Origin of the sequence: Cupriavidus sp. H18C1 (genome assembly GCF_049311595.1) — a bacterium.
In the GTDB taxonomy this organism is placed as follows: Bacteria; Pseudomonadota; Gammaproteobacteria; order Burkholderiales; family Burkholderiaceae; genus Cupriavidus; species Cupriavidus cauae.
Window position 1 is genome coordinate 2,667,884 of the sequence record NZ_CP186008.1, and the last position, 115,343, is coordinate 2,783,226.

Here is a 115,343-nt window from a genome sequence, read left to right on the forward strand (position 1 = left end):
CCGTTGATCGCCCACGCTTTGCCGGGCGAGTCCGCGAGCACGTACGGCGGCCACGTGGCGATGGTGCTGCCGATCCCGCCGGGCGGCAGCGGCGACGTGGTGGCGCGCCAACTGCAGCCAGGCCTGAAGCAGGCGCTCGGCCAACCGGTGGTGGTCGATCACCGTCCCGGCGCCGCGGGCCTGCAGGCCGCTGCCGCGGTGGCGCGGGCCCGGCCCGATGGGCAGACGCTGCTGATGGCCTTCGACAGCCTCGCCCTGCAGCCGATCGCCTACAAGCAGTTGCCGTACGACACCTTCCGGGACTTCACGCCGATCTCGCAGCTGGCGCGCCATCCGCTGGTGGTCGCCGTCCATCCTTCGCTGCCCGTCGACAATATTCGTGCGCTGATCGGCCTGGCCCGGCAGCGGGACGAAGCGATCCGCGTCGCATCCCCCCGGCCCCGGCAGCCTGAATCAGCTGGCCGCGCAGGCGCTGGCGAGCGAGGGGGGGGCGTCGTGGCGGCACATCGCATTCAAGGGCACGGGGCCGGCGGTGCAGGCCGTGCTGTCGGACCAGGCGGACCTGGTGCTGGCAAGCTACGCGGCCGTGCAGGCCCACCTGCAGACGCGCACGCTGAAGGCGCTGGCCGTGACCGGAGAGCGCCGGCTGGCACAGCTGCCGCAGGTGCCGACGGTCGCGGAGCAGGGCCTGGCGGGCTTCGAGGCCTATGGCTGGATCGGCGTGTTCGGCCCGGCCGGACTGCCGGCGGCCGTGGTCGGTCGCCTGCATGGCGCCTTGTCGAACGCGATTCGCGCGCCGCGGGTCGCCTCGGCGCTGGCCGCGCATGGCCTCGAACCCGTGGCCGGTACACCCGAAGCGCTGGGCCAGCTGGTCCGGCGCGAGCACGACAGGTGGCAGGCGGTTGCCCGCCATGCCAATCTTCAGTTCGAATAATCGCCCCGGGATCGATCCCCGATCGATCCGGGCAATCGTCCCACCGTGACGCAAGGACAGCGGCAATGACAGCGACCATCGCAGCGCAGCGCCAGTTCGACCATGCCGTCGTGATCTGCCCCGACCTGGATGCCGCCGCGCAGACCTGGCAGCGGCTCGGCTTCACGCTGACGCCGCGGGGCTTCCATACGCTGGGCTCGCAGAACCATTGCGTGATGCTGGCTCGCGACTATCTCGAGCTGATGCATGTCGACGGCCCCAGCGAGGCACTGCAGTACTACTGGCACAGCCAGCAGCACGGCGGGGGCTGCGCCGCGCTGTCGTGCCGCAGCGACGATGCGGTGGCGGATGCCGCGGCCCTGCGCGGCGGCGGCTGGCATACCGCCGAGCCGGTCGAATTCTCGCGGCCGGTGCGCCTGGACGATGGGTCCGAGCACCCGGCCACCTTCCGCGTGACCGCGATGGACGACGCGCCCGGCGCGCGCTTCTTCCTGTGCGAGCACCGCACCCCCGAGCTGCTGTGGCGGCCCGAATGGATGACGCACGCCAATGGCGCGCAGGCGATCGGGACGATGTTCCTGGTGGTCGCGCCGTCGCTGGTCGATGCCGCCGCGCGGGCCTATGCCGAATTGATGGGCGCCGAGCTGACCCAGCTGAGCGAACACGTCTGCAGCCTGGCCGTCGGCGAGGCGACGCTGGTGCTGTCGACCCCGCAGGCCCTTGCCGCGGCGACCGGCACCGGCCATATCCGCCAGGCGGTGCCGGGCTATGCCGCGATCCGCCTGCGCACCGCGTCGCTGGACGAGGCGCGCGCGCTTTGGCGCGAGGCCGGTGTGCCCAGCCTCGATCTGAGCGCGACCGAGACGCTGATTCCGGCCCATGCGGCCGCGGGCGTCGCGCTGCTGTTCGAGCAGCGCTGAGGCCCGGTCACCGGGCCGGTGACTGCGCAGGAGCGGCGGCGACTGCCTTGGTGATGGCGTTGGTGACTGCGTTGGCGACCGCGCCAGTGACCGCCTTGGTGACGGCGTCGGCGACCGTCAGGCCGCCGCGCCGCCGTGATGCACGCCCGTCGAGCCGAAGCCGCCGGCGCCGCGCGCCGATTCGCTCGAGAACGCTTCCACCGTCGTAAAGACCGGGCGCAGCACCGGCACGAACATCATCTGCGCGATGCGCTCGCCCGGCTGGATCACGATCGGCTCGGTGTCCGGCGCGTTGCGGTTCCAGACGCTGACCATGATCGGGCCCTGGTAGTCGGCGTCGATCACGCCGATCGAGTTGCCCAGCACCAGGCCCTTCTTGTGTCCCAGGCCCGAACGCGGCGCGATGGTCGCGGCCATATACGGGTTGCCCATATGCACCGCGATGCCGGCCGGCACCAGCTGCGCGGGCGTGCCGGGCTCGATCGTCAGCGGCGCGTCCAGGCAGGCGTGCAGGTCGATCGCGGCGGCCATGTCGCTCTGGTAGCTCGGCAGGCCCCACTCGTGCAGGCGCGAGTCCAGGATCTTGATTTCGACGGTCGGGTTCGGGGAAGCGGTCATGGGAATGTGCGAATCGGGAATACGGGAATACGGGAATACGGGAATACGGGAATAGGGGCTCGAGCGGAAACCGTGTTCTCCGTCTCCGCCTCTGCGGGAGAGGGATGAAAAGCGGGGCGGCCGGCGATCTACACGGCGTCCCTCAGGGCCGCGGCACCGGCAGCCGTTCGGCGATCGCCGCCACCAGCTGCCGCGCCAGCGCCAGCTTGTCGGCCCGCGGCAGGCGCGTCGCGCCGCGCTCGTCGAACAGCACGATCTCGTTCTCGTCCAGGCCGAAGGTATGGTGGCCGATATTGCCGACCAGCAGCGGCACGCCCTTGCGGCGGCGCTTCTGCTCGCCGTACTGCTCCAGGTTCTCGCTTTCGGCGGCAAAGCCCACGCAATAGGGCGCGTCCGGCCGGGCCGCCACGGTGGCCAGGATGTCCGGGTTCTGCACGAAGCGCAGCGTCGGCGTGTCGGTGTCGTTGGCCTTCTTCAGCTTCTGCTCGGCCACCTCGGCCGGGCGCCAGTCGGCCACCGCGGCCACCGCGACGAAGACGTCGGTGCCGCGCAACTGCGACAGCACCGCGTCGTGCATCTGCTGCGCGCTCTGTACGTCGATGCGGGCGACGCCGCGCGGGGGTCGGCAGCCCGGTCGGGCCCGCCACCACCAGCACGTCGGCGCCGGCCTCCCGCGCCGCGCGCGCCAGCGCGAAGCCCATCTTGCCGGACGAGCGGTTGGTGATGCCGCGCACCGGATCGATGGCCTCGAAGGTCGGCCCGGCGGTGATCAGCATCCGGCGGCCCGCCAGCACCTTGGGCTGGAAGTGGGCCACGATATCGTCGAGCAGTTCCTCGGGCTCCAGCATGCGGCCGTCGCCGACCTCGCCGCAGGCCTGGTCGCCGCTGCCCGGGCCGAGCACGGCGACGCCGTCGGCGCGCAGCTGCGCGATATTGCGCTGGGTCGCGGGCGCCATCCACATCTGCCGGTTCATCGCCGGTGCGACCAGCAGCGGGCAATCGCGCGCGATGCACAGTGTCGACAGCAGGTCGTCGCACAGGCCGTTGGCCAGCCGCGCGAGGGAAATCGGTCGAGGCCGGCGCGATCACGATCGCATCGGCCTCGCGCGACAGGTCGATATGCGCCATGTTGTTGGCGATCCGGCCGTCCCATTGCGAGGTGAACACGGGGCGCCCGGACAGCGCCTGCATCGTGACCGGCGTGATGAACTGCGTCGCCGCCTCGGTCATCACGACCTGGACGGTGGCGCCGGCCTTGGTCAGCAGCCGGACCAGCTCGGCCGACTTGTAGCAGGCGATGCCGCCGGTCAGCCCGAGTACGAGATGTTTGCCGCGCAGATCCATGGAGGGGCCTTCGATGCGAGGGGGGTGGGAGTCGATGATACCGGCGCGCCGAAGGACGCGCCGGCTCATCGCACGGCGCGCTCCGGCGCGGGCTCAGTGCCGGCGCACCCGCCGGAATTCGTCGACGATCAGCAGCACCGCGCCGACCGTGATCGCGCAGTCGGCGACGTTGAACGCCGGCCAGTGGTAGCCGCGCAGATGGAAGTCGAGAAAGTCCACCACATGGCCGTAGACGATGCGGTCGATCACGTTGCCGATCGCGCCGCCGAGCACCAGCGACACCGCCAGGCTGAACAGCCGCTGGCCGGCATGGCGGAACAGCAGCCAGACGATGAAGGCGCCGACCGCCAGCCCCAGCCCGGTGAAGAACCAGCGCTGCCAGCCGCCGGCGTCGGCCAGGAAGCTGAACGCGGCGCCCTTGTTGTAGACCAGCACGAGGTTGAAGAAGCCGGTGACCGGGCGCGATTCTCCATAGTCGAAGCTGCGCACGATCACGATCTTGAAGAACTGGTCCAGCACCACGACCAGCGCGGCGAAGGCCAGCCACAGCAGCGGCGTGCCGCTGCGGCTCTTGTTGCTCGCGGCGCGGCCGCGGGCGGTACGGGTGGTCGCGGCCATCAGGCGTGGCTCCTCGGTTCGCCGGCGCCGAACAGATTGCTGGTGCAGCGGCCGCACAGGGTCGGATGCGCGGCGTCATGGCCGACGTCCTCGCGATAGTGCCAGCAGCGCTCGCACTTGGCATGGCCGGACGGATGCACGGTCACCAGCAGGTCGCCGGCCTCGGGTGCCGGCGACACGGTCGCGGCCGAGGTCAGCAGCACGAAGCGCAGGTCGTCGCCGAGGCTGGCGAGCGCCTCCAGCGCCGGACCGCCGGCCTGGATCGAGACTTCCGCCTGCAGCGACGAGCCGATGCCGCCTTCGGCACGGACCGCTTCCAGCTGCTTGGTCACTTCGGCGCGCACCGCGCGCACCGCATGCCATTTCTGCAGCAGATCGTCGGCCTGGTCGACCTCCGGCACCGTGTAGTAGGTGCTGGTGAAGATCGTGTCGGCATGCGCGGTGCCGTGGGCGAACACCTGCCACGCCTCCTCGGCGGTGAACGACAGGAACGGCGCCATCCAGTGCAGCATCGCCTGCGTGATGTGGAACAGCGCGTTCTGCGCGGCGCGGCGCGCCTTCGAGTCCGGCGCGGTGGTATAGAGCCGGTCCTTCAGCACGTCCAGGTAGAAGCCGCCCAGGTCCTCCGAGCAGAAGGTCTGCAGCTTGGCCACCACCGGGTGGAACTCGTAGACGTCGTAGTGCGACAGCACTTCCTTCTGCAGCTGCGCGGTCAGCGCGACGGCGTAGCGGTCGATCTCCAGCCATTCCGACGGCGGCAGCGCGTCGCGCGCGTGGTCGTAGTCGGTCAGGTTGGCCAGCAGGAAGCGCAGCGTATTGCGGATGCGGCGGTAGCCCTCGACCACGCGCTTCAGGATCTCGTCGGAGATCGACAGCTCGCCCGAGTAGTCGGTCGAGGCCACCCACAGGCGGATGATCTCCGCGCCCATCTTGTTGGCGATGTCCTGCGGCGACACGGTGTTGCCGACCGACTTCGACATCTTGCGGCCTTCGCCGTCGACGGTGAAGCCGTGCGTCAGCAGCGCCTTGTAGGGCGGCTTGCCGTACAGCATCGAGGCGGTCAGCAGCGACGAATGGAACCAGCCGCGGTGCTGGTCCGAGCCTTCCAGGTAGAGGTCGGCCAGGCGGCCGTCCGGCGTATCGGCGGCCGCGTCGTACAGGTCTTCCCGATGCGAGCCGCGGATCACGGTCCAGTGCGTGGTGCCCGAGTCGAACCAGACGTCCAGCGTGTCGCGGTTCTTCTCGTACATCGCGGCGTCGGCTTCGCCCAGCTCGGTCAGGAAGGCGGTGGCGTCCAGCGTCTGCCAGGCCTCGATGCCATGCTGCTCGACGCGCTTGGCCACGGCTTCGAGCAGCTGCGGCGTGCGCGGATGCAGCGCGCCGGTTTCCTTGTGGACGAAGAACGCCATCGGCACGCCCCACTGGCGCTGGCGCGACAGCGTCCAGTCCGGCCGGTTGGCGATCATGTTGTGCAGGCGCTGCTTGCCCCAGGACGGATAGAAGGCGGTCGCCTCGATGCCGGCCAGCGCGGTCTCGCGCAGCGTCGGACCGTTGTCGGCGGGCACCACATCCATGCCGGCGAACCATTGCGAGGTCGCGCGGTAGATGATCGGCGTCTTGTGCCGCCAGCAGTGCATGTAGCTGTGCTCGTAGCGGTGCGAGTTGAACAGGTTGCCCGAGGCCTTCAGCGTCTCGACGATGCGCGGATTCGCGTCCCAGATCGACAGGCCGCCGAACAGCGGCAGCCAGCTGGCATAGACGCCGTCGCCCATCACCGGGCTCAGGATGTCCTCGTCGCGCATGCCGTGCGCCTTGCAGGACTGGAAGTCCTCGATACCGTAGGCGGGCGCCGAGTGGACGATGCCGGTGCCGGTATCGGTGGTCACGTAGTCGCCCAGGTAGATCGGCGACAGGCGGTCGTAGCCGGCGTCCATCTTCGCCAGCGGATGGTGGAAGCGGATCTCGGTCAGCGCCGCGCCCGAGCAGGTCGCCACGACCTTGCCTTCCAGCTCGTAGACCTTGAGCTGTTCCTCGACGCGCTCGGTGGCCAGGATCAGGAAGCCGCGCGGCGTGTCGACCAGCGCGTATTCGACTTCGGGATGCAGGTTCAGCGCCTGGTTCGACGGGATCGTCCAGGGCGTGGTGGTCCAGATCACGATCCAGCCGGGCTTCGCGCTCAGCGTTTCCAGCGGCACGTGGAAGGCGCGCGCCAGCTTGTCGGTCTCGGCGAACGGGAAGCCGACGTCGATCGACAGGTCGGTCTTGTCCTTGTACTCGACTTCGGCCTCGGCCAGCGCCGAGCCGCAGTCGAAGCACCAGTTGACCGGCTTCAGGCCGCGGAAGACGTAGCCTTTCTCGAGGATCTTGCCGAGCGCCCGGATCTCGTCGGCCTCGTTGCTGAAGTTCATCGTCAGGTAGGGATCGTCCCAGTCGCCCAGCACGCCCAGCCGTTCGAAGTCCTTGCGCTGGCGCGCGATCTGCTCGGTCGCGTAGGCGCGCGCCTTGGCCTGGACCTCCTGCACCGGCAGGCCCTTGCCGTACTGCTTCTCGATCTGGATCTCGATCGGCATGCCGTGGCAGTCCCAGCCGGGCACGTAGACGGCGTCGAGCCCGCTCAGCCCGCGCGCCTTGATGATCATGTCCTTCAGGACCTTGTTGACGGCGTGGCCGATGTGGATGTCGCCGTTGGCATACGGGGGGCCGTCGTGCAGCACGAACTTCTTCGCGCCGCGGCGCGCCGCGCGGATCGCCTGGTAGATCTTTTTTCCTGCCACTGCTTGACCCACAGCGGTTCGCGCTTGGGCAGGTCGCCCCGCATCGGAAACGGGGTGTCGAGCAGGTTTACCGGGTATTTACTCTTCTCGGCGCTCTTGTTCTCCGGCTTGGCGCCGGCCTTGGCTTGCTTGGTGTCGGACATGACGATTCTCAGGGCGATTCGGTGAGCGCCCGGCCCGGGCGATGCGGGCCGGCGCGAAAATTGGGGCTGGGTCGGCGGTGACCCGGCTGCGCGCGCATGCGCGGCGAAAGCCGGCCGCTAGCTAATTCGGTCCGTGGCCGAGGTAGTGCGCACCGCGGGCGCGCCGGCGGTGCCGGCAGCGTCCGCCGCGGCCTGCGCGTCGGGCTCGGTCATGCCGAAGAAGGCACGGGCGTCGGCGCAGTCCTTGGCGATCGCCGCGGTCAGCGCTTCCAGCGAGTCGAAACGCGCTTCGTCGCGCAGCTTCTTGATGAACTCGACCCGCACCAGCTTGCCGTAGACGCTGCGGTCGAAATCGAACAGATGGACTTCCAGCAGCACCCGTCCGGCGTCCTCGACGGTCGGGCGCACGCCGATGCTGGCCACGCCCGGCAGCGGGGTGTCGGCGATGCCGTGCACCTGCACCACGAAGATGCCGTTGACGGCGGGGCGCTTGTGCGGAATGCGCAGGTTCAGCGTCGGAAAGCCAAGGTCGCGGCCCAGCTTGCGCCCATGCACGACGTGGCCGCTGATCGCATAGCCATGGCCCAGCAGCCGGCGCGCATGGTCCAGGTCGCCGTCGGCCAGCGCCTGGCGCACCGCCGAGCTGGAGATCCGCACGCCGCCCTCGGAGACCGAGCCCATCTGCTCGACATCGAAGCCGTAGCGCTTGCCGGCCTGCTGCAGATAGGCGAAGTCGCCGGCGCGCTTCGCGCCGAAGCGGAAGTCGTCTCCGACCAGCACCCAGCGCGCATGCAGCCCGTGCCACAGCACGTTCTCGACGAAGGCTTCCGGGGGATTGGGCGGCGAAATGTGCGTTGAAGTGCTCGACCACCACGCGGTCGACGCCGTTGCGGCGCAGGCTTTCGAGCTTGTCGCGCAGCAGCGCGATGCGGGTCGGGGGCGCGGTCCGGCGTGAAGAATTCGCGCGGGTGCGGCTCGAAGGTCATCACGCACAGCGGCAGCCCGCGCGCGTCGGCGGCCGCGCGCGCGCGCGCGAGCAGGGACTGGTGGCCCCGGTGCACGCCATCGAAATTGCCGATGGTCAGTGCGCAGGGTGCCCGGCTCTCGGCATTGGGCAGGCCGCGGAAGACTTTCACGAGGACGGCGACAATCGGTTGGATAAAGGCAGGATTATAAAGGGAATGGGCGCTTTCCCCCCGCCTTGCGGCACAACAGCGCCCGGCGTCCGCCGGGCGGCCGCGGCGGGGGGCACGCCTGAGCGGAGTCGGGGCCCGGTGGCGGACGGCGGCGAAAGTCGGCATGATATGCCGCGTCCACATTCTTGCCGCCACTCACGCCGCTTCCCGGTGCCGACCGCCAACCTGATCGCGCTGCTCAAGCGCATCCTTCCGCCGCCCGCGCCGCCGCTGGACGCCGATACCGAGGCCAAACTGCTGGCCGCGGTGCACCGGGTGATGCCCAGCGGCATCGTGGCGGCGCTGCTGCTGCCCGGGCTGACCGCCGCCGCCTTCTGGCACGAAGCCAGCCGCGGCGCGCTGCTGGCCTGGTGCGCGGTGATGCTGCTGCAGGCGGCCGGTTGCGCCTGGTTCTACCTGGGCTACCTGCGCGATATCCCGACCCTGAGCCGCTCGGCCCATACCCGCAAGTGGCGCGACCCGATGCGCGGCGTGGCGGTGCTGGTGGGCCTGAGCTGGGGCAGCGCGGCGCTGCTGCACCTGGTGTCGTCGTCCCCGGTGTTTTCCGGCGTGCTGCTGGTGCTGACGCTCGGCGCGCTGGCCGGCGGCGCAAGCTCGCAGGCGCCGGCCCCGGTCAACCTGCTCTATGTCGGCATTCCGATCCTGCTGCCCAATCTGTTGCTGGCCGACTACGCGTTTCCCGGACACGGCGGCTATATCCGGCTGCTGCTGCTGATCTATGCGTTGATGCTGGCGCGCCACGCGCTGAACGTGCACGGCTCGCTGGTGCGGGCGATCCGGGTCGAGGGCGAAAGCCGGCGGCTGGCGCGGCAGTTCCAGCAGGAGAAGGAGCGCGCCCTGCATGCCAGCGAGGAGAAATCTCGCTTCCTGGCGGCGGCGAGCCACGACCTGCGCCAGCCGGTGCATGCGCTGGTGATGCTGGTCGAGGCGCTGCGCGCGCGCAACGATTCGCCGGCGCTGCGGCCGCTGGTCGAGCAGGTCGCGGCCGGCACGCAGACCATCGATCTGCTGTTCCGCTCGCTGCTGGACCTGTCCAAGCTGGAAGGCCGCAAGGTCTTGCCGACGCTCGAGCCCTGCGATGTCGGCCAGCTGGTGCGCGAGGTCTGCGACCAGTTCGCCGGCGACGCGCAGGCGGCCGGGCTGCGGCTGTCGCCGCGCGTGGCCGGCGAGCTGCACGCGATGGCCGAGCCGGTGCTGCTGCGCCGGGCGCTGTTCAATCTGGTGCAGAACGCGCTGCGCTACACGCGCCAGGGCCGGGTGCTGGTCGGGGCCCGCATGCGCGGCAGCCAGGTGCGCATCGAGGTCTGGGACACCGGCGCCGGCATCCCGGCCGAGCACTTGCCGGACATCTTCGGGCCGTATTTCCAGGTCCACAACCCGCAGCGCGACCGCTCGCACGGGCTCGGTCTGGGGCTGGCGATCTTCAAGGAATGCGTGCGGCTGATGCGCGGGACCTACGGCGTACGCTCGGTGCCGGGCAAGGGCTCGATGTTCTGGTTCACGCTCAATCCGGCGCCCGCCGAGTCGGTGGCCACGATCCGCGCGATGCGCCGCGACGCGGTGGCCCAGCACGCGATGCCGGACCGGCTGCACGGCGAGGTGCTGGTGGTCGACGACGACAGCCACGTGCGCAATGCCTGGATCGCGCTGATGGAGGCCTGGGGCGTGCGGGTGTCGTGCGCCGCCGATGGCGCCGAGGCCGAGCGGATGTTCGCCGGCGGGCTGCGGCCCGACATCATCTTCTGCGACCTGCGGTTGCCGGGAACGGAGAACGGGCTGGCGCTGCTCGAGCGGTGGCAGCAGACCCAGCCGCAGGCGCGCAGCGCGCTGCTGACCGGCGACCTGAAGTCGGCCGCGCTGGCCGAGGCCGAGGAGGCGGGTTATTTCGTGCTGCCCAAGCCGGTCGACCCGGGGGGCGTTGCGGATGCTGCTGCGGCGCTGGCTGCGGACGGCATGAAGGCGTTGGCGGCCGCCTGAGCTGCCTGAGCCGCCCCAGGCCGCCCCGAGCCGCCCTGAACCGCCCCGCGCCGCCCTGAACCAAATTGAGCTGGCAACTGGACTTTGACGGGCTTCAACAGGCTTTGACTCGCCTGAGCCGGCTGGCCGTGTGCTGCCCGGCGAGCCGCGTCTACTGCCGCAGCCGGAACCGCTCCATTCGCGACATCACCTGCATCCGCGTACGCACGCCCAGCCGCTGCAGGATCGCCGACACGTGTTCCTTGACGGTGTTTTCCGTCAGGCCCAGTTCGCGCGCGATCACCTTGTTCGGCAGGCCTTCCAGCACCAGCGCCAGCACCGAGCCCTGGCGCGGCGTCAGGCCGAGTTCGGCCGGCGTGACCGGAATACTGTGCGTCGGGCCGAAGGCGCGCGGCTGGCCGTTCAGCGCCTCGTCGGAAGGAAAGGCGGTGTCGCCGGCCAGCACGCGGCGCACCACCGCGGCAAAGGCGGCCGCGTCCAGGTGCTTGCCGACGAAGCCGAAGGCGGACAGCGCGCGGGCCCGCTCGACGATCTCGGGCGTGGCCTCGGCCGACATGAAGATGAAGCGCGCGGCCGGCACGATGGCCTTGAGCGTCTGCATGGCATCGAAGCCGGTGCCGTCGTTCAGCCAGATGTCGAGCAGCACGATATCGGGCCGCAGCCCGCGTTGGAGGGTGTCCAGCGCCTCGGAGGCGCTCCCGGCGGCATGGACTGCAACATCGGGCATCACCTGCGCCAGGAACAGGGTGGTGCCGGACAGCGCCATGGGGTGGTCGTCGACCACCAGCAAGGTCGGTGCAACATTCGACATGCGATTTCCCGTCTAAAACAACTTCGCCCTTGTTGTATGGTCCCGTCCCGTCGAGCGGGCGGATGGGCGATAGGGCGACTCTAGCAGAGCGGGCGGGGCGTCACAATCCGCATTCGGGGGAAGCGCCGGCCGCCCGGTTTGCGCCGCCGGGTGTCCACGGCGCTGTGGCGGGGCGCCGCTTGGTAGAATTGCGCGATGAAAAACATCGTCATCCTCATCTCGGGGCGCGGTTCCAACATGGAAGCGATCGTCCGGGCCTGCGCCGAGCAGGCCTGGCCGGCACGGATCGCCGCCGTGCTGTCCAACCGTCCCGACGCGCCCGGCCTCAAGTTCGCCGCCGCGCAAGGCATTCCGGTCGGCGTGGTCGATCATCGCCACTATCCCGACCGGGCCAGCTTCGACAAGGCGCTGGCCAAGGCGATCGACGCCCACGTGCCCGACCTGGTGGTGCTGGCCGGCTTCATGCGGATCCTGACGCCGGAATTCGTCGAGCACTATGCCGGCCGCATGATGAACATCCATCCGTCGCTGCTGCCCAGCTTCCCCGGCCTGCATACCCACCAGCAGGCGCTGGAGGCCGGCGTCAAGGTGCACGGCGCCAGCGTGCATTTCGTCACCGCCGCGCTGGACCACGGTCCCATCGTGCTGCAGGCGGCGATCGAGGTCGGTCCCGAGGACACCCCCGAAACGCTGGCGGGGCGGCTGCTGCCCTGCGAGCACCAGATCTATCCCCGCGCGGTGCGCTGGTTCGTCGAAGGCAGGCTACGCGTCAAGGACAGCGTGGTCCATGTCGACCCGCCCGAACCGCAATTGCTGATCGCGCTCGCGGCCTCGTCGGACGATGCCGCGTCCACCTCGACTTCCACTTTGGACTCACCCTTGGACTCCCCCTCGGACTCCGCCACCCCCATCGACACCACCGGAGCCCGTCAATGACCCGTCCCGCCCAAGCACCGCGCGGCGGCGCGCGTCCGTCCCCCGCGCACCAAGCGCAAGACGAGCCCGCTGCGCAAGGCCACCTCGCCGCGCGAGAGCGCCAACGACGGCCAGGCGCGTCCGCACGGCGCCCTGCACGCCACGCATATCCAGCATATCGACCGCCTGCTCGGCAAGGTGATGCTGTTCGCGCGGCCCGCCGACGCCGTGGTCAGCTACTACTTCCGCGAGAACCCCAAGCTGGGCCACCGCGAGCGGGGCATCATCGCCGAGGCGGTGTTCGCGGTGCTGCGCCGGCGCGTGGAATTCGCCCAGTTCGCCGAGTCCGGCTCGGGCGCCGCGCCGCGCCGGCTGGCCCTGCTGGGCCTGGCGGCGACGCTGGGCCGCGATGCGCTGACGCCGTTCCTGTATCCGGAAGAGGCGCAGTGGCTGGACCGGCTGATGACCATCGAGCGCGCCAGCCTGGCGCCGCGCGTGCGCGCCAATCTGCCCGAATGGCTGTACGAGCAGCTGGTCGCCCGGCACGGCGAGGCCTTTACCGCCGCGCTCGGCGATGCCTGGCTGCGGCCCGCGCCGCTGGATCTTCGCGCCAACCTGATCAAGACCTCGCGCGAGGCAGTGCTGGCGGAGCTGGAAGAGGCCGGCCTCGCGGCCGAGCCGACGCCGATCTCGCCGACCGGCATCCGCCTGGCCGGCAAGCCGGCGCTGAACCAGCTGCCGCTGTTCGTCAACGGGCTGGTCGAGGTGCAGGACGAGGGCAGCCAGCTGCTGTGCCACCTGGTCGCGCCGCGGCGCGGCGAGATGGTGGTCGATTTCTGCGCGGGTGCCGGCGGCAAGACGCTGGCGCTCGGCGCGCTGATGCGCTCGACCGGACGGCTCTACGCCTTCGACGTGTCCGACAAGCGCCTGGCCAACCTGAAGCCGCGCCTGGCGCGCAGCGGCCTGTCGAACGTCCATCCGGTGCTGATCGACTCGGAGCAGGACGCCAAGGTCAAGCGGCTGGCGGGCAAGATCGACCGCGTGCTGGTCGACGCGCCGTGCAGCGGCCTGGGCACGCTGCGGCGCAATCCGGACCTCAAATGGCGCCAGAGCCCGCAGACGGTGCTGGAGCTGACCGCCAAGCAGGCGGCCATCCTGGAATCGGCGGCGCGCCTGGTCAAGCCGGGCGGCCGCGTGGTCTATGCCACCTGCAGCGTGCTGGAGGCCGAGAACGAGGCGATCGTGCGCGACTTCCTGAGCCGCCATGCCGACTTCCAGCTGGTGCCGGTGGCGCAGGTGCTGGCCGAGCAAAAGATCGCGATCGCCGACCTGCCCGAGGATGCGCAGACGCTGGCGCTCTATCCCCATCTGCACCAGACCGACGGCTTCTTCGCGGCGGTGCTGGAGCGCTCGCGCCAATGAGCATGGGGGGCACCGGCCCCTGTCGTTTCGCGGATACCGGGCACTCACCGCCCGGTATTTTTTGTTCTTCACTGTCGTTGCTTTCTTCACTGGTTGAACTCGTCGATCGATGGCCTCCAACTCCCTGACCGATCTGTCGCAATCCCATGCCGTGTTCGGCAAGATGCTGGGCGACCTGATGCAGGACGCCGGCGACCCCGGCTTCCTGTGGCAATTGGCCGTGCTGGCCGGCTGCGTGCTGCTGGCCTGGCCGCTGGCGCGCCATGTCGCCGGGCGGCTCGAGGCCCGCTACGCGGGTTCGAGCTTCGCGCTGCGCTTTGCCGCCGCGAGCCTCGAGCGCGCGATGTTTCCGCTGTTCGGCTGGCTGCTGGTGCTGGCGGCGCGCTTCGCGCTGGCGCCGCTGATTCCGGTCAGCATGCTGCGGCTGGCGCTGGTGCCGCTGTTCGGCATCACCTTTCTCTATTTCGCCTTCTATGTGCTGCGCCGCGTGCTGTCCGGCAACGGCCAGCTGCACGGCATGCTGACACTGGTCGAGAAGGTGCTGACCACGCTGGTCTGGGTCGGCATGGCGCTGTACGTGCTGGGCATGCTGTCCGAGGCGGTGCAGTGGCTCGACTCGATCCAGTTCGCGCTCGGGCAGCAGCGCATCAGCGTGGCCGATCTGCTGATGGCCTGCGTGTGGATCCTGCTGACGGTGCTGGCCGCGCTGTGGTTCGGTTCGTGGCTGGAGGAGCGGCTGATGCGCTCGGCGACGATCGACACCAGCCTGCGCGTGGTGCTGACGCGGCTGTCCAAGGCGCTGCTGCTGCTGGTGTCGCTGCTGTTCAGCCTGTCGCTGGTCGGCATCGACCTGACGGTGCTGTCGGTGTTCGGCGGCGCGCTCGGTGTCGGCCTGGGCCTGGGCCTGCAGAAGATCGCCAGCAACTACGTGTCCGGCTTCATCATCCTGCTGGACCGCTCGGTCAAGCTCGGGGACCAGATCACGGTCGACAAGTACACCGGCATCGTGGCGCAGATCCGCACCCGCTACACCGTGGTGCGCAACGGCGACGGCGAGACCCTGGTGCCGAACGAGCAGCTGGTCGCGCAGTCGGTGCAGAACCATTCGTTCTCGAACACCAATGTGCGGGTGGCGACCCGGGTGCAGGCCGACTACGACGCCGATCCCGAGATGGTGCTGGGGCTGCTGACCGAGGCCGTCCGAGGCATTCCACGCCTGCTGGCGGAGCCGGCGCCATCGGCCTTCCTGGTGGCGTTCGCCGACAGCGGCGTCGAGTACGAGGTGGCGGGCTTCATCGCCGATCCGCAGAACGGCAAGCTCGGCGTGCAATCGGAAATGAACCGCGCGATCTGGAAGGCATTCCGGGCCAGCGGCATTTCGATTCCCTACCCGCAGCGCGAGTTGCGTGTGCTGCCCGCGGACGGGACGCTGACCGCGACGCCGGTGTCGCGGGTCGCCGCCAATGCGGCGGAATCGGCATAAGCACAGCCCGATCCGGTGCGTATGTGACGCCTTTGCCATTGAAGGAACGAAGTATCGTTTTCGGCGTCCAACACGGCAAACGAAAAGCACACGCACGGGTAAAAGCGGATGCCGGGACGCTGGCGTTCCGGTAAAATCGCGGGTCGTCCCGGGGGATTCCCCCGGCCGGACTACCGATCCGTGCCCGAGGGCCAGCCGCCAGATTGCAGCGGCGCGTGCCGGGGTCCCGCGAAGGCGCAAGGCGCCTTGGCTGACGCCATAAGACGCAATCACTGGATTTGCAGTCATTTTTCTGCGCGTTGCCGCGACACCCTCACCCGTCGCGGCCAGCCTCTATCTAGCACGGAGAACAGTTTGTTCGACACAATTCTTCAGTGGGCCGCCAACGGCCTTCTCGACTGGTCCTGGTGGAAGATCGTGATCTTCACCCTGGTCATGACCCACATCACCATCGCCGGCGTCACGATTTTCCTGCACCGGTGCATGGCCCACCGCTCGCTCGATCTGCACCCGATCGCCGCGCACTTCTTCCGCTTCTGGCTGTGGCTGACCACGGGCATGGTCACCAAGGAGTGGACCGCGATCCACCGCAAGCACCACGCCAAGTGCGAAACCGAAGACGATCCGCACAGCCCGCAGACGCGCGGCATCCGCAAGGTGCTGCTCGAAGGCGCCGAGCTGTACCGGGCCGAAGCGAAGAACAAGGAAACGCTGGCCAAGTTCGGCCACGGTACGCCCAACGACTGGATCGAGCGCAACCTGTATTCGCGCTTCACCTGGCAGGGCGTCGGCCTGATGCTGATCATCGACCTGGCGCTGTTCGGCGTGGTCGGCCTGTCGGTCTGGGGCGTGCAGATGCTGTGGATCCCGATCCATGCCGCCGGCATCATCAACGGCCTGGGCCACTGGTGGGGCTATCGCAACTACGATTGCGAGGACGCGTCGACCAATGTGTCGCCGTGGGGCATCATCATCGGCGGCGAGGAGCTGCACAACAACCACCATACCTATCCGACGTCGGCCAAGTTCTCGATCAAGTGGTACGAGTTCGATATCGGCTGGTGCTACATCCGCGCGATGCAGGCGGTCGGCCTGGCCAAGGTCAAGAAGACCCCGCCCAAGGCACGCCTGGTCGAGGCCCGTCCGGTCGATCACAACACGCTGGAAGCCATCATCGCCAACCGCTATGACGTGATGGCGCGCTATGCCAAGGCCGTCAAGAACGCGTACCGCGAGGAACTGGCCCAGCTGAAGGCCAAGCGCGTGGCCGACTATCGCCGCTTCAAGCTGGCGCGCAAGTGGTTCCACCGCGACGAGACCAAGCTGGCCGAGCCGCAGCGCCAGCAACTGGCCAGCATCGTCGAGCACAACAAGGCGCTGCAGACCTTCGTCGAAATGCGCCGCGAATTGGCCGCGATCTGGGGCCGCTCGAACCTGACGCGCGAACAGCTGCTGCAACAGCTGCAGGCCTGGTGCCACCGCGCCGAAGCCAGCGGCATCCAGGCGCTGCAGGAGTTCTCGCTGCGCCTGCGCCGCTACGCGTAACGCCTGATAAGAAGGACAGCGCCTGCTACAATGCCAGGCGCGCCCGAAGCCCCGCCATGCTGTCGCTGGCGGGGCTTTTCTTTGGCGACGCCGCCCCATCTAGAGGCCGGTCCCGGCCGCAATGCAGACGCGAGGCGATGCGGCGGCGAGCACGGGTGCCCCGAGGAGTACAGGAGATGACCCCCCAAACGATCAAGACCGTCGAGTTCGAGAAACCGACGCAGATGCAGGCCGACGGTGGCGCGAGCTGCGTCGCCCACGCCTGGGCCAAGGTGCCGCCCGCGCTGACGCCGGACGAGCGCTCGGCATTGAAGGATCGCATCCGCGCGCTGCTGAAGGCGCGCAATGCGGTGCTGGTCGCGCACTACTATGTCGACGCCGACCTGCAGGACCTCGCCGAGGAAACCGGCGGTTGCGTGTCCGATTCGCTGGAGATGGCCCGCTTCGGGCGCGACCATCCGGCGCAGACGCTGGTGGTGGCCGGTGTGCGCTTCATGGGTGAGACCGCCAAGATCCTCAGCCCCGAAAAGACCATCCTGATGCCGGACCTGGACGCGACCTGTTCGCTCGACCTGGGCTGCCCGGCCGACGAGTTCGCCGCGTTCTGCGACGCGCATCCGGACCGCACCGTGGTGGTCTATGCGAACACCAGCGCCGCGGTCAAGGCGCGCGCCGACTGGATGGTGACCTCCAGCATCGGCCTGAAGATCGTCGAACATCTGCACGCGCGCGGCGAGAAGATCCTGTGGGCGCCGGACAAGCATCTGGGCGGCTATATCCAGCGCCAGACCGGCGCCGACATGCTGCTGTGGCAGGGCTCGTGCCTGGTGCACGATGAGTTCAAGGGCATCGAGCTCGATCTGCTGCGCAAGGAGCATCCGAAGGCCAGGATCCTGGTGCATCCGGAATCGCCGGCCAACGTGGTGGCCCAGGCCGACGTGGTCGGCTCGACCTCGCAGCTGATCGCCGCCGCGCAGCAGCTCGATGCCAACGAGTTCATCGTCGCCACCGACAACGGCATCCTGCACAAGATGCGGATGGCCGCGCCGGGCAAGCATTTCATCGAGGCGCCGACCGCCGGCAACAGCGCGACCTGCAAGAGCTGCGCGCATTGCCCGTGGATGGCGATGAATGCGCTGACGAATCTGGCCGAGGTGCTGGAGACCGGCCGCAACGAGATCCATGTCGATCCGGAGATCGGCCGTCGCGCCTATACCTGCATCGACCGCATGCTCGACTTTGCCGCGCAGCAGAAGGCCAACGTACGGCCCGCCGCCGACCTGGCCAAGGAGCAGGCGCTGTTCCAGGGGGATCGGTCCGGCATGAGCGAGTCCTCGAACAACGACGCAGTGAATCCGGTCTTCGACCAATACGGACCCGCGCTGGCCGAGGCGCTGCGCGAGAACGTCCGCGCGGCGATTGCCGAGGACGTCGGCACCGGCGACTGGACCGGCCAGCTGGTGCCGGCCGACAAGCAGGCGCACGCCCGCGTGATGGTGCGCGAGGACGCGGTGCTGTGCGGCCAGCCGTGGTTCGATGCCTGCATGCAGGCGGTCGATCCGCGTTTGCAGGTCCGCTGGCTGCAACAGGAAGGCGCGCGCATGGCGGCCGATTCGGTGGTCTGCGAGATCGATGGCCCGGCCCGTTCGCTGCTGACCGCCGAGCGGCCATCGCTGAATTTCCTGCAGCTGCTCTCGGGCGTGGCCACCGCGACGCGGCGCTATGCCGATCTGGTCGTCGGTACGCGCGCGCGCGTGCTCGACACCCGCAAGACGCTGCCGGGGCTGCGCCTCGCGCAGAAGTACGCGGTCAAGATCGGCGGCGGCGACAACCAGCGGCTCGCGCTCTATGACGGCATCCTGATCAAGGAAAACCATATCGCCGCGGCGGGCGGTGTCACCGCGGCGCTGCAGGCCGCGGCTGCGCTGAACGCGGGCGTGCCGGTCCAGGTCGAGGTCGAGTCGCTGGTGGAGCTGGAGGAGGCGCTGGCCGCCGGTGCCGTCTCGATCCTGCTCGACAACTTCACCGAACCGATGATGCGGGACGCGGTGCGGGTCAATCGGGGCCGCGCGGTGCTGGAAGTGTCCGGCGGCGTCAACGCGAATACGATCCGGCGTTTCGCCGAGACCGGCGTCGACCGGATCTCGGTAGGCGCGCTGACCAAGGACGTGCGCGCGACCGACTACTCGTTGCGCATCATCGGCTGAGCGGGCTCGGGCTGCATCGAGCCCGAGCCGGCTGCTGCCCCGGCCCCGTCTTGGGTCGCGCTTCGGTTGCCCACCGGTCGCGCTTCGATTGCGCTCCGGTTGCCCTCCGGCCGCCCTCCGGTCGCGCGTTCAGTTGCCGCGGCGGCGCCCGTTCGGCGGCTGCAGCACGGTCGGCAGCGCCTTCGGCAACGTCCCCGGGTAGTCGCGGCTGAAATGCAGGCCGCGGCTTTCGTGGCGCGCATAGGCGCTGTCGACGATCATCGCCGCCACTTCGACCAGATTGCGCAGTTCCAGCAGATCGCGCGTGACGCGGAAATTCGCGTAGTACTCGGTGATTTCCTCGCGCAGCAGCGCGATCCGATGCTGCGCGCGTTCCAGCCGCTTGCTGGTGCGCACGATGCCGACGTAGTTCCACATCATCCGGCGCAGCTCGTCCCAGTTGTGCGAGACCACGACCTCCTCGTCGGCATCCGACACGCGGCTCTCGTCCCACGGCGGCAGCGCCAGGTCGGGTTTGCCGGCCTTGGCCTGCGACGCGATGTCATTGGCGGCCGCGCGGCCGATCACCATGCATTCGAGCAGCGAGTTCGATGCCAGCCGGTTGGCGCCGTGCAGGCCGGTGTAGGCGGTCTCCCCGACCGCGTACAGATTGTCCAGATCGGTGCGTCCCGACGTGTCGGTGACCACGCCGCCGCAGGTGTAGTGCGCGGCCGGCACCACCGGGATCGGCTGGCGCGTGATGTCGATGCCCAGCTCCAGGCAGCGCGCGTGGATGGTCGGAAAGTGTTCGCGCAGAAAGGGCGCCGGCTGGTGCGTGATGTCGAGATACACGCAGTCCAGGCCGCGCTTTTTCATCTCGAAGTCGATCGCGCGGGCCACCACGTCGCGCGGCGCCAGCTCGGCGCGCGCATCGTGCTCGGGCATGAAGCGGCTGCCGTCGGGCAGCACCAGCCGGCCGCCTTCGCCGCGCACCGCCTCGGAGATCAGGAAGGACTTGGCATACGGGTGGTACAGGCAGGTCGGATGGAACTGGATGAACTCCATGTTCGCGACCCGGCAGCCCGCGCGCCAGGCCATCGCAATGCCGTCGCCGGTGGCCGTGTCCGGATTGGTCGTATAGAGATAGACCTTGCCCGCGCCGCCGGTGGCCAGCACGGTATGGCTGGCCGTCAGCGTATGCACCTGGCCGTTGGCGTCGTCGAGCACGTACAACCCGAGGCAGCGGTTGCCGCCCAGCCCCATCTTGCGCGAGGTGATCAGGTCGATCGCGAAATGGTCTTCGAGGATCGTGATATTGGGATGGCGGCGCACCTGCTCGGTCAGCGTCGTGACCACGGCATGGCCGGTGGCGTCGGCCGCGTGGATGATGCGGCGATGGCTGTGGCCGCCTTCGCGGGTCAGGTGATAGCCGAGCTCGGCCTGTTCGTCGCGCGTGAACGGCACGCCCCGGTCGATCAGCCACTGGATCGCTTCGCGCCCGTGCTCGACGATGAAGCGGGTCGCGCCTTCATCGCACAGGCCGGCACCGGCGATCAGCGTGTCCTGCGTGTGTTCGTCGTGGCTGTCGCCGGAGTCCAGCACCGCCGCGATGCCGCCCTGGGCCCAGTCGCTGGCGCCTTGCGTCATGGCGCGCTTGCTCACGATGACAACCCGGTGGCTGTCGGCCAGTTGCAGCGCGACCGTGAGGCCGGCCAGGCCGCTGCCGACGATGGCGACGTCGAAGTTCATGATGCGTGGTGGCGCGGCGAGGGCGCCGGTGGTGCGGGAAAGCTCGAAAGTGTACACCGCGGATGGAGGCCTCGCGCCTTGCCCCTGCTGGTGGCGCGGCGCGGTGCGCCACGGCATGTTTGGCAGCACCGGCAGTGAGGAAGCGGGGAGGCGGGGGAGGCGGGGGAAGCGGGGAAGCGGGGAAGCGGGGGAAGCGGGGGAAGCGGGGGAAGCGGGGGAAGCGGGGGAAGCGGGGGAAGCGGGGGAAGCGGGGGAAGCGGGGGAAGCGGGGGAAGCGGGGGAAGCGGGGAAGCGGGGGAAGCGGGGGAAGCGGGGGAAGCGGGGGAAGCGGCAGCGGGAGCGGGAGCGGGAGCGGGAGCGGGAGCGGGAGCGGGAGCGGGAGCGGGAGCGGGAGCGGGAGCGGGAGCGGCGGCCGAGCGGGCAACAAAAAACCCCCGCCATGGCGGGGTTCTTCGCTGGAACGCAGGATCAATTACTTGATCTTGGTTTCCTTGTACTCGACGTGCTTGCGCGCGACCGGATCAAATTTCTTGATCGACATCTTTTCCGGCATGGTGCGCTTGTTCTTGTCGGTGGTGTAGAAGTGACCGGTACCCGCGGTGGATTCCAGTTTGATCTTGTCGCGTCCGCCTTTGCTGGCCATGATGAACTCCTAATTAGACTTCGCCGCGTGCGCGCAGGTCGGCGAGCACGGAGTCGATGCCTTTCTTGTCGATCAGGCGCAGACCGGCGTTCGAGACGCGCAGGCTCACCCAGCGGTTTTCCGATTCAACAAAGAAACGACGGTTCTGCAGGTTGGGCAGAAAACGGCGCTTGGTCTTGTTGTTTGCGTGGGAAACGTTGTTGCCGACCATCGGCGCTTTCCCGGTCACTTGACAGACGCGTGCCATGAAGCACTCCTAAATCTTCTATTCGTGGACAATGTTCGCAACAGATCAACAAAAGGCGCGCGGGCCCGGACTGCAGCGGTTAAGACTTCAGCAAAACGGGCATTATAGACCGAAATCCCCCCGCTCGATCAATGCCTTCTGTGCGTTGACGCCACGGCGACACGCCCGTGCCTTTGGCGTCACAGTTGCCGGTGCTCCGCCAGCGAGTAGGTCGTATTGCCGGCGACGATGAAGTGGTCGAGCACATGGACGTCGATCAGCGCCAGCGAATGCGCCAGCGCCTTGGTCATCGCCAGGTCCGCAGGACTCGGCGCCGGATTGCCCGACGGGTGGTTGTGGGCGACGATGACCGCGGCCGCATTATGCGCCAATGCCTGCCTGGCCACCTCGCGCGGGTAGACGCTGGTTTGCGTCAGCGTGCCGCGGAACAGCTCCTCGGCGGCCAGAAGCCGGTTGCGCGCATCCAGGAACAGGCATAGGAACACCTCGTAAGGCCGCTGCGCCAGTGACAGCCGCAGGTAGTCGCGTACGGCCTGCGGCGATTCCAGGCCCGGCGCCATCGCCAGCTGCTCGGCCAACGCCCGCCGCGTCAATTCGACCACCGCCTGCAGCTGCGCGTACTTGGCGGTGCCGACGCCGCGCACCCGGCTCAGCTCGGCCTGGCTGGCCGCCAGCAGGCCAGTCAGCGACCCGAATGCCGCGATCAGCTCGCGCGCCACATCGACCGCGCTCTTGCCCGGCACGCCGACGCGCAGGAATACCGCCAGCAGTTCGGCGTCGGACAACGAGGCGGCGCCTGCTTGCAGCAGCTTTTCGCGAGGACGTTCGCTGGCGGGCCAATCGGGGATGGGCATGGCGGTCTCGTTCGGGAAGCGCGTGGGAGGGCGGGGCGGGCGCGTGGCCGCGATCGGCGGCGCCGGGTCCAGTCGCTTACAATACGGGTTCTCGACTGGTTGAGCATTCATGAATTCGCAAACTTTTGCGTCGGACTCCGGCGGCGCCACCGCGCGCAAGACCGTGCAGGCCGATTCCTTCCTGACCTTGCATTACCGCATCTCGCTGGAGAACGGTACCGAGGTCGTCAGCACCTTCGACGACAAGCCCGCCACGCTGCTGCTGGGGCAGGGCCAGTTCGCGCCCACGCTGGAACAGGCGCTGCTCGGCATGGCCGAGGGCGAGCGCACCAGCTACCGCCTGGCGCCGGAGCACGCCTTCGGCCCGCGCAATCCCGAGCTGCTGCAGCGCGTGTCGCTGGCCACGCTGCGCGAGAACAGCTCGTTCGAAGAGGACTACAGCCCGGGCGACCTGGTCGAGTTCAACGCGCCGGGCGGCGGCAAATATGCCGGCGTGCTCAAGGAAATCGGCGAGACCTCGGCGCTGTTCGACTTCAATCATCCGCTGGCCGGACAGACCATCCTGTTCGACGTCCAGCTGATCGGCATTCTCTGACGACCTGCTCCGGCCGCCTCGTCCGCCGGAGCGCAGCTACCTCCCCGCATGTCCGAAATGACTCCCGCCCCCGACGCCGAGATCCTGCTGGCCCAGCCGCGCGGCTTCTGCGCCGGGGTCGATCGCGCGATCGAGATCGTGGAGCGCGCGCTCCAGCGCTTTGGCGCGCCGATCTACGTGCGCCATGAAATCGTGCACAACGCCTATGTCGTGGCCGACCTGCGCCGCAAGGGCGCCGTCTTCGTGCAGGACCTCGACGAGGTGCCGGCCGGCGCGACCGTAATCTTCAGCGCCCACGGCGTATCCCGCAGCGTCCGCGCCGAGGCGCAGGCGCGCGGCCTGAACGTCTTCGACGCGACCTGCCCGCTGGTGACCAAGGTGCATGTCGAGGTCGGCAAGATGCGCGCCGAAGGCTGCGAGATCGTGATGATCGGCCATCGCGGCCACCCCGAGGTCGAGGGCACGATGGGCCAGGCCGACGGCGGCATGCTGCTGGTCGAATCACCGGCCGACGTGCAGACCCTGCAGGTCGCCGATCCCACGCGGCTGGCCTATGTCACGCAGACCACGCTGTCGGTCGACGAGACCGAGGAGATCGTCGCCGCGCTGAAGGCACGCTTCCCGGAGATCCGCGAGCCGAAGAAGCAGGACATCTGCTATGCGACGCAGAACCGCCAGGACGCCGTCAAGTTCATGGCGCCGCAGGTCGACGTGGTGATCGTGGTCGGCAGCCCCAACAGCTCCAACTCGAACCGCCTGCGCGAGCTGGCCGAGCGGCTTGGCGTGCCTGCCTATATGGTGGATGCGCCGGAACAGGTCCGTCCCGAATGGATCGCCGGCAAGCGCCGCATCGGCCTGACCGCCGGCGCCTCGGCGCCGGAAGCGCTGGCCCAGTCGATCGTCGACCGGCTACGCGCGCTAGGCGCGCGGCAGGTGCGTCCGCTGGAGGGCATCGAGGAAAACATGTCGTTCCCCCCTGCCCAAGGGCCTGCAGGCGTCCGCCGCCTGAGTCCCGCGGATTCCGTCCGGTTCTGACTGCGCCCCGCCTCGAGCGGGGGCGTTGTCGTTTTGGCCCGCGTGTTTTCGCGCCATTGCACCGCGCCATGCCGAGCGTCGTGCTTCTCTCGAAAGAAACTTAATCGTCACAACGATATATTGCCTTGCACAAGGCGCGTCTTTTGCGAAGGACTTTAGGGTAATTCCCCTAAATACGGGTTTTCCCTCGATTGGTGCGAACGCGGATTGCCGACATTCTAAATTGGTGCATATTTCTTTTATGAAATGCCTAATTAATATCTATAAAGATAGGTGCCTTGTCAGCCACGCTGGAACGTCCGGAAGGCCGCCTGGTGACGTGGCGGGCACGGATCTTGTTAGGTATCTCAAAGAGCCCCTCTTGTGAATGGGAATTGCCCCAATGACGGCATTGGGGAAATTACCTAGCTCAATAGAAGGGTAAAAGGCTCAGGTTGTTGCGTCGCGTATTGCATCCGCAAAAAAAAGGGGATACAATGCGCGCGTTTCAAATTGAAACTAAACCAAGGCGGTGCAGGGAAACGGACGGGAGGCGTTGCGTAACCCTGATCTTGTGAATCCTAGGAGATCACTCATGCAAATCACGTTGGCCAAGATTCTGCCGATCGCAGCGGCAGTGGCACTGGTTACTGCCTGCGGCAAGAAGGAAGAGGCGGCGCCCGGTGCGACGGCCTCGGCACCTGCCGTGGCGGCACCGGCTGGCGGCGAGGTGGTGGTAAAGATCGGCCACGCGGCGCCGCTGACGGGTGGGATCGCCCACCTTGGCAAGGACAACGAGAACGGCGCGCGCCTGGCTGTCGAAGAGGTCAACAAGACCGGTCTGGAACTGGGCGGCAAGAAGGTGCGCCTGGAACTGGTCGGCGAAGACGACGCGGCCGATCCCAAGACCGGCACCTCGGTGGCCCAGAAGCTGGTCGACGAGAAGGTCGTCGCCGTGGTCGGCCACCTGAACTCGGGCGTCTCGATTCCTGCCTCCAAGATCTATAGCGATGCCGGCATCGTGCAGATCTCGCCGTCCTCGACCAACCCCGACTACACCAAGCAGGGCTTCAAGACGACCTTCCGCGTGGTGGCCACCGATGCCCAGCAGGGCCCGGCGCTGGCCAACTACGCCGCCAAGAGCCTGAACGCCAAGAGCGTGGCGATCGTCGACGACGCCACCGCCTATGGCAAGGGCCTGGCCGACGAGTTCGAGAAGACCGCCAAGGCCGCCGGCGTCAACATCGTGGCGCGCGAGGCCACCAACGACAAGGCCACCGACTTCAAGGCCATCCTGACCAAGATCAAGGGCAAGAAGCCGGACGTCATCATGTACGGCGGCATGGACGCCACCGGCGGCCCGTTCGCCAAGCAAGCCAAGGAGCTTGGCATCCCGGCCAAGATCGTCGGCGGCGACGGCGTCTGCACCGACAAGGTGGCGGAACTGGCGGGCGATGCGGTCAGCAACATCATCTGCTCCGAGGCCGGCCTGGCGCTGTCCAAGATGGAGAAGGGCGCCGAGTTCCAGAAGCGCTACCAGGAACGTTTCAACGCACCGGTGCAGATCTACGCGCCGTTCACCTACGATGCCGTGATGGTGATCGTCGATGCGATGAAGCGCGCCGGCTCGACCGAGCCCGCGGCGATCCTGGCCGAGATGCCCAAGACCAACTACCAGGGCGTGATCGGCAACATCGCCTTCGACGAGAAGGGCGACATGAAGGAAGGCACCATCACGCTGTACGACTACAAGGACAAGAAGAAGTCCGTGCTTGACGTCGTGAAGATGTAATTCGGACCTACCCGGTCCTCCGAACGGCACCGTGAGTACTTTGCGGTGCCGTTCTTTTTTAGCCTCGCCTTTTGTGACAGCGCCCTTACCATGGGTGGAACGCGGCAGGCCGTTGCTTTACCCGCTTACCAGCACATAACCACTTACCAAACCACTCACACCCCGCTGCCCGGTCGGCATCCATCCATGCCGGAAGTGCGGGCGGCAAGTCAGGAGTATTCATGGATATCCTTATCCAGCAGATCGTGAATGGTCTGGTGCTCGGCAGCATCTATGCGCTGATTGCACTCGGCTACACCATGGTCTACGGCATTCTCGGGATCATCAACTTCGCCCACGGCGATGTGCTGATGATCGGCGCGCTGACCGCACTGTCGGCGATTCTCGCACTCCAGCAATTCGCCCCCGGCCTGCCGGAATGGCTGACGCTCGTGATCGCCACGCTGATCGCGATGCCGGTCTGCGCGATGCTGTCCTATTCGATCGAGCGGATCGCCTACCGGCCGCTGCGCAACGCGCCCCGGCTGGCGCCGCTGATCACCGCGATCGGTGTCTCGATCATGCTGCAGACCGTCGCGATGATGATCTGGTCGCGCAATCCGCTGACCTTCCCGCAGCTGCTGCCCTCGAGCCCGATCGATATCGGCAACACCGGCGCCACCATCACCGGCAAGGAGATGGTCATCATCGGCATGGCCGTGATGGTGATGGCCGGGCTGCTGACGCTGGTCAACCGCACCAAGCTCGGCCGCGCGATGCGCGCCACCGCCGAGAACCAGCGCGTGGCGGGCCTGATGGGCGTGAACCCGAACTTCGTGATCTCGGCCACCTTCATGATCGGCGCGACCCTGGCGGCGCTGGCCGGCGTGATGATGGCGACCAACTATGGCAACGCGCACTTCTACATGGGCTTCATCCCCGGCCTGAAGGCGTTCACCGCGGCCGTGCTCGGCGGCATCGGCAACCTCGCCGGCGCGATGGTCGGCGGCATGCTGCTGGGCCTGATCGAGGCGCTGGGCGCCGGCTATATCGGCGACCTGACCAACGGCGTGTTCGGTTCGAACTACCAGGACGTGTTTGCCTTCATCGTGCTGATCACCGTGCTGGTGTTCCGTCCGTCCGGCATCATGGGCGAACGCGTGGCTGACCGGGCGTAAGGGGATCGCAACGATGAACACTCCGATTTCTACGACGGCGCAGGCCGCGCCGCTGACCAAGACGCCGGCCAAGACCATGTTCGCGCTGGTGGCCTTCCTGGTGATCGGCCTGTGCGCGCCGTTCGCCGTGCAGTTCCTGGGCGGCAACTACTGGGTGCGCGTGCTCGACTTCGCGCTGCTGTACATCATGCTGGCGCTGGGCCTGAATATCGTGGTCGGCTTCGCCGGCCTGCTGGACCTGGGCTACATCGCCTTCTATGCGGTGGGCGCCTACCTGATGGCGCTGCTCGGCTCGCCGCACTTGGCCAACCAGTTCGAGACCATCGCGCAGCTGTTCCCCAACGGCTTCCATGTCAGCGTCTGGTGGGTGCTGCCATTGGCGGCATTGGTCGCGGGCATCTTCGGCGTGCTGCTCGGCGCGCCGACGCTGAAGCTGCGCGGCGACTATCTGGCGATCGTCACGCTCGGCTTCGGCGAGATCATTCGCATCTTCATGAACAACCTGGACCGGCCGGTCAATATCACCAACGGTCCCAAGGGCATCACCGCGGTCGATCCGATCACCATCTTCGGCTTCAACTTCTCCAAGACGCACGAGTTCTTCGGACTGAAGTTCACGCCGGTGTTCATGTACTACTACCTGCTGATCCTGCTGGTGGTGGCGATCGTGTTCGTCTCGCTCCGTCTGCAGAACTCGCGCATCGGCCGCGCCTGGGTGGCGATCCGCGAGGACGAGATCGCGGCCAAGGCGATGGGCATCAACACCCGCAACATCAAGCTGCTGGCCTTCGCCATGGGCGCGTCGTTCGGCGGCGTCTCGGGCGCGGTGTTCGGCGCCTTCCAGGGCTTCGTCTCGCCGGAATCGTTCACGCTGTGGGAATCGATCTACGTGCTGGCGATCGTGGTGCTCGGCGGCATGGGCCATATCCCGGGCGTGATCCTGGGCGGCATCCTGCTGATCGGCTTCCAGGAGCTGCTGCGCGTGGTGGCCGAGCCGGTGCAGAACATGCTGTTCGGCCACGTGATCGTCGACGCCGAGGTGCTGCGCCAGCTGCTGTTCGGCCTGGCGCTGGTCGGCGTGATGCTGTATCGCCCGGCGGGCATTTGGCCTTCGCCGCGCAAGGAAGACCGGCCGGTGATTCGCCGCCCCGGTAGCGTTGGACGTCTGTGAAGCGGGAGGACCTGATGAGCAACGAAAACATCCTCCTGTCCGTCAAGGGGAGTGAACAAGCGCTTCGGCGGCCTGCAGGCGCTGTCCGATGTGGGCCTGGAAATCCGGGCTGGCGAGATCTACGGCCTGATCGGCCCGAACGGCGCCGGCAAGACCACCTTCTTCAACGTGATCACCGGGCTCTATACGCCGGATTCCGGCGAGTTCGTGCTGGACGGCAAGCCGTACCAGCCGACCGCGGTGCACGAAGTCGCCAAGGCGGGCATCGCCCGGACCTTCCAGAACATCCGCCTGTTCGGCGACATGACCGCGCTCGAAAACGTGATGGTCGGCCGCCATGTGCGGACCAAGGCCGGCGTGATCGGCGCGATCTTCCGTCCGCCGGCGGTACGCAAGGAAGAAGAGGGTGTCGAGGACATGGCGCACGACCTGCTCGAATACGTCGGCATCGGCAAGTACGCCAACTTCACCTCGCGCAATCTGTCGTACGGCCACCAGCGCCGGCTCGAGATCGCCCGCGCGCTGGCGACCGAGCCCAAGCTGCTGGCGCTCGACGAGCCGGCTGCCGGCATGAACGCGACCGAGAAGGTCGAACTGCGCGGCCTGCTCGACAAGATCCGCAGCGACGGCCGGACCATCCTGCTGATCGAGCACGACGTGAAGCTGGTGATGGGCCTGTGCGACCGCATGACCGTGCTCGATTACGGCAAGGTCATCGCGCAGGGCCTGCCGCACGATGTCCAGAACAACCCGGCGGTGATCGAGGCCTACCTCGGCACTTCGGCTCACTGACGGGGGAGCAGCAAATGAAAGACACACTACTGAAGATCGCCGGCCTGAAGGTCGCGTACGGCGGCATCCAGGCCGTCAAGGGCATCGACCTCGAAATCCGCGACGGCGAGCTGGTGACGCTGATCGGTGCCAATGGCGCCGGCAAGACCACCACGATGAAGGCGATCACGGGCCTGCAGCCCTGGGCCGGCGGCGAGGTCGAATACGTGGGCCGCTCGATCAAGGGCGTGCCAAGCTACGAGCTGCTGAAGCAGGGCCTGGCGATGGTGCCGGAAGGCCGCGGCGTGTTCGCCCGCATGACCATCACCGAGAACCTGCTGATGGGCGCGTTCACGCGCAAGGACGAGGCCGGCATCAAGGACGATATCGACCGCATGTTCGGCATCTTCCCGCGCCTGAAGGAACGCGCCAACCAGCTGGCCGGCACCATGTCCGGCGGCGAGCAGCAGATGCTGGCCATGGCGCGCGCGCTGATGAGCCAGCCGCGCCTGCTGCTGCTGGACGAACCGTCGATGGGCCTCTCGCCGATCATGGTCGAGAAGATCTTCGAGGTCGTGCGCGACATCTCGAGCCAGGGCGTCACCGTGCTGCTGGTCGAGCAGAACGCCCGCCTCGCGCTGCAGGCCGCCGACCGCGGCTATGTGATGGAGTCCGGCCTGATCACCATGAGCGGCAACGCCGCCGACATGCTCGACGACCCGAAGGTCCGCGCCGCGTATCTGGGGGGAATGAGCCTGTCGCGATAGGAAAACGGCGGCCGAAGCGCCGCCTTGCAGTCGCCAGCCCCGCCATGCCTGCATGGACGGGGCTTTTTTTTATCGTTCCGCCGGTGCCGGCCGGATCGAATTGTGCGACGACACCACCTGCCAACCCTGCGGCGTGCGTACGAACACATCGGTGAAGACGACGTCCGTCGGCTTGGCCTTCGCGTTGGGCCGATAGCGGTTGACGCCGGTGACCACCGCGCTGTCGCGGAATGTGCGTACCTTCAGTTCGGTCAGGGTCTGGCTGGAGCCCGGCGGCGGTGGGCCGGCGGATAGCGACTCGGCGCGGTTGCGCATGCCGCCGAGCGGCGAGATGTTGACGAAGGTCGGATGGAGCAGCCGCTCCAGCGCGGCGCGGTCGCCGGACTCGGTGGCGGCCAGCCAGTCCTGCTCGGCCTTGAGGATGGCGGCGTGGTCGGCGGCCTCGTCGGCAGCGGCCGGTGCGGCGGCCAGGGTGCCGAGCGCCAGGGTGCCGAGCGCCAGGGCGGCCACGGCAAACGTAGTAGCCAGCCCGCGCCTGTGGGAATGGAGGCGACCGCCCATTGTTGTTCTCCCGGACCTGGATGGCATCAGTATAGGCAAGCGAATATTACCGTCGTCCCCACGCGAGGCGGGTGGCGGTGAACGAAGGGCGGCTACGGAAACGAGCCAAAGAAAAAGGCCGCCGTGCCATCGCAGCAGGGCGGCCCGTTTCCGAACCACGGGTGACCATCGCCGACCATCACGGACTCATCGCGCCGTGGCCGACGGCCGGCGGCCAGCGCCGAAGATCAGGCCAGCGACTTCAGCAGCGTCCGCAACATGCCGATCATCTGGTCGATTTCGTCGCGGGTCACGTTGAGCGCCGGCATGAAGCGCAGCAGGTTCGGCCGCGGCGAATTGAGCAGCAGGCCCTCCGGCTGCATTTCGCGCGCCTGTTCGACCAGTTGCGGTCCGATGTCCTTGCCCAGCATCAGCGCGCGCAGCAGGCCCTCGCCCCGTTCGCCGGCCAGGCCGAACTCGTTCGACAGCGCCAGCAGCTGTTCGCGCAGATACGCGCCTTTCTCCTGCACCTGCTGCAGGAAACCCGGTGCCAGCAGTTGCTCGAACACCGCGCTGCCCACCGCGCACATCAGCGGGTTGCCGTTGTAGGTGCCGCCCTGGTCGCCGGCCTCGAAGCTCGCCACCTCGGCCTTGCACAGCAGGGCCGACAGCGGCACGCCGCCGCCGATGCCCTTGCCCAGCGTCATGATGTCCGGCTCGACGTTCGACAGCTCGTAGGCGAACAGCGTGCCGCAGCGGGCGCAGCCGGCCTGCACCTCGTCGACGATGAACAGCAGCTTGTGCTTGTCGGCCAGCGCGCGCAGCCCTTGCATGAATTCGCGCGTGGCGGGCACCACGCCGCTCTCGCCCTGCACCGGCTCGAGCATGATGCCGACCGTCTTGTCGTTGATCAGCGCCTCGACCGAAGCCAGGTCATTGAGCTGCGCCTTCGGGAAGCCCGGCACCTGCGGCGCGAAGATCGTGTCCCAGCCGGCCTTGCCGGAGGCGCTCATGGTCGCCAGCGTGCGGCCATGGAAGCTGTGGTCCATCGTGATGATCTCGTAGGCGCCGTTCTTGTGCTTGCGCCCCCATTTGCGCGCCAGCTTGATCGCGCCCTCGTTGGCCTCCGCGCCGCTGTTGGCGAAGAACACCTTGTCGAAGCAGCTGTTGTCGGTCAGCGTCTTGGCCAGCCGCAGCATCGGTTCGTTGTAGAAGGCCGGGCTCGGATTGATCAGCTTGCGGGCCTGCTCGTTCAGCGCCGCGATCATGCCCTCGTTCGAGTGGCCCAGGCAGTTGACGGCCCAGCCCTGCACGAAGTCCAGATAGCGCTTGCCCTGATGGTCCGTCAGCCACGAGCCCTTGCCCTCGGTGAAGACGAGCTCGGGCCGGTTGGTGATGTACATCAGCGATTGGACGGGATACTCAGCAAATGCCATGGCGGACTCCAGAGATCGGCAAACAAGGAAAAGGGAAGGGCGGCAAAACAAAAAAGCCACGGGGGTTGCCCGTGGCTTGATGACCTGAACAGACGCTGTCGACGGTCAGCCGCGTGGCACCCTGGCGGGATGCGACGTACGGAAGCTGCGTCGGATGTTGGCGTGGTTCATGCGGCCAACTATAAGACGCAGTCGCCCCAGTGTCAAAGACGACGGTGGCGGTCCGGATCGTCATTGTTGTTCTCGCGAAACGGTGGCGCGGTCGTGGTGCGGTCGTGGCGTGGGCCTTCGGCGCGGGCCGGGCAGGGCGCCAACCCGGTCGGCGGAGCCAGCCGGGCCGCGCCGCGAGCCCGGGTTCAGGCCGCGCCGGCCGGGTGCAGGTCGGCTTCCGAGGTGAACGAGTCGGCGAAGAACGCGTCCTCGTGCAGCGCGCACTGGGCGGTGAAGTCGCGCCGCGCCGATTCGACCATCACCGGCGCGCCGCAGGCATAGACCTCGTGGCCCGACAGATCCGGGTAGTCGGCCATCACGGCCTGGTGGACGAAGCCGGTGCGGCCGTCCCAGTCGTCCTCGGCCAGCGCGTCCGAGACCACCGGCACGTAGCGGAAGTTCGGCAGCTCGCGCGCCCACTGCTCGCACAGCGCATGCATGTACAGATCGCGCGGACGGCGGCCGCCCCAGTACAGCGTCATCGGCCGCGTGATACCCGTGTAGGCCGCGTGCTCGACGATGGCCTTGATCGGTGCGAAGCCGGTGCCGGAGGCCAGCAGGATGATCGGCTTGTCCGAGTCCTCGCGCAGGAAGAAGCTGCCCAGCGGACCCTCGAAGCGCAGGATGTCGCGCTCCTTCATCGCCGGCTGGCCCTCGCGCGCACCGAACACGTAGTCGGTGAAGGCGCCGCCCGGCATATGGCGGAAATGCAGTTCGATCGGGCCTTCCTCGTGCGGCGGCGTGGCGATCGAGTAGCTGCGGCGCTTGCCGTCCCGCAGCAGGAATTCGACGTACTGGCCGGCCAGGTATTGCAGGCGCTCGGTGGCCGGCAACTGCAGCTTCGCCACGATGACGTCCTCGGCCACACGTTCGAGCGATTGCACGCGGCACGGCACCTTCTTGATCGGGATATCGCCGGCGCCATGGACCTCGCGGCATTCGATGGTCACGTCCGAGGCCGCATTGGCGCAGCAGAACAGCGCGCGGCCCTCGGTCTTTTCCTGCGCGGTCAGCGCGGAGGCGGCATGGTCGCCCTGGACGATGTCGCCGGCGGTGACGCGGCCCTTGCAGGAACCGCAGGCGCCGTTCTTGCAGCCATAAGGCAGGCCAATGCCTTGACGCAGCGCCGCCGACAGGATGGTTTCGTTCGCTTCCGCCTCGAATTGGCGGCCGCTCGGCAGCACGGTTACTTGATAAGCCATAATCTCTCGATGAGCAAAGATCTGTCGCCACCCCGTCTGGCCCGCCCGCGCTTGCTGATCGTGGGCTGTGGGGACGTAGGCATGCGTTGCCTGCAAATGCTTGCCCCGCGCTGGCGCGTGTTCGCCGTGACCTCGCAGCCCGGCCGCGTGGCGGCCTTGCGGGCGGCGGGCGCGGTGCCGCTGGTGGCGAACCTGGACGAGCCCGCCACGCTCAAGCGCCTGGGCGGCCTGGCCGATCGCGTGTTGCACCTGGCGCCGCCGCCGGCGCGCGGCGATGACGATCCACGTACCGTTGCCCTGTTGCGGGCGCTGCGGCGCAGCGCATGGCGCCGCCCCGCGCGGGAACCCCGCATTCTACCCGAGCGGCCCGGACGGGGGACCGGCGTGGCCACTCGCGGCGGCGCGCCGGCGCTGGTCTACGCCAGCACCAGCGGCGTCTATGGCGACCGCGGCGGCGCGCGCATCGGCGAGGCGCAGCCGGTACGGCCGCAGACCGCGCGGGCACGCCGCCGCGTGGCTGCCGAGCGGGCGGTGCGGAGCTTCGGCCGCGCCAGCGGCTGGCGCGCCAGCATCGTACGGATTCCCGGCATCTACGCCGCCGACCGGCTGCCGGTGGCGCGCCTGCTCAAGGGCACGCCGGCGCTGGTGCGGGACGATGATGTCTACACCAACCACATCCACGCCGACGACCTGGCCCGCGCCATGATCGCCGCGCTGCTGCGCGGCCGGCCGCAGCGGGTCGTCCATGCCAGCGACGACAGCGAACTGCGCATGGCCGACTATTTCGACCTGGTGGCCGACCGGCGCGGGCTGCCGCGGCCGCCCCGGCTGTCGCGCGAGCAGATCCGTCAGGCCGTCGAGCCGGCGCTGCTGAGCTTCATGAGCGAATCGCGCCGGCTCGAGAACGCCCGGCTCAAGCGCGAACTGCGGCTGCGGTTGCGCTATCCGACGGTCCACCATTTCTTCGAGACCTGACCACCCCCCGGCAATCGTCGTACCCCCGCGGCAAGCGCAGCACCTCCGCGGCAACCGCGGCACCCCCGCGGCAAGCGCCGCCCCCGATGGCATGGCGATTGCGTCCTTACGCTTGCAATCCTGTCTATACAGCATATTGGGGCACGATGCCCGCAGGCCGTGCGGCGCGGTCACCAGCCTGGTGCGGATACCGATCCGGCTGACCGCCGCGGGGGGCCCGCCAATCCCTTGCATCGCCCGTTATCGCTTTCCCTATCAGGGTTTGCGAGCAGCGGCCGGGATTCTGGGCCGCCCTCGGAAACGCTTGGTCAGCGCTGCGCTGTAGTGACGTTTCGTCGCCTTGACTTGTATATACAGGATTGCTACATTGCCCGGAAACCGACCGGCGCCCCGACCGAGGACGCCGGCACGACCCGGGCGGGCCGCCAGCCGGCGGCACCGTTCGCGACACCAAAGGAGCCAAACAGTGCAGATGCAGAAGCGGAAGTTGGGGGAGTAAAGGGGGCGCCGGCCGTGCGCTCGGTTGGCTGACCACGCTGGCGCTGGCCGCCGGTGCCGGCGCGGCGCAGGCCCAGACCACCAAGGTGGCGCTGGGCATGAGCGGCTGGACCGGCTTCGCGCCGCTGACGCTGGCCGCCAAGGCCGGCATCTTCGAAAAGCACGGCGTCGACGTCGACATCAAGATGATTCCGCAGAAGGATCGCCATCTGGCGCTGGCCTCGGGCGCGATCCAGTGCGCCGCGACCACGGTGGAAACCCACGTGGCGTGGAACGCCAACGGCGTGCCGATCACGCAGATCGTGCAGCTCGACAAGTCCTACGGCGCCGACGGGCTGGCGGTGCGCAACGACGTCAAGACCTTCGCCGACCTGAAGGGCAAGACCATCGGCGTCGACGCGCCGGGCACCGCGCCGTATTTCGGGCTGGCGTGGATGCTGAAGAAGAACGGCATGACCATCAAGGACGTCAAGACCACCACGCTGTCGCCGCAGGCGGCCGCGCAGGCCTTCGTCTCGGGCCAGAACGACGCCGCGATGACCTACGAGCCGTATCTGTCGACCGTGCGGCAGAACCCCGACAAGGGCAAGATCCTCGCCACCACGCTGGACTATCCGATGGTGATGGACACGCTCGGCTGCGCGCCGAAATGGTTGAAGGAGAACCCGAAGGCCGCGCAGGCGCTGGTCGACGGCTACTTCGAAGCGCTCGAGATGATCCGCAAGGAGCCCGCCAAGTCCAACGAGATCATGGGCGCGGCCGTCAAGCAGACCGCCGAGCAGTTCGCCAAGTCGTCCTCGTATCTGCGCTGGCAGGATCGCGAGGCCAACCGCAAGTTCTTCGCCGGCGAGCTGGCGCAGTTCAGCAAGGAGGCCGCCGCGGTGCTGCTCGATGTCGGCGTGATCCGCCAGGTGCCGGACGTGACGACGCTGTACGACCCGCGGTTCATCCGCTAAGCCGCAGGAGCAGTGATGACACAACCGTTGCACGCCGATTCGCTGCGGGCCGTCGCGCCCGACAGCCCGGCGTCCGCCCGGACGATGCCGGCCGCGCCGCGTGCGCGCCGGACCCATCCGTGGCTGACGCCGCTGACTCCGGTCGCGCCACGCACCCGCTGGGTGCTCGGCCTGGGCTTTTTCGTGCTGTTCTTCGCCGTCTGGGGCGCGGTGACGCTGGGCGGCCTGGTGCCGCCAACCTTCCTCGCCGATCCGATGACGATGGCGCGCGAAGCGTGGCTGCTGTTCACCGAGTACGGCTTTCTCGGCGACATCGGCATGACGGTCTGGCGCGTGCTGGGCGGCTTCGTGCTGGCCGCCGTGCTCGCGGTGCCGCTGGGCATCCTGATGGGCGCCTACAAGGCCGCCGAAGCCTTCTTCGAGCCCTTCGTCTCGTTCTGCCGCTACCTGCCGGCGTCGGCCTTCATTCCGCTGCTGATCCTGTGGGCCGGCATCGGCGAAACGCAGAAGCTGCTGGTGATCTTCATCGGCTCGTTCTTCCAGATCGTGCTGATGGTCGCCGTGACCGTGGGCGGCGCGCGCCGCGATCTGGTCGAGGCCGCCTATACACTGGGGGCCAACAGCGCCGGTATCGTCAAGCGCGTGCTGATTCCCGGCGCCGCGCCCGGCATCGCGGAAATCCTGCGGCTCGTGCTGGGCTGGGCCTGGACCTATGTGATCGTCGCCGAGCTGATCGGCTCGTCGTCCGGCATCGGCCACATGATCACCGACAGCCAGGCGCTGCTCAATACCGGGCAGATCATCTTCGGCATCATCGTGATCGGCTGCATCGGCCTGGTCTCGGACCTGCTGTTCAAGCTCGCCAACCAGCGGCTGTTTCCGTGGAGCACCATCCAATGAGCGCGCTGTCGATCCAGCAGGTGTCGCGCACCTTCGTCAATCCGCGCGGCGGCCAGACCCAGGCCTTGCTGCCGGTGGACTTCGAGGTCCGCGAGAACGACTTCGTCACCATCCTCGGGCCGTCGGGCTGCGGCAAATCGACGTTGCTGCGCATCGTCGCCGGTCTTGACGCGCCGACCTCCGGTCGCGTACTGCTCGACGGCGAGCCGGTCACCGGACCGGGCGCGGACCGCGGCATGGTGTTCCAGTCCTATACGCTGTTCCCGTGGCTGACCATCGAGCAGAACGTCCGCTTCGGCCTGCGCGAGCGCGGCATGAGCGTGGCGGAGCAGCGCGAGCGCAGCGATTTCTTCATCGCCCGCGTGGGCCTGCGCGGCTTCGAGCATCACTATCCGAAGCAGCTGTCGGGCGGCATGCAGCAGCGCACCGCGATCGCGCGGGCGCTGGCCAACGATCCGAAGATCCTGCTGCTGGACGAGCCGTTCGGCGCGCTCGACAACCAGACCCGCGTGCTGATGCAGGAACTGCTGCTCGGCATCTGGGAGAGCGCGCGCAAGACGGTGCTGTTCGTCACGCACGATATCGACGAGGCGATCTTCATGGCCAACCGGGTTGCGGTATTCTCTGCGCGGCCCGGACGGATCAAGACCGAGATCGCGGTCGACTTCGCCCATCCGCGCCACTACACGATCAAGACCTCGCCGGAATTCTCGGCGTTGAAGGCGCGGCTGACCGAAGAGATCCGTGCCGAGGCGATGGCCTCGGCCGAGCATTGAGGCGGCCCATGACGCCCACTGACACGCTCACCGACGCGCCCATCGACCCACGCATCGACCCACGCATCGCCCCTCGCCACCACCGACCATGACCGTAGAAGCCGGCGCCCGCCGCCCCGCCACCCGTCCCGACGCCAACGGCCACCGCCCGTCGCCCGATGCCACGCCGACCGCGCTGTACCAGCAGGTCAAGGAGTACATCGCGCGCCAGATCCAGAGCGGTGCCTGGCAGCCGGGCGATCGCGTACCGTCGGAGCAGGAGCTGGTCAACCGCTTCGCCGTGTCGCGCATGACGGTCAATCGCGCGCTGCGCGAACTGGCCGAGCAGGGCAGGGTGGTGCGGGTGGCGGGCGTCGGTACCTTCGTCGCCGAGCACAAGCCGCAGTCGACGCTGCTGTCGGTGGTCAATCTGCAGGACGAGATCCGCATGCGCGGGCACGACTACGCCTGCGACGTGATCCTGGTCGAGCGCGCCTCGGCCTCGATCGAGGTGGCGGCGGCGCTCGACCTGCGCACCGGCGAGTCGGTCTTCCATTCGGTATGCGTGCATCGCGAGGACGGCGTGCCGGTGCAGCTGGAGGACCGCTACGTGAATCCGCGCGTGGCGCCCGACTTCATCAACCAGGACTTCAGCGGCGTCAAGCCGGGCGAATATCTGCTGCGGCACGTGCCCTACGATCAGGTCGAGCACGTGGTCGACGCGGTCGCGGCCACGCCCGAGCAGGCCAGCCAGCTGGAGATGCCGGTGACCCAGCCCTGCCTGCTGCTGACGCGGCGCACCTGGACCGCCGGCACGCCGGTGACCTTCGTACGCTGCCTGCATCCCGGCAACCGCTATCGCCTCGGCAGCCGCTTCCGTGCCGATGGCAATCCGGCGTTCGGCTAGCGTGGCGGCCCGCGGCGCGGCCCGCAGCCCCGCTGCCGCCGCCACCGAACGAACCGAGCGCTTCCGCACCTGACTTCGACCACGATTCGACCTAAGCTGATTTAAGCCGTACCAAGCTGTATAGACAGGACCATACAATGACGACCCAATCCTCCGTGCAACACGCCGCTTCCCAATCCCGTCCCACGCTGACCCTGCATCCCGGCGAGGTTTCGCTCGCCGAACTGCGCCGCATCTACCGCGGCGAGGTCCAGCTGGCGATGGCGGATTCGGCCTGGGCCGATGTGCGCGCCGCGCAGGCCACCGTGCAGCAGATCGTCGACACCGACGCGGTGGTCTACGGCATCAACACCGGCTTCGGCAAGCTGGCCAACACGCGCATCCCGCACGACAAGCTGGCCGAGCTGCAGCGCAACCTGGTGCTGTCGCACAGCGTCGGCACCGGCCGCGACCTGCCCGCCGATACGGTGCGGCTGATCCTGGCGACCAAGGCCGTCAGCCTCGCGCGCGGCCATTCGGGCGTGCGGCCCGAGCTGATCGAGGCGCTGCTGGCGCTGGCCAACCACGGCGTCACGCCGTGCATCCCGGCCAAGGGCTCGGTGGGCGCGTCGGGCGACCTCGCCCCGCTGGCGCATCTGTCGTGCACGCTGATCGGCGTCGGCGAGGCGATCCTCGACGGCCGCCGTCTGCCGGCGGTCGAGGCCCTGGCGCATGCCGGACTGAAGCCGTTCGAGCTTGGACCGAAGGAAGGCCTGGCGCTGCTGAACGGCACCCAGGTATCGACCGCGCTGGCGCTGGCCGGCCTGTTCGCCGCCGAGGACGTGTTCGCCGCCGGGCTGGTGGCGGGCGCGCTGTCGCTCGAGGCGATCAAGGGCTCGGTCAAGCCGTTCGATGCGCGCATCCACGCCGCACGCGGCCAGGCCGGCCAGATCGCGGTCGCCGGCGCGGTGCGCGAGTTGCTGGCCGGCAGCGAGATCGTCGACTCGCATCGCGAGTGCGGTCGCGTGCAGGACCCGTATTCGATCCGCTGCCAGCCGCAGGTGATGGGCGCGTGCCTGGACAATCTGCGCCACGCCGCGCGGGTGCTGCAGATCGAGGCCAATGCCGCGTCGGACAACCCGCTGGTGTTCTCCGAACAGGGTGACGTGGTGTCCGGCGGCAACTTCCACGCCGAGCCGGTGGCCTTCGCCGCCGACATCATCGCGCTGGCGCTGGCCGAGATCGGCGCGATCTCCGAGCGGCGCCTGGCGCTGCTGCTCGACACCGGCCTGTCGGGCCTGCCGCCCTTCCTGGTGCGCGACGGCGGCCTGCATTCGGGCTTCATGATCGCGCAGGTCACCGCCGCCGCGCTGGCGTCGGAGAACAAGTCGCTGGCCCATCCGTCCAGCGTCGACAGCCTGCCGACCTCGGCCAACCAGGAGGACCACGTGTCGATGGCTACCTACGGCGCGCGCCGGCTCGGCGACATGGCCGAGAACACCGCGGTCGTGGTTGGCATCGAGGCGATGGCCGCCGCGCAGGGCATCGAATTCCATCGGCCGCTGAAGTCCTCGCCGCTGGTCGAGACGGAACTGGCCCGCATCCGCGCCCGCGTCGACTTCGTCGAGGTCGACCGCTACCTGGCGCCCGATATCGAGGCGATGAAGCAGTGGGTGCTGCAGGGCGACGCCGGCGCGGGCTGGCCGCAGGCCGTGCGTGCCGTGCTGCCGGCGCAGGGCGAAGCGCAATAAGCCCGGCCATCCACGCGCGCATGCCGAAACACCGCAAACCCCATACGCAACCGAGTACGTAGCCGAATACGTAGCCGCATACGTAGCCGCATACGTAGCCGCATACGTAGCCGAATACGCAACCGAACACGCAACCGAATACGCAACCGAACACCGCTCGCAGGAGACCACCATGAACGCCAACGAACAGCAATTCCTCGCCCGCGGCCAGCGCGAAATCCGCGCGCCGCGCGGCACCGAACTGCACTGCAAGAACTGGCTGATCGAAGCCGCCTATCGCATGATCCAGAACAACCTGGACCCGGACGTCGCCGAGCGCCCGCAGGACCTGGTGGTCTATGGCGGCATCGGCAAGGCCGCCCGCAACTGGGAATGCTTCGACGCGATCCTCGACAGCCTGCGCCGCCTCGGCGAAGACGAATCGCTGCTGGTGCAGTCCGGCAAGCCGGTCGGCGTGTTCCGCACGCATGCCGACGCGCCGCGCGTGCTGATCGCCAACTCCAACCTGGTGCCGCACTGGGCCAACTGGGACAAGTTCAACGAGCTCGATCGCGCCGGCCTGATGATGTACGGCCAGATGACCGCCGGCTCGTGGATCTACATCGGCACGCAGGGCATCGTGCAGGGCACCTATGAAACCTTCGTCGAGGCGGGCCGCCAGCACTACGGCGGCGACCTGTCCGGCAAGTGGATCCTGACCGCGGGCCTGGGCGGCATGGGCGGCGCGCAGCCGCTGGCCGGCGTGCTGGCCGGCGCCTGCGTGCTGGCGATCGAATGCCAGGAGTCGCGCATCGATTTCCGCCTGCGCACGCGCTATCTGGACAAGAAGGCCGCCACGCTCGACGAGGCGCTGGCGATGATCGCCGAGGCCACCGCCAGCAAGCAGGCGATCTCGGTCGGCCTGCTCGGCAATGCCGCCGAGATCGTGCCCGAGCTGGTCAAGCGCGCGCAGGCCGGCGGCATGCGCCCGGATATCGTCACCGACCAGACCTCGGCGCACGACCTGGTCAACGGCTATCTGCCGGCCGGCTGGACCGTCGAGCAGTGGGAAGCCGCGCGCAAGGCCGATCCGAAATCGGTCGAGGCCGCGGCGCGCCCGTCGATCGTCGAACACGTCAAGGCGATGCTGGCCTTCCAGCAGATGGGCGTGCCTACGCTGGACTACGGCAACAACATCCGCCAGGTCGCCTTCGACGAGGGGGGTCAAGAACGCCTTCGACTTCCCGGGCTTCGTGCCGGCTTATATCCGCCCGCTGTTCTGCCGCGGCAAGGGGCCGTTCCGCTGGGTCGCGCTGTCCGGCGATCCCGAGGACATCTACAAGACCGACGCCAAGATGAAGGAGCTGTTCCCGGAGGACAAGCACCTGCACCGCTGGCTCGACATGGCGCGCGAGCGCATCGCCTTCCAGGGCCTGCCGGCGCGCATCTGCTGGGTCGGACTGGACGAGCGCCATCGCGCGGGCCTGGCCTTCAACGAGATGGTCAAGTCGGGCGAGCTGAAGGCGCCGGTGGTGATCGGCCGCGACCATCTGGACTGCGGCTCGGTGGCATCGCCCAACCGCGAGACCGAGGCGATGAAGGACGGTTCGGACGCCGTCTCCGACTGGCCGCTGCTCAACGCGCTGCTCAATACCGCGGGCGGCGCGACCTGGGTCAGCCTGCACCACGGCGGCGGCGTCGGCATGGGCTTCTCGCAGCATAGCGGCGTGGTGATCGTCTGCGACGGCACCGATGCCGCCGCCCGCCGCATCGAGCGCGTGCTGTGGAACGACCCGGCCACCGGCGTGATGCGCCACGCCGACGCGGGCTACGACATCGCGATCGACTGCGCGCGCGAGAAGGGGCTGGATCTGCCGATGGTCAATCGCGCATGAGCGCGGCGCCATCGCTAGCGCCGCAGGCACGGCGCTTTGCGCTGGACGCGCTGACGCCGATGCCGTGGAAGAACGGCGGCGGCACCACGCGCGAGATCGCCGCGTGGCCGCCCGCCGCCGGGATCGATGCATTCGACTGGCGCCTGAGCATCGCCGACATCGCGGCCGATGGCCCGTTCTCGGCGTTCCCCGGCATCGACCGCCAGATCGTGCTGCTCGATGGCGACGGCGTGCGGCTGCACGCGCGCGACGGCAGCTTCGATCATCGCTTGGTGGCGGTCGGCGAGCCGTTCGCCTTTGCCGGCGAAGCCACGGTCGACGCCACGCTGCTGGGCGGGCCGACGCGCGACTTCAATGTGATGACGCGCCGCGGCCGCTGCCGCGCGAGCGTCGCCTGTACCGGTGATCCGATCGACAGCGCCGACCTCGACGAGCTCGACGACCGCGACGCCGGGACCACGGTCGTGCTGTACGTGCTGGCCGGCAGCTGGCGGTGCGGTGATGCGCACGGCGCCGAGGCCGACGTGCTTACCGCCGGCAGCGGGATGCTGCTGCCGCCCGGCAGCGTATTCCGCTGGCTGCCCCAGGACGAGGGCGAGGGCGCCCGCTGCCTCGTGGTCAGGCTGCAATCGACGCAGCCATCCTCCCGCAGTCATCCTCCCGCAGTCTTCCTCCCGCAGTCTTCCTCCCATAGGGAAACCACGTCATGACGCAGTCCGCTGAAGACTTCGCTGTCGATGCCAGCGTGGCCGGCGCGCCGTCGGCCGACGGCGTCTGGCATCGCTGCCATCTGCTGCCGGATGCCGATCCGGCCAACGCCCTTCGCGATGCCGCGCTGGTCGTCGAGCAGGGGCGTATCGCATGGCTCGGCCAGCAGGCCGAGTTGCCCGAGGCTTACCGCGGCCTGCCGCATCACGATGCTGGCGGGGCGTGGATCACGCCGGGCCTGATCGACTGCCACACGCATCTGGTCTACGGCGGCCAGCGCGCCGACGAGTTCGCGATGCGGCTCGCCGGCGCCAGCTACGAGGAAATCGCGCGCGCCGGCGGCGGCATCGTCTCGACGGTGCGGGCCACGCGCGCCGCCGACGAAGACACGCTGTTCGCGCAGGCCGCGACGCGGCTGAAGCCGCTGCTGGCGGAAGGCGTCACCGCGATCGAGATCAAGTCGGGCTACGGCCTCGATCTCGATACGGAGCGCAAGCAGTTGCGCGTCGCGCGGCGGCTCGGCAAGGCCTACGGCGTTGCGGTGCATACCACCTTCCTCGGCGCGCATGCGTTGCCGCCGGAATACGCGAACCGCGCCGACGACTACATCGCGCTGGTCTGCGACACCATGCTGCCGGCCCTGGCGCAGGAGGGCCTGGTCGATGCGGTCGACGCCTTCTGCGAGGGCATCGGCTTCTCGCCGGCACAGACCGAGCGCGTGTTCGAGGCCGCGCACCGGCATGGCTTGCCGGTCAAGCTGCATGCCGAACAGCTGAGCAATCTCGGCGGCGCCGCGCTGGCGGCCCGCTATCGCGCGCTGTCGGCCGATCATCTGGAGCATCTGGACGAGGCCGGCGTCGCGGCGATGGCCGAGGCGGGGACCGTCGCGGTGCTGCTGCCGGGTGCCTACTATTTTCTGCGCGACACGCATCTGCCGCCGATCGCGCTGCTGCGCCGGTACGGCGTGCCGATCGCGCTGTCGACCGACCACAATCCCGGCACGTCGCCGGTGACCTCGCTGCTGCTGATGCTCAATATGGCCTGCACGCTGTTCCGCATGACGGTGCCCGAGGCGCTCGCCGGCGTCACCACGCATGCGGCGCGCGCGCTCGGCGCCAGCGACCGGCATGGCCTGCTGGCGGCGGGACGCGGCGCGGATTTTGCGCTGTGGCGCATCGACTCGCCGGCCGAGCTGGCCTACTGGTTCGGCCGCAACCCGCTCGCCGCGGTGGTACGCCACGGGCGCGTGTTCACCGGACCCGCAGGAGTTTCGCAATGAGGCCCGATCCAAATTCAACGCTGTTCGCGGCCGAGGCGCTGCTGCCCGAGGGCTGGGCCAGCAATGTGCTGCTGAGCTGGGACGCCGACGGCAGGCTGACGACCGTGACGCCGGACGCGACGCCGTCGGCCGGCACGCCGCGTGCCGTCGGCCCGGTGCTGCCGGGCATGACCAATCTGCATTCGCACGCCTTCCAGCGCGGCTTCGCCGGCCTGACGGAGTTCCGCTCGGCGGCCGACGATTCGTTCTGGAGCTGGCGCGAACTGATGTACCGCTTCGCACTGCGGCTCGCGCCCGAGACGCTGGAGGCGATCGCGACGCAGCTCTATGTCGAGATGCTGCGCGCCGGCTATACCAGCGTCTGCGAATTCCACTATGTCCATCACCAGGCCGACGGCACGCCTTACGCGGATCCGGCCGAGATGTCGCTGCGCCTGCTGCGTGCCGCAGAACGGGCCGGCATCGGCATCACGCTGCTGCCGGTGCTGTACCAGAGCGCGGGCTTCGGCCCCAAGCCGCCGCTGGCCGAGCAACGCCGCTTCCTGCACGAGACCGACGCGATGCTCGCGCTGTTGCAGCGGCTCGCGCCGGCGTGCACGGGCACGGCACGGCTCGGCCTCGCGCCGCACTCGCTGCGCGCGGTGCCGCCCGACAGCCTGCGTGCGGCGGTGGCGGGCCTGCATGCGATGGACCCGGCCGCGCCGGTGCATATCCATATCGCCGAGCAGCAGCGCGAGGTCGACGAATGCCTGGCCTGGTGCGGCACGCGGCCGGTCGATTGGCTGCTGGACCATGCGCCGGTCGACCAGCGCTGGTGCCTGGTGCATGCCACGCATCTGGATTGGGACGAGCGCCGGCGCCTCGCGCACAGCGGCGCGGTGGCCGGCATCTGTCCGACCACCGAAGCGAACCTGGGCGACGGCGTGTTCGATGCCGCGCCGTATCTGGAGCAGGGCGGGGCGTGGGGCATCGGCTCGGACAGCCATGCCAGCGTCAGCGTCAGCGAGGAACTGCGGCTGTTCGAATACGGGCAGCGACTCGCGCTGCAGAAGCGCAACGTGCTGGCGTCGAGCCAGCATCCGCAGGTGGCCGACCGGCTCTATCTCGATGCGGTCGCCGGCGGGGCGCGTGCTGCGGGACGCGCGGTCGGCGGCCTGGCTATCGGACAGCAGGCGGACTTCGTCGTGCTGGACGGCAGCCATCCGACGCTGGCGGGCCTGCGCGGCGAGCAGGCGCTGGCCGTGCATGTGTTCGCCAATCACGGACATGAGACACTAGCGGAAGTCCGCAGCGCGGGACGCTGCCGCGTGCAGCGCGGCGTCCATGCCTTGCAGGCCGAGGCGGGCGCGGCCTTCGCCAGTGCGCGCGCCAGCCTGCTGGCGCCATGACCGCCACGGCCAGGCCCACGCCAACGCCAACGCCAACGCCAACGCCAACGCCAACGCACGCGGACCGCATTCCCGACGAAACCTGATATCGCCACCGGCCCACGCAACACGCGTCAAGCAAAGCGCAATTGGCCGGCGGCGATGCCATCCGTAGCAGCAATATGACTTCCTTCTCCACCGATACCCCGGCCTTCACGCTGCAGCGTGGCACGCGCCCCCTGCTGATCTCGATGCCCCATGTGGGCACCTATCTGCCGCCGTCGGTCGCCGGCCGGCTGACCGACGAGGCGCGTACCGTGCCGGACACCGACTGGCATATGGACCGGCTCTACGGCTTCGCGCGCGAGCTCGGCGCGTCGGTCCTGATGGCGACGCACTCGCGCTATGTGGTCGACCTGAACCGCCCGCCCGACAATGCCAACCTGTATCCGGGCCAGGACACCACCGGGCTGTGCCCGGTCGATACCTTCGACAAGACGCCGGTGTATGCGAACGGCGTCGGCCCCGACGAGACCGAGATCTTCGCGCGCCGCGACGCGGTCTGGCGTCCCTATCACGATGCGCTGGCCGGCGAACTGGCGCGGCTGCGCGCCGAGCACGGCACGATCGCGCTGTGGGACGCGCATTCGATCCGCTCGGTGCTGCCGCGCTTCTTCGACGGCAAGCTGCCCGACTTCAATCTCGGTACCGCCAACGGCGCGAGCTGCGATGCGGGGCTGGCCGAGCAGGTCGCGCGGATCGCCGCCGAAGCGCAGGGCTATACCTCGGTGCTGAACGGGCGCTTCAAGGGCGGCTATATCACGCGCCAATACGGTCAGCCCGCGCAGGGCGTGCATGCGATACAGCTCGAGCTGTCGCAATGCACCTATATGCGCGAGCAATATCCGTTCGACTACGACGAGGCGCTGGCCGGCAAGCTGCAGCCGACGCTGCGCCGGATGCTCGAGGCCGTGCTGGCCTTCGTCGAGGCGCGGTGATGGCGCGGTGATGGCGCGGTGATGTCGCGATGACATCGGCCGATGAGGGACGGTGTGTTCCGTCTCTCATCGAAGCCCGTCGTATCACGGGCCAGCGTATCGGGCCAGCGCGTATCAGGCCAACGTATCAGGCCAACGTATCAGGCCAACGTATCCCAGGCCGTCGTTACTTCCCGCTGCGCAGCCGCTCCTCGATATGCTGGGCGCGCTGCAGCGAACCCGGGTGCGTGCTCAGCATGCTCGATTGCCCGCCGTCGAGCGCCGCCATCTTGCGGAAGGCCGTCACCAGCGCCTCGCGATTGGACTTGTTCTTCGTCAGCAGATCGAAGGAATAGTCGTCCGCCGCGGTTTCCTGCCTTTGCGAGAACTGCGAGTTCACCAGCGTCTCCGCCAGCTCGCCCACCTGGGACGACGACAGCGCGGTCAGCGTGGCGCTGCCCGCCGAGCCGAGCAGGCCGCGCGCCGCCGCGGTTGCGTAGGCGACCTGCATCGCCGCCTTGGTATGGCCGAGCGCCACGTGGCCGATCTCGTGCCCCACGACGCCGCGCACTTCGTCGTCGGTCATCATGTCCATCAGCCCGCTGTAGATGCGCACGCAGCCGTTGGCCATCGCCCAGGCATTCACTTCCTTGGTCTCGTAGACCTTCGCGTCGAGCGGCAGGCCCGTGTTCTGCAGGCCCGCCATGATCTTCGTCAGCCGCTGCCCATAGGTGCTCGTCGGCGCGGCGATCTTGTTCTTCTTGTCCATCTCGGCGCAGGACTGGTCCGACAGCGTCTTGATATTGGCGTCGCTGAGCGTCGCGGCGGTGAACAGGCTGCCGCCCGCCTGCGTCAGGCCCTGCATGTTGGCGCCGGCGCAGCCGGCCAGCAGGGCGGCGGTGAAGGTCGCGAGCAGGGTGGCTTTGACGCGGAAGGCGGTGCGGCGGGGCGAGGCTGGAGTCATGACGGTTCCTCTCGGTGCTGGGAAATCCAGCAGCATACGCAGCGAAACCGCACGGCGGTAGCGGACAATGTCCGACGTAGGGTGAATTATTCGGCACAAGATCCGCCGTCATGTCGCAAAAATCGCGTTTTGGCGACACGTCCCGTCGATATGTCGCTGGCGGCGACATGAGCGTCGGACCTGTCGCCATTTTCCCGTTGCGGCGACATGAGGCTCTTGGGCTCACCCATATGGCGGCGGGCGATGCAGATCCACGCAGCGCGGACGGCGCTTGCGCGAAAGCCTCCCGTCCCCGCTCAAAACCCTTCCAGCACCACCTTGCCCCGCGCGCGCCCGCTTTCGATCAGCGCATGGGCGCGGCGCAGGTTGGCCGCGTTGATCGTGCCGAAGTGTTCGCCCAGCGTCGTGCGGATCGTGCCGGCGTCGATCAGTTGCGCGACGCGGGTCAGCAGTTCGTGCTGGCGGATCATGTCGGGCGTCTCGTACATCGGCCGCGCGAACATGAATTCCCAATGCAGCGACAGCGACTTGCGCTTCATCGGCATGACGTCGAGCGTGGCCGGATCGTCGATCACGGCGAGCTGGCCCTGCGGCGCCAGCACGTCGACCAGTTGCGGGTAGTGCTGTCCGGTATGGGTCAGGCTGGCGACATGCTCGACGTGCGGCACGCCGATGCGCTCCAGTTCCTCGCGCAGCGGCCGCGTGTGGTCGATCACGTGATGGGCGCCCAGGGACTTCACCCAGTCGCGCGTCTGCGGGCGCGAGGCCGTGCCGATCACCGTCAGGCCGGTCAGCTGGCGCGCCAGCTGGGTCAGGATCGAGCCGACGCCGCCGCCGGCGCCGACGACCAGCAGATGCTCACCCGCGCCGCCATGCTCGGGAACGCGCAGCCGGTCGAACAGCAGTTCCCACGCGGTGATCGTCGTCAGCGGCAGCGCCGCGGCTTCGGCGTCCGACAGCGAAGCGGGCTTGCGCGCGGCGATGCGTTCGTCGACGAGGCAGTACTCGGCATTGCTGCCCGAGCGCGTGATCGAGCCGGCAAAGTAGACCTCGTCGCCTGGCGCGAACAGCGTGACCGCGCTGCCCACGCGGACGACCTTGCCGACCGCGTCCCAGCCCAGCACGCGCAGCGCGGCGACGGCGGACGAGGCGCGGACCTTGGTATCGACCGGATTGACCGCGATGGCGCGCACCTGCACCAGCAGGTCGCGCGGACTCGGTTCGGGCATCGGCAGATCGACGTCGATCAGCGCGGCAGGATCGTCGATCGGCAGGCCGTGCTGCAGGTAGGCGATGGCTTTCATGTGGGCGGCTCCGTGATTTGAGGGGGAGGGAGGGTTGGGATGGACAGTGACGCCATCTTGCTCCGCTGCGGCCTATCCGGTAAGCGGTAAAATCCGCCAGCACTTTCTCTCCGCGAGTGAAAATGATCCGCCTCGAAGACCTGACCCTGTTCGTGCGCAGCGCCGCCCTTGGCAGCTTTTCCAGCGCGGCGCGCGAGGCCGATCTGCTGCCGGGGCAGGTCAGCGCCGCGGTCAAGCGGCTCGAGCGCGATCTCGATATCCGGCTGTTCGCCCGTTCGACCCGCAGCCTGCGCCTGACCGCCGAGGGCGAGCGCTACCTGCCCTACGCGCAGGAAGTCCTGGCCACGCTGAACGAGGGCCGCGACAGGCTGCGCGGCGACGGCGCGGCGCTGAGCGGGCTGCTGCGCGTCACGGCGCCGTCGGATCTCGGCCGCAATGTGCTGCTGCCCTGGATCACCGAATTCCGCCGCACGCATCCCGACCTGACGCTGCGGCTCTATCTGTCCGACCAAGTCACCGACGTATTCCGCGATCCGGTCGATGTCGCGATCCGCTACGGCCGTATCGAGGAGGCCAGCTATGTTGCCCTGCCGCTCGCGCCGGAGAACCGGCGCGTGCTGATCGCCTCGCCGGCCTATCTGGCCCGGCACGGCCGTCCGCAATCGCTCGACGACCTCGCGTCGCATCGCTGCCTGCTGTACCACCTGAGCGGCCGCGTCTACGACAAATGGCCGTTCGAGACGGCGGCCGGCCCCCGGTTGATCCCCGTCAAGGGAAGCCTGTACACCGACGACGCCGACGTGGTCCGCCGCTGGGCGGTGCAGGGCGAGGGCATCGCCTACAAGTCGTGGCTCGACGTCTGCGGCGACGTGCAGGCCGGCCGCCTGACGGTGCTGCTGCCGCACGAGCCGGGCGAAAGCACGCCGCTGCAACTGGTCTGCCCGCACCGCAAGCAGTTCTCCCCCGGCCGTGCGGCAATTGCAGGCGTTGTTGAAGGAGCGGTGCGCGGGGTTGACGGCGCAGTATGCGGCCGTCGTGGCTTGAGTAGTGGCTGGAGGCCGCTTGTTGCCGCCGCGCTCGAAAACCGGCGCGTCAGGTCTCTGCCGGCGCGATCAGCTCGTAGCTCGTGCTGCGCCCACCCGCCGCCGACTTCTGCAGCACGCCGCGTTGTACCAGCTCATTGATGTCGCGCAGCGCCGTATCGTTCGAACACTTGCCGATGGCCGCCCACTTCGCGCTCGTCAGCTTGCCTTCGAATCCGTCCAGCAAGCGGTTCAGTACCTTGATTTGCCGCTCGTTCATCGGCACCGTGGCGGCCCGCTGCCAGAAGCGTGCCTTGAGCAGGACGCTGTCCAGCGTCTTGTTGGCCTGCAGCACGGCCGCGTGCAACGTCGCGAGAAACCAGGCGAGCCACTGCGTGATATCGAGGGTGCCTTTCTGGGTCCGCTCAAGGATGTCGTAGTAGGCCTTGCGCTCTCGCTGGATTTGCGCCGAGAGGCTGTAGAAGCGCTGCGGCGTGCCGTCGGCGCGCGCAAGCAACAGATCGCCAATCGCGCGTGCGATACGGCCGTTGCCGTTGTCGAACGGGTGCAAGGTGACAAACCAAAGGTGGCCTATGCCGGCCTTGAGTAGCGGTGGGTCCTCGACGGACCCATTCAGCCAATCCAGGAAGCGTGCCGTCTCGACATCGAGGCGGTCGGCCGGCGGCGCTTCGTAGTGAACGCGCTGTCTCCCGATCGGCCCGGATACGACCTGCAGCGGGCCATTGGCGTCATCCCGCCACGCAGCCACACGGATGCGGCTCATGCCCGAATAGCCGGTCGGAAAGAGGGCGGCATGCCAGCCAAAAAGACGGTCCGCATCGACCGGCTGCTGGGCGTTGCTGGTGGCATCCAGGATCATGTCCACGATGCCGTCCACGTGTCGGTCGGCCGGAGCCAATGCTCCGATATCGACGCCCAGCCGACGGGCGACCGACGAGCGGACCGATGCCACATTCAACGATTCGCCTTCGATGGCGCTCGTCTTCACCACGTCTTCGGTCAGTACGGCGAGGCTCGCTTCGTTTCTGAAGCCCATGCCGAGGTCGGCCAGGCGGCCAAGCAAGAGGCCCTGAGCCCGTGTGGTCTCCGCCATGGGTGTTGCCAAGGCGGACAAGTCGTACTGCCACCGCGGCCAATGCGGAGATTGCCAGACGTATTCGCCGTAATTCATGCGGAGATTATGGGCGGTATTCCCCGCATGGTCAATTTATGCTCTTTAAGCCGCTTTAGCGAGGATCCTCACGGCCAGGAGGGCGATCGAGCCGGACGCAAGGGATGCCGCGCTCGTACGCCGAGCTGCAGCGTTGAGCGACGCAGGTGGAGTCGGGCCCGCCGACGCCGCGCTAGGATTGCGGTGCCATTGGACAGAACGACCCGACGACCCGACGACCCAACGACCCAACGACCCGACGCCCCAACGACGACACTGCACCATGCCACCGCTTGCGAACGAGCCCGTCCTGATCGAAGTCCAGCACATTCTCGATGTCGTGGTCCGCGCGCTGGGCGACGACATCGCCGGCGCGTACCTGTTCGGCTCCGCCATTGCGGGCGGGCTGCGGCCGGACAGCGATGTCGACCTGCTGGTGCTGACGCATCGAACGATGTCCCGGCAGAGCCGCGAGCAACTGGTCGCCGCGTTGATGGAGGTCTCCGGCGCGCGCGCGGGACGGGGGCCGGCCCGCAATGCAGAGGTCACGGTCGTCGTGCTCGGCGACATCGCCCCGTGGCGCCACCCGGCACGGAGCGACTTCATCTACGGCGAATGGCTGCGCGACGATTTCGAGGCGGGCGCGGTGCCGGCGCCGACCATCGATCCCGATCTGACGCTGATGCTGGCCACGGCCTTGCAGAGCCACCGCGCATTGATCGGGCCCGGGCTTGCCGAATTTCTCCCCGCGATTCCCCACGCCGATATCCGGCGCGCGATGGCGGACAGCCTGCCCGGGCTGGTGGCGAACGTCCGCGGCGACGAGCGCAACGTCATGCTGACGCTGGCCCGCATGTCGGTCACGCTGGCCACGGGCAACATCGTGCCCAAGGACGTCGCGGCAGACTGGCTGCTGCCGCGTCTGCCGCCGGAGCGGCGCGCGTTATTGGCGACGGCGCGCGACGCGTATCGCGGTCATGTCGCCGACGAAGCCTGGCACGAATGTCGGGCCGACGTCAGCGAATGGGTGAGCGAGGTCAGCCAGGCCATCGCGCGAACGATCGACGGCAGCGTCAAGGCATGACTGATCGCCCATGCCGCCACGCTAGGCGGTGCGCCTGAACTGGACGGCCATCACGATCAGCGCCGCGACGGCGAGGGCCAGCGGCACGAACGATACCCACAGCACGGTATCCCAGTCATACGCCGCCAATAGCCCCCCAGAGGCAAACGAGCCGATCGCCATCGTGCCGAACACGATGAAATCGTTCAGGGACTGGACCTTGGTCTTCTCCTCGGGCCGGTGGCACTCCAGCACCAGCGCCGAGGCGCCAACGAAGCCGAAGTTCCAGCCGAGCCCCAGCAGGATCAAGGTCAGCCAGAAGTGGGCCACGTCGATGCCGGTCAGGCCGATCGCCGCGGAGATCCCGGTCAGCAGCAGGCCGGCCGAGACGACGCGCTGCGCGCCGAAGCGGGTAATCAGCCGTCCCGTGAAGAAGCTGGGCGCATACATCGCGATGACGTGCCACTGCAGGCCGAGGTTGGCGTTCTCCTGCGAATGCCCGCACAGATGCATCGCCAGCGGCGCCGCCGTCATCAGGAAATTCATCAGCATGTAGGTCACGGCCCCGCACATGACCGCGGTCACGAACAGCGGCTGGCGCGCGATCGTCGACAGCGGCCGCCCCCTGGCGACCTCCGCCGCCGTCGGCATCGGCAATCGCACGCCCCACAGCACCAGCGCCGACACCAGTGCGACGACGGCCTGCATGACGAAGGTCGCCGCGAACATGTGCGGCGGCCACAGATGCATGGTGTGCGTGACCAGTTGCGGGCCGACGACCCCGGCGACGACGCCGCCTCCCATCACGAACGAGAGCGCGCGCGGACGCAGCGCCGGCGAGACGCCGTCGGCCGCGGCGAAGCGGAACGATAGCACCACCGCCGCATAGGCGCCGCCGAAGAACGTCGCCAGGCAGAACAGCCAGAACGAGCTCCACACGACCGCGGCGGCGGCCAGCAGGCCGACCAGCACGCCGCAGCCGGTGCCGGCCAGGAAGGAGGCGCGCCTGCCGTAACGGCGCGCGATGGCGCCCGTCGGCAGGATGCACGCCGCCATGCCGACGACGAAGATCGAGATGGGCAGCGTGGCCAGCGTCTTGTCCGGGGCCAGCATGTCGCCGACGATCGCGCCGGTCGCATAGACCACGACGGAATTCGCACCGGCCAGTGCCTGGGCGACGGTCAGCCGCAGGATGTTGCCGCGCTGCTCGCGTTCGGAGAGTTCGGCGACGGAATCGCTCAATGCGGCTGGGGCGACGTTTGACAAGACATACCTCGGCAGAAAATTGGGTTCCCACTTCTGAACGGTGACGCAGGGTCGGTGGAAATCCCGGGACGGGAGGACAGCGGCGATTCTTTGAGGATTATCCTCGACCGGCAAACAAGATTAAATATCGATGATGGAAAGAATGTCTTTGCCGATAGGCAATTCGCCGCGTACCGCGCCATTGGAACGCCTGGGCGCGACAAGGTAAAGCATGCTGCAGCGCATGACCGGCCCCGATTTCGGTCCTGCTGTAGAGTAACGGTTCTTCTTCCCAGCGATGCTCGCCACCAGGAGACCGAGCCATGGAATTCGTCATCCCCAGTACAGGCAATCTGATTCTGTTCGTCAGCGCGGCGCTCGTGTTGTTGGTGATTCCGGGCCCCGCGGTGCTGTACATCATTGCGCAATCGGTGGAGCAGGGCCGCAAGGCCGGACTGGTATCGGATCTGGGCATCCATACGGCCACGCTGGTGCACGTGCTGGCCGCCGCGCTGGGCCTGTCTGCATTGCTTGCCTCGTCGGCCGTGGCGTTCAGCATCCTGAAGTATGCCGGTGCCGCCTATCTGATCTGGCTCGGGCTGAAGAAGATCTTCGGCCGGCCGGCGCCCGTCGCCGTCGATGCCGTACCGCAGCAGCGCCGCTACGCGCGGCTGTTCCGCGACGGCTTTATCGTCAATCTGCTCAATCCGAAGACCGCGCTGTTTTTCCTGGCCTTCCTGCCGCAATTCGTCGACGTCGGCCGCGGCCACGTGGCGATGCAGATCGTGTTCCTGGGATTGCTGTTCACGCTGCTTGGTCTGGTCAGCGATGCGTGCTATGCGTTTGCCGCGAGCGCGGCGGGCCGCTGGCTGCGGCATAGCCGCGGCTATCTGACGTTCGAGCGCTATGTGGGCGGCACGCTGCTGATCGGGCTCGGCATTACCGCGGCGTTCGCGGGGAACGGCAAGAAATAGCGGCAGCGGTCGGCATCGAATTGGAATGGGAATGGCCGCGTCGATCCGACCGGATATTGCGCGGCATCCTTCCTGTCTCGATGGTCTTGATGGCCTTGCGATTTTCCTCTCGCCCATTCCGACTCTAAGCGGCTCGCCGAGAAAATCAAGTATTCCTATGGATAGTGGTTAGGCGCCGCCAATTGCGCCATCCTTGCCCGACGGGATGCACGGCTGCATCGTCTCGGCATCATCGATGCAGCATCGAGACGCGTCCCCGTAGCGGAGTGCAAGGAATGATCAGGGGCGTGAGAATTCGAGCCGCCAAGGCGGTCGATTTGGCAGCAGTCCTGGAGGTGCTCGATATCTGCAGTTTGAAGTACAAGGTAGCCGAAGCATCGACCCATCTGTATCACCTCGCCGTGCTTGGCAAACAGCCGATCGGCTGCGTATGCGGCGAGGTTCATGGCGAAACGGTCGTCATCCGCGCAGTCGCCGTTCTTCCCGAATATCGCGATCAGCGGATTGCCACGCATCTGGTCGGCGCCGTGCTGATGCGCGCCCGCGCCAACGGCTGCAAATCCGCGGCCCTGTTTACGACCAGGCATCCGAGCTTCTTTGCGCGATACGGCTTTTCGCTCAGTTCTCCGGAGCAATTGCCGGAGGAGATCCGGATCGCCAAGGAGTTCCACCGGCGCTTCAGCGCAAGAACGTACTGCATGTGCCGCCGTCTCGATTGACCGCATCGACGCGCGGCCACGCTCGCGTCAGGCCGGCTTGTCCGGTGCTTGCACATCGGGCCACGCCAGTTGCGCCCCGCGCTGGCGCGCGGCATAGATGGCTTCCGCCTTGTTGCGCGCGCCCAGGCGCTGGTAGAGCTGCCCCGAATGGCTTTTGACTGTCGCAAGCGAGATGTCCAGCATGCGGCTGATGACCTTTTGCTGGTGCCCCATCGAAAGCAACACCAGGATCTGGTATTGACGCAGCGTCAGGTCGAGCTTGCGCGCTTCCTCCTCTGCGTCGGCGAACGCGTCGCCCAACGCCGATGGCTGTGGCATGGGACGAATCCCCGCGGATATCACGCGAACGGCATGCTGGAACGCAGCCTGCCAGTGGTCGGCGGCGTTTCCATCGATTTGCTCCAGGCACGGCAACAGCACGATCGGCAATTCGCGCGCGCAGTGCCAGGCCTTTTCCCATTGCGCCATGGCAAGCTCGTACGAAGAGGCCTTCGCCATGATCAGCAGTTGTGCCCCATGCTCGGCCACCTCGCTGCACAGCGTTTCAAGCTCGGAAAAACCGATGCAGGAAACCAGTTCGACATCGCGGTGATGCCGCAGCCAATCGGCGAGCGCCGTTTGTCGCGTGGGATTTTCCACAATCAGCAGCGCACGCATTGGTCCTCCCCGCCACTGTAGAGACCGTTTGTCGATTTGCCGGAAGGTCCCCGACCGAGTCAGGTCGTTCCGTTGTGGTCCCTGAGGGAAGGTTTGATGGACGATGGTTTAAATGTCAAGGACGCTTACGCTGACCCCGTTTCGCGATTCGTCCACATCCCGCCCCTGGGCGAAGGTTAATCGAAATGCGAATCGTTCGCGATTCCGGTTATCATTGCCGGTTTTCCGCCGACTTTTCGTTCCTTCGATGTCCATCATCCTGTCGACCCGCCGCTTCGCCTGGCCGGTCACGCTGGCTGTCCTGTCCGGGTTCGGGCTCGGGCTCGGTATAGCCCACGCCGAGACCCCCAACAACGAAACCCCCGCCGATCTTCCCGAAGTCCGCGTCAGCGCGAATGCCGGCGGCGGCTACGTGCCGACCGAGAGCCGCGGCGCGACGCGTACCGACACGCCGTTGCGGGAAATACCGCAGTCCGTTCGCGTGGTCACCACCGAACTGATCGACGATCTCGGCGCCACGCGCCTCGCCGATACGGTCGACTATGTCAGCGGAGTTTCGCGCCTGAACGATTTCGGCGGCACCTGGGACAACTATGCGATCCGCGGCTTCAGCAGCACGGACATGGGATACCTGGTCAATGGTTTCCCTGGCTCGCGCGGCTATAACCCGATGCGCGATACCGCCACGGTCGAGCGCTTCGAATTTCTCAAGGGCCCGGCCGCCGCCGTCTACGGCAGCAGCGAGCCGGGCGGCACGATCAATATCGTGACCAAGAAGCCGAGATTTACCCCGGCGACGAGCGCCGAGCTCAGCGTCGGCACGCTCGGTTTTCGGCGTGCCGCGGTCGACAGCACCGGTCCGATCACCGACAAGCTGGCCTACCGGCTGAACGTCATGGGCGAGGACGGCGCGAGCCGCAGTTCGCTGATCGACAACAACAAGTACCTTGTCGCGCCGGCGCTGGCATGGGCGCTGGACGACAAGACGCTGCTGCAGTACGAAGGCGAGTTCATGCGCGTGCGCACGCCGCTGGACCGCGGCCTGGTCAACGTCAACGGCAGGATCGACCTGCCGCGCAACCGCTATCTGGGCGAGCCCAACGATCCGAACCTGCATCTGTCGAGCGATACGCATCAGCTGACGCTGGACCGCGAACTGGCGCCGGGCTGGCGTACCCGCATCGGGGCGAGCTACAAGGAGTCGGGCTTCGAAGGCTATGCCGCCGATCTCGGCAGTGTGCTGCCCGACGGCCGCACGCTGACCCGTCGACACAGCTGGCGCACGCTGCCGTCGCGCGACACTTCGATGCAGGCCGAAGTCGAAGGCAACTTCGACACCGGCGGTCTGGGACACCGCATGCTGTTCGGCGTCGACGCGTCGCGCCTGCACATGGGCATGGACATCGCCTACTCGACGCTCGCGACCAACCCCTATGCGATCGACATCTACCAGCCGGTCTACGGCCAGCCCAAGCCGCCGCTGGTGATGACGACGTCCACGCGCGAAAACCAGCGCAACGTGGGCGCCTTCGTCCAGGACGAGATTTCGCTGAGCGAGCAATGGAAGGTGCTGGCCGGCGTGCGCTTCGACAGCTATCACCAGAGCCTGGACAACCTGATCACCGGCCGGTCCACCAGCCAGGACCAACATGCCGTGTCGCCGCGCCTGGGCGTGACGTGGCTGCCCACTGCCCAGACCTCGCTCTATGCCTCGTGGGGCAAGTCGTTCCGGCCCAACAGCGGCGTGGACCAGGCCGGCAATCCCTTCGATCCGCAGAGCGGACGCGCGCTGGAGGCGGGCGTCAAATGGCAATCGGCCGATGCGAAGCTGGGCGCGACGCTGGCGGTCTTCGACATCCGCAAGAGCAATGTGCTGACCCGCAGCCCGACCAATCCGAACTTCAGCGTCGCGGCCGGCGAGGTCACCAGCCGCGGCTTCGAGGCGGACGCCTTCGGCCAGCTCGACCAGCATTGGCGTGTCAGCGCCAGCTTCACGCTGACGAACGCCAAGGTCACCGAAGACAATGCCATCGCGCCCGGCACGCGCGTGACCAATATCCCGAAGGTCAGCGCCAGTCTGCTGGCGATCCGCGAAGATGCGATGCCACGGTTCGGCGGCCGCTACGGCGTCGGCACCGGCATCGTCTACGTGGGCTCGCGCTCGGGCAATGCCACCGACACGTATTCGCTGCCCGCCTATGCCACGGTCAAGCTGGTGTCGTACTGGCAGATCGACCGCAAGACGCGCGTCTTCTTCGACATCCACAACGTGTTCGACAAGGAGTACTACCCCGCATCGTGGGGCAATCTCGCGGTGATTCCCGGCCTGGGCAGGCAGTTCGTCGCGGGCGTCAAATATCAGTTCTGAGGGCCGCCGGCGGGCGGCATCCCGGGACCGGCCGCACAGCGCATCGTGCCCGGCAGCGTGCTTCGCGCTGCCGGGCTTTTTTCGTCCGTGTGATCCGGCCTCGGCTGCATTTTCCGGCATTTCCATGCAGTGGAAATAGGGGGCTGTGTGCCGAGCGGACAAGGCCTAAGCTGTCTCCCACAAACAAGGCGCGCCTCGCCGGCAGGTGAACAGGCGGCGGCGCTTCAAGGATTTTCAGGAGACGCTTGATGCCATCGATCCGCACCCCGATTTTCGGCCCGATTTTCACTCCATTCGCCCGCCGGCTCGCCAGGGCCGCCATGCCGTTGCTGGTGGCCGTTGCCGCGCCGCTGCCCGCGCTGGCCGCCTTCCCCGACAAGCCGATCCGCCTGGTCGTGCCGTTTGCCCCGGGCGGCGGAACGGACCTGATCGCGCGCGCGATGGGCGTCACCATGGGCGAGGATCTCGGCCAACCCGTGCTGGTCGACAACAAGCCGGGCGGCGGCACGATCATCGGGACCGACCTGGTCGCCAAGAGCGCGCCTGACGGCTACACGCTGGTGATGGCCACCATGGCCCACGCCGTCAATCCGAGCCTGCACAAGAAGCTGCCGTTCGATACCGACAAGGCGTTCTCGCCGGTCATGCTGGTGGGGGCGCTCGCCCAATGTCCTGGTCGTCAAGCCGGAGAGCCCCATCAAGACCGTGCAGGACCTGATCGCAGCGGCCAAGGCGCGGCCGGGCAAGCTCAACTACGCGTCGCAAGGCCCGGGCACCTCGGCCCATCTGGCGGGCGAACTCTTCAAGAAGCTGGCCAAGGTCGACATCACCCATGTGCCGTATCGCGGCGCCGGCCCTGCCATTACCGACCTGCTGGGCGGGCAGGTGGACGCGATGTTCGCCACCGCGGCTGCCGTCGCGCCGCATCTGGAGAGCGGCAAGTTGCGCGCGGTGGCGGTCACGACCGCGCAGCGTTCCCAGGCGCCGGCGCTGAGCAAGGTGCCGACCATCGCCGAGGGCGGCGTGCCCAATTACGTGGCCGACAGCTGGTATGGCCTGTTTGCGCCGGCCGGTACGCCGCCGGCCGTGATCGCGCGACTGAACGCGGCGGCGAAGAAGGCCGTGCAGACCGAAGCGTTCCGCAAGCGGGCCGAGCAGGAAGGCCTGGCCGTCGGTGGCGGCACGCCGGAAGAGTTCGGCCGCTACGTGAAGGGCGAGAGCGAGCGGTGGAGCAAGGTCATCAAGGAAGCCAACATCACCGTCGACTGAGCGCGGCGCCGACGACAGAACCCATCCAATACACCGCAACGGATCAAGACATGGACCACTATTCCCTGATCGAACTGAAGATCGAATCGGGCATCGCGCTGCTCGCCTTCAACCGTCCCGACAAGCGCAACGCCATCAGCGACGACATGCGCACGGAGTTCATCGATGCGCTCGAACGTGTGGCGTCGGACAAGGCGATCCGCGCGCTGGTGCTGACCGGCAATGGCAAGGGCTTCTGCGCCGGCGGCGACGTGGCCGGCATGCAGCGCCGCATGGAAGCGCCGCAGGGCGAGGTGGCGTTCAACGGGTGGAGCCGCCAGCAGCGCGTGCACCATACCGTCAAGCTGCTGCATACGATGCCCAAGCCCACCATTGCGGCGGTCAACGGCGCCGCGGCCGGCCTCGGCGCCGACACCGCGCTGTGCTGCGATTTCGTGCTCGCGTCGGAAGCGGCGTCGTTCTCCTGGTCGTATATCCACCGCGGCCTGATTCCCGATGGCGGCGGCATGTATTTCCTGCCGCGCCGCGTCGGCCTGTCGATGGCAAAGGAGCTGGTATTCACCGGCCGCAAGGTGCCGGCGCAGGAAGCCAAGGCGCTCGGCATCGCCGACCGCCTCAGCACGCCGGAAGCGCTGCTCGACGATGCACTGCGCTGGGCCGCGGAACTGAGCCAGGGCTCGGCCACCGCCATCGCGCTGGGCAAGAGCATCATGAACCAGTCGTTCGAGCTGCCGGCCGACCAGGTGTTCGCGCAAGGCAGCCAGGCGCAAGGCATCTGCTACACCAGCACCGCGCATCGCGAGTCCGTGCTGGCCTTCCTCAACAAGACCAGCCAGGCCTGACACCATGAACGCCATCCAACGACTGGTCACGCCGCGCAGCGTCGCCGTGATCGGCGCTTCGGCGGACCCCGCCAAGACCGCCGGCCGTCCCGTGTCCTACCTGCGCAAGCACGGCTTCAGCGGCGCGATCTACCCGGTCAACCCCAAGGTCGATTCGATCGACGGGCTGCGCTGCTATCCCGATATCGCCTCGCTGCCGGAGGTGCCGGACGTCGGCATCGTGCTGCTCGGCGCCGAGCGCGCCCACGTGGCGGTGCGGGAGTTGGCCGCCCGCGGTGCCGGCGCGGCCATCGTGCTGGCGAGCGGCTATACCGAGACCGGCGCGGAAGGCGCACGACGCCAGGCCGAGCTGATCGAGGCGGCCGGCAGCATGCGCCTGCTCGGGCCGAACACCATCGGGCTGGTCAACCTGACCGACAATATTCCGCTGTCGGCCAGCGGCGCGCTCGAGATGGACCAGTTTCCGGCGGGCAGCATCGGGGTGGTGTCGCAAAGCGGCGGCATCCTCGGTGCCTTGCTGTCGCGCGCCGCGGCACGCGGCATCGGGCTCAGCAAGCTGATCTCCACCAGCAACGAGGTGGACCTGGACCTCGCCGACTTCATCGACTACCTGGCCGACGACGAGGCCACCCGCGTGATCGCGCTGTATGTGGAGAGCGTGCGCAATCCGGAAACCTTCCGCCGTGCCGCGTTGAAGGCGATGCGCGCCGGCAAGCCGGTGGTCGCGTTCAAGATCGGGCGCTCGGAGAGCGGGGCACGGGCCGCCGTGTCGCACACCGGCGCGCTCGCCGGCGCGGACCGGATGTACGACGCGCTGTTCGAGCAGGTCGGCGTGATCCGCGCGCAGAACTTCTCGGACCTGCTCGACATGCCCGCGGCGCTGGCGGCCGGGCGCAAGCTGCGCGGCAAGCGCATCGCCATCCTGACCTCGACCGGTGGTGCCGGCACCCTGGTCTCCGACAGCCTGGGACTGGCCGGCTTCGAGACGCCCGCACCGGACGAGGACACCGCGGCGAAGCTGCGCGCGTTGCAGAAGGGCGACCATGCGGCGCTCGACCGCAATCCGATCGACGTGACGCTGGCGGGTTTGCAGCCGGACTTGCTGCGCGCCGCGATCCGCATCCTGCTCGATAGTCCGAGCTATGACGCGGTATCGGTGATCGTCGGCTCGTCGGGCCTGGCGATGCCGGACCTGATGGCCAATGCGATCCGCGACTGCCTTCCGGACAGCGACAAGCCGGTGATCGCCTTCGTCAGCCCGCATGCGCCGGAAGTGGGATCGCTGCTCAACCGCCGCGGCGTGCCGGCCTTCACCGCGCCGGAGGCATGCACCGTGGCGCTCGACGCCATGTGGCGGGCGGGCAGGACCGCGACGGACGCCGACGAGGGCACGCCGGCGCTGCCGTTGCCTGACCTCGGTACGGTCGCTACGGGTTCGCTGGACGAAGCCGCGGCCAAGGCCTTGTTCGCGCGCTTTGGCATCCCGGTGGCGAAGGAGGTCATCGTCGGGAACGGCGAGGAGGCGAGCGCCGCCGCGCGGGACTTCGGCGGCAATGTCGTGCTGAAGGTGCTGTCGGCCGAGATCGCGCACAAGAGCGATATCGGTGGCGTGGCGGTCAACGTTTCGCCTGCGGAGGTCGCGGGACGGCTGGCAACGATGGCGGCGGCGGTCCAGTCCGCGACGGGCATCGCGCCCGAGCGTTACCTGGTGCAGGAAATGGTCAGGGGCGGCGTCGAGGTTATCCTCGGCATGCACCGCGACGAGCTGGGTACCGCCATCCTGCTGGGCATGGGCGGCGTTGCCGCGGAGCTGTTCAGCGATACGACGCTGCGCCTGTTGCCACCCGGCCAGGGGCTGACGCGGCAGGCCGCATTCGAGATGATCCAGCGGCTGAAGACCGCGCCGCTGCTGCAAGGCTATCGCGGCCGTCCGGTGGCGGACGTGGAAGCGCTGGCCGATACCATCGTCGCCTTCTCGCGGATGGTAGTCACGCTCGGCGACAGGCTGGTGGAGGCCGAGATCAACCCAGTGTTCGTCTTGCCGCAGGGTCAGGGCGTCGTGGCGGTCGATGGGGTAGCGATATTGGCCGGCGGGGGCAAGCGGGAATGAGGCAAGGGGGGCCGCCCCTTTGCAGCCATCGATGGCGCGGTCCCCTCCTGCATGCGAACGAGCCGATCCGCCATGGAGCACGCTCCTGCCGAATACACTGTCGGCATGGAACGGATCAAGCCAGGCCAGGGCAAGGCAACACCCAATCGCTCGCTCGAACGCGGCATCGCCGTGCTGCGCGCGTTCCGCGCCGGCTCGTCGATGCTCGGCAACGGCGAGATCGCCGAGCGAACCGGGCTGTCCCGATCGACCGTCAGCCGGCTGACGCAATCTCTGATCGAGACCGGCATGCTCGAATACGTCCCGCGCTTGCGCGCCTATCGGCTCGGCGTGTCGGTGCTCAGCATGGCCCACGCCATGCGCGACGGCTCGCAGATCCTCAAGGTCGCGACGCCGGTGATGGTGGAGGCGGCAGTGCGGCACAAGATCAATGTCGGCCTGGCCGCCGCCGACGGCGACGAGATGGTCTATCTCGAGTCGTTCCGCTACAACCGGCGGCAGTCGCTGCGAACGGTGGTCAGCGGGCAGCGCATCCCGATGGCATTGACCTCGCTGGGACGGGCCTACCTCGCGACGCTGGCACCCGACGCGTTCCAGACGATGCTGCTGGCGATGGCCGAAAAACACCGGGGCCGCGGCTGGAGCCGCCTGTGCCGGGAAATCGAGGCGGCCGTCGTTTCGGTGCGCGAGAAGGGCTACTGCGTGGCGTCATGGCAGCCGCAGGTGGTTGCCATGGCGACGCCGCTGCAGATCAATGGCTACGGCGTCCATGTCCTGAACGTCAGCGTATCGACGCAACAGGACATGGAGACCGTCGAGGCCGACCTGGCCGGGCCATTGATGGCGCTGTCCGCGACGATACAGGCGCGGATGCGCGCGTTGGAGAGCGAGATGCCTTGATGTCGGTCAGATCGGCAATGGCGCGCTCGGGACGGGATGCATGGTTGCCCGACGGCGTCGTCGGCGTAGACTGGCCAGGTGCAATGCTACGCCAGGGAACGCGATGGAACAGTTCAGCTTGTTCGAGGGCGACGCCGCGCCGGCCTCGATTCCGGGGGCTCGTCTACCAGCCCGAATTCCTGTCCCGCGATGAAGAGGCGTCCCTCATCGGCATCATCCGGACGCTCCCGCTCGAAGCCGCAAGGTACAAGGGCTACCTGGCGCTGCGCCGCGTGGTGAGCTTCGGCGGCAGTTACGACTTTGACAGCAACCAATTGCGGCCGGCACAGGCCCTGGACGAGCGGCTGCTGCCGCTGCGCGAGCGCGTGGCGCAATGGGCCGGCGTGCCGCCCGAGCGGCTGGTGCATGCCCTGGTGGCGGAGTACGCGCCAGGCACGCCGCTGGGCTGGCACCGCGACGTGCCGGACTTCGAGCGCGTTGTCGGCGTCTCGCTGGGCGGCGCCGCGCGGCTGCGCTTTCGCCCTTATCCCTACAGCCCGTCGCTACGGCGGCAGATGCTTGCGCTTGAAGTGCAACCCAGGTCGATCTATCGGCTGGAGGGGGGATGCCCGTTGGCGGTGGCAGCACAGCGTCGAGCCGACCAGGGAATTGCGCTGGTCGATCACGTTTCGGGAGCGGCGGAACGCGGCGCGTTCGCCCTAGCGCAACTTCGGCGTAGCGCAACTCGCCTTGTCGCAACCCGCCTTAGCGCAACTCATCCTCGATATAGGCCCGCACGACATCGACGAAGCTCGCGTCGCCGCGCAGCCCCAGTTGCTCGGCGCGCGTCGTGTCCCAGCGGCCCGGCCAGCTGCCGACGATCTGCTGCACGCGGCTGTCGGGCTCGCGGAGGACGCGGTTGGCGGCCTCGTCGCCGGCGACTTCCCGCAGGGCGTCGATCATTTCGTCCACGGTTACGGAAACGCCCGGCAGATTGACGATGCGCCGGTTGCCCAGGCGTTCGCCGGGCAGCTCGCTGCCTGCAATCAGCGCCTCGATGGCGCGGCGCGGCGACAGCAGCCACAGGCGCGTGTCGCCCGGCACCGGGCAGATTGCCTCCTCGCCGTTCAGCGGTTCGCGAATGATGCCGCTGGCAAACGACGAGGCGGCGGCATTGGGCCGGCCGGGACGCACGCTGATGGTTGGCAGCCGCAGCACGACGCCGTCGACAAAGCCGCGCCGGCTGTAATCGGCCAGCATCAATTCTGCGATCGCCTTTTGCGTGCCATAGGACGATTGCGGATTGAGCGCGGTATCGTCGCGCACCACCTCGGGCAGCGTGCCGCCGTAGACGGCCACCGAACTGGTGAAGACGACGCGCGGCCGATGGCCCCGCGCCCGGCACACTTCCAGCAGCATGCGCGAGGCGTCGAGATTGATGCGCATACCGAGATCGAAATCGGCCTCGGCCTGGCCGCTGACAATGGCGGCCAGATGGAACACCACGGCGGTATCGCGGTCGATTGCGCGTTCGAGCAGGGCGGCATCGGCGATATCGCCGACCAGCGTGGTGACGCGCTTGTCTGCGAAATCGTTGCCTTGCACGACATCGACCAGCACCAGTTCCGTGATGGGAGCCGCCTTGCCGTCGGGGCCGGTCAGCTGGCCGCGCGACAGCAGCTGTTTGGCCAGGCGCTGGCCCAGGAATCCGGCGCCGCCGGTGATCAGGACTTTCATGATCGGTTGCCTCGTTGAAATCGCGATGAATGGGGCAGCGCCGGACGAATGCGCCACTGCCCTGGATTGCCTCGGTGGCCTCGGTTGCCCTCGGTTGCCGAAGGGGCTACCGCTGCAGCCACGCGCGCAGCCAGCCAAGCCCGTCGGTGGTACCCGCCTTGGGGCGATATTCGCAGCCGATCCAGCCCCGATAGCCGAGCGCGTCGATCGTCTCGAACAGATAGGGATAGTTCAGTTCGCCGATATCCGGCTCGTGCCGCTCGGGCACGCCGGCGATCTGGATATGCCCGATGCCGGCGATGTCGCGCCGCAGCTTGGTCGCCACATCGCCTTCGACGATCTGGCAGTGGTAGCAGTCGAACTGCACCTTCAGGTTGGACGCGCCGATCTCGCGGCAGATCGCTTGCGCGTCGTCCTGGCGGTTCAGGAAGAAGCCGGGAATGTCGCGCGTGTTGATCGGCTCGATCAGCACCGTGATGCCGTCGCGTTGCGCCGCGCGGGCCGCGTACTCCAGGTTGCGCAGATAGACGGCGCGCTGTTGCTCGCGCGGCACGCCCGGCGCCGCAAGACCCGCCATCACGTGCAGCTTGTCGTTGCCGAGCACGCGCGCGTAGTCGAGGGCCGTATCGATGCTGCGCCGGAATTCGTCCTCCCGTCCCGGCAGCGACGCGATGCCGCGTTCGCCGGCGGCCCAGTCGCCCGGCGGCGCATTGAACAGCGCCTGTTGCAGGCCATTGGCATCGAGCCGCGACTTCAGTTCGCCCGCGGGAAAGTCGTAAGGGAACAGGTATTCGACGGCGCGGAAGCCATCGTTCGCGGCCGCGGCGAAGCGGTCCAGGAACGCGTGCTCGTTGTACATCATCGAGAGGTTGGCGGCAAAGCGTGGCATGGCAGCAAGTCGTAAAGGGTTGGAAAGGGCGGCGCGGGCGCGCCGCGTTTCTGTCAGCGGTTGACCAGCCTGGCCGGCGTCAGCCACACGGCAACCGCGCCAAGCACCAGCATACCGGCCAGCACATACATGCCGCTGGCCGTGCTGTTGGTGGCGTCGCGCAGATAGCCGATCAGATAGGGGCTGGCGAAGCCGGCCAGATTGCCGATCGAATTGATGATGGCGATGCCGGCCGCGGCGGCGCTGCCGGCGAGGAACGCCGTCGGCAGCGACCAGAACAGCGGGGCGCAGGTCAGCACGCCGGCGGCGGCCACGGACAGCGCCACGATGGACAGCATGGTGTTGCCCGAGGCGGAAGCCGCGATGGTGAAGCCGACGGTGCCCATCAGCGCCGGTACGATCAGGTGCCAGCGCCGCTCCCGGCGCTTGTCCGCGCTGTGGCCGAACAGGTTCATCGCGACGATCGCTACCACGAACGGGATCGCGCTGAGCAGCCCGATTTCCAGCGTGCCCTTGATGCCCGTCGATTTGACGAAGGTCGGCATCCAGAAGGTCAGGCCGTACTGTCCCGACACGAAGGCGAAGTAGATCAGCGACATCCACCACATGCGCGGGTCGCGAAATACCGCGCGCAGCGAATGCGCGTTCTTTTTGCTGCTCCTGCGGCTGCGCGGCGATCTCGTCGGCCAGCAGTTGCTTCTCGCGCTCGGTCAGCCATTTGGCGCTGCGGATGTTGTTGTCGAGATAGAGGATCGTCGCGATGCCGATCAGCACCGCCGGCACCGCCTCCAGCACGAACATCCACTGCCAGCCGTGGAACCCGGCGCCGCCGTGGAAGCTCTCCATGATCCAGCCGGACAGCGGATTGCCGAAGATGCCCGATACCGGAATCGCTGACATGAACACCGCGATGATCTTGGCGCGGCGGTGCGACGGAAACCAGTACGTCAGATACAGGATCACGCCGGGATAGAAGCCCGCCTCCGCCAGCCCCAACAGGAAGCGCAGCACGTAGAACTGCGTCGGCGTCGTGACGAAGGCGAACATGGCCGACAGGATGCCCCAGGTGATCATGATGCGGGCGATCCAGATGCGCGCGCCGAGGCGGTGCATCAGCATGTTGCTGGGCAGTTCGAACAGGAAGTAGCCGAGGAAGAAGATGCCGGCGCCCAGGCCGAACACCGTCTCGCTGAACGCCAGATCCTGCGACATCTGCAGCTTGGCGAAGCCGACGTTGACGCGGTCCAGATAGGCCACCACGTAGCACAGCATCAGGAAGGGCACGATGCGCCAGAACACCTTGCGGTAGGTCAGGTCGAGTTCGGCTTTGCCGGGTGCGTCGACGTAGGCGGCCGCTGCCGCGTCGTAGGCTGTCATGGATTGTCTCCTTTGGATGGTGTCGGGCCGGCTGTCGCGCCGGCTCCGGTGTGCGTGACGAAAGCCCGTGCACACCGCGGGCTGGCGCGCGCTACCAGCGGGCGCCGAAGGTCTGGCGTAGTTCTTCGAGGGCCGCGGCGTCGAGCGGCGCCGGCTTGGGATCGGTCATCAACCACAGGCGCGCGGTTTCCTCGAGTTCTTCGAGCGCCCAGGACGCCTGCGAAACAGACGGGCCCCACATCACGGGGCCGAGCCGGTCCAGCAGTACGCCACGCACGCGGGCGGCCAGCGCGGCGACCTGCGCGGCCACCTCGGGGTCGCCGGGGCGCCGATAGCGCAGCAGCGGGATATGGCCGACCTTCATCACGTAGTAGGGCGTGATCGGCGGCAGCACGTCGTCATCGCTCCAGACGCCGGCCAGCGTCAGCGCGACCAGATGCGTGGAGTGGGTATGGACCACGCCGCGCGCGCCCGGGTCGTTGGCGTAGATGCCACGATGCAGGGCCAGCGTCTTCGATGGCCTGTCGCCGGACACATGACGTCCGTTCGTATCGACCTTGGCGATGCGCGCCGGGTCCAGGCGGCCCAGGCAGGCATCGGTGGGCGTGATCAGCCAGCCGTCATCGAGCCGGGCGCTGATATTGCCGGCGCTGCCCACCGCATGCCCGCGCGCATACAGGCTGGCGCCAATCGTGCAGATTTCCTCGCGCAGTCGGGCTTCCTCGCTCATCGCGCGCCTCCTTCCAGCTGGCGCAGCGCCTTGGCAAAGAAGTCCACCGCGCCGAAATTCCCCCGACTTCAGCGCCAGCCCCAAGGGCTCGGTATCGATGGTGGCGGTGGCCGGCACGCCGGGATCGATCTGTGCACCGATCTGCAGCGATTTGACCTCGAGCGCCTGCACGACGGCGCCCGACGTCTCGCCGCCGGCGACGACGAACTTGCGCACACCCATCTCCCGCAGACCGCGTGCGATGGCGGCAAGCGTCGCCTCCACCAGTTGGCCGGCCTCGGTCACGCCGAGCGCCTGCTGAACTTGGCGGACTTCATCGGGCGTGGCGGTGGCATAGATCAGTACCGGCTCGGGCAGATGCGAGCGAGCAAACGCCAAGGCCTGCTCGACGACCGCTTCGCCGCGTGCCACCGCGAGCGGATCGATGCGGAAACTCGGGCGGGCCTTCTCTGACGAGTTCGTATCGGAATTGGCGTTCGCGGCCTCCCCGCGCCACGCCGCGACCTGCGCATTGGTGGCCTGCGATGCGCTGCCCGCCAGCACGGCAGCGTAGCCCTCGATGCGCGGCAATTGCGCGGCATCGGTGCGTTCGGCCAACAGACCTGCGCGGCGGAAGTTGCCCGGCAGGCCGAGCGCGATCCCCGAGCCCCCCGTTACCAGCGGCAGGTCGGCGCAGGCCTCGCCCAGGACATGCAGGTCGCCGTCGGACAGCGCGTCCGCGATCGCCAGCCGTACGCCATCGGCGCGCAGCTGCCCGATCGCCTCGCGCCCCGCGGCCGGGCCGGCGGCGATCGTGTCGTAGCGGATCAGGCCGACCTTGCCGCGGGTTTGCCGTTGCAGCACGCGCACCAGGTTGGCATCGCGCATCGGCGTCAGCGGGTGGTTCTGCATGCCCGACTCGTTGAGCAGCGCATCGCCGACGAACAGGTGGCCGCGAAAGACGGTGCGGCCGTTCTCGGGAAAGGCCGGACAGGCGATCGAGAACCCGGGCTGTTCGCCCAGCGCATCGAGCAGTGCCTCCGCCACCGGGCCGATGTTGCCGGCATCGGTCGAATCGAAGGTCGAGCAGTACTTGAAGAAGAACTGGCGGCAACCCTGTTCGCGCAGCCAGGCGAGCGCGTCCAGCGATTGCGCAATGGCGTCCGCCGCGGCGATGGTGCGCGATTTGAGCGCGACCACGATGGCATCCGCCTGCAGCGGCGCGGCGGACGGCGGCACGCCGATGGTCTGCACCGTGCGCATGCCGCTCTTGACCAGCATGTTGGCCAGGTCGGTGGCGCCGGTGAAGTCGTCGGCGATGCAACCAAGAAGCGGGCCCGGAAGCGGGCGAGGCGAGTTGGACTGGGACATGGGCAAACGGGGGAGAGCGGGCAGCGGCTACGGGTGACAGGAGGCGTTCAGCGTGGCTGTCGTCAGCGTGCGGGCGGCAGCGTGATGCCGGGGAAGGTCTTGATCACCGCGGAGTCGTCCTCGCCCCCGTGGCCGGCGCTGGACGCGCTCATGAACATCTGGTGAGCGGTGGCCGACAGCGGCAGGGGAAACTTGCTGCGGCGCGCGGTATCAAGCACGAGGCCCAGATCCTTGACGAAGATGTCGACCGCCGACAGCGGCGTGTAGTCGCCATTGAGGATATGCGGCACGCGGTTCTCGAACATCCACGAGTTGCCGGCGCTATGGGTGATCACGTCGTACAACGCGTCGGGATCGACGCCCTCGCGCAGACCGAGGGCCATCGCCTCGGCGGCGGCCGCGATGTGCACGCCGGCCAGCAACTGATTGATGATCTTGACCTTGGAGCCGGCACCGTACTGCTCGCCGAGGCGATAGACCTTGCCGGCCATGGCCGCGAGCACATCCTCGCAGGCGGCGTAGGCGGCCGCCGGTCCCGACGTCATCATCGTCATCTCGGCCGACGCCGCGCGTGCCGCACCGCCCGACACCGGGGCGTCAAGCATCAGCAGTCCAGCCGCTTCCAGGCGCTCGCCCAGTTGCACGGCGAAGTCCGGGGCCACCGTGGCGCTGGCGATCACCACGCTGCCGGGCTTCATGCGGGCCGCCGCGCCGCGCTCGCCGAACAATACCGTTTCGGTCTGCGCGGCATTGACCACCAGCGTCACCACCACGTCGCACTGCGCGCCCAGTTCGGCCGGCGTGGCGCAGGCGATGCCGCCTTCGGCGGCGAACGCGCGCAGCACATCGTCGCGCACGTCGCAAGGCGTGGACGCGAAAGCCGGCGCGCAGCAGCGAGCGCGCAACGCCGAGGCCCATGGCACCGAGGCCGATGACTCCAATATGTCGTGACATGATCTGTTCCTGGTTGGCGCGTGCCGCCGCTACGGCCGCTCAGCAGATGCCGGCTTGCGACAGCCGGCGCTCGGCGTTGTACAGGTGGGTGAGGGCGGCATTGCGCGCCGCCATGGGGTCGCGTGCGCGGATCGCGTCGACGATGGCGGCGTGTTCCTCGCGCACCTGGCGCGAGAAATCGTCGCGTGTCGCCTCGTTGCGGCGGGTCACTGCGACGCCGGCCTCGAGGTACTGGTTCAGGAAATTCAGTGTCTTGATGAAATAGGGGTTGCCGGTCACCGCGGCGATCTTGCGGTGGAAGGCGACATCCTCGGCCACGCCATCGCGCCCGGCGGCTACTGCCTCGTCGATGTTGGCCAGCGCCGCGTCGATCTCGGCGATATCCCGATCCGTGCAGCGCCGCGCGGCCTCCGCCGCCACCTCCGCCTCGATGGCCCGGCGCACCGCCAGCAAATGCGGCATCGAGCTCGCCTCGACCGCCTCGGCGTAGTCGATCCGCAGCGGCCGGATCGCGCCATGCTCCTTGACGAACACGCCGCTGCCCTGGCGCGGCTCGACCACGCCTTCGTTCTTGAGCCGGGAGATCGCCTCGCGAATCACCGTGCGGCTGACGCCGAACTGCTGCGCCAGCACGGCTTCGGTGGGCAGCTTGCCGGTGGCCGCAAAGCTACCGATCTCGATCTGCTTGAGCAGTTGCTGAGCGACCGTATCGCTCATCGCGGGGGCGGAAACCTTGTCGAACATGCGTTGGTTGGTGGGATGCCTTATCAGGTAATAAGGTCATCATACAAATTTGGGCGGAGGGGGTTCCATTGGGGTCAACCCTTGCGTCGCGGCGCGGCCTCGTAAGATGGAAAAGCCTGAGACAGACGGCGCTCGACGCCGCGCCGTCCTAGAGATGTTTAGACATCCTCTGTGATAATGCAGCCCTGATCAAACCGTGGGGGCAATCTTTTCCGCTGCAAGCTCACAAGCAGTTCAGCGTTTGGATCCGCATGGTATTTGTGCGACGCGCCAAAAATTGTCTGTCGCAAACATTTCGCGACAATTAATTCAAGATCACGTATAGGGTCGGCCTCGTACGTTACATAATAATCCTCGTAGTGTTGGGAATCGTACACGTCCGGAGCTGCGCCGTGGATAACCGCGCCTCTCACACGCATCAGCAATCGCAGTCGGTCGTCATTTATCGATGCGTCGATTGTACTCTTGACGTAATTGACAAGAGCCGTGGTATGGCCGCGACTGGCACCTACCAGTGATTCCAGTGACATGCAAAGGATCGGAAATCGCTCGCGCGGGTCAAGAAACCAAGCGCGATAAAAATACTCGAGAGCGCGAAGCTGTGAGCGCGATTGCCAGTCGCTTGAATCGAGCAGTGCGTCAAGAGTTGCTAGCCACCCGTGGTCGTCCTTAGTCAGCGTGATGTCGTGCATCACGGGAGGGGTATGGGAAGCGTCGTCGCCAGCGACTGTGTAGTCGCCAGACTGCGAAATAATGCATCGACCGCCGAACATGCTCCGCCCAGAGAATAGATAACGCTCGTGCGGCGGAGGAGTGAGCGCCACCGCGCCTAAAATTGCGGAAGCCAACTTCTGAGCGACCTGTGGCAACGGGGACCTGATGCCAAGCCAACTCGTGGTCGTCCGCTTACGACCATCCCAGTCCTTCACTGGCGGAAACTGGCATGGATCAAAATCGCTATCGTTCTTCCAGGGGGAGACATTGGCTCAACAGAAGATCAGGCGCATTGAGCAGAAAAAAGTGCTTGCCTTGAAAATTCTCTGCCACACGGACAGGTAGCAATGGATACACGTTAAGCTCGGATCTTGGTTCGAACATCGCTGAGATCTTTAGCACTCCCGCCAGCGCGATTTTGCCTTCAGTCGAAACTTGTTTTGCATAAGAGAGATCATGGCGTAGGGGAAACTCTCCTTGGCTGATGTACCAGAAATTCTCCGTGATAAAAGAGGTGACGAGTGACCAAAGCTTAGCGATCGAGATTGCCCGAAGATAGGACGCCCCATTCTGCCTAATGAATAGTAGCGCCCGAATGTAGTCTTTGCGTCGAATAAAGATATCAGCCCGGATTCTTTTACTCCAATCGGGAGCGCCTGGCTTACCGTAGAGAAATGAGCTTAATCGTCGGTCGCCGCTTGCGTAGATCGCCGACAGGATGTGTTCCACGGCTTCAAGATATATGCTCTGCTCCATTGTCATACGTGTTTTCCATTCTTGGAGTGGCGAGGTGGTGCGGTCAGCAGCCACGTATGCGGTTCAAGAAGGCCGGTGGAATTCGTTTTACACTTCTCGGTTAACGCTTCTATCCCTCGCATCCTGCAAGCATGTCTCATGCAGATCTTGGGCAGTCGATTGCGGGCTTGAAGGCGCTTAAGTTGGTCGTCAAGGCACAGTGTTCGGACCGCTGCTGTTCATCGCCTCAGGTTGGTGGGCTTGGCAGCCCAGCTCGAAGCCCGGCAGCGCGGCGTAGTTCACCCAATCGGCGCCACAAAATACTGAGGGCGCCACCATCCCTCGCTGCAAGCGCCTGTCAAACCTTAGACGTGCGCAGATCGGGATAGATAATTTCTCCGGCTAGACAGCAGATCAGCCGGTGGTCTGATATTCGGAATAGAGTTGCGTCAAGAGAGTGTTGTTTGCTTAAAAAAAATACCCAGCTTTTCGCACGCGATCCATTCTTGCTCAGTTTAACGGCCTCTTCGCGCGCCGCTTCAAGCTCTCGTCGCAAGGCATTTCGTTTGCGTCCGCTCCAGTCACTCCAATTGACCTGCAATCGGTAGCCCTGCCCGGTAATCAACCGGCCCGAAGGTTCACGATTCCCCCGTCGAGGGCGATTTCCATAAAATCGTCAGTTTCTAAAGGCTTACTCCACCGAAGCGAGGCATAGAAGATGCGTGCGTCCGGATAAGTCACCAGAGCGTCGTTCTTGAGCTTCTTGAAGATCGTAAGAAAAGTCTGTTCTTCGACGCCCGGGACCTCCAGTGGTAAATCACGGTCGTATGGAAAGTCGAGGAACGTGCGGCAAATCGGCCGAATGGTGCTAGCCGTATGGCGCCTAGGGCTCTGCGATGACCCGCCGCCATCGCGCGCCCCGCTAGGTCCAGACATTCGTCCTTGATCTACTCCAGTTTGGCTGTCATCCACGACTTGGCGCGTGACCCGCAAGACCAGCCGGGAGGGATAGGGCGCGGGAAACCCTTTAATTGGATCGGTCACGCGCCCTTTCCTGGCACGAGCAACCAGTTTCTCCTTGCCAATTACATCGCAGCCGTCCTCATGACCGCTCTTTGCCGCAAAGTATGGTCGCACCTTATTTTCGGGGCCATAGGCGCATGGCGTGGCCTTCGCTGCGCACCCAACGCATGTGTATCGCTCATGGTCAACGTGATCGAGCAACCATAGCTGCTCCGCTTCGACGATCTTGGCTGTTTGTTTGTCGCGTGCGCTGTCCATGTATGCTGAGGTGAAAGCGTCTTTCTAGGCAATTTGCCATACATCGCTAGCGTTTCCTACCCTACGGGTTGGTGTAAGACCGAAACGCCATCAAAGACCAATAGTCACGGTCCGGTTGAGATGACCCGACGACCTTTCGAACTTCCTTGTGCCTATGCTCGGCGTGGAGTCGTACTAAGCTGTCTAACACAAGAGCAAGGCCGGTTTTGCCGCGGAGGGATGGCAACTACAAAAGGAGTTCACCTTCTGAACATGGGGCGAGAAGGGGAGTGGCCGTCATGATTAACGCCGGCATCATGCAAATTTTGGGGAACTCCACGGTCAGCGCAAGAATCGACCCCGCAGAGGGAGGCCTCTACGGGGCCATATGGTCTTCCGTGTTTTGCTTCGGAAAGGGGAAGGACGTGTGGTCCCGTGGCGGACTCGAACCAACACGCCTTGGTGCGGGATGTCGAGTTAGTGATTAAAATATCTGTATAGGGACATGGAGGGAAGTTGGAGGTGAGTTGAAATACGTTTAATTAGTGTGGTCCAGTAGGTTGGCGTATTCCAAACTCAGTTCCGGAAAACTGGTCCCTGTACCCGTAATGTACCGCCACTTCTGTACAGTGTCAGAAGAAGAACGGTGTGCAAGGGCTGCATTAAGTTGTTGGATATTTGTTCATACTTCGCAGATGTGCCACTGCCACTGCCACTGCCACTGCCACTGCCACTGCCGCTGTTTGCAAGTCCAAACGCACGCTAGCCCCATAGACTCTCAAAGTCCGCCGATCTGGACGAAGGCGGGCGCGCTGGCCTGTTGATCGCGACGGGCAGAGACATCGGTGAGCTCACCCCGACCACCATGGCTTCACCTTGGCCAAGCGTTGGCAGAAATGCCGCAGCAGATGCATCCAAATCCCCACAGGCCTTTTCCACTACATTGCGGTCCCGCTCGTTAATTAACCTGTGCACAATAAACATACCCATCTGACTCAGCACATCCTCTGGGATGTCTCGGGGCCTTTGCGTGGCGAGCACGCATGTTAGCGAGTACTTCCGGCCTTCCTTGGCGATCAATCCGAATGCGTCTAGATCCGTCTTCGAGAATTCATCGCCGACTGATTTGTCCAGAAACTGGTGAGCCTCATCGAGAAGCGTTACGACCGGCATCCCCAGAAATCTCCCCCTGGCGCGCAAGCCCGAGGAGATAGCGCCCGACCGCGTTCGCAACTACTTCTCGCGCATTGTGCTCGAAAGAAAGGAACTCTAAGCTGATGCGAAGGACTCGCTGGGTGGGATCAGCTAGAAAGGCTTCAATGACATCCGGCAGAGGCTCCAAGCCAGCCGGCGAAAACAGGCATTCTAGGCTCGGTGAGGCCAGTTCACTCTCAATGCGGGACATGAGCGTTGCGCAGGCGGATTGTTCGTTCGCATTTGCCCCGCCCCAATTGGTTGCTTGAGTGTTGAACCCAGAAGGATAAACGCACTCCTCCCATATCTGGCTAGAAAGCTGTGCTATATCGAAGAAGGTGCCCGGACGCCTAAGTGCTAGACCATGTTGGACGCAAGCCGCCTCAAATGGTTGCCGTGGAGTGCCCGATTTGCGGATCAAGCCGTTCACTGCCAGTTCTGGAGCCAACTGCGCGATTTTAAGGCTCCGCAATGCTTCTTTCAGCTTAGGTGCTTGGACACCCGGACTCGGCCGCAAAAGCACAAAAAAGATCAGACTCAGTCAACACCCAGTACGGAAAACTGAGAAAGCGCCGTGGGTCGTTTTCATTGACCTTGCGGCCACCGAGGTGCACATGTGTGACGCCAGGACCCGCTTGCGTCTGAAACTCTCCTGTCGCATCAAACAGGATTGCTTTGCCACCGAGGCGAGCGATCTCCTCGACAAGCAGGGCGACGGTCCAACTTTTTCCGCCACCAGTGGCACCAAGCACGGCGCAGTGCCGCCCGAAAAGTTGGCCCGGCGTTAGCGATACTAAGGTATCCCGGAAGTGCGGGAATGTGGCGAGATTTACTCGTCTAGCTTCCGGCGTTGTGCCCGCCTCGACGACCTGCTTGACAACCAAAGGATGCGCCGAGAAGACATGTTGCCCGATGCGTGGCGAGATAGGTACGCCTCTCACCGGACTGCCGGTCTCGAGGTTCACCGCGGTCAGAAGCTGAACGATGCCGATTGGGTTCGGTCGCTCTTCCCGCTCATGCGTCGGCTCCACGGTAAGGCGGTCGCGCTCGGGTAGTTTGGTTTCGACGAGGCGACCAAGCACTGCGTGTTCCTCGCCTTCAATAATGACGAATTCCCCGACCTGGCCGCGCTGAAGCGGGTAGCCTGCTATGTGCGAGCTCCCGGGGCGCGGCGCAAATGGCAGATTTACCTCGACTGACGCGGGACGGACCGTGCAAACCGATCCGACGTATCGCTGCCTATCGAACGGAGAAACGACGAGGCCGGTCATGCGGCACCGATGCTGCGTAGGCGGGCCACGTGACGCTCAAGATCGGTTTCGGCCGCAATGTCGGGCGCGAACTGCACCATCTCTTCAAAGCCGCAGTTAAGGAGTGTGAGTCGCGCGTCGCCGGCGCTCGCCAAGCTCTTTAACCGGCCCAAATACTTGTTGGACAGGCATTCGCCTGGCCCTTGATTCTCACCGCTATTCCAAGGAGCCAGGTTCGGGCTCACCACTACAATCTTCATGGACAAATTAGACCGGATGGCGGACATAATGGGCTCAGCCAAATGGTTGTCATTGAAGCCAAATCCCACGACGAGCAGTCCAGTATCCGGCTGGCGTACTGCCAATTGAAACGCACCAATCATCTCGAGATAGGGCTGCTCGAATGCCAACTCGTACTTTGAGTTACGGGGGTAGATGAGCACTGGCTTGCCGCCTGTCATCCACTTTGTGATTTCGCCTGACGGTTCATGCCGCTGCCAATCGACAGACCCGTGGAGCTTGTACAGGTGAAAGCAGTTTGGAATCGGGTCAAACGAATCGCCGTCGCCATGGCGTCGAACTGTCTCGTAGCTGAAGTGAATCGCATCAAAGGTCGGTGGGACCGTGTGCGAAAAGCCATCAACCACGACGTAGCGGCCTTGCCGTCCGGCTTCCTCATAGCAACGGTCGTAGTTGGTGGTAAAACACCTTCATTCGTGACTTGCGCTGAGGGCGGCGTGCTGCACGTCGCAGGAACTCAGCATGTACCGGCAAAGGGTGGTTGGGCACCACGAAGTTCGTGGCGGCAATGATATGCGCCTCTGCACGGCCAACGAATTTTGTCACCTCGTCCTTCAGCGCCCCGGTGAGAAAAGACTCCGCCAGACGGCATCGAGACATCAGCGCCTCGATGTCGGTCTTATCAGGAGGGTGCCCGACCAAAGAGAGAAGCTGCTGGAAGTTCGGCCCGTTCGGATTGGTTGCTGCTGCCGTGGCATCCTGCAGCCCGCTGATCTGGTGCCACAGGTCTCCCATGGTCGGTGGCTTCGGTCCGCCGACGGCGGCCGGCTGCACACAAAGAGATGTGCCCAGGCCAGCAAGCACGATGAGGTTGTCACACCGCATTACGTCTGAGAGAGCGCGCTTCGCTTCCGCCATTGCAGGGTCTTCAGCGATAGGCACATCGGCGCCCGCCTCGGGGCCAAGGACGGCAGATGGGGGCGGTGGACGCATAGCCAACCAGTCACCATTGGTCCTGGAACTCAGAACTTCCACGGCAGACTCCCAGCGCGCGGTTCGCTTGGAATGATCTGGTCGGGCGACAAAGTTATTTGTCCTTCCAAGATGGCTCTCCTCTTGAATGTCATGCGTTGTCCGCTCAACATGTTTCGGCGGTCTTGTAATACGGAAACCGGCGACAGCCTAACCTGCACTAGTCCGGAAATCCTCAATTTCTCCGTCACGACGAAGACTTTGCGAGCGCTGCCGCGTCAACGCGCGGCTGCACAAAATCTTGCAGGTTGTCTCACCATTAATGAAGCGCTGGGCGTGTACTTCATCTGCTGCGTTCAGCGAGAATCCTTCCAACCGCCGCCGCTTCGCGTTGGATGCGTTCGGTATTTGATATGGTTTTATGGAGCCGTAACGCGCGGTTACCTTCGCCAGCCATGGTGTCTCCTTGCTATAGGCAATTCGATTTTACAAGACAAAGGGGTTTTTCGGTTTCAGATAAGAGCACCACCAAAAAAGAGGGGTGCGCTGTAATTGTCTTGTTTTATACCTGCCATGGACGGCAATATCGGCGGCGTGCCAGCTGGGGCCCGGACTTTCCGAATAACTGCCTCTATCTACGCTCCACCCGTGGGTGGGGCCTCAGGGCAGGGGTTGCGGGCCTCTAGCCCGGAACTCCTGCCCGGGCATAGCGTGGGGCGCTCCTACGGCGTCAAGGGCCGTGTCTCCGCCCTGCCGGCCACACGTACCCTTGGCCCGTCATCCGCTTGGAGGCATCGCTCCTAGCGACGTTGGCTGGAAGAGGCGCCAAGAGCGGGACCAGGAACCGCAGCCCGAAGCGATGCGCAAGGAACGGGTGAGGATGATGCTTGGCGAAGACGTTACCCTTGAGGTCTTCGGAAACCGCTCACTAGTGCTTGCCCGTGTTCTGGACGACGTGCGGCCAGTAGGCAGGGTCCCACATCGTCTTGCTAGCAATCATGTGAGTGCCGCGGGCGGCCGTGGCTACCATGCCGGGCTGCACGTTACATCGTGTGGGCTCTTGCCGGACTAGGGCTGCTGCATCCCCAAGTCTGAATACGGGGAGATATTGTGATGGTGCCCGGGGTCGGACTCGAACCGACACGCCTTGCGGCGGGGGATTTTGAGTCCCCTGCGTCTACCTGTTTCACCACCCGGGCGGGTGCGCGATCGTGCCGGAGGGTTGCCGGAGAAACGGCGGAGGCACTGCGCTGAGCAGCGGATTATGCCGCAAATCGACTGGCCGGACAACCAAGGGGGGCCGGCCACGGACTGGCCGGGCGCCGATTTGCCGGCCGCAGACCTCAGCCCTGATCCTCCAACACGCGCAGCAGCGACGAGGTGTCGTCCTTGCCCCAGCCGTTGCGCATCAGCGTCTGCAGCTGCGCCGCGGTGGCCTGCATTGCGGGCAGGGCGAGGCCGGCCTCGCGGGCGACGTCGGCGGCGAGGCCGAAGTCCTTGTCGTGCAGGCGCGCCTGGATGCCGGCGGCGAAATCGCGGGAGACCATCTTCGGCCCCATCATGTCCAGCATGCGGCTGCCGGCCATGCCGGTCGACATCGCCTGCAGCACGCGCTGCATGTCGACCTGCTGCGACTGCGCGAAGCGCATCGCCTCGGCGATCCCTTCGATATTGACGACCTGCGCGATCTGGTTGCACAGCTTGGCGACCTGGCCCGCGCCGTTGTCGCCGATATGCGTGATGGTCTTGCCGTAGCACGCGAGCAGCGGCTGCACGCGCTCGAGCACTTCCGCCTTGCCGCCGACCATGATGGTCAGCGTGCCCGCTTCGGCGGCGACGGTGCCGCCCGACACCGGGCAGTCGAGCGCCTCGATGCCGCGTTCGGCGAGCGCCTGTGCGATCTCGCGCGTGACCACCGGCGAGATCGTGCTGTGGTCGATGCAGATCGTGCCCGGCGCGGCGCCTTCGATCGCGCCGCCTTCGCCGAGCAGCACCATGCGGACATCTTCGGACGAGGTCACGTTGGTGAACACGACCTCGGCGCCGCGAGCCGCCTCGGCGGGGCTGAAGAACGGCTCTGCGCCCAGTTCGCGGGCCGCGTCGGCGGCTTCCGGCCGGCGCACCGAGGCGCGTACTGTGTGTCCGGCCGCGAGCAGATGGCGCACCATCTGCGAGCCCATCGCGCCCAGGCCGATAAAGGCGATCGTAGTCATGACGACAACTCCTTGCTGATCTTGTTGTTGCTCGGCACCGGGCGTCGGCCAAGAAAGGCCCGTGCCCGGCAATGCCGGCCTTATTGTCCCGCGTAACTGAATTTGCCGTTTCGGATCACGCCCATCACGCGCGAGCGCTGGTCGAACCCCCTGGTGGTCGCGCGGGCTCAGGTTCAGCACGCCGTTCGGCACGGTCAGATTGGTGGTGGTTTCCAGCGCGGTGCGCATGGCCTGGCGGAACTCGCGCGTGCCGGGCTGTGCGCCGGTCTTCAGCGCGCGCCGCGCGGCGTCATCGAGCAGTTGCCACGCGCCCCAGGCATCGCCGGCAAACTGCGTGATCGAATCCGCGCCGTACTTCGCCTCGTAGCGGGTCACGAAGTCGAGCGCGACCTTCTTGACCGGATGGGTGTCGGGCAGCTGGCGCGCGACCACGACGGGGCCGGTCGGGAACAGCGTGCCCTCGACATCCTTGCCGCCCATGCGCAGGAATTCGCCGGTGGCGATGCCATGGGTCTGATAGACCTTGCCCTTGTAGCCGCGCTCGCCCAGTGTCTTCTGCGGCAGCACGGAAGGGGTGCCGGCGCCGGCGATCAGGATCGCGTCGGGGTTGGCGGCCATCAGCTTGAGCACCTGGCCGGTGACCGAGGTGTCGTTGCGCGAGAAGCGTTCGCTCGCGACCACGCGGATCTTGCGGACCTCGGCCAGCTTGGAGAACTCGCGCCACCAGCTCTCGCCGTAGGCGTCGTTGAAGCCGATGAAGCCGACCGTGCGCACGCCGTGGTTGCTCATGTGCTCGGTCAGCACGGTCGCCATCTGCGAGTCGTTCTGCGGCATCTTGAAGGCCCAGCGCCGCTTCGGGTCGGTCTGCGGCTCGACGATCGCGGCCGAGGCGGCCAGCGCGACCATCGGGGTTTCGCCCTCCGATACCGCGTCCAGCGCGGCCAGCGCGGTCGGCGTGATGTTCGGTCCCACGATCACGTCGACCTTTTCCTCGGAGATCAGCTTGCGGACGTTGCGCACCGCGGCCGACGGGTCCGAGCCGTCGTCGAGCAGGATGTACTCGGCCTTCTGGCCGCCCAGCGTCGCCGGCCACATCAGGATGGTGTTCTTGGACGGAATGCCGATCGACGCGGCAGGACCCGTGGTCGAGACATCGATGCCGACGCGAATGTCGGCGTGCGCGGTGCCGCTGAGCAGGGCACCGGCGGCACCGACCGCGGCTAGCGCCAGCGTGACCGGGCGCAGCGAGCGTCGCAGGCGGGGCAGGGTGGATCGTGGCATGGGGTCTCCTCCTTCGGCTTGTTGGCTTCTGTCTGGCTCATCCAGCTTCGATATGGCTTCTATATGGCTCCGATCCGGCTTCGATCCGGCTTCGATCCAGTCCTATAGGGCTTCCATCCGGCTTCGATCGGACTTCCATCCCGTCGGATCGGCATCAGCCTGGCTGGTCGGCGGCCTTCGGCGCGAGCCGCCACAGCGAAGTCATCTCCGCGGCGCGGGCCGCGTGCAGCGGATCGTCGGCATCGGCGGCGCGGGGATGGCGCGGCTTGATGTCGATGCGGCCCAGCACCCGCAGCCCGGCGGCCTCGATCATGCCGAGCAGCGCCTCGCGGCTGCGCAGACCCAGATGTTCGGCGAGGTCCGACAGGATCAGCCAGCCCTCGCCGTCATCGGTCAGATGCGCGGCCAGGCCCGCGAGGAAGCCGCGCAGCATCCGGCTGTCGGGATCGTAGATGGCGTGCTCGATCGGCGCGTTGGCGCGCGCCGGCACCCACGGCGGATTGCAGACCACCAGCGGGGCGCGGCCGGTCGGAAAGAGGTCCGCCTGCACGATCTCCACCTGTCTGGTCAGCCCGAGCCGGGCGATGTTGTCGGCGGCGCAGCCGGGGTGCGCGCGGATCCTGGTCGGTAGCGACGACGCGGGCGATGCCCCGCCGCGCCAGCATCGCGGCCAGCACGCCGGTGCCGGTGCCGATATCGAAGGCCAGCGACTCCCGGGCCAGCGCCTTCGGCAGCGGCGCCTGGCCGACGAGATCGACATACTCGCCGCGCACCGGCGAGAACACGCCGTACCAGGGATGGATGCGGTCGCCCAGCGCCGGCACCGGCACGCCCTTCTTGCGCCATTCGTGCGCACCGATCAGGCCGAGCAGTTCGCGCATCGAGGCGACATAGGGCTGGTCGCCCGGCCCGTAGGCCTCGGTGCAGGCGTCGCGCACATCGGGCGCGCGCCGCAGCGGCACGGTGTGATCGGCCTCGAACGGCAACAGCAGCATGCCGAGGGTGCGTGCGCGCTGCGCCTGGGCCTGCCGATGCAGGTGGAAGGCCTCGGCCGGCGTGGCCGGCGCGGGCTTGGCCTTGGCCTGGCGCTGCGCCCGGCGCGGCTTGCGCTCGACCCGGCGCGCCATCGCCTGCAGCAGCTGGCGCGCGTTCTGGAAGTCGCCGCGCCACAGCAGGGCGGTGCCCTCGCAGGCGAGGCGGTAGGCGGTATCGGCGTCGGTGCGGTCGTCGGCGATCACCACCCGCCGCGGCGGCGGCATGCCGGCCTCGGAGCGCCAGCGGGCGCGGTGCGTCACGCCTTCCTCGGTCCACGCAATGGTGGGCTCGGCCGTGGCGCCGAGGGTGGCCTCAGGCGAGCCGTCCTGGCCGGGCCGCTGTTCAGGTTGGTGTGCGCTCACAGTTCGTAGGCCTCGTGGTCGCCCGACATCGCCTGCTCGACCAGCTTGCGGTTCAGCGTCGGCGAGAACAGTTCGATGAAGGTATAGACGAAGCTGCGCAGGTAGGCTCCCTGTTTGACGGCCAGATGCGTCACATTGGTGCCGAACAGGTGGCCGGCCGGGATGCCGCGCAGATTGCGGTCGCGCTCGGGGTCGAAGGCCACGCCGGCGACGATGCCGATGCCCAGGCCGATCTCGACATAAGTCTTGATCACGTCGGCGTCGATCGCTTCCAGCACGATGTCCGGCTGCAGCTGCCGTAGCTCGAACGCCTTGTCGATCTTGGTCCGGCCGGCGAAGTTCGGGTCGTAAGTGACGATCGGATAACTGACCAGGTCCTCCAACGACAGGTGCGGCTTGTCCAGCAGCGGGTGGTCCGGCGGCGTCACGATGGTGTGCTGCCACTGGTATCCGGGCAGCGACACCAGATTCTTGTCGCCGGAGATGCCCTCCGTGGCGATGCCCAGGTCCGCATGGTCGTGCAGCACCATGTCCGCGATCTGCGCCGGGTTGCCCTGCTGAATGGAGAGGCGCACCTTCGGGTACCGCTTGGTGAACTCGCCGATGACCCGGGGCAGCGCATAGCGCGCCTGGGTGTGCGTGGTGGCGATCGTGAAGTTGCCCTGGTCCTGGGCGGCGTAGTCCTTGCCGACCCGCTTCAGGCTCTCGACCTCCTGCAGAATCTTCTCGACCGAGGTCAGGATGCGGCGGCCCGGCTCGGTCAGGCTGCGGATCCGCTTGCCGTGCCGCGTGAAGATATCGACACCCAACTCTTCTTCGAGCTCGATGATCGCCTTGGAGACCCCTGGTTGTGAAGTGTAGAGCGCTTTAGCGGCTTCGGTCAGGTTGAAGTTCTGACGGACGGCCTCGCGCACGAAGCGGAATTGGTGCAGGTTCATATATCGTCGTCCGTATAAACAAACAACTTCTTATTAGTTTGAGATATGAGGCGAGTTTATTACGATTTGCGAACTTTGTTAATGAACGGCTAGTCCCCGTGCGCCCGGCGTTACAAGGCCGGCGCGGCCCGGCGGGGACCCACTTCGGTGCGCCCCCATGTCCCTGGCCTTTACCGTTTCCGGTCTGTTGGTAGGCGTCCTCGTCGGTCTGACCGGCGTGGGCGGGGGCTCGCTGATGACGCCGCTGCTGACGCTGCTGTTCGGCTTCTCGCCTGCCACCGCGGTCGGTACCGACCTTGCCTTCGCGGCGATCACCAAGGGCTTCGGCACGCTGGCGCACCGCGCCCACGGCCATATCCAGTGGCAGGTGGTCAGGCGCCTATGCATCGGCAGCCTGCCAGCCGCGCTGGCCGCCATTCTCGTCCTCAAGAGCGCCGGCGAACTCGACGCCGGCTGGCTGCACGCGATCCGTCTGTCGATCGGCATCTCGGTGATCCTGACCGTGCTGTCGCTGCTGTTCCGCCGCCAGCTGCTCGAATGGCTGGCCCGCAATCCCCGTTTTCAGCTGGAAGGCCGCGCGCAGGCGGTAGCCACGGTGATCGTCGGCGTGGTGATCGGCGTGCTGGTCACGGTGTCGTCGATCGGCGCCGGCGCGGTCGGCGCGACGCTGATCCTGCTGCTGTATCCGCGCATGAAGCCGGCCGAGGTGGCCGGCACCGATATCGCCTACGCGGTGCCGTTGACCGCGCTGGCCGGGCTGGGCCACGTGTGGCTCGGCACCGTCGACTGGAACCTGCTGCTGGCGCTGCTGGTGGGCTCGATCCCCGGCATCTGGCTGGGCGCGCAACTGTCGCGCGCGCTGCCGGAGCGGCTGGTGCGCGGCGCGCTGGCCACCACGCTGACGCTGGTGGCGATCAAGCTGGTTTCCTAGCGCCGGTGTTTTAGCCCGCGCCGCCGTACCAACGAACACCAACGAACACGAACGCATACTGAACGGACCCACACCATGTATCAGTACGATGAATACGACCAGCGCATCGTTGCCGAGCGCGTCGCGCAGTTCCGTGACCAGGTGCGTCGCCGCCTGTCGGGCGAGCTGACCGAGGAAGAATTCCTGCCGCTGCGCCTGCAGAACGGCCTCTACATGCAGCGCCACGCCTACATGCTGCGCGTGGCGATTCCCTATGGCCTGCTGGCGTCGAAGCAGCTGCGCATGCTGGCGCATCTGGCGCGCCACTACGACCGCGGCTACGGCCACTTCTCGACGCGCCAGAACATCCAGTACAACTGGATGGAGCTCGAGCGCGTGCCCGATGCACTGGCCGACCTCGCCTCGGTCCAGATGCACGCGATCCAGACCTCGGGCAACTGCGTGCGCAACATCACCACCGACCACTTCGCCGGCGTCGCGCCGGACGAGGCGGTGGACCCGCGTCCGCTGGCCGAGCTGCTGCGCCAGTGGAGCACCTTCCAGCCCGAATTCGCCTTCCTGCCGCGCAAGTTCAAGATCGCGATCTCGGCGTCGAAGGACGACCGCGCCGTGGTGCAGATGCACGACATCGGCGTCTACGCCTACCGCAACGCGGCCGGCGAGCTGCGCCTGAACATCCTGGCCGGTGGCGGCCTGGGCCGCACGCCGATCCTGGGCACGATCATCAAGCACGATCTGCCGTGGCAGCACATGCTGACCTATATCGAGTCGGCGATCCGCGTCTACAACCGCTATGGCCGCCGCGACAACAAGTACAAGGCCCGCATCAAGATCCTGGTCAAGTCGCTGGGTGCGGACAAGTTCGCCGAGGAAGTGGAAGCCGAATGGCAGCACAGCAAGGACGGCCCCGGCACGCTGACGCAGGCGGAGTTCGACCGCGTCGCGCAGCATTTCGCGCCGCCAGCCTATGAGAAGCTACCCGACACCGACACCAGCTTCGAGAAGCATCTGCTGGAAGACAAGGCCTTCGCGCGCTGGGTCCGCCGCAGCGTGCACGGCCACAAGGTGCCGGGCTATGCCGCGGTGACGCTGTCGACCAAGCCCGGCGTGGCCGCGCCTCCGGGCGACGTGACCGCCGAGCAGATGGAACTGGTGGCCGACTGGGCCGACCGCTTCGGCTACGGCGAGCTGCGCGTCGCGCACGAGCAGAACCTGGTGCTGCCGGACGTGCGCAAGCGCGACCTGTACGAACTGTGGCAGCTGGCCAAGGCCAACGGCCTGGCCACGCCGAACATCGGCCTGCTGACCGACATCATCGCGTGCCCCGGCGGCGACTTCTGCTCGCTGGCCAATGCCAAGTCGATCCCGATCGCGCAGGCGATCCAGCAGCGCTTCGACGATCTGGACTTCGTGCACGACCTCGGCGAGGTCTCGCTGAACATCTCGGGCTGCATCAACGCCTGCGGCCATCACCACGTCGGCAACATCGGCGTGCTCGGCGTCGACAAGGACGGCGAGGAGTGGTACCAGGTCACGCTCGGCGGCGCACAGGGCAACCAGACCGCGCTGGGCAAGGTGATCGGCCCCTCGTTCAAAGCCGAGGAAATGCCGGACGTGGTCAGCCGCATCATCGAGACCTTCGTCGCGCACCGCGTCGAGGACGAACGCTTCATCGACACCTTCACGCGCATCGGCGTCGCGCCGTTCAAGGAGCGCGTCTACGCGAACAAGCAGCGCGAACGCGCCGAAGCCTGACATTGGCGGCATCGACGACAGCAAACGCATCGAGAACGAATATGGCAAAGATCATCCAACTGCAACGCGCCGACGGCGGCCAGGCCGCCGTGCCGGCGATCGTCGACGACGCGTGGACCGTGCTGCGCGGCGCCGAGGGCCAGGCCCCGACCGACGAGCAGATCGCCGCGGCGGCATCGAGCCAGGACGCGGTGCTGTTCCCGCTGCCGGTCTGGCTGGCGCACAAGGACGGCCTGCTGGCTGGCCGCGACGCGGACCGCACCGGCATCTGGCTGGCACCGGACGACGAGCCGGGCGACGTTGCCGGCGAACTGGCGCGCGTGTCGCTGCTGGCGGTCGACTTCCCGGTGTTCCGCGACGGCCGCGGCTTTTCCACCGCGTATCTGCTGCGCACCCGCTATGGCTGGAAGGGCCAGCTGCGCGCGATCGGCGACGTGCTGCGCGACCAGCTGAACTTCATGAAGCGCTGCGGCTTCGACGCCTTCGCCGTGCGTGCCGACAAGAACATCGACGACGCGCTGAAGGGCTTCAGCGAATTCACCGTGACCTACCAGGCCTCGGTGGACGAGCCGCTGCCCCTGTTCCGCCGGGCGCGCGCCGAACAGCGGGAATCGGCATGAGCGTGATTCCGATCGTCGAACTGCCGGCGACCGCTTCGGAGATTCCGGCCGCCTCGCCGCTGCGCCCCGCGCTGTGGACGGCGCCGGAATACACCGGCAGCACCGCCGCGCTCGAGGCCAAGGAGGCCGCGCTGGCCGAGCGGCTCGAAGCGATCGCGGGCCGCTTCTATCGCGCCCGCTTCGCGTCGAGCCTGGCCGCCGAGGACATGGTGATCACCGACGCGATCCTGCGCGGCTCGGCCGCGCTGCGCGCCGGCATCCGCGTGTTCACGCTGGCGACCGGCCGCCTGCACGCCGAGACGCTGGCGATGCTCGACGAGGTCAAGGCGCACTACGGCTACGAGATCGAGCGCTTCACGCCCGACGCCGAAGCCGTTGAGAACTATGTGCGCAAGCACGGCCTGAACGCTTTCTACGACAGCGTCGAGCTGCGCAAGGAATGCTGCGGCATCCGCAAGGTCGAGCCGCTGAACCGCGCGCTGTCGCACGCCGATGCCTGGCTGACGGGCCAGCGCCGCGAGCAGGCCGTCACGCGTGCCGACCTGCCGTTCGAGGAAATCGACGAGGCGCGCGGCATTCCGAAGTTCAATCCGCTCGCGGACTGGACCGAGGCCGAGGTGTGGGCTTATCTCAAGCGCCATGCGGTGCCGATCAACGCGCTGCACGCCAAGGGATATCCCAGCATCGGCTGCGAACCGTGTACGCGCGCCGTGCGCGCCGGCGAGGATGTACGCGCCGGCCGCTGGTGGTGGGAAAGCCGCGACTCGAAAGAGTGCGGCCTGCACGAACAGAACATCAAGCATTGAGGCCACAGATGGGCATCATGAACGAACTCCAGGCCGGCGCCGCGGCCACGCGCGACGGCAACCCCGACATCGCGCACCTGATCGAGGTGCAGAACGACCACCTGGACCGGCTCGAGGCCGAGTCGATCTACATCATCCGCGAGGTCGCCGCCGAGTGCCGCAACCCGGCGCTGCTGTTCTCCGGCGGCAAGGACTCGATCGTGATGCTGCATCTGGCGCTGAAAGCGTTCCGGCTCGGCAACCGCAAGATCGAGCTGCCGTTCCCGCTGGTGCATATCGATACGGGCCACAACTATCCCGAGGTGATCGCCTTCCGCGACCAGCGCGTGGCCGAGATCGGCGCGCGGCTGGTGGTCGGCCACGTCGAGGATTCGATCAAGCGCGGCACCGTGCGGCTGCGCAAGGAAACCGATTCGCGCAACGCGGCGCAGGCCGTCACGCTGCTGGAAACGATCGAGCAGCACCAGTTCGACGCGTTGATGGGGGGTGCCCGCCGCGACGAGGAAAAGGCGCGCGCCAAGGAACGCATCTTCTCGTTCCGCGACGAGTTCGGCCAATGGGATCCCAAGGCGCAGCGGCCCGAACTGTGGAGCCTGTACAACGCCCGCATGGCGCCGGGCGAGCAGATGCGCGTGTTCCCGATCTCGAACTGGACCGAGCTGGACGTGTGGCAGTACATCGCCCGCGAGAATCTGGCGCTGCCGCCGATCTACTACGCGCACCAGCGCGAGGTGGTCCGCCGCAACGGCCTGCTGGTGCCGGTGACGCCGCTGACGCCGAAGCAGGACGACGATGTCAGCGAGGTGCTGTCGGTGCGCTTCCGCACGGTCGGCGACATCAGCTGCACCTGCCCGGTGGCCAGCACCGCGGCGACCCCGGTCGAGATCATCGCCGAGACCGCGGTCACCGAGATCACCGAGCGCGGCGCCACGCGCATGGACGACCAGACCAGCGAAGCGTCGATGGAACGCCGCAAGAAGGAAGGCTACTTCTGAGCCGGACCGATCCAGCGACATTGACGCACGCCGCGACGCAACTTACGACGCAAGTAACGACGCACGCCGCGACGCAAGCAGCGACGCCCCGAGACAGGATTGCATCATGACCACCCAAGCCGCCCACCAGGGCCTTCTGCGTTTCATCACCGCCGGTTCGGTCGACGACGGCAAGAGCACGCTGATCGGCCGCCTGCTGTATGACAGCAAGGCGGTGCTGTCGGACCAGCTGACCGCGCTGGCGAACGCCAAGAACAAGCGCACCGCCGGCGAGCAGATCGACTTCTCGCTGCTGACCGACGGCCTCGAGGCCGAGCGCGAGCAGGGCATCACGATCGACGTGGCCTACCGCTATTTCTCGACCGCGCGCCGCAAGTTCATCATCGCGGATACGCCGGGCCATGAGCAGTACACCCGCAACATGGTCACCGGCGCATCGACCGCGCACGCCGCGATCGTGCTGATCGACGCCACCCGCGTGACCGTGGCCGATGGCGGCGCGCAACTGCTAGCGCAGACCAAGCGCCATACCGCGATCGTCAAGCTGCTCGAGCTGCAGCACGTGATCGTCGCGGTCAACAAGATGGACCTGGTCGACTACAGCGAGCAGCGCTTCGACGAGATCCGCGCCGCCTATGCCGAGCTGGCCAGCCAGCTGGGCCTGAAGGACGTGCGCTACGTGCCGGTGTCCGCGCTGCGCGGCGACAACATCGTGCACGCCAGCGAGGCGATGCCCTGGTACCAGGGCGAGCCGCTGCTGCCGCTGCTCGAGGCGCTGCCGGTCGAGGAGGTCGCGCCGCAGGGCGAGGCCGCGCTGCGCTTCCCGGTGCAGCTGGTGATCCGCCAGGACGGTGCGCAGTCCGACGATTTCCGCGGCTATGCCGGCCGCGTCGAGGCGGGCACGGTGCGCGTCGGCCAGACCGTGCGCGTGCTGCCGGCCAACCGCGAGGCGGTGGTCGCCGAGGTGCTGACGCCCAACGGCGCGGCCGAGGAGGCGAGCGCCGGCGAGACCGTCGCCATTCGGCTGGCGGAAGACGTCGATGTATCGCGCGGTGACATGTTCGTGGCCGCCGCGGCCGCGGAAAGCGAGCAGGCGCTGCCGGCGAAGAAGCTGCAGGCCGACCTGTGCTGGTTCGACGATGCGGCGCTGAACACCGCGCGCAAATACGTGCTGAAGCACACCACCGCCAGCGTGTTCGCGCGCGTGTCGTCGGTGGACCGCGTGCTCGACGTGCATACGCTGTCGCACGAGACCGGCCGTCACGACATTCGCCTGAACGATATCGGCTCGGTGCAGATCACGCTGCAGAAGCCGGTGGTGTGCGACGTCTACAGCGACAACCCGGCCACCGGCGCGTTCGTGCTGATCGACGAGGCCACCAATCACACGGTCGCCGCGGGCATGATCCGTGCATATTCCTGACATCGAAGCGAGATCGAAGTCGATCCAGGAATCACGAGGAGCAGCAACATGGGCAAGGTCTACCTGATTGGCGCCGGTCCCGGCGCGGCGGACCTCATTACGGTGCGTGGTGCACGACTATTGGGCGAAGCCGAAGTGGTGCTGCACGATGCGCTGGTGTCGCCCGAGATGCTGGCCTGGTGTCCCCAGGCCCGGCTGGTCGAGGTCGGCAAGCGCTGCGGCAAGCGCTCGACCGCGCAGCTCTTCATCAACCGGCAGATCGTCGACCTGGCGCACAAGTACGAATGCGTGGTGCGCCTGAAGGGCGGCGATCCGATGCTGTTCGGCCGCGCCGACGAGGAATTGCAGGCGCTGGAAGAGGCGGGCATCGCCTACGAGATCGTGCCGGGCATCACGGCCGCGCTGGCCGCCGCCTCGGCGATCGCGCGTCCGCTGACCAAGCGCGGCGTGTCGCGCAGCGTGGCGTTTGCCACGCAGGCGAAGGCGCCCGACACCATCGACGTGGAGGCCGACGTCAAGGCCGATACGCTGGTCTACTACATGGGCCGCGACCAGGCGGCTTCCATCGCCGCGCAGCTGATCGCGCACGGCAAGCCGGCATCGACGCCGGCCTGGGTGGTCGAGGCCGCCTCGACCCCGCACCAGCGCAGCCGCCAGTTCACGCTGCGGCAGATGGCGGCGGGCGAAGCCGCGGCATGGATCGACCCGCAACATCCGAGCCTGCTGATGATCGGCGAGGCGCTGGGTGGACGCGCCAGCGGGGCGGTGGATGAGCAGGACAGACAGGACCGCGGGCACGACCGCGGGCACGACGATAGCGAACGGCAGCCGCGCGCTGCTTGAGTTCGAGTCCTTGCACCGCGCCGGCCAATGCCGCTGGTCTTCTCCCCCTCTCCCGCTGAGCGGGAGAGGGGAGCGAACACTCAGCGCGCCGGCCCTTCCCGCGTAATCTCCACCGTCTCCCGATAGACGATCCTGGCCATCTGGCCCGGCCGCAGGCCGGCCACGTCGATCGAGATATCGTCCGCCCGCGCGGCGTGCTCCGCATTGCGCGGACCGCGGAACGTCACCGTGCGTCCGATCGGATCGACCGCGACGATTTCCGCCGTGGCCGTGGTGGTGATCTCGCGCACCACGCCGGGCCGACCGTCGTCGAGACGGCGCGACAGCCGGTCCACCGATTCCGCGGTCGCGACATTGCGGCTCGCCAGCGGCTCCAGCTTCGTGATTCGTGCCGGGCCGCGCGTCACCGTCAGGCGGTCGCCGGCGTTGACCGTACCGAAATGGCGCGCCTCGTCGCCGGTCATCAATTCGGTCAGCTGGCCCTGCGGTCCGCGCACCAGTACCGCATTCGAGGCGTCGATGCGGACGACCTCTGCCGCGGTGGTGGCCGGCGCGGTTTGTGCGCTCGCGCTGCCGATGGCGCCGGCCGCCAACACGCCCATCAACGCGCCCATCAACGCGCCCGTCAACGTGACCGTCTTCGCGCAGGCCAGCGCCAGCGCGCGCGCCCCGCGTCGTATCGTGCTGTCTCGATCGTTCCGCATCGGCGCCTCCACGGTGGTTTATCGGATCATGCGTCGTCCGGCAGGATGCTGCCCTGCGCGCCGCCCGGCGCCGCCAGCCCGAAGTGCCGGTAGGCCGCGGGCGTCGCCACGCGTCCGCGCGGCGTGCGTTGCAGATAGCCCTGCTGGATCAGATAGGGTTCGAGCACGTCCTCGATGGTGTCGCGCTCCTCGCCGATCGCCGCGGCCAGGTTGTCGACGCCGACCGGGCCGCCGCTGAACTTGTGCAGGATCGCCTCGAGCAGCTTGCGGTCCATCAGGTCGAAGCCGACACGATCGACATCGAGCATCGCGAGCGCGGCATCGGCCATCTCGCGCGTAATGGTGCCGTCGCCCTTGACCTCGGCATAGTCGCGCACGCGCCGCAGCAGGCGGTTGGCGATACGCGGCGTGCCGCGCGAGCGGCGCGCGATCTCGAGCGCGCCCGTCGGATCGATGCGCGCATGCAGCAGCTGCGCCGAGCGCGTGACGATGCGGGCCAGTTCGTCGGCGGTATAGAACTCCAGGCGGGCGACGATGCCGAAGCGGTCGCGCAGCGGATTGGTCAGCATGCCGGCGCGCGTGGTGGCGCCGACCAGCGTGAACGGCTGCAGATCGAGCTTGACCGAGCGCGCGGCCGGGCCCTCGCCGATCATGATGTCGATCTGGTAGTCCTCGAGCGCGGGGTACAGGATTTCCTCGACGACCGGCGACAGCCGGTGGATCTCGTCGATGAACAGCACGTCGTTGGCTTCGAGGTTGGTCAGCAGCGCGGCGAGGTCGCCGGGCCGCTCCAGCACCGGCCCGGAAGTCTGGCGCAGATTGACGCCCATCTCGCGCGCGATGATATGAGCCAGCGTGGTCTTGCCCAGGCCCGGCGGGCCGAACAGCAGCACGTGGTCGAGCGCCTCGCGGCGATTGCGCGCCGCGTGCATGAAGATGTCGAGCTGGTCGCGCACCTTCTGCTGGCCGACATAGTCGTCGAGCAGCTTGGGCCGCAGCGCGCGCTCGAACGCCTCCTCGCTGCTGGAGGCGGGCGTGGGGGGCGATCAGGCGGTCGCCGCTGTCGGCAGGGCGGCTCGGGGCGAACTTGTCGGTCTGGATCATGGGGCGGAGGCGGGAAAACTGGCTCGATTGTAGCCCACGGCATCATCGGGGCCGTCCGTCGTCTCAGCGGGCACAGGGCACGCGGGGGCTCGCGCGCCGGCCAGCACACCGGCTCGCACACGGGCTCGCACACCGGCTCGCACACCGGCTCGCACACCGGCTCGCACACCGGCTCGCACACCGGCTCGCACACCGGCTCGCAAACCAGCTCGCAAACCGCCTGCACACCGGCTCGCATGCCGGCTCGCCCACCGCTGCTCACCGGCCCGCGCCGCCGCGCGACCTCAGCCCTTCGACAGGGCCTTCAACGCCAGCTTGATCCCTTCGGAGACACCGGTGCCCGCCGGCACCTGCTTGGTCGCCGCGGCGGCCTCCTTGTCGGAATAGCCCAGCGCCAGCAGCGCGTTCAGGATATCGGCGGCGCTGTCGTGGGCGGCCGCCGCGCCGCCAACATGGCCCAGTTCCGCGCCGAGCTTGCCCTTGAGCTCCAGCAGCAGCCGCTCGGCGGTCTTCTTGCCGATGCCGGGAATGCGCGTCAACCGGCCCGCCTCCTGCAGCGTGATGGCCTGCGCCAGTTCGGCGACGGACATGCCCGACAGCACCGCCAGCGCCATGCGCGCGCCGATGCCGCTGATCTTGATCAGCTCGCGGAAGGTATTGCGTTCCTCGGCGCTGCCGAAGCCGTACAGCAGGTGCGCGTCCTCGCGGACGATCAGCTGCGTCAGCAGCGTGACGGGCTGGCCGACCGCGGGCAGGTTGTAGAAGGTGCTCATCGGCACGTCGACCTCATAGCCGACGCCGTGGCAGTCGACCAGCAGATGCGGAGGGTTCTTCTCGATGAGGGTGCCGGCGATGCGTCCGATCATGGTGGCTTGCGGGGGGATGGGCTGCCGGCGCGCTGTCGCGTGCGCCGGCATGGGTCGGTCTGAAAGGGCGCCAGTGTAGCGCAGCGAGGCAGAGCATCCGCGGCGCGACTACGGAGCTCCATGGCGCTCTATGGGGTGTCTATGGCGCGTCTGCTGCGAATCTACGGCGCTTCTACGGCATCTACGGTGCATCCACCGCGCGGCGTCCCAGCGCCGGATCGTCGGTGAAGAAGCCATCCACGCCGGCGTCGATCAGCGCCCGCGCCTCGCGGATCATGCCGGCCGGATGACGCGCCGAATCGCCGCCCGGGCCGCGCAGGCTCTTGGGCAGGAAGGCGTTCTCGGGCCGCAGCGTGTAGGGATGCACGACGAGGCCCGCCGCATGGGCGTCGCGCACCAGCGCGGTCGGCGTGCCGAGCGCGCCGGCGCTGTCGCGCGGCACCACGTGCGTGCGCTCGGGGCCGATGCCGTCGGCATAGGTGGCCACCTCGCGCAGGCCGAGCGGCGTGATCATGTCCGCGTAGCGGCGCGTATCGCCGGCCAGGCGCCAGTCGGCCGGCGCCTTCGTGGCACTGCCGATCAGCTGCACCAGCTTGACGTTGGGCATCGACTTGCCGATGCGCTGCCGCAGCGCGCGCAGATTGGCGGTCTCGAACGATTGCAGATAGACCGGCGCGCGGCGCGTGTGGGCGTTGGCGCGCAGCGCGTCGACCAGCTTCTCTTCCATCGGCAGGCCGATGCCGCGGAAGTAGCTCGAATGCTTGGTCTCGATATAGAGGCCGATGGTCCTGCCGCTGCGGCGCGAGACATTGGCGGCCAGTTCGATGATCTCGGCGAGCGTCGGGATCTCGAACTTGTCGTCGTATTGCGTATTGGCCGGGCGCAGCTCGGAATGCGCTCGCGCGCGCGCAGCGTCTTCAGCTCGGCCAGCGTGAAGTCCTCGGTGAACCAGCCTTCCAGCCGCTCGCCGTCGATCACCTTGATGCGCTTGCGGTCGGCGAACTGCGGCAGCGTGGCGACGTTGGTGGTGCCCCCGATCTCGTTCTCGTGCCGGGCCACCAGCACGCCGTCGCGCGTGACGACCAGATCGGGTTCGATCAGGTCGGCGCCGTCCTCGATCGCCTTGGTGTACGCGGCCAGCGTATGTTCGGGCCGCAGCGCGCTGGCGCCGCGATGGCCGATCACCAGCGGCTTGGGCTTCGGCGGTGCCGGTTGGGCTTGCGGCGGTTCGGCGGCGGGCGCGGCGGGCGGCACGGGTTGGGTGACGCAGCCCGCGAGCAGGGCGGCCAGCATCGCGGCCGACATCGCGGCGTGGAGCCGCGCGGCGGGCTGCAAGGCAAAACGGGGGATCAAGCTGGGACGGGACATGCGGCCTCCTCGAGCGCGGGATGAGGCCGATTGTAAGTGAGGCGGGCGTCGCCTGGGACGCCGTCAGCGCTGGGAGGGCCGGAGAGCCGCGAGAGCCCGAGAGCCCGAGAGCCGGAGAGCCGGAGAGCCGGAGAGCCGGAGAGCCGGAGAGCCGGAGAGCCGGAGAGCCGGAGAGCCCGAGAGCCCGAGAGCCCGAGAGCCCGAGAGCCCGAGAGCCGAAAGAGCCGGTGCTAGCCGACCAGTCTGCCGCGCCGCACCCGCACGCCCTTGCGCGCGAGTTCGGGCGCAAGGCCGCTCAGCGTCGCCAGCGTATCGCCGCCATTGGCATGGCAGATCGCCACGCCGAGCGCGTCGGCCGCATCGGAGCTGGGATGGCCCGGCAACGCCAGCAGCCGCGCCACCATCTCCTGCACCTGCGCCTTGTTGGCGCGGCCATAGCCGACCACGGCGACCTTCAACTGCAGCGCGGTGTATTCGAACACCGGCAGGCCGTAGCCCACCAGCCCGCAGATCGCCGCGCCGCGGGCCTGCCCGAGCAGCAGCGTCGATTGCGGATTGACGTTGACGAACACCTTCTCGATCGCCGCGCAATCGGGCGCATAGGTCCGCGTGACCTCGGCAATGCCGTCATACAGCGTCTTCAGACGCTCAGGCAGGCTGCCATTGCCATCGCTCTTGATGGTGCCCGAGGCGATGTAGGCGAGCTTGTGGCCGTGCTTTTCGACCACGCCGAAGCCGGTGGTACGAAGGCCGGGGTCGATGCCGAGGATGCGCATTGGATCAATGAGTCCAGGTTGGCCGCTAGTGTAAGCGCGTTCGTTACGGTCGTCGAATCCCGCAAATCGCCGGGCGTAAAGCCAAAGCTCTCAGAGGGTGGATACCAGGACTATCACCAGGCTATCGAGGGGATCGAATCATGACGAGGATGCACAACCCCCCGCATCCGGGTACGGTGCTCGCCGAATGGCTGCGCGACCTGGATGCCATGACGCTGACCGATTTCGCACGACATATCGGCGTCACGCGGGCGACGCTATCGCGCATCGTCAACGGACACGCCGCGATCACGCCCGATATCGCTCTGCGGCTGGAAGACGCGCTGGGCACCAGCAGCGAGATGTGGATCGGTTTGCAGTCCGCCTATGATCTTTGGACTGCCTCACGAAAGCCGCGCAAGCGCATCCAGAGGTTGGCGCGCGCGGCTTGAGGGTCGCCAAGGTTCCCTCTCCCGCCAGCGGGAGAGGGGCAGGGGAGAGGACAGCCGGTCATCGTCGAACTGCGCGTTCGTACCGCTCATTCGATCTGCTGGCCCGGCTGGGAGCGGCGCGTTGCCGCTCGGTCCCCTTGGTCCGGCCTCAATGCCGGAAATGCCGGGTGCCGGTCAGCACCATCGCGATGTTGCGCTCGTCCGCGGCGGCGATGACTTCGTCGTCGCGCATCGAGCCGCCCGGTTGGATCACGCAGGTCGCGCCCGCGTCGACCACCACGTCCAGGCCGTCGCGGAACGGGAAGAACGCATCGGAGGCCACCGCCGAGCCGGCCAGGGTCAGGCCCGCGTTCTGCGCCTTGATGCTGGCGATGCGGGCCGAGTCGACGCGGCTCATCTGGCCGGCGCCGACGCCGAGCGTCCATGCCGCCGCCGCAGAACACGATGGCGTTCGACTTGACGAACTTGGCGACGCGCCACGCGAACAGCAGATCGCTCATTTCCTTCGGCGTCGGATGGCGCTTGGTGACGACGCGCAGCTCGGACGGCTGCACGTTCTTGGCATCCGGGCTCTGCAGCAGCAGGCCGCCGCCGACGCGCTTCAGGTCATACTGGTTGACGCCCTTGCCGAGCGGAATTTCGAGCAGACGCACGTTCTGCTTGGCGGCGAATACCTCGCGTGCTTGCGCGCTGAACGACGGCGCGATCAGCACCTCCACGAACTGCTTGGCGACTGCCTGCGCGGCCGTGCCGTCGAGCTCGACGTTGAAGGCGATGATGCCGCCGAAGGCCGAGGTCGAATCGGTCTTGAACGCCTTCTCGTAGGCCTCCAGCGCATTGGCGCCGATTGCCACGCCGCACGGGTTGGCGTGCTTGATGATGACGCAGGCCGCGCCATCGCCCGCTCCGAAGGACTTGACGCATTCCCACGCCGCGTCGGCGTCGGCGATGTTGTTGTACGACAGCTCCTTGCCCTGCAGCTGCACGTAGTTGGCGAGCGCCCCATCGACGGCCTTCAGGTCGCGGTAGAACGCCGCCGACTGGTGCGGGTTCTCGCCGTAGCGCATCTCCTGCACCTTCTCGAACGCCAGGTTCAGCGTCTGCGGGTAGGCGCTGCGGGCCTGGTGCGACTTGTCCGCGCCGAGGCTGGTCAGGTAGTTGGTGATGGCGCCATCGTATTGCGCGGTATGCGCGAACACCTTGGTGGCCAGCCGGAAGTTGGTGTCGTAGCCGACCTGGTTGCCGTTGGCGCGCATTTCGTCGAGCACCGGCGCGTAGTCGGCCGGATCGACGATCACCGTGACGTCGCGATGGTTCTTCGCCGCCGAGCGCAGCATGGTCGGGCCGCCGATGTCGATGTTCTCGATCGCGTCGGGCAGCGTGCAGTCGTCCTTGGCGACGGTCTGCTGGAACGGGTACAGGTTGACCACCAGCAGGTCGATGGTCGGGATGTCGTGCTGGGCCAGCGCGGCCATGTGCTCCGGCAGGTCGCGGCGCGCCAGGATGCCGCCGTGGACCTTCGGGTGCAGCGTCTTGACGCGGCCGTCGAGCATCTCGGGGAAGCCGGTGTAGTCGGCCACCTCGGTGACCGGCAGGCCGGCGTCGGCGAGCAGTTTGGCGGTGCCGCCGGTGGACAGCAGCGTCACGCCGAGCGCATGCAGTTCGCGCGCGAAGTCGACGATGCCGGTCTTGTCGGAAACGGAGAGAAGGGCTTGCTTGATCATGGTGATGGAGGACGCTTCAAAGTAAACCGTGCTGCTGCAGCTTCTTGCGCAGCGTATTGCGATTGATGCCGAGATAGGCCGCGGCGAGCGACTGGTTGCGGTCGGCACGCGCCATCACCGTCTCCAGCAGCGGCCGTTCCACCGCCTCCAGCACCATGTTGTACATGTTCGACGGCTGCTCGCCGTCCAGATCGCGGAAATAGGCGCTCAGGCTGTCCCGGATGCATTGGTCGATAACATTGCGGCTCATGCGGCAAGCAACTCCCTGTTGTTGTTGTTCGATGCGCCGGTCTGTGCTTCGCCTTCGTCGACATACACCAGCCGGTCGGACAGCGCGGCCTGCTCGTCGAAGAAAGCGTTGACGGCGGCCAGCTGCGCCTCGGTGCTTTCCAGTGTGTTCATCCGGTGCCGGAACAGGTTGGCACCCTTGAGCCCGCGCGTGTACCAGGCAATATGCTTGCGCGCGGTACGCACGCCGGTGAATTCGCCATAGAAGGCGTAGTGGTCCTGCAGATGCGCGTTCATGATGGCTCGGATCTCGGCCACTTCCGGCGCCGGCAGCAGCTCGCCGGTGGCGAGGAAATGCGCGATCTCGCGGAACAGCCACGGGCGTCCCTGCGCGGCGCGGCCGATCATGATCGCATCGGCGCCCGTGGCGGCCAGCACGTGGCGCGCCTTCTGCGGCGTCGTGATGTCGCCGTTGGCGACCACCGGAATGCGGATCGCGTCCTTGACCGCGGCGATGGTCTCGTACTCCGCCTCGCCGTGATACAGATCGGCGCGGGTGCGGCCATGCACGGTCAGCATGCTGATGCCCGCCGCTTCCGCCATGCGTGCGACGCGCACCGCGTTGCGGTTCTGCCGGTCCCAGCCGGTGCGGATTTTCAGCGTGACGGGCACGCGATCGCCCACCGCGCCGACCACCGCCTCGACGATGCGCACCACCAGCGGCTCGTTCTGCAGCAGCGCCGAGCCGGCCGCGACGTTGCAGACCTTCTTGGCCGGGCAACCCATATTGATATCGATGATCTGCGCGCCGCGGTCGACGTTGTAGCGCGCGGCCTCCGCCATCATGCCGGGCTCGGCTCCGGCGATCTGCACCGCGATCGGCTCGACCTCGCCGTCGTGGTTGGCGCGGCGCATGGTCTTTTCGCTCTTCCACAGCTGCGCGTTCGACGCCACCATCTCCGAGACCGCATAGCCCGCGCCGAGCTTCTTGCACAGCTGGCGGAAGGGGCGGTCCGTGACGCCGGCCATCGGCGCGACGAACAGGTTGTTGCGAAGTTGGTGAGGTCCGATTTGCACGGCTAAGGGTCCGGCGACGTCCAGAAGGCTGGCCGTGACCGGGCGCCAATGGGCGGTGTCACGGATCGAATGGCGAAAAGCATGCCCGGCCGAGGCAGCGTCGGCGGTAAAGCGGGGGGCATGTGCGAGGGCGGGATTTTACCGCTAAACCGGCCGGCTGCCCAAGAAATAAGCAGGGCCGATGTGCTGCGGCGCGACATCGACTCGGGAGCGACCCCGGGCGGCCCGGAGCGGCCCAGCGACCCCAGCGGCGCCAGGGGCTCCAAGCGGAACCCGGATCGTTGCGACCCGGGCCCGATCTGCCGTCGACAGCGTTGCGCCGGAAGTTCAGCGGCGCATGCCGTAGATCATCTGATGCGCCAGCGCGTGCTTCAGCGGCGCCAGGCAGGCCAGCGCGGCCAGCGAGGCGCCGCGCGCGTGCGCGGCCAGCGGATAGGGAATGCCGAACACGCGCGGCAGCAGGTCGGTGACGCCGATGGTCACCGCGCGATCGAGCCGGTGGCGCGCGCCGAAGGCGGCCAGCGCCTGCGGCGTGCAGGCGGTGCGCAGCTCGTCGGCCAGCGCGAAGGCATCGCGCAGCCCCAGGTTCAGCCCCTGGCCGGCGACCGGATGCAGGGTCTGCGCGGCGTTGCCGATCGCCACCAGCCGGCCCTTGACCGTCAGCTGCGCGGCATTGAGGCCCAGCGGGAAGGCGTGGCGCTTGCCGACCCGCGTGAAGCGTCCCATGCGCGGACCGAAGACCTCGCCGAGTTCGGCCAGGAAGCGAGCGTCGTCCAGCGCGAGGCGCCGCGCCGCCTCCTCGGGCGAGCAGCACCAGACCAGCGCGTAGCCCGAGCCGCCGTCGCCATGCGGGTCGTCGTCCAGATCGTGCGGCAGCAGCGCCAGCGGCCCCTGCTCGGTGAAGCGCTCCCAGGCCCAGCCGGGCAGCGGATGGCTGCAGGCGACATGCGAGACGATCGCGGTCTGTCCATAGTCGCGGCGGCGTGTTCCGGTCGCGCCGGCCGCGGCCGTGCGAGCGACCTGCTGATGGAACAGGCCACCCTCGGCCTGCACCGCCAGGCGCGCGCCCAGGCGCACCGGCTGGCCGTCGGGACCGGCACCGCGCAACTGCACCGGCGCGGTGTCCGGCGAGCCGGCGGCGACAGCCTCGGCTGCGGCACCGGCGGGGCCGTGCCGGGCTGCGCGCGCCGTGCCTTCGTCGATCTGGTCGATCGCATCGATGCGCGTGTCGAACGCGCGCACCAGCCGCTGCTGGCCGCCGGCACGTCCAAGCGCGTGCTCGAGCGCCGCGCACAGGTCGCCGTAGCGGACCACATAGCCCAGCGCCGGGATGCCGTAGTCGTCGTGATGCAGCTTGACGTGGCCGAACCGGCCGCGCTGCGACACATGGATGTGCTCGATCGGCGTGGCCGCCACGGGCCACGCATCGAGCTGCGCCAGCAGATCGCGGCTGCCGTGCGACAGCGCGATCGCGCGCGGATCGCGGGCGGCGCGCGCCGGCGTGGCGGCGTCGATCAGCGCGATACGCCAGGGGCTGGTGTGCAGCAGCCGGCAGGCCAGCGCGAGGCCCACCGGGCCACCGCCGACGATGGCGATGTCGCAGGCGTCGCCGTGCAGTTCAGGGCTGGGCTGGTTCATCGTTGGCACCTCCGGCAGCGGCGCTTTCCGGCCCGCCGCGCTGCCAGCACACCACGTCCTCGCGCGTCCTGCCGTTGCGCGCATCGCGCAGGGCGTTGTCGAGCAGGGCCTGATCGAAGCCGGGCAGTGCGCGCAGCCGCGTCAGCAGCGCCTCGTGGTTGACCGCGTCGAGCGGCGTCACGCAGCCTTGCTGGCGGCCGTCGGGGCGCTCCTCGCCGACCAGGATCAGCCAGGCCTTGCCGGTCCACGGCGCGCGCCGCGAGACGCGCGCGACCACGCGCTCCAGCGCCTGCCATTCGAGCTCTTCGCGCTGGCCATCGGGACGATGGACCACCAGGCGGTCGTCGAACAGATTGACGATGAACGGCTGTTCCGGCTCCGCCTGCGTTCGCGACGCCGTCGCGTTGCCATCGGCACCGCCGAACAGTTTTCTCAACCAGCTGACCATTACAACTCACTCCGTTCGCGCATCAGCGCTTCGATCTCGTCGGCGTCGACCGGGACGCCGCGGGTCATCAATTCACAGGGACCGTCGGCCGTGACCACCGCGTCATCCTCGATGCGGATGCCGATATGCCAGTAGCGCTCCGGTACGTTCTCGGCCGGGCGGACGTAGATGCCGGGCTCGATCGTCAGCACCATGCCGGCCTCGAGCGGGCGCCACGGGCGCTCGCCTTCGGCGGGGGCCGGGCCGGGCACGCGGTACTCGCCGACGTCATGCACGTCCATGCCGAGCCAGTGGCCCGTGCGGTGCATATAGAAACGCCGATAGCTGCCGCTGGCGATCACGTCGTCGACGCCGCCTTCCTTGTTCCGGTCCAGCAGGCCGGTGTCGAGCATGCCCTGTGCCAGCACGCGCACCGCCGCGTCATGCGGCACGTTGTACGGCACGCCGACGCGCGTCTGGTCGATGGCGGCCTGCTGAGCGGCCAGCACCAGATCGTAGAGCTCGCGCTGCGCCGGCGAGAAGCGGCCGGACACCGGGAAGGTCCGCGTGATATCGGAGGCGTAGCCGTCCAGTTCGCAGCCGGCGTCGATCAGGCACAGGTCGCCGTCGCGCAGTTCGGCCGGGCCGGCGCGATAGTGCAGCACGCAGGCGTTGGGACCGGCGGCGACGATCGAGTTGTAGGCCACGCTCTGCGCGCCGTTGCGGCGGAACTCGTACAGCAGCTCGGCTTCCAGATGGTATTCGCGCAGTCCGGCGCGGCTGGCCTGCATGGCGCGGACATGGGCCTGGGCCGAGATCTGCGCGGCGCGGCGCATGATGTCGAGCTCGCCGGCGTCCTTGAACAGTCGCATCTCGTCGAGCAGCGTGCGGATGTCCAGCGCGCTGGACGGCGCCACCACGCCCGCGCGGCCCTGCGTGCGTACCGCGTCGAGCCAGCGGCGCACCTGCATGTCGATGCGGGTCGAAGCGGCCAGCGGATACGCGATCAGGTTCTGGTTGGCAAGCAGCTGCGGCAGCTGGGCGTCGATTTCCTCGATCGAGTGGGCCTCGTCGAAGCCGAACACCTCGCGTGCCGCTTCGGGGCCGTAGCGGAAGCCGTCCCAGATCTCGCGCTCTTCGTGCTTCGGGCGGCAGAACAGGATGCTGCGGTCGGTGCCGCCGGCCGGCGCGGCGATCAGCACCAGCACCGACTCGGGCTCGGTGAAGCCGCTCAGATAGTAGAAGTAGCTGTCGTGCCGGTACGGGAAGTCGCTGTCGCGGTTGCGCATCGCTTCCGGGGCCGTGGGCAGGATCGCCACGCCGCCGCCGGCGGCGCGCAGGTGGTCGAGCACGCGGGCGCGGCGCGCGCGACAGGCCTGGAGAAGGGCGGAATCTGGTGCGGACATGAGGGGACCGACTCGCATCGGGCAGGCAGTGGGCAATGGCCCGATTCTAACGCCGCTCGTTGCCGAGGTTGACGTGCGCGGCGAGGAGGGCTCGCCGATGCCTCCGCGTCGTTCCTGCGCAGGCGGGGGCCTCAGGGACTTCGAGGGCCGCGCGTCAGGCCTCCGAGCCGCGCCTGCGCGGCGACGACAGGCGATGACAGCCGTTGAGAGCGCGGCGCGTCCTAGCGCGACAGCGCGGCGTCCAACGCGGCCAGCTGCGCGGGCGTGCCGACGTTCTCCCAGCGGCCCGCGAAGCGCTCGCCGGTTGCCAGGCCCGCCGCGATGGCGGCGCGGTAGAACGGCGTCATCGGCACCTTCTGTCCGGGCGCGATGCCGGCGAAGGTGCGCGTGTCGTACAGGCCGATATTGCCGAAGGTCAGGCGCGCAGCGCCCTCGGCCAGCGGCGCCTCGCCCGGCAGCGACAGCTTGCCGTCGGCGCCGAGCGCGAAATCGCCCTCGGGGTGGAACGGCGGATTGGGCACCATCACCAGATGCATGCGCGGTTCGGGCGAGCCGGCCATCGCCGCGGCGCGCGGCAACAGCGCGCGGAAGTCGTAGTCGCAATAGATGTCGCCCGATACCGCGACGAAGATCTCGCCCTTGCCATCGCGGCCGGTGCCGTCGTCCGCAGTGCCATCGCCGCCCTTGCCATCGCCACCGGTGCCTTCCCGCAGCAGCGGCAGCGCCTGCGCGATGCCGCCCGCGGTCTCCAGCGCTTCGCCCTCCGCCGAATAGGCCAGCCGCACGCCGAAGCGGCTGCCGTCGCCGAGCGCCGCCTCGATCTGCTCGCCCAGCCAGGCGTGGTTGATCACGATATCGGTCAGGCCGGCGCGGGCCAGCGCCTCGATGGTCCAGACGATCAGCGGTTTGCCTCCGACCTGCAGCAGCGGCTTCGGGCAGCCATCGGTCAGCGGGCGCATGCGCTCGCCGCGTCCGGCGGCGAAGATCATCGCTTTCAAATCAGGGTCTCCAGGACGAGCAGGGTGGCCATGCCGCCGGCGATGGTCCAGCCGATGCTGCGCGTGCGCGCGGCGATCAGGATGGCCACCACGCCGGCGATCAGGCGGGCATTGTCGAGCCCGATGGCCAACTGGCCATCGCGCATCAGCAGGTCGGGCGCGATCAGCGCCGACAGCATCGCCGCCGGCACGAATTGCAGCGCGGTGCGGAACCACGCCGGCAGCCGCACCTTGCCTTCGACGGCGATGAAGGACAAGCGGATCAGATAGGTGGCCAGGCCCGCGGCCGCCATCACGCCGAGCAGCATCCACTGGCTCATGCGGTGCGCTCCTTGCCGGCGGGGGCCGCTCTGGCGCGGCAGCAGCAGCATGCCGACCGCGATGCCGCCCAGCGCCGCGGCCATCAGCCCGAGCTTGTGCGGCACGCTGAAGCACAGCACCGCCAGCACGCTGGCGGTCACCGCCGCGGCGACGTGCGAGCGGTGCTTCAGGCCGGGCACGATGATCGCGATGAAGGTCAGCGGCAGGAAGAAGTCCAGCGGCCAGTGGCGCGGCACCTGGGCGCCGACCAGCACGCCGGCCAGCGTCGACAGCTGCCAACTGCTCCACAGCGCGAAGCCCGCGCCGAAGAAGTACCAGTGCCGGTAGCGCCGTTGCAGCGGGTCGTCGCCGAGCCGCCGCGTCATCGCGGCAAAGGCCTCGTCGGTCAGCAGATAGGCGATCAGCGCCTTCCAGCGGCGCGGCAGGTGCGCCAGCGCGGGCGCGATGGTGGCCGAGTAGAGCGCGTGGCGCAGGTTGACCATCGCGACCGTGGTGGCGACGATCGCCGCCGGCGTGCCCGCCGCCCACAGCTGCGTCAGGATCATCTGCGAGGCGCCGCCGAAGACGATCGCGCTCATCGCGCAGGCCAGCCACGCCGGCATGCCCGCGCCGACCGCCAGCACGCCGTAGATCAGGCCGAACGGCACCACGCCCAGCAGCATCGGCGCCAGCGCGCGCACGCCGGCCCACCATTCGCCGCGCCGGGTCGGGCCGCTTTCTGCGTCCATCAGAAGGTATAGCCCGCCGGGCGCTCGACGCCTTCGAGCGTATCGAACAGCCGCACCAGCTTGCGCAGCTCGCCGTAGCGGCCGGCCACCGCGCGCGCGTACTTCAGCACCAGCGGCATGTTGGCCAGATAGCCGTCCTTGCCGTCGCGATGGTAGAGGCGCGCGAAGATGCCGAGCACCTTCAGATGGCGCTGCAGGCCCATCCATTCGAAGTCGCGATAGAACTCGCCGAAGTCGCCGGCGACCGGCAGGCCGGCCTTGCGGGCGCGCTCCCAGTAGCGGATCAGCCAGTCCAGCTGCAGCTCCTCGTCCCACTCGATATAGGCGTCGCGCCACAGCGAGACCGCGTCGTAGGTGATCGGGCCGATCACCGCGTCCTGGAAGTCGAGGATGCCGGGGTTGCCGGGGTTGCCGCTTCCGTCCTCCCCGTCGAGCACCATCAGGTTGCGCGAGTGGTAGTCGCGGTGCACGTAGACCTGCGGCTGGGCCAGGTTGTTGGCCAGCAGCGTTTGCATGACCTCGGCCAGGTCAGCCTGCTGGCCCGCGTTCAGTTCGACGCCGAGATGGCGCGCCACGTACCACTGCGGGAACAGGTCCAGCTCGCGCTGCAGCAGTTCGCGGTCGTAGGCGGGCAGCGCGCCCGGCCGGGTCGCGGCCTGTATCTTCACCAGCGCCGCGGCGGCGTCGCCGTACAGCGTGCGCGCGGTGGTGATGTCCAGCTTCGACAGATAGGTGGTGTTGCCAAGGTCCGCCAGCAGCAGGAAGCCCTGCGACAGGTCCTGCGCCAGCACGGTCGGCACGGTGACGCCGGCCTCGCCGAACAGCGCGGCGACATGGATGAAGGGGCGGCAGTCCTCGCGGGCGGGCGGGGCGTCCATCGCGATCACGGTCGGATGCGCGGGGTTGTCGGTGCGCAGCCGGAAGTAGCGGCGGAAGCTGGCGTCGGCCGAAGCCGGTACGCACGATTCGGGATCGATGGACCAATCCGGAGCGAGTCCGGACACCCACGCTTTGAGCTGGTCCTGGCGCGGGTCGAGGGGAAGTGCTGCCATGCCGGAAAGGGTCGATAAGTTGCCCCGTATAATACCCGACCAGACCCGGGCGCCGGGCGGCTCCCAGGTGGGCCGTCCTGTGCCTGGCAGCCTGTTTGGACGGTGGCTGCGGCGGTTCTGCGCAACCGTCCCGCCGTCCGACCGACGACCCGCTCGCATGACCGAACAACAACGATCACCGAATCACACCGCAAACCAGGCGCCGGGCCGCCAGCCCGGGCGCCGGCCAGTCCGGGCCCTGCGTCCGCTGGTGCTGGCCATGGCCGGCTGGTCGCTCGGCGCGCAGGCGCAAGGCCAGGCGGTCGGCTCGGCGATTCCCGCGCTGCCGGCTGCGGAGCCCACGGCCGAGGCTGCGGACCCGCGCCAGCCCCCGCGCCCCGGCGAACTGATCCCCTACCTGTCGGAGCCGGCCACCTGGCGCAGCGCCGAGGGCGATCCCAGCGCGCCGACCTATGTCTCCGGCGACACCATGACCGGCTACAACGAGCGCGGCCTGGAACTGCAGGGCAATGCCGAGCTGCGCAGCGACGGCGCCGTGATCAAGGCCGACAAGCTGACCTACGACCAGGACAGCGACGAGGCGCTGGCGACCGGCAATGTCCGGCTCTCGCGCGAAGGCACGCTGGCGGTCGGCCCCGAGGCCAGGCTGCGCGTCGAAGCCAACGAAGGCTACATGCTGTCGCCGGACTACTACTTCCAGCAGACCGGCGGCTCGGGCACGGCCGAGCGCATCGACTTCCTGACCAAGGACCAGAGCACCATCCAGCGCGCCACCTACACCACCTGTTCGCCCGACAACGCGGACTGGTATTTCAGCGCGCGCCAGCTCGACCTGGACAGCGATCGCCAGGTCGGCACCGCGCACGGCGCCGTGCTGCGCTTCTTCGATGTGCCGATCCTGGCCGCGCCGGCGGTGACCTTCCCGCTGACCGACGAGCGCCGCAGCGGCTTCCTGGCGCCGCTGATGGCCTACAGCTCCCGTTCGGGCTTCGACCTGACGGTGCCGTACTACTTCAATATCGCGCCGAACCGCGACCTGACGCTGTATCCGCGCGTGATGAGCGAACGCGGCGTGCAGCTCGGCGGCGACTTCCGCTATATCGGCAACGGCTACGCGGGCCGGATCCGCGGCGAGTTCCTGCCCAACGACCAGAAGACCAACTCGGACCGCTGGCTGTACTCGATCCAGCATAGCCAGAACCTGGCCAAGGGCCTGAACGCCTATGTGAACCTGAACCGGGTATCGGACGACCGCTATCCGGACGACCTGACCCGTACGGTCGCGCAGTCGACGCTGCGGCAGTACACGCAGGAGGGCGGGGTCACCTACAACTGGCAGGACTTCTCGCTGCTGGCGCGCGTGCAGACCTTCCAGACGCTGGCGCCGAGCCAGCCGACCTACGAGCGCGTGCCGCAGTTGAACGGCAAGTTCACGCGCTACAACTGGGGCGGCTTCGACGTGCAGGTCGAGGCCGACTACACGCGCTTCCGCATCCCGCTGACGACCACCGGCTTCCAGCAGCCGCAGGGCGAGCGCGTCTTCATCCAGCCTTCGATCAGCTATCCGATCGTGCGCCCGGGCTGGTTCGTGACGCCCAAGGTCATGTTCAACGCGGCCCAATACCAGATGGAGCCGACGACCAATACGCCGGGCGCCAACAACACGCTGACCCGCTCGGTGCCGACCTTCAGCATCGACGGCGGCATGACGTTCGAGCGCGACGCGCCGACCATCAGCCGGCTGTTCGGCACCAAGTACCTGCAGACGCTCGAACCGCGCCTGTTCTACGTCTACACGCCGTTCCGCGACCAGAGCGCGTTCCCGCTGTTCGACACGGTGCAGTCGGACTTCGGCTACGGGCAGATCTTCAGCGAGAACCCGTTCACCGGCTACGACCGCATCGCCGACAACAACAAGCTGACCGCGGGCGTGACCACCCGCCTGATCGAGTCCGAGACGGGCATCGAACGCTTCCGTGGTACGCTGGCGCAGCGCTTCGACTTCAGCGGCCAGCGCGTGCAGCTGACCGGCACGCTGGACGACGCCGAGAGGGGATATTCCGACCTGCTGGCGGCCACCACGATCCAGCTGTTCCGCGGCTACTACATCAATGCCGGGATGCAGTACAACCCGGAAAACGACCGCGTGATCCAGTCGAACATCGCGTTCGCCTGGCGGCCCGAGGCGCGCAAGCTGCTGAACATCGGCTATCGCTACCGGCGCCCGACCGCGGTCACCGACAATACCGCGATCGACCAGTTCGAGATCTCGAGCCAGTGGCCGATCACGCGGCGGACCTACGGCATCGGGCGTGTCGCCTACGACATGAGCGCCAACCAGCTGGTCGATACGTTGCTGGGGCTCGAATATGCCGCCGACTGCTGGGTCGGCCGGATCGCCTACCAGCGTTTTCGCAATACCACGCAGGGCTACACCGGCCGGGTGTTTCTGCAGGTGGAGTTCCGCGGCCTGTCGAAGATCGGCTCCAATCCGCTGGATATCATGAGGTTGAACGTGCCTGGCTACGAGCCTGTCTCGGCCGCGCCGATCCCTCAGACCCAGTTCGACCATTACGAATGACGGACCATGATGAAGCGTCAAGCAGTCTCCGTATTTTCCGTTGCCGCGGCTTCGTCGCGGCGTTCGCGCGGCATCGTGCTGTCCGCATTGCTCGCCTGCGTGGCCGTTCCGGCGGCGGCGCAGCTCAAGGCACCCGGTGGGTCCGGCTCCGCGCCGCGCGCCACCGGCATCTTCGTGCCGCAAGGCTCGCAGGCCACGCCGCCTACCTCGCCCACCCAGCCGCGGCTGGGTTCGGGCCAGCGCACCGGCCGCTCGCAGTTGGTCGACGAGGTGGTGGCGATCGTCAACAACACCGTGATCACGCGGCGCGAGCTGCTCGATAGCGCCGACGAGATCGAGAACCAGCTGCGTACGGCCGGCCGGGCGATTCCGCCGCGCGAGGAGCTGCTCGGCGACGTGCTGGAACGGCTGGTGATGGAGCGCGTGCAGACCCAGGCCGCGCAGGACGCCGGCATCCGCGTGACGGATCAGGAAGTCGACCGCGCGATCGAGTCGGTCGCGCAGCAGAACCGCATCAGCGTGGCCGATCTGCGCGCGCAGGTCGACCGCAGCGGCATGACCTGGGACAAGTACCGCAGCGAGCTGCGCAAGCAGGTGCAGGTGATCCGGCTGCGCGAGCGCGAGGTCGATTCCAAGGTGCAGGTGTTCGACGGCGAGATCGACAACTATCTGGCCGCGCGCGCCGCACGCAGCGGTGCCGCGCCGACCGGCGAGGCGCAGTACGACGTCGCCCAGATCTTCGTGCGCGTGCCCGAGGGCGCCAGCGATGCGCAGAAGGCGCAGCTGCGCGCCAAGGCCGAAGGGCTGCTGAAGCAGGCCCAGGGCGGCGCCGACTTCGCGCAACTGGCGCAGAACAATTCCGATGGCGCCGAAGGGGCCAAGGGCGGCTCGCTCGGCTACCGCGAGATCGGCCGCCTGCCGGCGCAGTTCGCCAACGCCGTGCTCGATCTGCAGCCGGGCAAGGTGGTGCCGGAGGTCGTCGAAAGCCCGGCCGGCTTCCATGTGCTCAAGCTCGCCGGCAAGCGCACCGCGCCGGCCGGCGGCGATGCCGCGCCGAGCCGCATCACGCAGACCCAGGTGCGCCATATCCTGATCCGCACCGGCCCCAACATGCCCGAGGCCGAGGCGCGCCGCCAGCTGTCCACGCTGCGCGACCGCATCCAGCACGGCACCAGGTTCGCCGACGTCGCCAAGCGCTATTCGCAGGACGGTTCGGCGCAGAACGGCGGCGAGCTCGGCTGGGTGTCGCCCGGCGAGCTGGTTCCCGAGTTCGAGCAGGCGATGAACCGGCTGCGCCCGGGCGAGGTCTCCGAGCCCGTCACCAGCCAGTTCGGCGTGCACCTGATCCAGGTCGACAACCGCCGCGAGGTCGAGGTGTCGCCGGAGAAGCAGCGCGACTTCGCCCGCGCCGAGGTGCGCGAGCAGAAGCTGCGCGCCGCGTACGAGGACTGGCTGCGCCAGCTGCGCGAGGCGGCCTATGTCGAATACCGGACCAACCGCGAGGCCGCCCGTTAAGGGGGCTGGCCAAAGACGCCGCCAGAGAAGCCGCCATGGGACCTGCCATAGGACCAGCCACAGGAGCGCAATAGGGCCCGCCAAGGGCCCCGTTTCGCGACCACGATGACCGCGCCGTCTGCCACACCTTCCGCTCAGCCCGCTCCATCGCATCCGGCCGCGCCGCTGCCGATCGCGATCACGACCGGCGAGCCGGCCGGCATCGGCCCGGACATCACGATCCGCGCGGTGCTGGAGCTGGCCGGCGGGCAGGGCGGTCCGCGCTTTCATGTGCTGGGCGACGCGCGGCTGCTGGCCGAACGCGCCGCCGCGCTCGGCCTGGAGCAGGCATGGCAGGGCAAGCTCGATACGGGCGAGGCGGCCGTCGAGGACATCCCGCTGGCGGCCCCGTGCACGCCCGGCGTGCTCGACGCGCGCAACGGCCGCCATGTGCTGGCGCTGCTCGATGCGGCGCTGGCCGGCCTGCTGCCCCAGCCGGGGCAGCCCCCCGCTATGCGGCGGTGGTCACCGCACCGGTGCAGAAGAGCACCATCAATGACGCCGGCGTGCCCTTCACCGGCCATACCGAATATCTGGCCGAGCGGGCCGGCGTATCGCGCGTGGTGATGATGCTGGCCGGTCCGCAGCCCGCGCATGCCAACGCGATGCTGCGGGTGGCGCTGGCCACCACGCATCTGCCGCTGCGCGCGGTGCCCGATGCGCTGGACGTGCCGATGCTGCTCGAGACGTTGACGATCGTCGACAACGACCTGCGGCGCCGCTTCGGCCTGGCCCATCCCCGCATCCTGGTCACCGGCCTGAACCCGCACGCCGGCGAGAGCGGCCACCTCGGGCGCGAGGAGATCGACATCATCGCGCCGGCGCTGGCCAAGGCGCGCGAGGCGGGCATCGACGCGCGCGGCCCCTATCCGGCCGACACGCTGTTCCAGCCCCGGCTGCTGCGCGATGCCGACTGCGTGCTGGCGATGTACCATGACCAGGGCCTGGCGCCGCTGAAATACGGCACCTTCGGCCATGGCGTCAATATCACGCTGGGCCTGCCGTTCATCCGCACCTCGGTCGACCACGGCACCGCGCTGGACCTGGCCGCCACGGGCCGCGCCGAACACGGCAGCATGATCGAAGCGATCCGCTGCGCGATCGGGATGGTCGGCCATACCGCGCGGCCCGCGCATGGCGAGCCGCCGGCCGGACACTGAAGAGACATCGATGCGTTCCCCTGTTCACCAGGGCCATACGGCCCGCAAGCGATTCGGCCAGAACTTCCTGGTCGACGACAGCATCATTCATGGCATCGTCAATGCCGTCGATCCGCAGGCGGGCGACCTCGTCGTCGAGATCGGTCCTGGCCTGGGCGCACTGACCGAGCCGATGCTGGAGCGGCTCGATCATCTGCACGTGATCGAGCTGGACCGCGATCTGGTCGAACGGCTGCGCCGCCGTTACGGCGACCGCATGACGATCCACGCGGGCGATGCGCTGGCCTTCGACTTCGACGAGCTGAAGCAGCCCGGCCGCCCGCTGCGCATCGTCGGCAACCTGCCGTACAACATCTCCAGCCCGCTGCTGTTCCACCTGATGGAGTTCGCCGACCACGTGCGCGACCAGCATTTCATGCTGCAGAAGGAGGTGGTCGAACGGATGGTGGCCGAGCCCGGCAGCAAGGCCTTTGGCCGGCTGTCGATCATGCTGCAGGTGCGCTACCACATGGAGTACGTGCTCGACGTGCCGCCGGAGTCGTTCAATCCGCCGCCGAAGGTCGATTCGGCGGTGGTGCGGATGATCCCGTGGCCGCGCCATGAGGACGGCCGGCTGCGCTCGCCGTACGCCGCGTGCGACATGACCGTGCTGGGCGACCTGGTCACCGCCGCGTTCTCGCAGCGCCGCAAGGTGCTGCGCAACACGCTGTCGATGCTGCGCGACCACGTCGACTTCGACGCGATCGGCTTCGATCTTGGCCGCCGCGCCGAAGAGGTGCCGGTCGCCGAGTACGTCGAGCTGGCCAATCGCATCGGCGGGTAGGGCGCCGGCGCCGTTTCCCTGGTCGTTGCTTCGGCGCTTCCTTCGCTGTTCCTTCGCCGCTTCCTTCGCCGTTTCCTTCGCCGTTTCCTTTCCTCTCCCGTCCTTTCCGGTTCGCCGGCAGCCGCGGTCCAGCCGCGTGCGGCTGCCGCGCGCGAAAGAACCCCACCGGAATGCTAAAGCGCGCCCTCCGGCGCGGATGAGAATCGCGCCGCGACTGGCCACGGCCGCGTCGCACGATCCCTCAACCGCAAAGGAGCGCAAGCATGCATGCACGCCATATCACGACCCAGGCACCGCTGTTCCAGTCCGGCCCCGTGCCTGACGCCGTCCCTTGCGCGGCGCGCGGCGCCGGCCGCCCCGAGGCCGGCCGCGAACTGACGCTGGCGCTGCGGCGCCACGACGGCCCGGCAGTCCGCGAGTGGCTCCAGCGCGAGCCGACCGCCGTCGGCTGGCGCGACGAGCTCGGCAACACGCCCTTGCACACGGCGATCCAGTCGCGCTGCGAGCCGGCGCTGATCAATACGCTGCTTGCCCATCGCGCGGATCCCGCCATCGCCAACGGCGACGGCAATACCTGCATGCATCTGGCGCTGGGCCTGCGCCCGACCATGCCTGCGGTGGTCGAGTCGTTGCTGGACCATGGGCGCTGGTTCGGCGGCGGCATCGGGCTTGGCGCGCTCGGCAAGGCGAACCGGCACGGCAGGACCGCGCTGGAGCTTGGCAGGGAGGCGGGCGGCGCGCCGGCGCCCGGCCATGCGGCGATCCTGCCGGCGCTGGAAGCGGCGCTGCTGGAGTGGATGAATGGATTTCGCGCCAGTGTGCTGGCCGCGATCGACGCCGACGATGGGCCCGCGGTGCGGCACCTGTTGACCACGGGCGGCTGGTCCCTCGATATGCCGTTGGCGGACGAGCTGGATGTATTGCAGCTGGCCTTGCGCGTCAAGGCCCCGCGCGTGGCCTGCACCCTCATCGACCTGGCCGCGGCGGTGGACAATCGCGCCGTGCTGGAGCAGCCGGAGACCAGGCTCGGCATGACGCCGTTGATGACCGCGGTCGCGCTGGAAGCGGGCGCGCCATTCGCGCGCTTGCTGCTTCATGGCGTCCCGGTCGATGTCCATGGGCTGCTGGGCGTCACGGCGCTGCATCTCGCCGCTGCCTCGGGTCAGCTGCACGCGGTGCAGCAGTTGGTGGCCTACGGCGCCAACCCGGATGCCCGCGACGATGCCGGCACCACGCCAATGATGTTGGCGGCGTCGGCCGGACAGCTGGACATCGTCAAGAGCCTGCGCCAAGCCGGCGGCAACATCAACGGCCGCGATCGGCAGGGACGCACGCCGCTGATGTACGCACACCTGGGCGACCAGCCGCCGGGCTTCATATTCAAGATCGTGATGGCCGGGGCGCGGACGGACATGGTGGATGGCGAGGGCCGGACCGTCAGGGACTATCAGCTCGACAGCAATATCCGGCGGGTGGCGAAGGGCCAGAACATTTGCACCATCCTTTGATGCCGCGCCGCGCCGCGCTGCGCGGACCGCGGCGCCCGGTGCCACCGCGGGGCTCGGGGGCCGGCGGGCCGCGGGGCCACCGGGCGGCCGTTACCGCCGTTACGGACGGCTGGCGTCGCGCGTGGAGTTGCGCTCGATCAGCTCGATCTTGTAGCCGTCCGGATCTTCGACGAAGGCGATCACCGTGGTGCCGCCCTTGACCGGGCCGGCCTCGCGCGTGACCTTGCCGCCGGCCGCGCGGATGCGTTCGCAGGCCCCGGCGGCATCGTCCGTTTCCAGCGCGATGTGGCCGTAGGCGGTGCCCATCTCGTACTTGTCGACGCCGTAGTTGTAGGTCAGCTCGAGCACCGCGGTCTCGCTCTCCGGGCCGTAGCCGACGAAGGCGAGCCGGTACTTGTATTCGGGATTGTCGCTCTCGCGCAGCAGCTGCATGCCGAGCACGCGGGTGTAGAAATCGATCGAGCGCTGCATGTCGCCGACACGGAGCATGGTGTGGAGAAGTCGCATGGTGAGCCTGTGTAGGGTGTGTTTGTTAACGTCCTGTGGGGTACTGCAAGGTACTGCGGGAAAGGCGTTAGTGTAGAACGGATCGGCGGATCGATCCGGATGCGTGGCGAGCGCCGTGCGCGCGCACGGCCCGCGGCGGCAGGGACAGCGACAGCGGCAGCCGCAGCGCCGCCTCAGAACGCCGGCAGCGCTTCCGGCGGATGGCTGCGCAACTGCGCGCGCGCGTCGCGGAACTCGGGGAAGATCGACGCCACCGTGTCCCAGAAGCGCGGGCTGTGGTTCATTTCCTTCAGATGCGCCAGCTCGTGCGCGGCCACATAGTCGATCACCGACAGCGGGAAATGCATCAGCCGCCAGCTCAGGCGGATCTTGCCGTCCGAGGTGCAGCTGCCCCAGCGCGTATTGGCCGAGCTCAGCGCAAAGGCGCGATGGCGCACGCCGAGCTTCTCCGCATAGATATCGAGCCGCTCGGCCAGCAGGCGCTTGGCCTGGTGCTGCAGCCAGGCCTGCACGCGGTCCTTGATCTGCTGCTCGTCGGCCTGCTCGGGCAGCGCCAGATGCAGCACGCGCGCCTCGCCGTCGAACAGCAGCGTGCCGGTCGGCGAGTCGAGCCGCAGCGTGATCGGCTTGCCGAGGAAGGGCAGGGTCGCGCCGTCGCGCCACTGCACCGCGGGCAGCACGCGCTGCGCGTCGCGCTGTTGCCATTCGGCCAGCTTGCCGAAGATCCAGCGCTGCTTCTCGGCGATGGCCGCTTCGATGTCGGCGATCGTGACCCAGCGCGGCGCGGTGATCGACAGCCCGCGGTCATCGATCACGAAGCCGATGGTGCGCCGGGACGAACGCTTCAGCGTGTAATGGAGCGGACGCTCGCCGAGCCGCAGCAGCCGCGCGTTGGGCTGGGGGCGCCGGCCAGGGTGCCGTGGCGGGGCCGGCCGAGGTGGTGCCATCGAGCGCGCTGGCCGCCGGCCGCGTGCCGGCCGTGCTGGACGTGCCCGCGCCGGAGTCCATCAACGGCAGTTCCATCTGGCCGTCCGCGGGTTCCGGGGCGCGGCGGGCCGGCTTCATGCAGGCTGCCCTCGCAGATAGCTCTCCGGATCGATGCGGCGCATGTCGCGCTCGATCCATTGCTCGACTTCCTGGTTCAGCATGTCGGCGGTCTTGTGGGCCGACGACAGCGGCGGGCCGATGGAGATCGTGATGGTGCCGGGATACTTCAGGAACGAGTTGCGCGGCCACAGGCGGCCCGAGTTGACCGCGATCGGAATCACCGACGCGCCGGTCTCGACCGCCAGGCGTGCCCCGCCGCTCTTGTAGCGCGGGTTTTCCAGGCCGGCGGGGGTGCGGGTGCCTTCGGGGGAACATGATGATCCACGCGCCCTCGGCGAGCCGCTCGCGGCCCTGGCGCACGGCCGAGGCGAAGGCGCGTGAACCGTCCTTGCGGTTGATGTGGACCATCTTCAGCATGCCGAGCGCCCAGCCGAAGAACGGCACGAACAGCAACTCGCGCTTGAAGACGAAGCACAGCGGCTTGGGCATCGTCGCCACCAGCGCCACGGTCTCCCACGCCGACTGGTGCTTGGACAGCAGCACCACCGGCTTGTCGATCATGGCCTGCAGATGCTCGCCGCCTTCGATGCGGTAGCGGATGCCGCAGATCAGCCAGGCGGCGCCGATCACCAGCTTGGGCCACCCGCGCACGAAGCGGTAGCGCCGGTTAGCGCTCATGAAGGGGAAGGCCAGGAAGCAGGCGCAGGCATAGGGAGGCGTCAGTACCAGCAGGTACAACGCGAACAGCAGGGAGCGTAGAAAGATCATCGAGGGTTCGTCGAGTCAACCGGTGACGTGGCGGATGGCGAAGCGGCCGTGCCCGCGTGCGATGCCACGGCGCCGTGGCGCGCGCCTTCGCCTTCGAGCAGCCAGCGCGAGAACGCGCGCAGATCGTCGTGGACCAGCGTGCCGGGCGGCAGGCCGCCCTTGGCGAGCGTGGCTTCGCCCTTGCCGGTGCGCACCAGATGCGGCGTGCAGCCGAAGGCGACGCCAGCCTGCAGGTCGCGCAGCGAATCGCCGACGATCGGCACGCCGCGCAGCTCGATGCCGAAGCGTTGCGCCGCCTGCTGGATCAGGCCGGGTTTGGGCTTGCGGCAGTCGCACGCGTCCGCGGCGGTGTGCGGGCAGAAGAAGATCGCCTCGACGCGGCCGCCGAGGCGGGCCAGCGCCTTGTACATCTTCTCGTGCATCGCGTTGAGCGCGCTCATCTCGAACAGGCCGCGGCCGATGCCCGACTGGTTGCTGGCGACCACGACGCGATAGCCGGCCTCGTTCAGCGCGGCGATCGCTTCCAGGCTGCCGGGGATCGGAATCCATTCGTCCGGCGTCTTGATGAACTGGTCGCTGTCGAGGTTGATGACCCCGTCGCGGTCCAGGATCACGAATTTGGGCGGTGTCTGCGGCATGGCGGCGCTTCGGT

82 protein-coding genes, 1 tRNA gene and 24 pseudogenes (1 of these 107 cut by a window edge) are annotated in these 115,343 nt (G+C 67.6%); 49 read left to right on the forward strand and 58 right to left on the reverse strand.

Annotated elements, in window-relative coordinates; translation table 11 throughout:
- A pseudogene (locus tag OJJOAM_RS12415) lies at positions 1 to 934 on the forward strand (tripartite tricarboxylate transporter substrate-binding protein); it begins 90 nt to the left of the window's first position.
- Positions 935 to 999: 65 nt separating this feature from the next.
- Positions 1,000 to 1,854, forward strand: coding sequence for a VOC family protein (locus OJJOAM_RS12420; RefSeq protein WP_422648112.1), 855 nt, complete (start codon positions 1,000 to 1,002; stop codon positions 1,852 to 1,854).
- Positions 1,855 to 1,971: 117 nt separating this feature from the next.
- Here OJJOAM_RS12420 and dut read toward each other — a convergent pair whose 3' ends face one another.
- From dut to OJJOAM_RS12450, 6 genes and pseudogenes are all read right to left on the reverse strand, one after another.
- Positions 1,972 to 2,472 (reverse strand): dUTP diphosphatase, encoded by a 501-nt coding sequence (gene dut, locus OJJOAM_RS12425; protein ID WP_422648113.1) that lies wholly within the window; start codon positions 2,470 to 2,472, stop codon positions 1,972 to 1,974.
- A gap of 142 nt (positions 2,473 to 2,614) precedes the next feature.
- Positions 2,615 to 3,539, reverse strand: a pseudogene (gene coaBC, locus OJJOAM_RS12430) (bifunctional phosphopantothenoylcysteine decarboxylase/phosphopantothenate--cysteine ligase CoaBC).
- Positions 3,540 to 3,600: 61 nt separating this feature from the next.
- Positions 3,601 to 3,885, reverse strand: a pseudogene (locus OJJOAM_RS12435) (flavoprotein); the annotation flags it as partial.
- A 24-nt stretch (positions 3,886 to 3,909) separates the two neighbouring features.
- The gene (lspA, locus tag OJJOAM_RS12440; protein WP_006578057.1) at positions 3,910 to 4,434 is read right to left on the reverse strand and encodes a signal peptidase II; all 525 of its coding nucleotides are present in this window, start codon (positions 4,432 to 4,434) and stop codon (positions 3,910 to 3,912) included.
- Positions 4,434 to 7,351: pseudogene (ileS, locus tag OJJOAM_RS12445) on the reverse strand (isoleucine--tRNA ligase). Before ileS ends, lspA begins: the two are co-directional and overlap by 1 nt.
- 117 nt (positions 7,352 to 7,468) lie before the next feature.
- Positions 7,469 to 8,487: pseudogene (locus OJJOAM_RS12450) on the reverse strand (bifunctional riboflavin kinase/FAD synthetase).
- A gap of 168 nt (positions 8,488 to 8,655) precedes the next feature.
- Between OJJOAM_RS12450 and OJJOAM_RS12455 the strand changes: the two are divergent.
- Positions 8,656 to 10,504, forward strand: a pseudogene (locus tag OJJOAM_RS12455) (hybrid sensor histidine kinase/response regulator).
- Positions 10,505 to 10,675: 171 nt separating this feature from the next.
- Here the strand turns inward: OJJOAM_RS12455 and OJJOAM_RS12460 are convergent.
- The gene (locus OJJOAM_RS12460) at positions 10,676 to 11,335 is read right to left on the reverse strand and encodes a response regulator (protein WP_422648114.1); all 660 of its coding nucleotides are present in this window, start codon (positions 11,333 to 11,335) and stop codon (positions 10,676 to 10,678) included.
- A 195-nt stretch (positions 11,336 to 11,530) separates the two neighbouring features.
- Between OJJOAM_RS12460 and purN the strand changes: the two genes are divergently transcribed.
- From purN to nadC, 6 genes and pseudogenes are all read left to right on the forward strand, one after another.
- Positions 11,531 to 12,271, forward strand: coding sequence for a phosphoribosylglycinamide formyltransferase (purN, locus tag OJJOAM_RS12465; RefSeq protein ID WP_422648115.1), 741 nt, complete (start codon positions 11,531 to 11,533; stop codon positions 12,269 to 12,271).
- Between the two features lie 180 nt (positions 12,272 to 12,451).
- Positions 12,452 to 13,672, forward strand: coding sequence for an RsmB/NOP family class I SAM-dependent RNA methyltransferase (locus OJJOAM_RS12470; protein ID WP_422649582.1), 1,221 nt, complete (start codon positions 12,452 to 12,454; stop codon positions 13,670 to 13,672).
- Positions 13,673 to 13,781: 109 nt separating this feature from the next.
- Complete coding sequence (locus OJJOAM_RS12475; RefSeq protein ID WP_422648116.1) at positions 13,782 to 15,155, forward strand: mechanosensitive ion channel family protein; 1,374 nt, start codon at positions 13,782 to 13,784, stop codon at positions 15,153 to 15,155.
- A 354-nt stretch (positions 15,156 to 15,509) separates the two neighbouring features.
- The gene (locus tag OJJOAM_RS12480; protein WP_006575665.1) at positions 15,510 to 16,700 is read left to right on the forward strand and encodes a DesA family fatty acid desaturase; all 1,191 of its coding nucleotides are present in this window, start codon (positions 15,510 to 15,512) and stop codon (positions 16,698 to 16,700) included.
- A 176-nt stretch (positions 16,701 to 16,876) separates the two neighbouring features.
- Positions 16,877 to 18,026: pseudogene (nadA, locus tag OJJOAM_RS12485) on the forward strand (quinolinate synthase NadA).
- Positions 18,023 to 18,907, forward strand: coding sequence for a carboxylating nicotinate-nucleotide diphosphorylase (gene nadC / locus OJJOAM_RS12490; protein WP_422648117.1), 885 nt, complete (start codon positions 18,023 to 18,025; stop codon positions 18,905 to 18,907). The pseudogene nadA and the gene nadC overlap by 4 nt, the downstream one beginning before the upstream one ends.
- Positions 18,908 to 19,036: 129 nt before the next feature.
- Here nadC and nadB read toward each other — a convergent pair whose 3' ends face one another.
- The 4 genes from nadB to radC form a co-directional block, all read right to left on the reverse strand.
- Complete coding sequence (nadB, locus tag OJJOAM_RS12495; protein ID WP_422648118.1) at positions 19,037 to 20,635, reverse strand: L-aspartate oxidase; 1,599 nt, start codon at positions 20,633 to 20,635, stop codon at positions 19,037 to 19,039.
- Between the two features lie 472 nt (positions 20,636 to 21,107).
- The gene (gene rpmG / locus OJJOAM_RS12500) at positions 21,108 to 21,278 is read right to left on the reverse strand and encodes a 50S ribosomal protein L33 (RefSeq protein WP_006575662.1); all 171 of its coding nucleotides are present in this window, start codon (positions 21,276 to 21,278) and stop codon (positions 21,108 to 21,110) included.
- Positions 21,279 to 21,291: 13 nt separating this feature from the next.
- Complete coding sequence (gene rpmB / locus OJJOAM_RS12505) at positions 21,292 to 21,525, reverse strand: 50S ribosomal protein L28 (RefSeq protein WP_006575661.1); 234 nt, start codon at positions 21,523 to 21,525, stop codon at positions 21,292 to 21,294.
- A 179-nt stretch (positions 21,526 to 21,704) separates the two neighbouring features.
- Entirely contained in the window at positions 21,705 to 22,379 is a 675-nt protein-coding gene (gene radC, locus OJJOAM_RS12510) for a RadC family protein (protein WP_422648119.1), read from the reverse strand.
- A 109-nt stretch (positions 22,380 to 22,488) separates the two neighbouring features.
- On the opposite strand from radC, the gene OJJOAM_RS12515 reads away from it, so the two are divergent.
- From OJJOAM_RS12515 to OJJOAM_RS12545, 7 genes and pseudogenes are all read left to right on the forward strand, one after another.
- The gene (locus tag OJJOAM_RS12515) at positions 22,489 to 22,974 is read left to right on the forward strand and encodes an FKBP-type peptidyl-prolyl cis-trans isomerase (protein ID WP_006575659.1); all 486 of its coding nucleotides are present in this window, start codon (positions 22,489 to 22,491) and stop codon (positions 22,972 to 22,974) included.
- A 48-nt stretch (positions 22,975 to 23,022) separates the two neighbouring features.
- Positions 23,023 to 23,983 (forward strand): annotated as a pseudogene (gene ispH, locus OJJOAM_RS12520) (4-hydroxy-3-methylbut-2-enyl diphosphate reductase).
- A 600-nt stretch (positions 23,984 to 24,583) separates the two neighbouring features.
- The gene (locus tag OJJOAM_RS12525; protein ID WP_422648120.1) at positions 24,584 to 25,780 is read left to right on the forward strand and encodes a branched-chain amino acid ABC transporter substrate-binding protein; all 1,197 of its coding nucleotides are present in this window, start codon (positions 24,584 to 24,586) and stop codon (positions 25,778 to 25,780) included.
- A 221-nt stretch (positions 25,781 to 26,001) separates the two neighbouring features.
- Positions 26,002 to 26,937: a branched-chain amino acid ABC transporter permease gene (locus OJJOAM_RS12530; RefSeq protein WP_422648121.1), complete on the forward strand. Its 936-nt coding sequence runs from the start codon at positions 26,002 to 26,004 to the stop codon at positions 26,935 to 26,937.
- A gap of 13 nt (positions 26,938 to 26,950) precedes the next feature.
- Complete coding sequence (locus OJJOAM_RS12535) at positions 26,951 to 28,108, forward strand: ABC transporter permease subunit (protein ID WP_422648122.1); 1,158 nt, start codon at positions 26,951 to 26,953, stop codon at positions 28,106 to 28,108.
- A 14-nt stretch (positions 28,109 to 28,122) separates the two neighbouring features.
- Positions 28,123 to 28,900 (forward strand): annotated as a pseudogene (locus OJJOAM_RS12540) (ABC transporter ATP-binding protein).
- Positions 28,901 to 28,914: 14 nt separating this feature from the next.
- Positions 28,915 to 29,646 (forward strand): ABC transporter ATP-binding protein, encoded by a 732-nt coding sequence (locus tag OJJOAM_RS12545; protein WP_422648123.1) that lies wholly within the window; start codon positions 28,915 to 28,917, stop codon positions 29,644 to 29,646.
- Between the two features lie 69 nt (positions 29,647 to 29,715).
- Here the strand turns inward: OJJOAM_RS12545 and OJJOAM_RS12550 are convergent, their stop codons facing one another.
- The 3 genes from OJJOAM_RS12550 to OJJOAM_RS12560 all read right to left on the reverse strand — a co-directional run bounded on the left by OJJOAM_RS12550 (position 29,716) and on the right by OJJOAM_RS12560 (position 33,034).
- Complete coding sequence (locus OJJOAM_RS12550; RefSeq protein WP_422648124.1) at positions 29,716 to 30,156, reverse strand: nuclear transport factor 2 family protein; 441 nt, start codon at positions 30,154 to 30,156, stop codon at positions 29,716 to 29,718.
- A 278-nt stretch (positions 30,157 to 30,434) separates the two neighbouring features.
- Positions 30,435 to 31,622 carry an acetylornithine transaminase gene (locus OJJOAM_RS12555; protein WP_422648125.1) on the reverse strand — a complete coding sequence of 396 codons (1,188 nt, stop codon included), beginning with the start codon at positions 31,620 to 31,622 and terminating at the stop codon, positions 30,435 to 30,437.
- Positions 31,623 to 31,978: 356 nt separating this feature from the next.
- Positions 31,979 to 33,034: a CDP-6-deoxy-delta-3,4-glucoseen reductase gene (locus OJJOAM_RS12560; RefSeq protein WP_422648126.1), complete on the reverse strand. Its 1,056-nt coding sequence runs from the start codon at positions 33,032 to 33,034 to the stop codon at positions 31,979 to 31,981.
- Between the two features lie 9 nt (positions 33,035 to 33,043).
- Between OJJOAM_RS12560 and OJJOAM_RS12565 the strand changes: the two genes are divergently transcribed.
- The 11 genes and pseudogenes from OJJOAM_RS12565 to hutG all read left to right on the forward strand — a co-directional run bounded on the left by OJJOAM_RS12565 (position 33,044) and on the right by hutG (position 45,981).
- On the forward strand, positions 33,044 to 34,009 hold the full coding sequence (locus OJJOAM_RS12565; RefSeq protein WP_150083358.1) for an NAD-dependent epimerase/dehydratase family protein: 966 nt from the start codon (positions 33,044 to 33,046) through the stop codon (positions 34,007 to 34,009).
- Between the two features lie 527 nt (positions 34,010 to 34,536).
- Positions 34,537 to 35,463 (forward strand): ABC transporter substrate-binding protein, encoded by a 927-nt coding sequence (locus OJJOAM_RS12570; RefSeq protein WP_422649583.1) that lies wholly within the window; start codon positions 34,537 to 34,539, stop codon positions 35,461 to 35,463.
- A gap of 15 nt (positions 35,464 to 35,478) precedes the next feature.
- Positions 35,479 to 36,363, forward strand: a complete 885-nt coding sequence (locus OJJOAM_RS12575) for an ABC transporter permease (RefSeq protein ID WP_422648127.1) — start codon at positions 35,479 to 35,481, stop codon at positions 36,361 to 36,363.
- Positions 36,360 to 37,139 carry an ABC transporter ATP-binding protein gene (locus OJJOAM_RS12580; RefSeq protein WP_149316729.1) on the forward strand — a complete coding sequence of 260 codons (780 nt, stop codon included), beginning with the start codon at positions 36,360 to 36,362 and terminating at the stop codon, positions 37,137 to 37,139. Before OJJOAM_RS12575 ends, OJJOAM_RS12580 begins: the two co-directional genes overlap by 4 nt.
- 88 nt (positions 37,140 to 37,227) lie before the next feature.
- Positions 37,228 to 38,025 carry a histidine utilization repressor gene (gene hutC, locus OJJOAM_RS12585; protein WP_422648128.1) on the forward strand — a complete coding sequence of 266 codons (798 nt, stop codon included), beginning with the start codon at positions 37,228 to 37,230 and terminating at the stop codon, positions 38,023 to 38,025.
- A 137-nt stretch (positions 38,026 to 38,162) separates the two neighbouring features.
- Complete coding sequence (gene hutH, locus OJJOAM_RS12590) at positions 38,163 to 39,755, forward strand: histidine ammonia-lyase (RefSeq protein WP_422648129.1); 1,593 nt, start codon at positions 38,163 to 38,165, stop codon at positions 39,753 to 39,755.
- A gap of 172 nt (positions 39,756 to 39,927) precedes the next feature.
- Positions 39,928 to 41,629, forward strand: a pseudogene (gene hutU, locus OJJOAM_RS12595) (urocanate hydratase).
- Entirely contained in the window at positions 41,626 to 42,339 is a 714-nt protein-coding gene (locus OJJOAM_RS12600; RefSeq protein ID WP_422648130.1) for a HutD family protein, read from the forward strand. Before hutU ends, OJJOAM_RS12600 begins: the two are co-directional and overlap by 4 nt.
- Positions 42,336 to 43,616, forward strand: a complete 1,281-nt coding sequence (gene hutI / locus OJJOAM_RS12605; RefSeq protein ID WP_422648131.1) for an imidazolonepropionase — start codon at positions 42,336 to 42,338, stop codon at positions 43,614 to 43,616. The genes OJJOAM_RS12600 and hutI overlap by 4 nt, the downstream gene beginning before the upstream one ends.
- Positions 43,613 to 45,004 (forward strand): formimidoylglutamate deiminase, encoded by a 1,392-nt coding sequence (locus OJJOAM_RS12610; protein WP_422648132.1) that lies wholly within the window; start codon positions 43,613 to 43,615, stop codon positions 45,002 to 45,004. Before hutI ends, OJJOAM_RS12610 begins: the two co-directional genes overlap by 4 nt.
- A 161-nt stretch (positions 45,005 to 45,165) precedes the next feature.
- Positions 45,166 to 45,981 (forward strand): N-formylglutamate deformylase, encoded by an 816-nt coding sequence (hutG, locus tag OJJOAM_RS12615; RefSeq protein ID WP_422648133.1) that lies wholly within the window; start codon positions 45,166 to 45,168, stop codon positions 45,979 to 45,981.
- A 166-nt stretch (positions 45,982 to 46,147) separates the two neighbouring features.
- Here the strand turns inward: hutG and OJJOAM_RS12620 are convergent, their stop codons facing one another.
- The gene (locus OJJOAM_RS12620) at positions 46,148 to 46,924 is read right to left on the reverse strand and encodes a M48 family metallopeptidase (protein WP_422648134.1); all 777 of its coding nucleotides are present in this window, start codon (positions 46,922 to 46,924) and stop codon (positions 46,148 to 46,150) included.
- 296 nt (positions 46,925 to 47,220) lie between these two features.
- Entirely contained in the window at positions 47,221 to 48,228 is a 1,008-nt protein-coding gene (locus OJJOAM_RS12625; protein WP_422648135.1) for a zinc-binding alcohol dehydrogenase family protein, read from the reverse strand.
- A gap of 122 nt (positions 48,229 to 48,350) precedes the next feature.
- On the opposite strand from OJJOAM_RS12625, the pseudogene OJJOAM_RS12630 reads away from it, so the two are divergent.
- A pseudogene (locus OJJOAM_RS12630) lies at positions 48,351 to 49,272 on the forward strand (LysR family transcriptional regulator).
- 48 nt (positions 49,273 to 49,320) lie between these two features.
- Here OJJOAM_RS12630 and OJJOAM_RS12635 read toward each other — a convergent pair.
- Positions 49,321 to 50,442, reverse strand: coding sequence for a Fic family protein (locus OJJOAM_RS12635; RefSeq protein WP_422648136.1), 1,122 nt, complete (start codon positions 50,440 to 50,442; stop codon positions 49,321 to 49,323).
- A 262-nt stretch (positions 50,443 to 50,704) separates the two neighbouring features.
- On the opposite strand from OJJOAM_RS12635, the gene ant(3'')-Ib reads away from it, so the two are divergent.
- The gene (ant(3'')-Ib, locus tag OJJOAM_RS12640; protein ID WP_422649584.1) at positions 50,705 to 51,505 is read left to right on the forward strand and encodes an aminoglycoside nucleotidyltransferase ANT(3'')-Ib; all 801 of its coding nucleotides are present in this window, start codon (positions 50,705 to 50,707) and stop codon (positions 51,503 to 51,505) included.
- A gap of 21 nt (positions 51,506 to 51,526) precedes the next feature.
- On the opposite strand, the gene OJJOAM_RS12645 is transcribed toward ant(3'')-Ib, so the two are convergent.
- The gene (locus OJJOAM_RS12645; RefSeq protein WP_422648137.1) at positions 51,527 to 52,750 is read right to left on the reverse strand and encodes an MFS transporter; all 1,224 of its coding nucleotides are present in this window, start codon (positions 52,748 to 52,750) and stop codon (positions 51,527 to 51,529) included.
- A 302-nt stretch (positions 52,751 to 53,052) separates the two neighbouring features.
- Here OJJOAM_RS12645 and OJJOAM_RS12650 point away from each other — a divergent pair, with 302 nt between their 5' ends.
- Positions 53,053 to 53,703 (forward strand): LysE family translocator, encoded by a 651-nt coding sequence (locus OJJOAM_RS12650; protein ID WP_422648138.1) that lies wholly within the window; start codon positions 53,053 to 53,055, stop codon positions 53,701 to 53,703.
- Positions 53,704 to 53,978: 275 nt separating this feature from the next.
- Positions 53,979 to 54,422, forward strand: coding sequence for a GNAT family N-acetyltransferase (locus OJJOAM_RS12655; protein ID WP_422648139.1), 444 nt, complete (start codon positions 53,979 to 53,981; stop codon positions 54,420 to 54,422).
- 27 nt (positions 54,423 to 54,449) lie between these two features.
- Here OJJOAM_RS12655 and OJJOAM_RS12660 read toward each other — a convergent pair whose 3' ends face one another.
- Positions 54,450 to 55,079 carry a response regulator transcription factor gene (locus OJJOAM_RS12660; protein WP_422648140.1) on the reverse strand — a complete coding sequence of 210 codons (630 nt, stop codon included), beginning with the start codon at positions 55,077 to 55,079 and terminating at the stop codon, positions 54,450 to 54,452.
- A gap of 247 nt (positions 55,080 to 55,326) precedes the next feature.
- On the opposite strand from OJJOAM_RS12660, the gene OJJOAM_RS12665 reads away from it, so the two are divergent.
- From OJJOAM_RS12665 to OJJOAM_RS12685, 5 genes and pseudogenes are all read left to right on the forward strand, one after another.
- Positions 55,327 to 57,447: a TonB-dependent siderophore receptor gene (locus OJJOAM_RS12665; RefSeq protein ID WP_422648141.1), complete on the forward strand. Its 2,121-nt coding sequence runs from the start codon at positions 55,327 to 55,329 to the stop codon at positions 57,445 to 57,447.
- A 320-nt stretch (positions 57,448 to 57,767) separates the two neighbouring features.
- A pseudogene (locus OJJOAM_RS12670) lies at positions 57,768 to 58,716 on the forward strand (tripartite tricarboxylate transporter substrate binding protein).
- 50 nt (positions 58,717 to 58,766) lie between these two features.
- A complete protein-coding gene (locus OJJOAM_RS12675) occupies positions 58,767 to 59,558 on the forward strand; it encodes an enoyl-CoA hydratase/isomerase family protein (protein WP_422648142.1) in 792 nt (263 codons plus the stop codon).
- Positions 59,559 to 59,562: 4 nt separating this feature from the next.
- Positions 59,563 to 61,668: an acetate--CoA ligase family protein gene (locus tag OJJOAM_RS12680; RefSeq protein WP_422648143.1), complete on the forward strand. Its 2,106-nt coding sequence runs from the start codon at positions 59,563 to 59,565 to the stop codon at positions 61,666 to 61,668.
- Positions 61,669 to 61,740: 72 nt separating this feature from the next.
- A complete protein-coding gene (locus tag OJJOAM_RS12685; RefSeq protein ID WP_422648144.1) occupies positions 61,741 to 62,568 on the forward strand; it encodes an IclR family transcriptional regulator in 828 nt (275 codons plus the stop codon).
- Between the two features lie 744 nt (positions 62,569 to 63,312).
- Here OJJOAM_RS12685 and denD read toward each other — a convergent pair.
- The 20 genes and pseudogenes from denD to OJJOAM_RS12785 form a co-directional block, all read right to left on the reverse strand.
- Positions 63,313 to 64,284 (reverse strand): D-erythronate dehydrogenase, encoded by a 972-nt coding sequence (gene denD, locus OJJOAM_RS12690; protein ID WP_422648145.1) that lies wholly within the window; start codon positions 64,282 to 64,284, stop codon positions 63,313 to 63,315.
- Positions 64,285 to 64,390: 106 nt separating this feature from the next.
- On the reverse strand, positions 64,391 to 65,173 hold the full coding sequence (gene otnI, locus OJJOAM_RS12695; RefSeq protein ID WP_422648146.1) for a 2-oxo-tetronate isomerase: 783 nt from the start codon (positions 65,171 to 65,173) through the stop codon (positions 64,391 to 64,393).
- A 53-nt stretch (positions 65,174 to 65,226) separates the two neighbouring features.
- A pseudogene (locus OJJOAM_RS12700) lies at positions 65,227 to 66,550 on the reverse strand (MFS transporter).
- Positions 66,551 to 66,641: 91 nt separating this feature from the next.
- Positions 66,642 to 67,280 carry an aldolase gene (locus OJJOAM_RS12705; RefSeq protein WP_422648147.1) on the reverse strand — a complete coding sequence of 213 codons (639 nt, stop codon included), beginning with the start codon at positions 67,278 to 67,280 and terminating at the stop codon, positions 66,642 to 66,644.
- Positions 67,277 to 68,630: pseudogene (otnK, locus tag OJJOAM_RS12710) on the reverse strand (3-oxo-tetronate kinase). Before otnK ends, OJJOAM_RS12705 begins: the two are co-directional and overlap by 4 nt.
- A 62-nt stretch (positions 68,631 to 68,692) precedes the next feature.
- Positions 68,693 to 69,487, reverse strand: a complete 795-nt coding sequence (ltnD, locus tag OJJOAM_RS12715; RefSeq protein ID WP_422648148.1) for an L-threonate dehydrogenase — start codon at positions 69,485 to 69,487, stop codon at positions 68,693 to 68,695.
- Positions 69,474 to 69,584: pseudogene (locus OJJOAM_RS12720) on the reverse strand (NAD(P)-binding domain-containing protein); the annotation flags it as partial. The gene ltnD and the pseudogene OJJOAM_RS12720, both read right to left, overlap by 14 nt.
- 39 nt (positions 69,585 to 69,623) lie before the next feature.
- Positions 69,624 to 70,328 carry a FadR/GntR family transcriptional regulator gene (locus tag OJJOAM_RS12725; protein ID WP_149316760.1) on the reverse strand — a complete coding sequence of 235 codons (705 nt, stop codon included), beginning with the start codon at positions 70,326 to 70,328 and terminating at the stop codon, positions 69,624 to 69,626.
- 158 nt (positions 70,329 to 70,486) lie between these two features.
- On the reverse strand, positions 70,487 to 71,176 hold the full coding sequence (locus OJJOAM_RS12730; protein ID WP_422648149.1) for a hypothetical protein: 690 nt from the start codon (positions 71,174 to 71,176) through the stop codon (positions 70,487 to 70,489).
- A gap of 109 nt (positions 71,177 to 71,285) precedes the next feature.
- On the reverse strand, positions 71,286 to 71,804 hold the full coding sequence (locus tag OJJOAM_RS12735; protein ID WP_422648150.1) for a hypothetical protein: 519 nt from the start codon (positions 71,802 to 71,804) through the stop codon (positions 71,286 to 71,288).
- A 594-nt stretch (positions 71,805 to 72,398) separates the two neighbouring features.
- The gene (locus OJJOAM_RS12740) at positions 72,399 to 73,058 is read right to left on the reverse strand and encodes a hypothetical protein (protein WP_422648151.1); all 660 of its coding nucleotides are present in this window, start codon (positions 73,056 to 73,058) and stop codon (positions 72,399 to 72,401) included.
- A 741-nt stretch (positions 73,059 to 73,799) separates the two neighbouring features.
- Positions 73,800 to 74,210: an ATP-binding protein gene (locus OJJOAM_RS12745; protein WP_422648152.1), complete on the reverse strand. Its 411-nt coding sequence runs from the start codon at positions 74,208 to 74,210 to the stop codon at positions 73,800 to 73,802.
- Between the two features lie 506 nt (positions 74,211 to 74,716).
- Positions 74,717 to 75,502 carry a helicase HerA domain-containing protein gene (locus OJJOAM_RS12750; RefSeq protein ID WP_422648153.1) on the reverse strand — a complete coding sequence of 262 codons (786 nt, stop codon included), beginning with the start codon at positions 75,500 to 75,502 and terminating at the stop codon, positions 74,717 to 74,719.
- Entirely contained in the window at positions 75,499 to 76,128 is a 630-nt protein-coding gene (locus OJJOAM_RS12755) for an SIR2 family protein (RefSeq protein WP_422648154.1), read from the reverse strand. The genes OJJOAM_RS12750 and OJJOAM_RS12755 overlap by 4 nt, the downstream gene beginning before the upstream one ends.
- 28 nt (positions 76,129 to 76,156) lie before the next feature.
- A complete protein-coding gene (locus OJJOAM_RS12760) occupies positions 76,157 to 76,639 on the reverse strand; it encodes a hypothetical protein (protein WP_422648155.1) in 483 nt (160 codons plus the stop codon).
- A 1,168-nt stretch (positions 76,640 to 77,807) separates the two neighbouring features.
- Positions 77,808 to 77,892 (reverse strand) — tRNA-Leu (locus OJJOAM_RS12765).
- 144 nt (positions 77,893 to 78,036) lie between these two features.
- Positions 78,037 to 78,906, reverse strand: a complete 870-nt coding sequence (locus OJJOAM_RS12770) for an NAD(P)-dependent oxidoreductase (RefSeq protein WP_422648156.1) — start codon at positions 78,904 to 78,906, stop codon at positions 78,037 to 78,039.
- Between the two features lie 80 nt (positions 78,907 to 78,986).
- A pseudogene (locus OJJOAM_RS12775) lies at positions 78,987 to 80,187 on the reverse strand (ABC transporter substrate-binding protein).
- Between the two features lie 154 nt (positions 80,188 to 80,341).
- Positions 80,342 to 81,503: pseudogene (locus tag OJJOAM_RS12780) on the reverse strand (methyltransferase).
- A gap of 77 nt (positions 81,504 to 81,580) precedes the next feature.
- Positions 81,581 to 82,522 carry a CysB family HTH-type transcriptional regulator gene (locus OJJOAM_RS12785; RefSeq protein ID WP_150083333.1) on the reverse strand — a complete coding sequence of 314 codons (942 nt, stop codon included), beginning with the start codon at positions 82,520 to 82,522 and terminating at the stop codon, positions 81,581 to 81,583.
- A 157-nt stretch (positions 82,523 to 82,679) separates the two neighbouring features.
- Here OJJOAM_RS12785 and OJJOAM_RS12790 point away from each other — a divergent pair, with 157 nt between their 5' ends.
- From OJJOAM_RS12790 to cobA, 7 genes are all read left to right on the forward strand, one after another.
- Positions 82,680 to 83,453, forward strand: a complete 774-nt coding sequence (locus OJJOAM_RS12790) for a sulfite exporter TauE/SafE family protein (RefSeq protein WP_265632773.1) — start codon at positions 82,680 to 82,682, stop codon at positions 83,451 to 83,453.
- Between the two features lie 75 nt (positions 83,454 to 83,528).
- Positions 83,529 to 85,208, forward strand: a complete 1,680-nt coding sequence (locus OJJOAM_RS12795) for a nitrite/sulfite reductase (protein ID WP_422648157.1) — start codon at positions 83,529 to 83,531, stop codon at positions 85,206 to 85,208.
- Positions 85,209 to 85,249: 41 nt separating this feature from the next.
- Positions 85,250 to 85,828 carry a DUF934 domain-containing protein gene (locus tag OJJOAM_RS12800; RefSeq protein WP_422648158.1) on the forward strand — a complete coding sequence of 193 codons (579 nt, stop codon included), beginning with the start codon at positions 85,250 to 85,252 and terminating at the stop codon, positions 85,826 to 85,828.
- Positions 85,825 to 86,634 carry a phosphoadenylyl-sulfate reductase gene (locus tag OJJOAM_RS12805; protein ID WP_422648159.1) on the forward strand — a complete coding sequence of 270 codons (810 nt, stop codon included), beginning with the start codon at positions 85,825 to 85,827 and terminating at the stop codon, positions 86,632 to 86,634. The genes OJJOAM_RS12800 and OJJOAM_RS12805 overlap by 4 nt, the downstream gene beginning before the upstream one ends.
- Positions 86,635 to 86,642: 8 nt before the next feature.
- Entirely contained in the window at positions 86,643 to 87,629 is a 987-nt protein-coding gene (gene cysD, locus OJJOAM_RS12810; protein WP_422648160.1) for a sulfate adenylyltransferase subunit CysD, read from the forward strand.
- Between the two features lie 106 nt (positions 87,630 to 87,735).
- Complete coding sequence (locus OJJOAM_RS12815) at positions 87,736 to 89,052, forward strand: sulfate adenylyltransferase subunit 1 (RefSeq protein WP_422648161.1); 1,317 nt, start codon at positions 87,736 to 87,738, stop codon at positions 89,050 to 89,052.
- 48 nt (positions 89,053 to 89,100) lie between these two features.
- Complete coding sequence (gene cobA, locus OJJOAM_RS12820) at positions 89,101 to 89,895, forward strand: uroporphyrinogen-III C-methyltransferase (RefSeq protein WP_422648162.1); 795 nt, start codon at positions 89,101 to 89,103, stop codon at positions 89,893 to 89,895.
- Between the two features lie 80 nt (positions 89,896 to 89,975).
- Here the strand turns inward: cobA and OJJOAM_RS12825 are convergent, their stop codons facing one another.
- From OJJOAM_RS12825 to ruvC, 5 genes and pseudogenes are all read right to left on the reverse strand, one after another.
- Positions 89,976 to 90,599, reverse strand: a complete 624-nt coding sequence (locus OJJOAM_RS12825) for a hypothetical protein (protein WP_422648163.1) — start codon at positions 90,597 to 90,599, stop codon at positions 89,976 to 89,978.
- 26 nt (positions 90,600 to 90,625) lie between these two features.
- Positions 90,626 to 91,703, reverse strand: a pseudogene (gene ruvB, locus OJJOAM_RS12830) (Holliday junction branch migration DNA helicase RuvB).
- Between the two features lie 284 nt (positions 91,704 to 91,987).
- Positions 91,988 to 92,569 (reverse strand): Holliday junction branch migration protein RuvA, encoded by a 582-nt coding sequence (gene ruvA, locus OJJOAM_RS12835; RefSeq protein WP_149316773.1) that lies wholly within the window; start codon positions 92,567 to 92,569, stop codon positions 91,988 to 91,990.
- Positions 92,570 to 92,750: 181 nt separating this feature from the next.
- A pseudogene (locus tag OJJOAM_RS12840) lies at positions 92,751 to 93,874 on the reverse strand (glycerophosphodiester phosphodiesterase).
- 293 nt (positions 93,875 to 94,167) lie between these two features.
- Entirely contained in the window at positions 94,168 to 94,713 is a 546-nt protein-coding gene (gene ruvC, locus OJJOAM_RS12845) for a crossover junction endodeoxyribonuclease RuvC (RefSeq protein WP_150083327.1), read from the reverse strand.
- A 176-nt stretch (positions 94,714 to 94,889) separates the two neighbouring features.
- Between ruvC and OJJOAM_RS12850 the strand changes: the two genes are divergently transcribed.
- Positions 94,890 to 95,144, forward strand: coding sequence for a HigA family addiction module antitoxin (locus tag OJJOAM_RS12850; RefSeq protein WP_422648164.1), 255 nt, complete (start codon positions 94,890 to 94,892; stop codon positions 95,142 to 95,144).
- Positions 95,145 to 95,292: 148 nt separating this feature from the next.
- Here OJJOAM_RS12850 and purH read toward each other — a convergent pair.
- From purH to OJJOAM_RS12900, 10 genes and pseudogenes are all read right to left on the reverse strand, one after another.
- Positions 95,293 to 96,868, reverse strand: a pseudogene (purH, locus tag OJJOAM_RS12855) (bifunctional phosphoribosylaminoimidazolecarboxamide formyltransferase/IMP cyclohydrolase).
- A gap of 16 nt (positions 96,869 to 96,884) precedes the next feature.
- Entirely contained in the window at positions 96,885 to 97,118 is a 234-nt protein-coding gene (locus OJJOAM_RS12860) for a Fis family transcriptional regulator (RefSeq protein ID WP_006578759.1), read from the reverse strand.
- Positions 97,115 to 98,173, reverse strand: coding sequence for a tRNA dihydrouridine synthase DusB (gene dusB, locus OJJOAM_RS12865; RefSeq protein WP_149316778.1), 1,059 nt, complete (start codon positions 98,171 to 98,173; stop codon positions 97,115 to 97,117). The genes OJJOAM_RS12860 and dusB overlap by 4 nt, the downstream gene beginning before the upstream one ends.
- Before the next feature lie 327 nt (positions 98,174 to 98,500).
- Positions 98,501 to 99,811, reverse strand: a complete 1,311-nt coding sequence (locus OJJOAM_RS12870; protein ID WP_422648165.1) for a UbiH/UbiF/VisC/COQ6 family ubiquinone biosynthesis hydroxylase — start codon at positions 99,809 to 99,811, stop codon at positions 98,501 to 98,503.
- Complete coding sequence (locus OJJOAM_RS12875) at positions 99,792 to 100,259, reverse strand: hypothetical protein (RefSeq protein WP_422648166.1); 468 nt, start codon at positions 100,257 to 100,259, stop codon at positions 99,792 to 99,794. The genes OJJOAM_RS12870 and OJJOAM_RS12875 overlap by 20 nt, the downstream gene beginning before the upstream one ends.
- The gene (locus tag OJJOAM_RS12880; RefSeq protein WP_422648167.1) at positions 100,259 to 101,644 is read right to left on the reverse strand and encodes an aminopeptidase P N-terminal domain-containing protein; all 1,386 of its coding nucleotides are present in this window, start codon (positions 101,642 to 101,644) and stop codon (positions 100,259 to 100,261) included. The genes OJJOAM_RS12875 and OJJOAM_RS12880 overlap by 1 nt, the downstream gene beginning before the upstream one ends.
- Before the next feature lie 221 nt (positions 101,645 to 101,865).
- Positions 101,866 to 102,642, reverse strand: coding sequence for an N-acetylmuramate alpha-1-phosphate uridylyltransferase MurU (gene murU, locus OJJOAM_RS12885; protein WP_422648168.1), 777 nt, complete (start codon positions 102,640 to 102,642; stop codon positions 101,866 to 101,868).
- Positions 102,639 to 102,962 carry an AzlD domain-containing protein gene (locus OJJOAM_RS12890; RefSeq protein ID WP_422649585.1) on the reverse strand — a complete coding sequence of 108 codons (324 nt, stop codon included), beginning with the start codon at positions 102,960 to 102,962 and terminating at the stop codon, positions 102,639 to 102,641. Before OJJOAM_RS12890 ends, murU begins: the two co-directional genes overlap by 4 nt.
- A 6-nt stretch (positions 102,963 to 102,968) precedes the next feature.
- Positions 102,969 to 103,691: pseudogene (locus tag OJJOAM_RS12895) on the reverse strand (AzlC family ABC transporter permease); the annotation flags it as partial.
- Complete coding sequence (locus OJJOAM_RS12900) at positions 103,691 to 104,743, reverse strand: aminoglycoside phosphotransferase family protein (protein WP_422648169.1); 1,053 nt, start codon at positions 104,741 to 104,743, stop codon at positions 103,691 to 103,693. The pseudogene OJJOAM_RS12895 and the gene OJJOAM_RS12900, both read right to left, overlap by 1 nt.
- Positions 104,744 to 104,900: 157 nt before the next feature.
- On the opposite strand from OJJOAM_RS12900, the gene OJJOAM_RS12905 reads away from it, so the two are divergent.
- The 5 genes and pseudogenes from OJJOAM_RS12905 to OJJOAM_RS12925 all read left to right on the forward strand — a co-directional run bounded on the left by OJJOAM_RS12905 (position 104,901) and on the right by OJJOAM_RS12925 (position 112,369).
- Positions 104,901 to 107,324, forward strand: coding sequence for an LPS-assembly protein LptD (locus OJJOAM_RS12905; RefSeq protein WP_422648170.1), 2,424 nt, complete (start codon positions 104,901 to 104,903; stop codon positions 107,322 to 107,324).
- A 9-nt stretch (positions 107,325 to 107,333) separates the two neighbouring features.
- Positions 107,334 to 108,839 (forward strand): peptidylprolyl isomerase, encoded by a 1,506-nt coding sequence (locus OJJOAM_RS12910; protein ID WP_422648171.1) that lies wholly within the window; start codon positions 107,334 to 107,336, stop codon positions 108,837 to 108,839.
- 105 nt (positions 108,840 to 108,944) lie between these two features.
- Positions 108,945 to 110,038, forward strand: a pseudogene (pdxA, locus tag OJJOAM_RS12915) (4-hydroxythreonine-4-phosphate dehydrogenase PdxA).
- 10 nt (positions 110,039 to 110,048) lie between these two features.
- On the forward strand, positions 110,049 to 110,861 hold the full coding sequence (rsmA, locus tag OJJOAM_RS12920; RefSeq protein ID WP_422648172.1) for a 16S rRNA (adenine(1518)-N(6)/adenine(1519)-N(6))-dimethyltransferase RsmA: 813 nt from the start codon (positions 110,049 to 110,051) through the stop codon (positions 110,859 to 110,861).
- 263 nt (positions 110,862 to 111,124) lie between these two features.
- Entirely contained in the window at positions 111,125 to 112,369 is a 1,245-nt protein-coding gene (locus OJJOAM_RS12925; protein ID WP_422648173.1) for an ankyrin repeat domain-containing protein, read from the forward strand.
- A 99-nt stretch (positions 112,370 to 112,468) separates the two neighbouring features.
- Here the strand turns inward: OJJOAM_RS12925 and gloA are convergent, their stop codons facing one another.
- The 4 genes and pseudogenes from gloA to gmhB form a co-directional block, all read right to left on the reverse strand.
- Positions 112,469 to 112,876: a lactoylglutathione lyase gene (gene gloA, locus OJJOAM_RS12930; protein WP_149316789.1), complete on the reverse strand. Its 408-nt coding sequence runs from the start codon at positions 112,874 to 112,876 to the stop codon at positions 112,469 to 112,471.
- A 173-nt stretch (positions 112,877 to 113,049) separates the two neighbouring features.
- Positions 113,050 to 113,899: pseudogene (locus OJJOAM_RS12935) on the reverse strand (M48 family metallopeptidase).
- Positions 113,900 to 113,937: 38 nt separating this feature from the next.
- A pseudogene (locus tag OJJOAM_RS12940) lies at positions 113,938 to 114,691 on the reverse strand (lysophospholipid acyltransferase family protein).
- Positions 114,688 to 115,329, reverse strand: coding sequence for a D-glycero-beta-D-manno-heptose 1,7-bisphosphate 7-phosphatase (gene gmhB, locus OJJOAM_RS12945; protein ID WP_422648174.1), 642 nt, complete (start codon positions 115,327 to 115,329; stop codon positions 114,688 to 114,690). The pseudogene OJJOAM_RS12940 and the gene gmhB overlap by 4 nt, the downstream one beginning before the upstream one ends.
- Positions 115,330 to 115,343 lie beyond the last annotated feature (14 nt).

Excerpts from the sequence above, each read along its gene's own strand:
- OJJOAM_RS12565 (WP_150083358.1), top strand. The coding sequence starts at position 33,044 with ATGAGCAAAGATCTGTCGCCACCCCGTCTGGCCCGCCCGCGCTTGCTG.
- ruvA (WP_149316773.1), bottom strand. The coding sequence starts at position 92,569 with ATGATCGGACGCATCGCCGGCACCCTCATCGAGAAGAACCCTCCGCAT.
- OJJOAM_RS12785 (WP_150083333.1), bottom strand. The coding sequence starts at position 82,522 with ATGAACCTGCACCAATTCCGCTTCGTGCGCGAGGCCGTCCGTCAGAAC.
- denD (WP_422648145.1), bottom strand. The coding sequence starts at position 64,284 with ATGAAAGTCCTGATCACCGGCGGCGCCGGATTCCTGGGCCAGCGCCTG.
- hutI (WP_422648131.1), top strand. The coding sequence starts at position 42,336 with ATGACGCAGTCCGCTGAAGACTTCGCTGTCGATGCCAGCGTGGCCGGC.
- OJJOAM_RS12560 (WP_422648126.1), bottom strand. The coding sequence starts at position 33,034 with ATGGCTTATCAAGTAACCGTGCTGCCGAGCGGCCGCCAATTCGAGGCG.
- ruvC (WP_150083327.1), bottom strand. The coding sequence starts at position 94,713 with ATGCGCATCCTCGGCATCGACCCCGGCCTTCGTACCACCGGCTTCGGC.
- OJJOAM_RS12815 (WP_422648161.1), top strand. The coding sequence starts at position 87,736 with ATGACCACCCAAGCCGCCCACCAGGGCCTTCTGCGTTTCATCACCGCC.
- dut (WP_422648113.1), bottom strand. The coding sequence starts at position 2,472 with ATGACCGCTTCCCCGAACCCGACCGTCGAAATCAAGATCCTGGACTCG.
- hutG (WP_422648133.1), top strand. The coding sequence starts at position 45,166 with ATGACTTCCTTCTCCACCGATACCCCGGCCTTCACGCTGCAGCGTGGC.
- hutC (WP_422648128.1), top strand. The coding sequence starts at position 37,228 with ATGACCGTAGAAGCCGGCGCCCGCCGCCCCGCCACCCGTCCCGACGCC.
- OJJOAM_RS12790 (WP_265632773.1), top strand. The coding sequence starts at position 82,680 with ATGTCCCTGGCCTTTACCGTTTCCGGTCTGTTGGTAGGCGTCCTCGTC.
- OJJOAM_RS12620 (WP_422648134.1), bottom strand. The coding sequence starts at position 46,924 with ATGACTCCAGCCTCGCCCCGCCGCACCGCCTTCCGCGTCAAAGCCACC.
- OJJOAM_RS12580 (WP_149316729.1), top strand. The coding sequence starts at position 36,360 with ATGAGCGCGCTGTCGATCCAGCAGGTGTCGCGCACCTTCGTCAATCCG.
- purN (WP_422648115.1), top strand. The coding sequence starts at position 11,531 with ATGAAAAACATCGTCATCCTCATCTCGGGGCGCGGTTCCAACATGGAA.
- OJJOAM_RS12725 (WP_149316760.1), bottom strand. The coding sequence starts at position 70,328 with ATGTTCGACAAGGTTTCCGCCCCCGCGATGAGCGATACGGTCGCTCAG.
- cysD (WP_422648160.1), top strand. The coding sequence starts at position 86,643 with ATGGGCATCATGAACGAACTCCAGGCCGGCGCCGCGGCCACGCGCGAC.
- OJJOAM_RS12680 (WP_422648143.1), top strand. The coding sequence starts at position 59,563 with ATGAACGCCATCCAACGACTGGTCACGCCGCGCAGCGTCGCCGTGATC.
- OJJOAM_RS12860 (WP_006578759.1), bottom strand. The coding sequence starts at position 97,118 with ATGAGCCGCAATGTTATCGACCAATGCATCCGGGACAGCCTGAGCGCC.
- rpmG (WP_006575662.1), bottom strand. The coding sequence starts at position 21,278 with ATGGCCAGCAAAGGCGGACGCGACAAGATCAAACTGGAATCCACCGCG.
- OJJOAM_RS12665 (WP_422648141.1), top strand. The coding sequence starts at position 55,327 with ATGTCCATCATCCTGTCGACCCGCCGCTTCGCCTGGCCGGTCACGCTG.
- OJJOAM_RS12625 (WP_422648135.1), bottom strand. The coding sequence starts at position 48,228 with ATGAAAGCCATCGCCTACCTGCAGCACGGCCTGCCGATCGACGATCCT.
- OJJOAM_RS12770 (WP_422648156.1), bottom strand. The coding sequence starts at position 78,906 with ATGACTACGATCGCCTTTATCGGCCTGGGCGCGATGGGCTCGCAGATG.
- OJJOAM_RS12525 (WP_422648120.1), top strand. The coding sequence starts at position 24,584 with ATGCAAATCACGTTGGCCAAGATTCTGCCGATCGCAGCGGCAGTGGCA.
- cobA (WP_422648162.1), top strand. The coding sequence starts at position 89,101 with ATGGGCAAGGTCTACCTGATTGGCGCCGGTCCCGGCGCGGCGGACCTC.
- OJJOAM_RS12535 (WP_422648122.1), top strand. The coding sequence starts at position 26,951 with ATGAACACTCCGATTTCTACGACGGCGCAGGCCGCGCCGCTGACCAAG.
- OJJOAM_RS12735 (WP_422648150.1), bottom strand. The coding sequence starts at position 71,804 with ATGACAATGGAGCAGAGCATATATCTTGAAGCCGTGGAACACATCCTG.
- OJJOAM_RS12805 (WP_422648159.1), top strand. The coding sequence starts at position 85,825 with ATGAGCGTGATTCCGATCGTCGAACTGCCGGCGACCGCTTCGGAGATT.
- OJJOAM_RS12795 (WP_422648157.1), top strand. The coding sequence starts at position 83,529 with ATGTATCAGTACGATGAATACGACCAGCGCATCGTTGCCGAGCGCGTC.
- OJJOAM_RS12420 (WP_422648112.1), top strand. The coding sequence starts at position 1,000 with ATGACAGCGACCATCGCAGCGCAGCGCCAGTTCGACCATGCCGTCGTG.
- gloA (WP_149316789.1), bottom strand. The coding sequence starts at position 112,876 with ATGCGACTTCTCCACACCATGCTCCGTGTCGGCGACATGCAGCGCTCG.
- OJJOAM_RS12900 (WP_422648169.1), bottom strand. The coding sequence starts at position 104,743 with ATGGCAGCACTTCCCCTCGACCCGCGCCAGGACCAGCTCAAAGCGTGG.
- OJJOAM_RS12575 (WP_422648127.1), top strand. The coding sequence starts at position 35,479 with ATGACACAACCGTTGCACGCCGATTCGCTGCGGGCCGTCGCGCCCGAC.
- OJJOAM_RS12740 (WP_422648151.1), bottom strand. The coding sequence starts at position 73,058 with ATGGACAGCGCACGCGACAAACAAACAGCCAAGATCGTCGAAGCGGAG.
- OJJOAM_RS12745 (WP_422648152.1), bottom strand. The coding sequence starts at position 74,210 with ATGCCGGTCGTAACGCTTCTCGATGAGGCTCACCAGTTTCTGGACAAA.
- OJJOAM_RS12650 (WP_422648138.1), top strand. The coding sequence starts at position 53,053 with ATGGAATTCGTCATCCCCAGTACAGGCAATCTGATTCTGTTCGTCAGC.
- OJJOAM_RS12705 (WP_422648147.1), bottom strand. The coding sequence starts at position 67,280 with ATGAGCGAGGAAGCCCGACTGCGCGAGGAAATCTGCACGATTGGCGCC.
- OJJOAM_RS12530 (WP_422648121.1), top strand. The coding sequence starts at position 26,002 with ATGGATATCCTTATCCAGCAGATCGTGAATGGTCTGGTGCTCGGCAGC.
- OJJOAM_RS12635 (WP_422648136.1), bottom strand. The coding sequence starts at position 50,442 with ATGAATTACGGCGAATACGTCTGGCAATCTCCGCATTGGCCGCGGTGG.
- OJJOAM_RS12660 (WP_422648140.1), bottom strand. The coding sequence starts at position 55,079 with ATGCGTGCGCTGCTGATTGTGGAAAATCCCACGCGACAAACGGCGCTC.
- OJJOAM_RS12905 (WP_422648170.1), top strand. The coding sequence starts at position 104,901 with ATGACCGAACAACAACGATCACCGAATCACACCGCAAACCAGGCGCCG.
- OJJOAM_RS12760 (WP_422648155.1), bottom strand. The coding sequence starts at position 76,639 with ATGGCGGAAGCGAAGCGCGCTCTCTCAGACGTAATGCGGTGTGACAAC.
- OJJOAM_RS12890 (WP_422649585.1), bottom strand. The coding sequence starts at position 102,962 with ATGAGCCAGTGGATGCTGCTCGGCGTGATGGCGGCCGCGGGCCTGGCC.
- OJJOAM_RS12870 (WP_422648165.1), bottom strand. The coding sequence starts at position 99,811 with ATGAACCAGCCCAGCCCTGAACTGCACGGCGACGCCTGCGACATCGCC.
- OJJOAM_RS12925 (WP_422648173.1), top strand. The coding sequence starts at position 111,125 with ATGCATGCACGCCATATCACGACCCAGGCACCGCTGTTCCAGTCCGGC.
- OJJOAM_RS12545 (WP_422648123.1), top strand. The coding sequence starts at position 28,915 with ATGAAAGACACACTACTGAAGATCGCCGGCCTGAAGGTCGCGTACGGC.
- nadC (WP_422648117.1), top strand. The coding sequence starts at position 18,023 with ATGAGCGAGTCCTCGAACAACGACGCAGTGAATCCGGTCTTCGACCAA.
- gmhB (WP_422648174.1), bottom strand. The coding sequence starts at position 115,329 with ATGCCGCAGACACCGCCCAAATTCGTGATCCTGGACCGCGACGGGGTC.
- OJJOAM_RS12515 (WP_006575659.1), top strand. The coding sequence starts at position 22,489 with ATGAATTCGCAAACTTTTGCGTCGGACTCCGGCGGCGCCACCGCGCGC.
- radC (WP_422648119.1), bottom strand. The coding sequence starts at position 22,379 with ATGCCCATCCCCGATTGGCCCGCCAGCGAACGTCCTCGCGAAAAGCTG.
- OJJOAM_RS12610 (WP_422648132.1), top strand. The coding sequence starts at position 43,613 with ATGAGGCCCGATCCAAATTCAACGCTGTTCGCGGCCGAGGCGCTGCTG.
- OJJOAM_RS12600 (WP_422648130.1), top strand. The coding sequence starts at position 41,626 with ATGAGCGCGGCGCCATCGCTAGCGCCGCAGGCACGGCGCTTTGCGCTG.
- lspA (WP_006578057.1), bottom strand. The coding sequence starts at position 4,434 with ATGGCCGCGACCACCCGTACCGCCCGCGGCCGCGCCGCGAGCAACAAG.
- rsmA (WP_422648172.1), top strand. The coding sequence starts at position 110,049 with ATGCGTTCCCCTGTTCACCAGGGCCATACGGCCCGCAAGCGATTCGGC.
- OJJOAM_RS12875 (WP_422648166.1), bottom strand. The coding sequence starts at position 100,259 with ATGGTCAGCTGGTTGAGAAAACTGTTCGGCGGTGCCGATGGCAACGCG.
- OJJOAM_RS12685 (WP_422648144.1), top strand. The coding sequence starts at position 61,741 with ATGGAGCACGCTCCTGCCGAATACACTGTCGGCATGGAACGGATCAAG.
- OJJOAM_RS12475 (WP_422648116.1), top strand. The coding sequence starts at position 13,782 with ATGGCCTCCAACTCCCTGACCGATCTGTCGCAATCCCATGCCGTGTTC.
- OJJOAM_RS12880 (WP_422648167.1), bottom strand. The coding sequence starts at position 101,644 with ATGTCCGCACCAGATTCCGCCCTTCTCCAGGCCTGTCGCGCGCGCCGC.
- hutH (WP_422648129.1), top strand. The coding sequence starts at position 38,163 with ATGACGACCCAATCCTCCGTGCAACACGCCGCTTCCCAATCCCGTCCC.
- otnI (WP_422648146.1), bottom strand. The coding sequence starts at position 65,173 with ATGCCACGCTTTGCCGCCAACCTCTCGATGATGTACAACGAGCACGCG.
- OJJOAM_RS12470 (WP_422649582.1), top strand. The coding sequence starts at position 12,452 with ATGCTGTTCGCGCGGCCCGCCGACGCCGTGGTCAGCTACTACTTCCGC.
- nadB (WP_422648118.1), bottom strand. The coding sequence starts at position 20,635 with ATGAACTTCGACGTCGCCATCGTCGGCAGCGGCCTGGCCGGCCTCACG.
- OJJOAM_RS12750 (WP_422648153.1), bottom strand. The coding sequence starts at position 75,502 with ATGACCGGCCTCGTCGTTTCTCCGTTCGATAGGCAGCGATACGTCGGA.
- OJJOAM_RS12825 (WP_422648163.1), bottom strand. The coding sequence starts at position 90,599 with ATGCGGAACGATCGAGACAGCACGATACGACGCGGGGCGCGCGCGCTG.
- OJJOAM_RS12800 (WP_422648158.1), top strand. The coding sequence starts at position 85,250 with ATGGCAAAGATCATCCAACTGCAACGCGCCGACGGCGGCCAGGCCGCC.
- OJJOAM_RS12460 (WP_422648114.1), bottom strand. The coding sequence starts at position 11,335 with ATGTCGAATGTTGCACCGACCTTGCTGGTGGTCGACGACCACCCCATG.
- rpmB (WP_006575661.1), bottom strand. The coding sequence starts at position 21,525 with ATGGCACGCGTCTGTCAAGTGACCGGGAAAGCGCCGATGGTCGGCAAC.
- OJJOAM_RS12675 (WP_422648142.1), top strand. The coding sequence starts at position 58,767 with ATGGACCACTATTCCCTGATCGAACTGAAGATCGAATCGGGCATCGCG.
- OJJOAM_RS12655 (WP_422648139.1), top strand. The coding sequence starts at position 53,979 with ATGATCAGGGGCGTGAGAATTCGAGCCGCCAAGGCGGTCGATTTGGCA.
- OJJOAM_RS12555 (WP_422648125.1), bottom strand. The coding sequence starts at position 31,622 with ATGGCATTTGCTGAGTATCCCGTCCAATCGCTGATGTACATCACCAAC.
- OJJOAM_RS12910 (WP_422648171.1), top strand. The coding sequence starts at position 107,334 with ATGAAGCGTCAAGCAGTCTCCGTATTTTCCGTTGCCGCGGCTTCGTCG.